The organism is Oceanobacillus limi (assembly GCF_900111445.1).
In the GTDB taxonomy this organism is placed as follows: domain Bacteria; phylum Bacillota; class Bacilli; order Bacillales; family Amphibacillaceae; genus Ornithinibacillus; species Ornithinibacillus limi.
Genome location: NZ_FOHE01000012.1, coordinates 1 through 106,164 on the forward strand (window position 1 = coordinate 1; position 106,164 = coordinate 106,164).

General features: G+C 37.5%; 103 protein-coding genes and 13 tRNA genes. 22 read left to right on the forward strand and 94 right to left on the reverse strand.

The features are described from left to right. Nucleotides 1-151 precede the first annotated feature (151 nt). Genes xylF through BMX40_RS12955 form a run of 4 tightly spaced genes read right to left on the reverse strand, consistent with a single transcriptional unit; the run spans nucleotide 152 to nucleotide 5,230 of the window. Nucleotides 152-1,243, reverse strand: coding sequence for a D-xylose ABC transporter substrate-binding protein (gene xylF / locus BMX40_RS12940; RefSeq protein ID WP_090870587.1), 1,092 nt, complete (start codon nucleotides 1,241-1,243; stop codon nucleotides 152-154). Nucleotides 1,244-1,282: 39 nt separating this feature from the next. Then, the gene (locus tag BMX40_RS12945) at nucleotides 1,283-2,815 is read right to left on the reverse strand and encodes a response regulator (RefSeq protein WP_090870589.1); all 1,533 of its coding nucleotides are present in this window, start codon (nucleotides 2,813-2,815) and stop codon (nucleotides 1,283-1,285) included. After that, nucleotides 2,790-4,256, reverse strand: a complete 1,467-nt coding sequence (locus BMX40_RS12950) for a sensor histidine kinase (RefSeq protein ID WP_090870591.1) — start codon at nucleotides 4,254-4,256, stop codon at nucleotides 2,790-2,792. The genes BMX40_RS12945 and BMX40_RS12950 overlap by 26 nt, the downstream gene beginning before the upstream one ends. Then, the gene (locus BMX40_RS12955) at nucleotides 4,253-5,230 is read right to left on the reverse strand and encodes a sugar ABC transporter substrate-binding protein (protein WP_090870593.1); all 978 of its coding nucleotides are present in this window, start codon (nucleotides 5,228-5,230) and stop codon (nucleotides 4,253-4,255) included. The genes BMX40_RS12950 and BMX40_RS12955 overlap by 4 nt, the downstream gene beginning before the upstream one ends. Before the next feature lie 276 nt (nucleotides 5,231-5,506). On the opposite strand from BMX40_RS12955, the gene BMX40_RS12960 reads away from it, so the two are divergent. Further along, nucleotides 5,507-5,842: a hypothetical protein gene (locus BMX40_RS12960; RefSeq protein ID WP_090870595.1), complete on the forward strand. Its 336-nt coding sequence runs from the start codon at nucleotides 5,507-5,509 to the stop codon at nucleotides 5,840-5,842. A 111-nt stretch (nucleotides 5,843-5,953) separates the two neighbouring features. Next, nucleotides 5,954-6,421 (forward strand): CBO0543 family protein, encoded by a 468-nt coding sequence (locus BMX40_RS12965; protein ID WP_090870596.1) that lies wholly within the window; start codon nucleotides 5,954-5,956, stop codon nucleotides 6,419-6,421. Between the two features lie 262 nt (nucleotides 6,422-6,683). On the opposite strand, the gene BMX40_RS12970 is transcribed toward BMX40_RS12965, so the two are convergent. From BMX40_RS12970 to BMX40_RS12995, 6 genes are all read right to left on the reverse strand, one after another. After that, nucleotides 6,684-7,319 (reverse strand): FusB/FusC family EF-G-binding protein, encoded by a 636-nt coding sequence (locus BMX40_RS12970; protein WP_090870600.1) that lies wholly within the window; start codon nucleotides 7,317-7,319, stop codon nucleotides 6,684-6,686. 154 nt (nucleotides 7,320-7,473) lie between these two features. Continuing rightward, nucleotides 7,474-7,743 carry a CD3324 family protein gene (locus BMX40_RS12975; protein ID WP_090870603.1) on the reverse strand — a complete coding sequence of 90 codons (270 nt, stop codon included), beginning with the start codon at nucleotides 7,741-7,743 and terminating at the stop codon, nucleotides 7,474-7,476. A gap of 265 nt (nucleotides 7,744-8,008) precedes the next feature. Then, on the reverse strand, nucleotides 8,009-8,731 hold the full coding sequence (locus BMX40_RS12980; RefSeq protein WP_090870605.1) for an ABC transporter permease: 723 nt from the start codon (nucleotides 8,729-8,731) through the stop codon (nucleotides 8,009-8,011). A 13-nt stretch (nucleotides 8,732-8,744) separates the two neighbouring features. After that, nucleotides 8,745-9,443, reverse strand: coding sequence for a fluoroquinolone export ABC transporter permease subunit (locus tag BMX40_RS12985; protein WP_090870607.1), 699 nt, complete (start codon nucleotides 9,441-9,443; stop codon nucleotides 8,745-8,747). Continuing rightward, a complete protein-coding gene (locus BMX40_RS12990) occupies nucleotides 9,440-10,294 on the reverse strand; it encodes an ABC transporter ATP-binding protein (protein ID WP_090870609.1) in 855 nt (284 codons plus the stop codon). The genes BMX40_RS12985 and BMX40_RS12990 overlap by 4 nt, the downstream gene beginning before the upstream one ends. Beyond that, entirely contained in the window at nucleotides 10,291-10,902 is a 612-nt protein-coding gene (locus BMX40_RS12995; protein WP_090870611.1) for a TetR/AcrR family transcriptional regulator, read from the reverse strand. The genes BMX40_RS12990 and BMX40_RS12995 overlap by 4 nt, the downstream gene beginning before the upstream one ends. A gap of 304 nt (nucleotides 10,903-11,206) precedes the next feature. Here BMX40_RS12995 and BMX40_RS13000 point away from each other — a divergent pair, with 304 nt between their 5' ends. Both BMX40_RS13000 and BMX40_RS13005 read left to right on the forward strand, forming a co-directional pair. After that, nucleotides 11,207-13,702, forward strand: a complete 2,496-nt coding sequence (locus BMX40_RS13000) for a hypothetical protein (protein ID WP_090870613.1) — start codon at nucleotides 11,207-11,209, stop codon at nucleotides 13,700-13,702. Between the two features lie 5 nt (nucleotides 13,703-13,707). Further along, on the forward strand, nucleotides 13,708-14,400 hold the full coding sequence (locus BMX40_RS13005; RefSeq protein WP_090870615.1) for an ABC transporter ATP-binding protein: 693 nt from the start codon (nucleotides 13,708-13,710) through the stop codon (nucleotides 14,398-14,400). Between the two features lie 194 nt (nucleotides 14,401-14,594). Here the strand turns inward: BMX40_RS13005 and BMX40_RS13010 are convergent, their stop codons facing one another. Further along, entirely contained in the window at nucleotides 14,595-15,047 is a 453-nt protein-coding gene (locus BMX40_RS13010) for an SRPBCC family protein (protein WP_090870617.1), read from the reverse strand. A 173-nt stretch (nucleotides 15,048-15,220) separates the two neighbouring features. On the opposite strand from BMX40_RS13010, the gene BMX40_RS13015 reads away from it, so the two are divergent. Further along, entirely contained in the window at nucleotides 15,221-15,589 is a 369-nt protein-coding gene (locus BMX40_RS13015; RefSeq protein WP_090870618.1) for a nuclear transport factor 2 family protein, read from the forward strand. A gap of 88 nt (nucleotides 15,590-15,677) precedes the next feature. Here the strand turns inward: BMX40_RS13015 and BMX40_RS20335 are convergent, their stop codons facing one another. The 13 genes from BMX40_RS20335 to BMX40_RS13075 form a co-directional block, all read right to left on the reverse strand. After that, a complete protein-coding gene (locus tag BMX40_RS20335; RefSeq protein ID WP_170840788.1) occupies nucleotides 15,678-15,854 on the reverse strand; it encodes a hypothetical protein in 177 nt (58 codons plus the stop codon). A 90-nt stretch (nucleotides 15,855-15,944) separates the two neighbouring features. Further along, nucleotides 15,945-16,415 (reverse strand): hypothetical protein, encoded by a 471-nt coding sequence (locus BMX40_RS13020; protein WP_090870620.1) that lies wholly within the window; start codon nucleotides 16,413-16,415, stop codon nucleotides 15,945-15,947. Between the two features lie 400 nt (nucleotides 16,416-16,815). After that, entirely contained in the window at nucleotides 16,816-18,258 is a 1,443-nt protein-coding gene (locus tag BMX40_RS13025; RefSeq protein WP_090870622.1) for a 6-phospho-beta-glucosidase, read from the reverse strand. 75 nt (nucleotides 18,259-18,333) lie between these two features. Further along, nucleotides 18,334-19,770, reverse strand: coding sequence for a glycoside hydrolase family 1 protein (locus tag BMX40_RS13030; protein WP_090870624.1), 1,437 nt, complete (start codon nucleotides 19,768-19,770; stop codon nucleotides 18,334-18,336). Nucleotides 19,771-19,860: 90 nt separating this feature from the next. After that, nucleotides 19,861-21,777: a beta-glucoside-specific PTS transporter subunit IIABC gene (locus BMX40_RS13035; RefSeq protein WP_090870626.1), complete on the reverse strand. Its 1,917-nt coding sequence runs from the start codon at nucleotides 21,775-21,777 to the stop codon at nucleotides 19,861-19,863. 251 nt (nucleotides 21,778-22,028) lie between these two features. Continuing rightward, nucleotides 22,029-22,880, reverse strand: coding sequence for a BglG family transcription antiterminator LicT (gene licT / locus BMX40_RS13040; protein ID WP_090870628.1), 852 nt, complete (start codon nucleotides 22,878-22,880; stop codon nucleotides 22,029-22,031). Between the two features lie 257 nt (nucleotides 22,881-23,137). Beyond that, on the reverse strand, nucleotides 23,138-23,458 hold the full coding sequence (locus BMX40_RS13045; RefSeq protein ID WP_090870630.1) for a YfzA family protein: 321 nt from the start codon (nucleotides 23,456-23,458) through the stop codon (nucleotides 23,138-23,140). 216 nt (nucleotides 23,459-23,674) lie between these two features. Beyond that, entirely contained in the window at nucleotides 23,675-24,385 is a 711-nt protein-coding gene (locus BMX40_RS13050; RefSeq protein ID WP_244513541.1) for an SDR family oxidoreductase, read from the reverse strand. A gap of 426 nt (nucleotides 24,386-24,811) precedes the next feature. Next, nucleotides 24,812-26,329: an osmoprotectant update ABC transporter permease/substrate-binding subunit OpuFB gene (opuFB, locus tag BMX40_RS13055; protein WP_090870632.1), complete on the reverse strand. Its 1,518-nt coding sequence runs from the start codon at nucleotides 26,327-26,329 to the stop codon at nucleotides 24,812-24,814. Continuing rightward, on the reverse strand, nucleotides 26,322-27,287 hold the full coding sequence (locus BMX40_RS13060) for an ABC transporter ATP-binding protein (RefSeq protein WP_090870771.1): 966 nt from the start codon (nucleotides 27,285-27,287) through the stop codon (nucleotides 26,322-26,324). The genes opuFB and BMX40_RS13060 overlap by 8 nt, the downstream gene beginning before the upstream one ends. Before the next feature lie 177 nt (nucleotides 27,288-27,464). Further along, the gene (locus BMX40_RS13065) at nucleotides 27,465-28,799 is read right to left on the reverse strand and encodes a CoA-disulfide reductase (protein ID WP_090870634.1); all 1,335 of its coding nucleotides are present in this window, start codon (nucleotides 28,797-28,799) and stop codon (nucleotides 27,465-27,467) included. 810 nt (nucleotides 28,800-29,609) lie between these two features. Next, on the reverse strand, nucleotides 29,610-31,433 hold the full coding sequence (locus BMX40_RS13070; protein WP_342028682.1) for a YhgE/Pip domain-containing protein: 1,824 nt from the start codon (nucleotides 31,431-31,433) through the stop codon (nucleotides 29,610-29,612). A gap of 2 nt (nucleotides 31,434-31,435) precedes the next feature. Beyond that, a complete protein-coding gene (locus BMX40_RS13075; protein ID WP_244513547.1) occupies nucleotides 31,436-33,379 on the reverse strand; it encodes an efflux RND transporter permease subunit in 1,944 nt (647 codons plus the stop codon). Nucleotides 33,380-33,612: 233 nt separating this feature from the next. Here BMX40_RS13075 and BMX40_RS13080 point away from each other — a divergent pair, with 233 nt between their 5' ends. Beyond that, the gene (locus tag BMX40_RS13080; RefSeq protein WP_244513548.1) at nucleotides 33,613-34,218 is read left to right on the forward strand and encodes a TetR/AcrR family transcriptional regulator; all 606 of its coding nucleotides are present in this window, start codon (nucleotides 33,613-33,615) and stop codon (nucleotides 34,216-34,218) included. A 78-nt stretch (nucleotides 34,219-34,296) separates the two neighbouring features. Next, on the forward strand, nucleotides 34,297-34,731 hold the full coding sequence (locus BMX40_RS13085; protein ID WP_090870643.1) for a DUF2383 domain-containing protein: 435 nt from the start codon (nucleotides 34,297-34,299) through the stop codon (nucleotides 34,729-34,731). Nucleotides 34,732-34,853: 122 nt separating this feature from the next. Here BMX40_RS13085 and BMX40_RS13090 read toward each other — a convergent pair whose 3' ends face one another. Next, complete coding sequence (locus BMX40_RS13090) at nucleotides 34,854-35,120, reverse strand: DUF6199 family natural product biosynthesis protein (protein ID WP_090870645.1); 267 nt, start codon at nucleotides 35,118-35,120, stop codon at nucleotides 34,854-34,856. A gap of 315 nt (nucleotides 35,121-35,435) precedes the next feature. Here BMX40_RS13090 and BMX40_RS13095 point away from each other — a divergent pair, with 315 nt between their 5' ends. Continuing rightward, nucleotides 35,436-36,863: a hypothetical protein gene (locus tag BMX40_RS13095; RefSeq protein WP_090870648.1), complete on the forward strand. Its 1,428-nt coding sequence runs from the start codon at nucleotides 35,436-35,438 to the stop codon at nucleotides 36,861-36,863. A gap of 201 nt (nucleotides 36,864-37,064) precedes the next feature. Here the strand turns inward: BMX40_RS13095 and BMX40_RS13100 are convergent, their stop codons facing one another. From BMX40_RS13100 to BMX40_RS13125, 6 genes are all read right to left on the reverse strand, one after another. After that, a complete protein-coding gene (locus BMX40_RS13100) occupies nucleotides 37,065-37,322 on the reverse strand; it encodes a hypothetical protein (RefSeq protein WP_090870650.1) in 258 nt (85 codons plus the stop codon). Nucleotides 37,323-37,482: 160 nt separating this feature from the next. Then, the gene (locus tag BMX40_RS13105) at nucleotides 37,483-39,000 is read right to left on the reverse strand and encodes a PH domain-containing protein (RefSeq protein ID WP_090870652.1); all 1,518 of its coding nucleotides are present in this window, start codon (nucleotides 38,998-39,000) and stop codon (nucleotides 37,483-37,485) included. After that, nucleotides 39,000-39,488, reverse strand: coding sequence for a PH domain-containing protein (locus BMX40_RS13110; RefSeq protein ID WP_244513549.1), 489 nt, complete (start codon nucleotides 39,486-39,488; stop codon nucleotides 39,000-39,002). Before BMX40_RS13110 ends, BMX40_RS13105 begins: the two co-directional genes overlap by 1 nt. A 57-nt stretch (nucleotides 39,489-39,545) precedes the next feature. Then, a complete protein-coding gene (locus tag BMX40_RS13115; protein WP_090870654.1) occupies nucleotides 39,546-39,830 on the reverse strand; it encodes a hypothetical protein in 285 nt (94 codons plus the stop codon). A gap of 409 nt (nucleotides 39,831-40,239) precedes the next feature. Then, nucleotides 40,240-40,482 carry a hypothetical protein gene (locus BMX40_RS13120; RefSeq protein WP_090870656.1) on the reverse strand — a complete coding sequence of 81 codons (243 nt, stop codon included), beginning with the start codon at nucleotides 40,480-40,482 and terminating at the stop codon, nucleotides 40,240-40,242. A gap of 51 nt (nucleotides 40,483-40,533) precedes the next feature. Continuing rightward, nucleotides 40,534-40,953, reverse strand: a complete 420-nt coding sequence (locus BMX40_RS13125) for a hypothetical protein (RefSeq protein ID WP_090870658.1) — start codon at nucleotides 40,951-40,953, stop codon at nucleotides 40,534-40,536. Between the two features lie 147 nt (nucleotides 40,954-41,100). Between BMX40_RS13125 and BMX40_RS13130 the strand changes: the two genes are divergently transcribed. Continuing rightward, a complete protein-coding gene (locus tag BMX40_RS13130) occupies nucleotides 41,101-42,795 on the forward strand; it encodes a DUF2207 domain-containing protein (RefSeq protein ID WP_090870661.1) in 1,695 nt (564 codons plus the stop codon). A gap of 132 nt (nucleotides 42,796-42,927) precedes the next feature. Here the strand turns inward: BMX40_RS13130 and BMX40_RS13135 are convergent, their stop codons facing one another. From BMX40_RS13135 to BMX40_RS13145, 3 genes are all read right to left on the reverse strand, one after another. Continuing rightward, entirely contained in the window at nucleotides 42,928-43,311 is a 384-nt protein-coding gene (locus BMX40_RS13135; RefSeq protein ID WP_090870663.1) for a hypothetical protein, read from the reverse strand. Between the two features lie 183 nt (nucleotides 43,312-43,494). After that, nucleotides 43,495-44,214 (reverse strand): SRPBCC domain-containing protein, encoded by a 720-nt coding sequence (locus tag BMX40_RS13140; RefSeq protein WP_170840789.1) that lies wholly within the window; start codon nucleotides 44,212-44,214, stop codon nucleotides 43,495-43,497. After that, a complete protein-coding gene (locus BMX40_RS13145) occupies nucleotides 44,207-44,539 on the reverse strand; it encodes an ArsR/SmtB family transcription factor (RefSeq protein ID WP_170840790.1) in 333 nt (110 codons plus the stop codon). Before BMX40_RS13145 ends, BMX40_RS13140 begins: the two co-directional genes overlap by 8 nt. A gap of 205 nt (nucleotides 44,540-44,744) precedes the next feature. Between BMX40_RS13145 and BMX40_RS13150 the strand changes: the two genes are divergently transcribed. Then, nucleotides 44,745-45,776 carry a hypothetical protein gene (locus tag BMX40_RS13150; RefSeq protein ID WP_090870669.1) on the forward strand — a complete coding sequence of 344 codons (1,032 nt, stop codon included), beginning with the start codon at nucleotides 44,745-44,747 and terminating at the stop codon, nucleotides 45,774-45,776. Between the two features lie 44 nt (nucleotides 45,777-45,820). Here BMX40_RS13150 and BMX40_RS13155 read toward each other — a convergent pair whose 3' ends face one another. From BMX40_RS13155 to BMX40_RS13185, 7 genes are all read right to left on the reverse strand, one after another. Next, the gene (locus BMX40_RS13155) at nucleotides 45,821-45,982 is read right to left on the reverse strand and encodes a YjcZ family sporulation protein (RefSeq protein ID WP_090870671.1); all 162 of its coding nucleotides are present in this window, start codon (nucleotides 45,980-45,982) and stop codon (nucleotides 45,821-45,823) included. 46 nt (nucleotides 45,983-46,028) lie between these two features. Beyond that, nucleotides 46,029-46,124: a YjcZ family sporulation protein gene (locus BMX40_RS13160; RefSeq protein WP_090870672.1), complete on the reverse strand. Its 96-nt coding sequence runs from the start codon at nucleotides 46,122-46,124 to the stop codon at nucleotides 46,029-46,031. Between the two features lie 149 nt (nucleotides 46,125-46,273). Continuing rightward, the gene (locus tag BMX40_RS13165; RefSeq protein WP_090870674.1) at nucleotides 46,274-47,473 is read right to left on the reverse strand and encodes a DUF4317 domain-containing protein; all 1,200 of its coding nucleotides are present in this window, start codon (nucleotides 47,471-47,473) and stop codon (nucleotides 46,274-46,276) included. A 186-nt stretch (nucleotides 47,474-47,659) separates the two neighbouring features. Beyond that, on the reverse strand, nucleotides 47,660-48,916 hold the full coding sequence (locus BMX40_RS13170; protein WP_090870676.1) for a mechanosensitive ion channel family protein: 1,257 nt from the start codon (nucleotides 48,914-48,916) through the stop codon (nucleotides 47,660-47,662). Between the two features lie 269 nt (nucleotides 48,917-49,185). Further along, the gene (locus BMX40_RS13175) at nucleotides 49,186-49,989 is read right to left on the reverse strand and encodes a VLRF1 family aeRF1-type release factor (protein ID WP_090870677.1); all 804 of its coding nucleotides are present in this window, start codon (nucleotides 49,987-49,989) and stop codon (nucleotides 49,186-49,188) included. A 181-nt stretch (nucleotides 49,990-50,170) separates the two neighbouring features. Then, nucleotides 50,171-50,242: transfer RNA gene (locus BMX40_RS13180), tRNA-Cys, on the reverse strand. 65 nt (nucleotides 50,243-50,307) lie between these two features. Beyond that, nucleotides 50,308-50,406, reverse strand: coding sequence for a YjcZ family sporulation protein (locus tag BMX40_RS13185; protein ID WP_090870679.1), 99 nt, complete (start codon nucleotides 50,404-50,406; stop codon nucleotides 50,308-50,310). A gap of 243 nt (nucleotides 50,407-50,649) precedes the next feature. Between BMX40_RS13185 and BMX40_RS13190 the strand changes: the two genes are divergently transcribed. Then, nucleotides 50,650-51,042, forward strand: a complete 393-nt coding sequence (locus BMX40_RS13190) for a YkvA family protein (protein ID WP_090870681.1) — start codon at nucleotides 50,650-50,652, stop codon at nucleotides 51,040-51,042. Between the two features lie 169 nt (nucleotides 51,043-51,211). Continuing rightward, a complete protein-coding gene (locus BMX40_RS13195; protein ID WP_090870683.1) occupies nucleotides 51,212-51,439 on the forward strand; it encodes a hypothetical protein in 228 nt (75 codons plus the stop codon). A 259-nt stretch (nucleotides 51,440-51,698) separates the two neighbouring features. Here the strand turns inward: BMX40_RS13195 and BMX40_RS13200 are convergent, their stop codons facing one another. The 9 genes from BMX40_RS13200 to BMX40_RS13225 form a co-directional block, all read right to left on the reverse strand. Further along, a complete protein-coding gene (locus BMX40_RS13200; RefSeq protein WP_090870685.1) occupies nucleotides 51,699-52,019 on the reverse strand; it encodes a hypothetical protein in 321 nt (106 codons plus the stop codon). Between the two features lie 47 nt (nucleotides 52,020-52,066). Then, nucleotides 52,067-52,705, reverse strand: a complete 639-nt coding sequence (locus BMX40_RS13205) for an ABC-2 transporter permease (protein WP_090870687.1) — start codon at nucleotides 52,703-52,705, stop codon at nucleotides 52,067-52,069. A gap of 1 nt (nucleotide 52,706) precedes the next feature. Continuing rightward, nucleotides 52,707-53,561 (reverse strand): ABC transporter ATP-binding protein, encoded by an 855-nt coding sequence (locus tag BMX40_RS13210; RefSeq protein WP_090870689.1) that lies wholly within the window; start codon nucleotides 53,559-53,561, stop codon nucleotides 52,707-52,709. 115 nt (nucleotides 53,562-53,676) lie between these two features. Then, nucleotides 53,677-53,787: a class III lanthipeptide gene (locus tag BMX40_RS20540; RefSeq protein ID WP_211753626.1), complete on the reverse strand. Its 111-nt coding sequence runs from the start codon at nucleotides 53,785-53,787 to the stop codon at nucleotides 53,677-53,679. Nucleotides 53,788-53,827: 40 nt separating this feature from the next. Continuing rightward, nucleotides 53,828-53,938, reverse strand: coding sequence for a class III lanthipeptide (locus tag BMX40_RS20545; protein ID WP_211753626.1), 111 nt, complete (start codon nucleotides 53,936-53,938; stop codon nucleotides 53,828-53,830). A 119-nt stretch (nucleotides 53,939-54,057) separates the two neighbouring features. Next, nucleotides 54,058-54,198, reverse strand: a complete 141-nt coding sequence (locus BMX40_RS20340) for a class III lanthipeptide (RefSeq protein WP_170840791.1) — start codon at nucleotides 54,196-54,198, stop codon at nucleotides 54,058-54,060. A 13-nt stretch (nucleotides 54,199-54,211) separates the two neighbouring features. Further along, nucleotides 54,212-56,821: a class III lanthionine synthetase LanKC gene (gene lanKC / locus BMX40_RS13215; RefSeq protein ID WP_090870691.1), complete on the reverse strand. Its 2,610-nt coding sequence runs from the start codon at nucleotides 56,819-56,821 to the stop codon at nucleotides 54,212-54,214. A gap of 26 nt (nucleotides 56,822-56,847) precedes the next feature. Beyond that, on the reverse strand, nucleotides 56,848-58,650 hold the full coding sequence (locus tag BMX40_RS13220) for an ABC transporter ATP-binding protein (protein ID WP_090870693.1): 1,803 nt from the start codon (nucleotides 58,648-58,650) through the stop codon (nucleotides 56,848-56,850). 472 nt (nucleotides 58,651-59,122) lie between these two features. Then, complete coding sequence (locus BMX40_RS13225) at nucleotides 59,123-59,971, reverse strand: patatin-like phospholipase family protein (RefSeq protein ID WP_090870694.1); 849 nt, start codon at nucleotides 59,969-59,971, stop codon at nucleotides 59,123-59,125. Between the two features lie 184 nt (nucleotides 59,972-60,155). Here BMX40_RS13225 and BMX40_RS20795 point away from each other — a divergent pair, with 184 nt between their 5' ends. Next, nucleotides 60,156-61,328 carry a HEAT repeat domain-containing protein gene (locus BMX40_RS20795; protein ID WP_090870696.1) on the forward strand — a complete coding sequence of 391 codons (1,173 nt, stop codon included), beginning with the start codon at nucleotides 60,156-60,158 and terminating at the stop codon, nucleotides 61,326-61,328. A 73-nt stretch (nucleotides 61,329-61,401) separates the two neighbouring features. On the opposite strand, the gene BMX40_RS13235 is transcribed toward BMX40_RS20795, so the two are convergent. Then, a complete protein-coding gene (locus BMX40_RS13235) occupies nucleotides 61,402-61,716 on the reverse strand; it encodes a hypothetical protein (protein ID WP_090870698.1) in 315 nt (104 codons plus the stop codon). Between the two features lie 345 nt (nucleotides 61,717-62,061). Here BMX40_RS13235 and BMX40_RS13240 point away from each other — a divergent pair, with 345 nt between their 5' ends. The 3 genes from BMX40_RS13240 to BMX40_RS13250 all read left to right on the forward strand — a co-directional run bounded on the left by BMX40_RS13240 (nucleotide 62,062) and on the right by BMX40_RS13250 (nucleotide 67,209). Next, complete coding sequence (locus BMX40_RS13240; protein ID WP_090870700.1) at nucleotides 62,062-63,426, forward strand: S8 family peptidase; 1,365 nt, start codon at nucleotides 62,062-62,064, stop codon at nucleotides 63,424-63,426. 212 nt (nucleotides 63,427-63,638) lie between these two features. After that, nucleotides 63,639-64,829, forward strand: coding sequence for a DUF438 domain-containing protein (locus BMX40_RS13245; RefSeq protein ID WP_170840792.1), 1,191 nt, complete (start codon nucleotides 63,639-63,641; stop codon nucleotides 64,827-64,829). 172 nt (nucleotides 64,830-65,001) lie between these two features. Next, nucleotides 65,002-67,209 (forward strand): alpha/beta hydrolase, encoded by a 2,208-nt coding sequence (locus BMX40_RS13250; RefSeq protein ID WP_139177942.1) that lies wholly within the window; start codon nucleotides 65,002-65,004, stop codon nucleotides 67,207-67,209. A 139-nt stretch (nucleotides 67,210-67,348) separates the two neighbouring features. Here the strand turns inward: BMX40_RS13250 and BMX40_RS13255 are convergent, their stop codons facing one another. After that, nucleotides 67,349-68,488: a tetratricopeptide repeat protein gene (locus BMX40_RS13255; protein WP_170840793.1), complete on the reverse strand. Its 1,140-nt coding sequence runs from the start codon at nucleotides 68,486-68,488 to the stop codon at nucleotides 67,349-67,351. Between the two features lie 143 nt (nucleotides 68,489-68,631). Further along, entirely contained in the window at nucleotides 68,632-70,722 is a 2,091-nt protein-coding gene (locus BMX40_RS13260) for a tetratricopeptide repeat protein (protein WP_090870707.1), read from the reverse strand. A 196-nt stretch (nucleotides 70,723-70,918) separates the two neighbouring features. On the opposite strand from BMX40_RS13260, the gene BMX40_RS13265 reads away from it, so the two are divergent. Next, nucleotides 70,919-71,536: a DUF3298 and DUF4163 domain-containing protein gene (locus BMX40_RS13265; RefSeq protein WP_090870709.1), complete on the forward strand. Its 618-nt coding sequence runs from the start codon at nucleotides 70,919-70,921 to the stop codon at nucleotides 71,534-71,536. A 105-nt stretch (nucleotides 71,537-71,641) separates the two neighbouring features. On the opposite strand, the gene BMX40_RS13270 is transcribed toward BMX40_RS13265, so the two are convergent. Further along, entirely contained in the window at nucleotides 71,642-71,764 is a 123-nt protein-coding gene (locus BMX40_RS13270; protein WP_090870710.1) for a YuzL family protein, read from the reverse strand. Nucleotides 71,765-71,977: 213 nt separating this feature from the next. Between BMX40_RS13270 and BMX40_RS13275 the strand changes: the two genes are divergently transcribed. Next, on the forward strand, nucleotides 71,978-72,955 hold the full coding sequence (locus tag BMX40_RS13275; protein WP_090870712.1) for a LysM peptidoglycan-binding domain-containing protein: 978 nt from the start codon (nucleotides 71,978-71,980) through the stop codon (nucleotides 72,953-72,955). A 107-nt stretch (nucleotides 72,956-73,062) separates the two neighbouring features. On the opposite strand, the gene BMX40_RS13280 is transcribed toward BMX40_RS13275, so the two are convergent. The 20 genes from BMX40_RS13280 to BMX40_RS13375 form a co-directional block, all read right to left on the reverse strand. Continuing rightward, the gene (locus tag BMX40_RS13280) at nucleotides 73,063-73,743 is read right to left on the reverse strand and encodes a YdeI/OmpD-associated family protein (RefSeq protein WP_090870714.1); all 681 of its coding nucleotides are present in this window, start codon (nucleotides 73,741-73,743) and stop codon (nucleotides 73,063-73,065) included. 10 nt (nucleotides 73,744-73,753) lie between these two features. Continuing rightward, complete coding sequence (locus BMX40_RS13285; protein ID WP_090870716.1) at nucleotides 73,754-74,545, reverse strand: CPBP family intramembrane glutamic endopeptidase; 792 nt, start codon at nucleotides 74,543-74,545, stop codon at nucleotides 73,754-73,756. Between the two features lie 85 nt (nucleotides 74,546-74,630). Next, nucleotides 74,631-75,425 carry a MerR family transcriptional regulator gene (locus tag BMX40_RS13290; protein WP_090870718.1) on the reverse strand — a complete coding sequence of 265 codons (795 nt, stop codon included), beginning with the start codon at nucleotides 75,423-75,425 and terminating at the stop codon, nucleotides 74,631-74,633. A 50-nt stretch (nucleotides 75,426-75,475) separates the two neighbouring features. Continuing rightward, complete coding sequence (locus BMX40_RS13295) at nucleotides 75,476-76,603, reverse strand: DUF4279 domain-containing protein (protein ID WP_170840794.1); 1,128 nt, start codon at nucleotides 76,601-76,603, stop codon at nucleotides 75,476-75,478. A gap of 303 nt (nucleotides 76,604-76,906) precedes the next feature. Next, nucleotides 76,907-77,875: a tRNA dihydrouridine synthase gene (locus BMX40_RS13300; RefSeq protein WP_090870775.1), complete on the reverse strand. Its 969-nt coding sequence runs from the start codon at nucleotides 77,873-77,875 to the stop codon at nucleotides 76,907-76,909. A 302-nt stretch (nucleotides 77,876-78,177) separates the two neighbouring features. Further along, nucleotides 78,178-78,528 carry a DUF2200 domain-containing protein gene (locus tag BMX40_RS13305; protein ID WP_090870721.1) on the reverse strand — a complete coding sequence of 117 codons (351 nt, stop codon included), beginning with the start codon at nucleotides 78,526-78,528 and terminating at the stop codon, nucleotides 78,178-78,180. 186 nt (nucleotides 78,529-78,714) lie between these two features. After that, nucleotides 78,715-78,960, reverse strand: a complete 246-nt coding sequence (locus tag BMX40_RS13310) for a glutaredoxin family protein (protein ID WP_090870723.1) — start codon at nucleotides 78,958-78,960, stop codon at nucleotides 78,715-78,717. A gap of 67 nt (nucleotides 78,961-79,027) precedes the next feature. Then, nucleotides 79,028-79,414, reverse strand: a complete 387-nt coding sequence (locus tag BMX40_RS13315) for a DUF302 domain-containing protein (RefSeq protein ID WP_090870725.1) — start codon at nucleotides 79,412-79,414, stop codon at nucleotides 79,028-79,030. 77 nt (nucleotides 79,415-79,491) lie between these two features. After that, nucleotides 79,492-79,791 (reverse strand): rhodanese-like domain-containing protein, encoded by a 300-nt coding sequence (locus BMX40_RS13320; protein ID WP_090870726.1) that lies wholly within the window; start codon nucleotides 79,789-79,791, stop codon nucleotides 79,492-79,494. 15 nt (nucleotides 79,792-79,806) lie between these two features. Next, a complete protein-coding gene (locus BMX40_RS13325; RefSeq protein WP_090870728.1) occupies nucleotides 79,807-80,166 on the reverse strand; it encodes a rhodanese-like domain-containing protein in 360 nt (119 codons plus the stop codon). Nucleotides 80,167-80,230: 64 nt separating this feature from the next. Beyond that, on the reverse strand, nucleotides 80,231-81,928 hold the full coding sequence (locus BMX40_RS13330) for an FAD-dependent oxidoreductase (RefSeq protein ID WP_090870730.1): 1,698 nt from the start codon (nucleotides 81,926-81,928) through the stop codon (nucleotides 80,231-80,233). A 98-nt stretch (nucleotides 81,929-82,026) separates the two neighbouring features. Next, nucleotides 82,027-82,422 carry a DsrE/DsrF/DrsH-like family protein gene (locus tag BMX40_RS13335; RefSeq protein WP_090870732.1) on the reverse strand — a complete coding sequence of 132 codons (396 nt, stop codon included), beginning with the start codon at nucleotides 82,420-82,422 and terminating at the stop codon, nucleotides 82,027-82,029. 340 nt (nucleotides 82,423-82,762) lie between these two features. Further along, the gene (locus tag BMX40_RS13340) at nucleotides 82,763-83,848 is read right to left on the reverse strand and encodes a sensor histidine kinase (protein WP_244513551.1); all 1,086 of its coding nucleotides are present in this window, start codon (nucleotides 83,846-83,848) and stop codon (nucleotides 82,763-82,765) included. Nucleotide 83,849: 1 nt separating this feature from the next. Then, nucleotides 83,850-84,533, reverse strand: coding sequence for a response regulator transcription factor (locus BMX40_RS13345; RefSeq protein WP_090870736.1), 684 nt, complete (start codon nucleotides 84,531-84,533; stop codon nucleotides 83,850-83,852). A 36-nt stretch (nucleotides 84,534-84,569) separates the two neighbouring features. Continuing rightward, nucleotides 84,570-85,163 (reverse strand): redoxin domain-containing protein, encoded by a 594-nt coding sequence (locus BMX40_RS13350; RefSeq protein WP_090870738.1) that lies wholly within the window; start codon nucleotides 85,161-85,163, stop codon nucleotides 84,570-84,572. 18 nt (nucleotides 85,164-85,181) lie between these two features. Then, entirely contained in the window at nucleotides 85,182-85,940 is a 759-nt protein-coding gene (locus BMX40_RS13355) for a cytochrome c biogenesis CcdA family protein (RefSeq protein WP_090870741.1), read from the reverse strand. Between the two features lie 23 nt (nucleotides 85,941-85,963). Then, nucleotides 85,964-86,587, reverse strand: a complete 624-nt coding sequence (locus BMX40_RS13360; protein WP_090870777.1) for a hypothetical protein — start codon at nucleotides 86,585-86,587, stop codon at nucleotides 85,964-85,966. Nucleotides 86,588-86,969: 382 nt separating this feature from the next. Continuing rightward, entirely contained in the window at nucleotides 86,970-88,094 is a 1,125-nt protein-coding gene (locus BMX40_RS13365; protein WP_090870743.1) for an MBL fold metallo-hydrolase, read from the reverse strand. 18 nt (nucleotides 88,095-88,112) lie between these two features. Next, a complete protein-coding gene (locus BMX40_RS13370; protein WP_090870745.1) occupies nucleotides 88,113-88,511 on the reverse strand; it encodes a DsrE/DsrF/DrsH-like family protein in 399 nt (132 codons plus the stop codon). A gap of 29 nt (nucleotides 88,512-88,540) precedes the next feature. Further along, nucleotides 88,541-89,110, reverse strand: a complete 570-nt coding sequence (locus BMX40_RS13375; protein ID WP_090870747.1) for a sulfurtransferase TusA family protein — start codon at nucleotides 89,108-89,110, stop codon at nucleotides 88,541-88,543. 498 nt (nucleotides 89,111-89,608) lie between these two features. Between BMX40_RS13375 and BMX40_RS13380 the strand changes: the two genes are divergently transcribed. After that, a complete protein-coding gene (locus tag BMX40_RS13380) occupies nucleotides 89,609-90,283 on the forward strand; it encodes a hypothetical protein (protein ID WP_211753627.1) in 675 nt (224 codons plus the stop codon). Nucleotides 90,284-90,409: 126 nt separating this feature from the next. Here BMX40_RS13380 and BMX40_RS13385 read toward each other — a convergent pair whose 3' ends face one another. Then, complete coding sequence (locus tag BMX40_RS13385) at nucleotides 90,410-91,381, reverse strand: COG2958 family protein (protein ID WP_090870749.1); 972 nt, start codon at nucleotides 91,379-91,381, stop codon at nucleotides 90,410-90,412. A 564-nt stretch (nucleotides 91,382-91,945) separates the two neighbouring features. Between BMX40_RS13385 and BMX40_RS13390 the strand changes: the two genes are divergently transcribed. From BMX40_RS13390 to BMX40_RS13400, 3 genes are read left to right on the forward strand one after another with little or no spacing between them, the layout of a single operon-like run. After that, a complete protein-coding gene (locus BMX40_RS13390) occupies nucleotides 91,946-92,650 on the forward strand; it encodes an ABC transporter ATP-binding protein (protein ID WP_090870751.1) in 705 nt (234 codons plus the stop codon). Next, the gene (locus BMX40_RS13395; RefSeq protein ID WP_090870753.1) at nucleotides 92,650-93,009 is read left to right on the forward strand and encodes a hypothetical protein; all 360 of its coding nucleotides are present in this window, start codon (nucleotides 92,650-92,652) and stop codon (nucleotides 93,007-93,009) included. Before BMX40_RS13390 ends, BMX40_RS13395 begins: the two co-directional genes overlap by 1 nt. A 53-nt stretch (nucleotides 93,010-93,062) precedes the next feature. Continuing rightward, nucleotides 93,063-93,359 (forward strand): hypothetical protein, encoded by a 297-nt coding sequence (locus tag BMX40_RS13400; RefSeq protein WP_090870755.1) that lies wholly within the window; start codon nucleotides 93,063-93,065, stop codon nucleotides 93,357-93,359. 178 nt (nucleotides 93,360-93,537) lie between these two features. On the opposite strand, the gene BMX40_RS13405 is transcribed toward BMX40_RS13400, so the two are convergent. The 19 genes from BMX40_RS13405 to BMX40_RS13495 all read right to left on the reverse strand — a co-directional run bounded on the left by BMX40_RS13405 (nucleotide 93,538) and on the right by BMX40_RS13495 (nucleotide 106,163). Then, complete coding sequence (locus BMX40_RS13405; RefSeq protein ID WP_090870757.1) at nucleotides 93,538-94,638, reverse strand: hypothetical protein; 1,101 nt, start codon at nucleotides 94,636-94,638, stop codon at nucleotides 93,538-93,540. Continuing rightward, a complete protein-coding gene (locus BMX40_RS13410; protein WP_211753628.1) occupies nucleotides 94,635-96,086 on the reverse strand; it encodes a hypothetical protein in 1,452 nt (483 codons plus the stop codon). Before BMX40_RS13410 ends, BMX40_RS13405 begins: the two co-directional genes overlap by 4 nt. Before the next feature lie 736 nt (nucleotides 96,087-96,822). Further along, nucleotides 96,823-99,954: a type ISP restriction/modification enzyme gene (locus BMX40_RS13415; protein WP_090870759.1), complete on the reverse strand. Its 3,132-nt coding sequence runs from the start codon at nucleotides 99,952-99,954 to the stop codon at nucleotides 96,823-96,825. Nucleotides 99,955-100,281: 327 nt separating this feature from the next. Next, nucleotides 100,282-100,782 carry a hypothetical protein gene (locus BMX40_RS20345; protein WP_170840795.1) on the reverse strand — a complete coding sequence of 167 codons (501 nt, stop codon included), beginning with the start codon at nucleotides 100,780-100,782 and terminating at the stop codon, nucleotides 100,282-100,284. A 450-nt stretch (nucleotides 100,783-101,232) separates the two neighbouring features. After that, complete coding sequence (locus tag BMX40_RS13425; RefSeq protein ID WP_170840796.1) at nucleotides 101,233-101,676, reverse strand: phospholipase D-like domain-containing protein; 444 nt, start codon at nucleotides 101,674-101,676, stop codon at nucleotides 101,233-101,235. 137 nt (nucleotides 101,677-101,813) lie between these two features. Further along, nucleotides 101,814-102,014 (reverse strand): hypothetical protein, encoded by a 201-nt coding sequence (locus tag BMX40_RS13430; RefSeq protein WP_090870765.1) that lies wholly within the window; start codon nucleotides 102,012-102,014, stop codon nucleotides 101,814-101,816. A 191-nt stretch (nucleotides 102,015-102,205) separates the two neighbouring features. Beyond that, nucleotides 102,206-104,437: an AAA family ATPase gene (locus tag BMX40_RS13435; protein WP_170840797.1), complete on the reverse strand. Its 2,232-nt coding sequence runs from the start codon at nucleotides 104,435-104,437 to the stop codon at nucleotides 102,206-102,208. Between the two features lie 437 nt (nucleotides 104,438-104,874). Continuing rightward, nucleotides 104,875-104,956, reverse strand: a tRNA-Leu gene (locus BMX40_RS13440). An 8-nt stretch (nucleotides 104,957-104,964) separates the two neighbouring features. Continuing rightward, nucleotides 104,965-105,038, reverse strand: a tRNA-Cys gene (locus BMX40_RS13445). Between the two features lie 9 nt (nucleotides 105,039-105,047). Beyond that, nucleotides 105,048-105,122, reverse strand: a tRNA-Gly gene (locus BMX40_RS13450). Between the two features lie 3 nt (nucleotides 105,123-105,125). Beyond that, a tRNA-Gln gene (locus tag BMX40_RS13455) sits at nucleotides 105,126-105,200 on the reverse strand. Between the two features lie 8 nt (nucleotides 105,201-105,208). Next, nucleotides 105,209-105,281 (reverse strand) — tRNA-His (locus BMX40_RS13460). Between the two features lie 12 nt (nucleotides 105,282-105,293). Next, nucleotides 105,294-105,367 (reverse strand) — tRNA-Trp (locus BMX40_RS13465). A gap of 33 nt (nucleotides 105,368-105,400) precedes the next feature. After that, nucleotides 105,401-105,486: transfer RNA gene (locus BMX40_RS13470), tRNA-Tyr, on the reverse strand. Nucleotides 105,487-105,505: 19 nt separating this feature from the next. Then, nucleotides 105,506-105,581, reverse strand: a tRNA-Phe gene (locus BMX40_RS13475). A gap of 24 nt (nucleotides 105,582-105,605) precedes the next feature. Continuing rightward, nucleotides 105,606-105,682, reverse strand: a tRNA-Asp gene (locus BMX40_RS13480). A gap of 74 nt (nucleotides 105,683-105,756) precedes the next feature. Continuing rightward, nucleotides 105,757-105,833, reverse strand: a tRNA-Met gene (locus BMX40_RS13485). Nucleotides 105,834-106,008: 175 nt separating this feature from the next. After that, nucleotides 106,009-106,084: transfer RNA gene (locus tag BMX40_RS13490), tRNA-Val, on the reverse strand. A 4-nt stretch (nucleotides 106,085-106,088) separates the two neighbouring features. Then, nucleotides 106,089-106,163, reverse strand: a tRNA-Glu gene (locus tag BMX40_RS13495). Between the last annotated feature and the right edge of the window lies 1 nt (nucleotide 106,164).

Below are 106,164 nucleotides of genomic sequence, written 5' to 3' on the forward strand. Positions count from 1 at the left end.
CACATACGGCCACCAAGCTAGCGATTTACTAGAAATAGCGGAACGAGGATCCACCAGTCAAACGTTCTGGTCCCTGGTTCCGCTATTTGCTCAAAAAGCGAGGGAATCCGTCGACCATATCCATGAACGAAACGGATCCCCTCCATTAACCCTAATCCTCAACAAACTGATACACTTCTTCCTTCGTATGAAATCCATCATCAATTATCGTTTCAACAATGTTCGATTTGGAAACAGCGATCGGAGAAAGTAAAACAGATGGCACTTCCACCTTCCCATTATTGACGGTTCGATCTTCTTCCACCTCTTCACCCTTAGCTAGTTTTACGGCAAGCTCTGCTGCTGTTTCAGCTAATGCCTGGATCGGCTTGTAGATGGTCAATGTTTGGGTATCGGTAACGATCCGCTGTGCTGCTGCCAAATCAGCATCTTGGCCGGCAACTGGAATTTTTCCCGCTAGTCCTTGGGCATCGAGTGCCTGAATTGCAGCCCCAGCCGTTGCATCATTGGCAGAAATAACGGCATCAATTTGGTTATCGTTTGCTTCTAAAGCTTCTTCCATGTTCTTCTGTGCATTTGTTGGTACCCAGTCCTTTGTCCATTGATCATACACAACAGTGATATCTCCCTTTTCAATCAGTGGATCGAGTACCTTAAACACTCCTTTTTTCATTAAATGAGCATTATTATCTGTTTCCGCTCCCCCAATATAGACGTATTTCCCTTTAGGAGCCAAGCTTGTAATTGCCTTCGCTTGTAACTCCCCCACCAGTTCATTGTCGTAGGACACATACAGATCAACATCTGCATTTTTCACTAATCGATCGTACGAAATCACTTTAATTCCCGCATCGTGCGCCCTTTCCACGATGGTTGCTGTTGCTTCTGCGTTATGAGGAACCACAACAAGCAAGTCGATCCCTCGTTCGATCAATCGTTCTGCCTGCCACACCTGCAAGGCATCCTCCCCATTAGCAGCAATAATTTCTACTTCTGCACCGAGATCTTCTACCGCTTGTTTAAACAATTCTCTATCCTTAAGCCAGCGTTCCTCGAGCAACGTATCCATCGAAAAACCAATTTTAATGGGTTCCTCACCAGCCTCTTCCTCTGCTGGTTTATATGTCGCTTCCTTGGACGGCGCTTCACTTACCGATATCTCATCATCTTCACAGCCAGCTACAACTTGTAGCACTACGAATAATAGCAATACGTGACCAATTCGGAAAAATAACCGCTTCATGCTTTTCGCTTCCCTTCCTTGAACTCTAGATAGCACGCATCATGCAAGTAAGTTCTTTCGGTATGCAGTTGGCGAGATATGACACATCTTTTTAAATACCTTACTAAAGTAGTTCGGATCATGATATCCTACCTCGAATGTAATTTCCTTCATGCTTTTTTCTGGATCTCGCATTAATTTTTTTGCTTTTTCAATTCGACACTCCGTTAAAAAATGGATGTAATTTATTCCAAGCTGCTCTTTAAAAAGCTTACTAATATAAATCGGACTTAAGCCCACTTCCCTACCAATAGCATCTAAGGAAATATCCTTATGGGCATTCTCGATAATGTATTGTTTCACCTTCTGAATAATATCCACTTCAAGATTCGCATGGTGCTTGTCATACGCATCCTGCATTCTTTCTAACAGATGATTGGTTTCCGCTCGAATTTGCCTGAAATCTGTAGCCTGAAAGGAATAAAATGGTGCATCCGACTCCACACCCATTTCACTTAGAACACGTGAAGTAAGCCAAAGTAACTCCATCACGCGTTGCTGTGCGTGTAATAAATTGGTTCCTTCCTGCTCATAACGGTCCACCATATCGGATATATAGGAAAAAATATCTTCCCATTGTCCGCCACGGATATATTCAAAAAATTGCTCTTCATGCTGCTTCGTTGTTTGTTCATCAAAACCTGGAACAAGCACCGGCAAATCGGAGTAAAAACGATATTTCACGGGTAGCATCGTATCCTTGGTAGCAATCAATGATTCCTGATACGACTGCCGAATTTGCTCGAGGGATTGATAGATATTCCCAATCCCAATAAACCAGCCTGCCCCATCATCGGATTTTGCCAACGTCAAAATCTCTCTAGCTAATTGTGTGGCCTGCTGACGAAATGACTGATCGGAGCTTCGGAATACAATGATCGGCAGCTGACGACCATATAATGCACCAACCCAACCACTTCCGCTTTCCCTAACTTTTTCTCGAATCGCTGTATACGAATATTCCGAGCCGAGTGGTAGCAACACACTCATCACAAATTTTTCTTTGGCAGCCTCCATCCCTAGCAGTTCAACAAGCTCATCTAAATGTACTTCATGAACATGGTCAAATAGTAGCTGGGTAACCACATCCGTTTCAAATAGAGACATCGCTTTTTGTAACGCGACCTGTTGTTGCTTGTTGTGCTCGAACGACTTTTGTTCCGTTTCGATTTGACCGAGAACCTTTTCAACGGTTTCCACAATTTCATCTACCCTACTTGGTTTGACCAAATAATCAACCACCCCAAGCCTCATAGCCAAATGCGCATAATCAAAGGTTGCATAGGCTGTAATCATAATGAATTTAACATAAGGATTGTCCGCATTGATCTTTTCCACAGCTTCAAAACCGGTCATCCCTGGCATTTGTATATCCATGAATACCAAATCAGGTTGAAACGTTGCTGCCATCTCAATGGCAACTCTACCATTCTTAGCTTGCTTGATTTCAAGATTAGAAAAGTTTTTCTCTAAAATCGCTTGCAGTCCATCTCGTTCAATTTGTTCATCATCTACGATTAGTAGTTTCATCAAGCTGAACAACTCCTCTCTCCTTAAGGATATGGATGATCACTTTTGTTCCACGTCCGAAGCAACTTTCAATTTGAATAACATCGTCAAAACCATTAAAAAGGCGAAGTCGTTTTACCACATTACTCAGTCCAATCCCAGTGGCATGTCCTTTTGTCGTATCCAACTGTTCGGCCATGATTTGTTTAATTTTTTCTTCTGGCATTCCAGGCCCATCATCTTCTACCTCTACGATCACACGATCCTCCCCATCGATGATGCGGAACCAAATGACCCCACCATCTTCGTTGGGCTCGACAGCATGAATCACCGCATTTTCTACAATCGGCTGTAACGTAAGACCAGGTATCTGTATATCTAAGCAGGATTCATCAACCGATGTATGAAATGTTAATCGGTCTGTATACCGTGCTTTTTGAATATCCATATACTGATGCAAAACCTTCATTTCATCATTTAACGTCATTAATTTATCTAAGTGCTTTAAGTTATACCGCAACAGACCAGCAACACTCACAAGCAAATCACTGGTTTCCTCTGACCCCTCCATATAGGCCTTTTTGGATAGTGTATTCAACGTGTTAAATAAAAAATGCGGATTGATTTGACTTTGCAAACTACGTAACTGACTTTCTCTTAAAAGTAGCTTACTTTGCTGAAGTTCTTTTTCCAGTTGAGCTTTTTGTTGAATTTCTGTGATCAAGTTGTTGATGTTAATGCGCATATGATCAAACGTCTTTGCTAAAAAGGCAATTTCATCCTTGGAATCTACTTCGACTTTTAAATCAAATCGTCCTTTGGATATTTCACCCGCCGCTTCGGTTAGTTTTTCCACCGGCTGCGTAATTCGCAGAGAGAACCAATATGTAAATAGTAATAGTAAAAAGGTAATCAATAATAGCAACCAAATCCCTAGCTGCTTAATCTCTTCTGATTGATCAATAATTCCTCGATAAAATCGGTCATAGGTCTTTAATTCCGTATCAATCAACGTAAGGGTCATTTCCGAAATATAATTGGAAATATGCGTTGCTTCTGTTAAGGCATTCCGAGCATTCTCTGTTTCTCCCTCTGGATGGGAAAGAAGGGATCGATCAGCTGCTTCGATTAGACTATCCATCAAGTTCACATAGTTTGTTAACGCAAATTCGTTCTCGGCATGTTTTAAATCGATAACGTCAGCTTTCATCTGTTGAATTTGCTCTCGATTGCTATCGATCACACCATAATTGTCTGAAGTGGGATCAATTAAATAATTATTTAAAGCCGTTACCATTTGCTGGCTTGTGCTAGTCACTTCATTCATAACTAAATAACGTTCCAGTATTTCATTATATTGATCTTGCATTTTCTGATTATAATAAATGAGTGATATCCAAATCGTTGCCATAATGAGCAAAACAACGACAGCTAACACCCATATTTTCTTCTGTATACTGCTCATTGTACGTCCATCGCCTTTATCATCTGAATATCCGTGAGATAACCTTCCAAATTGAGTGGAACGGTCTCGTTAGTCAACCATTCCATCATTAGTTCAACACTTTGCTCTCCCATCTTTTTTGGGGACTGTTCGATAATCCCATCCAATTTCCCTTGTTCCAAAAGTGTTAATGATCGGGAATCATCATCAAAGGAATAGATATAGTAAGGCTCCACCTTTGACCGCCTTTCTATTTCCTCGATCATATCTCCGGCAAAATTCGCGTTAACGGCAATAAAAGCATCCGCGTTTGGATATTTATTTAATAAATCCTTTGTTTTGGCCATAACCTCTTCCCTTGAATTTCCTGCCTCCGCTTCAATAATTTGTACATTCGGAAATCCTTCAACAAAATCTTGAATGCCCGCTAACCGCTGTTCTTGATAATATTCCTTTCTACGATCAAGCAATAGAACAACTTCTCCAGATGTACCCATATCAACTATTAGCTGCCGTGCAATCAGTTTCCCAGCTAAATACTGATTGGAGCCAACGTATGTCCGGCGCAGGCTTTCATCCATTGGTACATCATTGGCAACCGTAATGATTGGAATCCCATAAGAAGATGCTTTTACTTTCGTTAATTCCGTGAACTCTTCCGTATCCAATCCCTGTACAATAATTCCGTCTACCTTCGAATAGATCGCAATTTCAATTTGCTTGAGAAAATCCTTCTGGTTATTTCCATAGCTCCCCCATATTTCCAGATTTGCTCCACCCTTTTCTGCTTGCTCCCTTGCTCCACTACTCACTTTATCCCAAAAAGGAGTATCCAACTCTTGGGTAATTAGCACAATACGATTGCTCAATGGTTCTTTATCCGATTCCTCTGGTAGTTGCCAATCAGGCCGAAAAACCCCTACCGCAGCGTCAATGGTAAAATAAAAGAGAACAACAGATGTGATAGCGGTTACAATTATGACGATTTTTCGCATGAGAGGTTGCTCCTTTTTTCCTAGTATAATAGAATTTTTCGTTTATGTATTGGATGGTAGGATGAAATTCGCTAACCGCTCCAAAATATCCATTCCATCTCTTAACCTCCGTAAAGCTAGGAAAAGATTCCTACTAGAAGATTCACTTTATTATAACAGAGACATATCAATTTTTGGAATATTCATTTTCAAAGGGAGAAATTGTCCTGCTCTTGTTTCCGGTGAACAGAAATAATATGATAGAACTACTAGCAAACAACAGTTGGAGGAAATCAGATGGCAAAAGCTATATCATTACATGCGATGAAAACCTTAGTTGAAAAGAAAATGAAGAAAAAAATACTGTTAAAAATGATGTGGAATGACAATGAAAAACTTACGCTGTTTATCATACCAAATATGAAAATCAACTCATTTATTTTTGATGAGAAGGAAGGTTATTTGTTCTACGATCTCGATGGAAAACCGGTGACCTATGATATCCCATGCATCTTAACCGAAGCGGATTTGGAAGATGGAAAAGTGAAGCTGGAAGCACTTCAACGTAAGAAGGTCTTGGTGAACAATGAGCCTTTATCAAGTGAGGATATTGCCTTATTGGAAGAATTATAATCGTAGGAATAGCAATAGTAGAAAGTATCATTAAATCCAGCAATAATTTACGAGAAAAACATACATAATAATGATTAAAACATGAGGGTTGTTAATTATGGGGGTTATAAATTGGAACCACAAACTATTTTTGTGTACGTGGCAAGTTTGGTTTTAGCATTATTAGCTTTTTTAACTCCTAAAAAAATGAAACCATATGAAATTTATGCAACAACATTGTTCGCAACTTTATTTGGTCTACTTGTTGATACGGTACTAGCGGTAAAATATAAACTTTATATACTTGATAAGCCAGGAGTCCAAATACCACCATTAATTGGCCAAGTTATTTTATATTCCTCTACAAGTATTATATTACTAAACCTCTTCCCCTTTGGTAAGTCGATTAAACGGAAGGTAGTTTACATCTTATGTTTTACTTTGCTTACTCTTGCATTTGAATATATTTCTTTTAAAATTGGATTTATCAAGTATAATGAATGGAAAATTTGGTATTCTGCTTTATGTTACCCGTTTCTTATTTATTTTCTCGTTTTACATTTTACGTTTTTTCAATGGTTGGTGAAACGAAATAGATAAGAAAACAATGCCCAAGAACACAAACCAGCATTGTATTCATATAAAAGGTAGTTATCACTAAAAAAACTCCATACCTATAGCAAAAACGTCCACAAAGGTACCTGGCACAAGATTAGGCTAGGGTCCATTTCAAACGATGAATGGATTCGCTACTATGTAGGAGGTAGGATAGGAATGTTTTTTCACCTATCCCTTTCTACCTATTTTTTGTGATGCAAATCCAATACGATCAGAATATTATTCTTAACCTATTAAAACCACTTCACCCCTTAATCCGCTCCACAAACTCATGTAATTTGTCCAATGATTTCATATTGTTATTACAGGTTTGACTATCCACGCAAATATAATTCCCCCGCTTTGTATACGTTCCTTGTACTTTTCCTTTCTCTTTTGCAAGGAACAGACCAACTTCTTCATGGCTGTTACAAATGGTACAAATCCCTTCTTGGATCGCTGGTTTAAATGACCCTTGGATCCCTTTCAACTTATTATCCTTTCTAAGGACCATAAAGCGCTTATTTGAACCCGGGTCTACCCAACTTAAATAGGATATACTCTGCCAATCGATCGTTTCTAGAGGTGGCACCTTTAACTTTTTTACTTTCGGAAATAATTTGTGAATTGCTTGTTCCGTTATTTGAAATGGAATTACATAAGGTTTTAATTGTGCTAAGAATCCTTCTGCCTTTTCCTTATCATCAACCTTCTCCACTTGTTGCAATAGGTGCTGCTGTTCACTAGTTAAATTGGTGATTACGTCTAACACCCGTTCCGTGGCAAGGGATTTCACCGCGTTCAATACACCCTCATCTTTAACTGTTGCATAACCACTTGCAATATTTTGCACTTGGTTTTCAATAAAATTATACTGATCTGGTCTTATAAATGGTTCCATGTCAATCACTCCGATAAATCGTAATAAGCTTTGTCATTATTGTATCTGATTACATTAGCTTTTGATATGTAGAAAACAACTAGAAAATAATTTCAACCTAACAAAAGCACGGCCAACTTGAGTAGGTTTCCGTGCTTTTGTCGCTTATTACTCCCTATGATTTTCTAGAGTAAACAATCTTTTTAATGGTCTCCGCAGAAAGATAATATTCTTCTACTAATTGATCAATCGTTGCCCCATTTTTAAATGATTGTTTAATGGATACATTTCTTTCATCAAGGATTTTTCTCGTCCCCGATCGTGCTCCCCACTCACTATGAGCTGCTTTCGGTTTTGGAATATATACGGTTTCCCCTTGTACATATTTTTGAATTTCCTTCATTAATTCTTCTGGTAAAACAGAAGTTGCTTTAACATAGCTCATATTAGCCAGCTCCTTATTTTCATTTGATCTAGAAATAAGGTGCAAAGCCTAATATTGAGAATGAAACAATCAATGCTAGGTGATACGGTTTAAATCTCATGCAAAGGATCACCTATCCCATATTAGGCTTTGCATGAGAAACTGCAATATCAGACAAGTTCATTGCCATTTCTATCACCCCTAAACGTTTGGATAAAGCTATTATAAATTACAATTGATTTTCGTCAAGGCTTCACTTTTACTCCTAACTTCCAATCAACCGAAACTATTCCATTTTCTGTTGGAACCTATAATTACATATAACAAACCATACAAGTGTTACAACAATACCGAGTAAAAAGTGAACCCAATATAAATTGGAGTCGAGATTCATCATCATGGACACTGGCCAATAGACAGGAAATACCATGACAATTTTCACGAGCGGATGTGCCAAAAGATAATCGAAAAGTGGAACGAGAATGAGTAAGTTAATTACCTTCATTAAGGCCAATCCTTCGACTTTATTTGAGGCAAGCGTCCCCATAAGCATCGTTATGATCGGCGTTTGTAGCGCTAACAAAAATGCGATCGGTATAAATTTAGAAAGAGGAATAAGAACGATCCCTTGAATAAACAAAAGAACAAATGTAAGCAGAAACGTGATCCCTATTGGAACTAGCAAGCGTCCATAAAGATATCCAGCTTTCGTTAAAGGAGTTACGGAATAGTATAGTAATAATCCTTCATCTCGCTCATCCAAGATCATAAAACCATAAAGCAACCCAATCATTAAAGGTGTCATTAACATTACTAAACTAATAATCATACGAAAATGTCCTTGAAGGTCAAAGGATAAATAGACATTTAATAGATGATTGAGTTCCGGTAACCCGATTCGAGCAAGTATACACAATAGAATAGAACCAAGCATAGAAAAAATTAATAATGGCTCCCGTTTGATGTTTTTCCAATCGTTTAATGAAAGCAGAAATACTCGCTTCAGCACTATTTCCCCTCCTCTATTGAATATATTTGGTGGTAATGAAATCTTTCATAGAAACATAAGCCCAACCATATACCATCGCGATCCATATCAAAGAAGTCGCAATGGTGTAGATGTATATAGGAATGGGGATTGTTGACAACGCTCCTTCTAAGAGGATTAGTGTTGCTTCAGTCGGTAATAGATAAAATAGTTTGGACTCATAGAAGGTAAACAACCGCAGTAACGGTATGTAAAATAGGATGACAAAAACTGGCGAGACGTATAAGAAAACATTGATCGATTTCACGCGAACAGACAATACGATACCAAGTAACGTAAACAAAATAGAGCAGAAAATGACAGCTAATAAAAAAGGAAAGAAATCAAACGAATCTGAATGGATTACATAAAATATAACCGAGCTTGAAATTACAGCTAAACAGGTTAGAGATAATACCTTACTCCATATATACTGATGAATAGAAACCGGTGAAGCAAATAGTGTACCAAAAATGGATTGCCCTCTCTCTAGTAAAACAAGTCCACCTATAAAGAAAAATCCTAACACCGATGGATCCGTAAATATAATGAATATAGAAGCCTTCGCTACCATGGATTCTGGTAGGAACAGTAATACTCCAATATAGAATACACTTACTAGTGCATAGGCATAATAGAAACCGTGGCGGACTTGAAACAGAATATCCATTTTTACTAGTGATAATAATTTCATATTAATTCCCTACCAGTCGTTTTGATGAATATGTCTTCCAATGTTGCTTCCTGCGAATGCATGGTAATGATTTCATGGTTTTTTAATATCGTTTGGAAAGCCGTATTTTCACTTAAATCATTTAATGAGAAGGTAGCGTTTTTCACTCTTGCATCATCACGATATTCTATTTTCACCTCTTTTTTTCCGTCTCGAACCTTCAATGTTTGCGGAGAATCAATTAAAGAAATTTGACCGTCTACAATGAAAGCCACCCGATCACATAGTTCCTCTGCCGTGTTCATATTATGCGTCGTGATAAGAATAGTTTTTCCTTTATCCCTTTCTTGCTTTATTAATTCACGCACGTTTTTATCATTTACAGGATCGAGTCCTGAAGTTGGTTCATCTAAGAACATAATATCTGGATCATTTAACAGCACCCGGCAAAAGTTTAATCGCATCTTCATCCCTTTGGAATAATTACTAAATTTCACATGAGCAGCATCTCCTATCCCCAGTTGCTCCAATAGTTCCAACGGATCCCTCGTCTTGGACTGATACAGTCGACTGAAAAAAGTTAAATTCTCCAAACCCGTAAACTTATGGTAAAAGTTAGGAAATTCAAATCCTACACCGATTTGTTCCAAATACATGGAACCTAGATCCTTTAATTCTTGCTGATCCACTTTTACATTTCCTTTGTATCCTTTTAATATCCCTATTAATATCTTTTGTAGAGTGCTCTTTCCCGCTCCAGACGGCCCTAAAAAACCAAAAATTTCGCCTTTCTTTACCTGGAAAGTAACCCCTTTTATCGTATTCTCCGATTTGGTCGGATAACGAAATACTAGATTGTTAACGTTAATCATAGGTCATCTTCCTCACTTATAAGCCCTTCGGCTAAACTTTCAGCTAAGAGATCCACTACCATTGGATACACATCCTCCCCTATCTCTTTTTTATGTAAGAGCATGGTGAAAAACGCACGGACCGTTCCCGTGATTACCTGGGGATCCTTGTTTACTAGGATACCTTTGGTTTGCCACAATTGGATGAAGGGATCAAGTACATCCTCATCACGCTTAATATGCTCCTCTATCACTTCAGGAGGGAGTTTCCGAATAATTTGTTCCACGTCTTCTTGATAAAACAATGATTTCACAATTGGATGTTCCTCTATCAACTCCAAACTATATAACAACATTTCCTTAAAAGATTGCTTCGTTATATTTTGCAAATCAAATTCATCCATAAGTTTTTGTTTGATAGCTGCTTCTTCTATTTCTAAAATCTCAAAAAATAGAACTTCCTTGGAAGAAAAAAATTGGTAAAACGAACCTTGCGCAATGCCAACTGCTTTTGTTAGCTGGCCAATACTCGTTTTTTTTACACCATATGTACTAAAAAGGCGTTTCCCTTCCCTGATTAATTGATCCGTTATCTGTTTTTTCTCTTGATCTGTAAATCCTTTTGCCATCTTTTATCCCTCTTTTGAATGTATGAACGATTTATATTTTTATTCATAAATAATAATACCATTAGTTGGTAATCTTTACAAACTAGTATGTTGGAATATGATCGTACTATTGCTTAGAAAGCATAAAAATAAAACGGGCTATAGGGGTTCAGTAGAATTTATCATGGAATAAATCGAATGAATATCCAATTTAAGAGTAGTGAAATTATTCAAAAAATAACAACAAAGTATATACATTTTGCGGGTCAATTTGTATAATATTGGTAATTGTTATTAAAACATTACACGTTAGGAGGGAAGAACGATGTTTCGTATTCAATGGCGACACTTACTTGCACGTCCACTTCAACTTTGTGCCAGCATCGTATTGCTCACCATTATATTAGCACTCATCCCAATTGCAACGAACTCTCTATCAGAGGCAAATGAACAAGTAAAAGCCGACATCACCGATTTCTCACGTGGGAAATATGATTTGTTGGTCCGTTCTAGTGATGCACCTTCATCTGTAGAAGAATCCCTTGGTGTCGTTGAAGAGAATTACTTAGGTGTTGGTGATGGAGGAATTAGGATAGAAGACTGGCAAGAAATAGCAACCGATGAACGCATTGCATTTGCTGCACCTGTTGCAGCATTAGGTTCATTTACAAAAACTAGTCAATCATTTCAAGTTCCAAAGCCTGGTCACCCCGTCCGCTATACCGTTACGCATCACACAAGTGACGGACAAGAAACATACAAAATAGCAGAACAAACAGCATATTTCTTATTTCCACTCGATGGTGATTTCTATGATGTCTATTACCCAGAAGAATTAACAAATATCTTTACAAGTCTGAATCCTAGTTTCGTTCTACCTTCTTCCTACCATCCCGTTGTGGCTATTGATCCTGAATCTGAATCTGCCTTAACTGGTGTCGATTTTTCATCTCTTGAAACAGAGATTAGTGATAGCATGGGACCTGGTGGCGGAGAGGGGATTCCATTGGTTGGGATATCCGAGTCACGTACACCAATAGAAACAACAATTAAAGTGGAAGCCCTTGATGTAACAGAAGATGAGATTGATATCCTAAAACAGGAACTAAGCATTCCAGAGGGGCAAGGATTAGAATACGTTATCTTCGACGATAATGAAACGGCACGACACACCGTTGAGTCGAATCTATCTTCTATTGAATCGGTAGAAGAAGAGGTAAAGGTCATAGATTTTGGCGAACATCTCACCTCCTTTGAACAAGACTGGTATATGCTCGATGAAGACTACAATATAATTATGGGGAATGACTATGATATTAATCTTCACGGCGAATCGGCTATTGTTTCTGATTACACCACGCAAAATACATTTTATAATGTTTCGCCACCAGCTTACGAGCTCCAAGATAAAACCCTGTCAGTCAACGTTATTGACTTAAACGGAAATATCCCACTTCATCGAAACGTCACACCTATTGAACATCAGTCGTTTAAGGCTGGAGAAACAAACGAGGATTTCGTTTATTTTACACAAGTAAATACGATATCAGTTGGATCTGCTGAAAATGACTTAGCTGCGAGCCCGCTCGGTATCTATCAATACCACTACGGTACACTCGAAGAAACAGGGGACGAGCTACACCCAACTCACCTAGCAGGCAATTATTTACCTACACCAGCACATGGACTGGTTTCAATAGAATGGGCAGAGCGCTTTAAAGGAGCAGCACCGATTGATGCCATACGGGTGAAAGTTGACGGAATTGATGGGTATACAGAAGCAGCTGCAACTAAAATCCGAGAAGTCGCTTCCGATATAGAAGCAAAAGGGTTCCATGTTGATATTGTTGCTGGTTCCTCCCACCAAACATTAGCCGTTGATGTCGAAGAGATTGGTACGGTATTACAACCATGGACAACATTAGGGGCTGCTGATACGATTTTTTCGAGTTGGAATGTGTTTGGCTTTGCTATTGGATCTGCCTTTTTCATGATTGCGCTTTTAGCGTTGGTTGCTCGCTTTCGGGTTATGAAGGTAGAACAAACCACCGAAAGAGAGCGCTTTGGCAAAATTGGTTGGTCACATGTTACAATTCAGCGATTTTACCGTGGACAATGGTTATGGCAGCTTTTGGTGAGCGCAACCATAAGTGGCGCATACCTTTTACTCATCTATGGGTTCCAACCAATTTTATTGATTAGCTTTAGTGGCGCGCTTGTAACCATACAGGGATTAAAATGGATATGCGATCGACTCAATGATGATATAAAAACTAAAAAGCAATCGTTTAAGCCGCAACAGTCTCTCATAATTACCAATATACGCTATCACCAGTCCCAAATTATAGCAGCAGCTTTACAGTTGTTACTAACAACTGGACTATTGGCATTTATTATTTCCTTATCTGAAGTCACGGTACGGCGAATGACTGAAACAAATCTTGGCTCCTATATTCATTGGCAAATAAATGACCAGCAGTTGCTATTGCTTACAGGCGTGATTGTATTAACGGCCTTCACACTTACGGAATCACTGTTCCGACTTTGGCAAGCAAGACAGCAAGATATCCATCTGCTCTATAAAGTCGGCTGGCACGATAAAAATATTCGAGGGTTGTTACGGAAAGAGACATATTCCTGGGTAGGGGCTACTATTTTTATTGGCATGATGTGTGGTAATTTGTTTGTGTATGCTTCTTCTGGCTTTACTTGGAAGGTGGTTATTGTGAGTTGTTTGGTTTCTCTTACAGCCTTTACTTTTGTAGCACTATTAAATGAATCGGTATTAAGTCGCAAGCTATTTCAAGTTCGGAAGGGATGATTACAATGGAAATGTTAATTGATACTCTATCTAAAACGTATCAATCGGAAATTGAAGAAAAACAAGTCTTAAACAAGGTTTCCTTTCATGTTAACCAAGGGGAATGGGTTAATATCATCGGTCCCTCAGGTTCAGGAAAAACAACCTTACTGAAGTGTGTTGCAGGGATGATGACAGCGGACACTGGATCAAATGTAAGGATAGGTGACCTAGATGTTCTTCGCGCTTCTGAAAAGGAAATACGAGAATTCCGACGCAACAACATTGGTTTTATTTTTCAAGAGTATGAATTATTTCCTGCATATACTGCTAAGCAAAATGTCATGCTTCCAGAATGGCCATATAAGAAAGAAGCCAAATTGCGAGAACGGTCAGAAGCATTACTACGTACGTTAGGATTAGAGGAGCGAATGGAAGCGACTCCTCCAAACTTGTCTGGGGGAGAGAAACAACGTGTAGCCATTGCAAGGGCGCTATTAAATGACCCTAGCCTCCTCATTTGCGATGAACCAACTGGAAATCTTGATCAAAGTTCTCGTGACAATGTTCTTCGCATACTAAAAGACCTAAATGGAGAAGGAAGAACAATCTTCTTTGTCACCCATGATTATGATGTTTTGCCATATGGGGACCGAGTTTTCCAATTAAAGAGTGGGGTTTTGAAAGAAATCGAAAAAGAACTAGTAATCAATCATTAAATACTTTCCACTTTTGAACAAGAATTACTTATAAAGATTCAACTATAAATGTTTTGAAATTACAGTAAGAAAAAGAGCAAAGCACGGAGAATCTGTGTTATTTTCCGTGCTTTATGTAAAATATATAAAGTTATTATGAATGAAGAACTATTAAGTGACTCTTCAAGCAAGCAGAGGAATTCTCTTACTAGGCACTATTTTTCCAAATAGCCTCCTAATGAATCCAAGTCCTTCATACATGCTTTTTTAAAAGTACCTGCCATCATCTTCCCAAAAAGTTTCGATAACCCAGTAAGTCCATTGATCTCTCCGTTCAACTCAATTTCGGTATCATCACCCTTTGCATTAAGCAAGTATGTAAAAACAAACTCTCCTTTTCCCGTAGTGCCTTTTGTTCCATCACAGCGAAACACAATCTTTTCTGGTTCTTGGAGTTCAACGACTTCAAAGTGTTCCGTTGCCTCTTTACCAAACATTTTTCTAGTTTCCAACCATTGACTTCCCACCTGTAAATCCCCCTCATCCAAGCGCTCAATTCTTACTAGCCCTTGCATCCAATGGTTTGCAGATTCCAGATCAAGCAATCCGGTGTACACTTTTGACCTTGGCAGATTGATTGTTTTGGTCGTTTGGAAATGAATACTCAAATGAACTTCCTCCTAGAAAAATATTTTTATAAAATTATAGCATAAAACGTAATTGAATTCAGAATTATCCAACATTAAATGTGTTTACTATAGAGGATTCTTTCCCATCAATTGACACTAATTTAGGCATCCCTTACTATTCTATCTAATTACAAATCGAAAGGTTGATCGATATGGATACGAAACAGCAGGGGACTAGTCTTAAAGAAAAAGCGACCTCGTTCCTACAGCTTGTAGCAACAGGGAAGGTTCGCGAGGCATATCAACGTTACATAGACTCTGATTTTTTACATCATAACCCTTACTTTAAAGGGAATGCTGATTCACTGATGCATGCAATGGAAGAAAGTGCTGCCCAAAGTCCTCATAAAGTATTTGAAGTCAAACAAGCTATTCAAGAAGGGAATACAGTTGCCGTGCACTCCCATGTAAGACAAACTCTAGAAGAACTTGGAGGCGCTATTGTACATATTTTCCGTTTTAAAGATGACCAAATTGTTGAATTATGGGACGTTGGTCAACCAATATGTTTAGCACTATAATAACAGTACAAATAGCAAACTAAAACGCTTGGGTATTTTTATTACCCAAGCGTTCTATTTTATATTTTCTTGTTGAACTAAAGGGTGATTAGTGCAATAACTTATCACCAACAAAAGATATAACAATAACAATTAAGGTTGGTATTGCGACATTCAATACAGACTTTCTAAATGGTGTCTGTGTTTTGGAGCTGTACCTTCTAATTATTTCAAAAACAATAAGTCCTCCAAGTATTAAAAGTGGTTCTTGCCATAATTGCCACATTTTTATTCACTTCCTTACTGTCGCTGGAATTACCTTATTAAAGTAACGCACCCCGTTAGTTAAATATGAATTTATAATAATGGAGGACTATCAGACAGAAAAATCGATAAATTCTAGTTCAGTTTCTGCTTCTGCTTTCGAACGATAAATGGTAATTTTATCATAGGGTTTCAAGTCGTCTTGCCAAGTTCCTACATTACTCAGAAAATCTTTTAAGTTTTCAGAAATTAGCAAGAACTCTAAATCCCTATTGATATAACAAATTGGTCGTTCGTCACTTGCCAAATCACACGGTTGATAAACAGTTCCGATAAATCCACCCTTACTATCTTTTGCCATAATATCTACATGTGGAACCGTAAAAAATTCTAAATGTGGAATATCATCGTCAAAGATAAATTGTATATCATAATCGCAAGCATATTTTTGATACTCTTCATTTTTATCATGAGCACTCATAGGAAACATCGTTGTCCCTGCTAGTATAACTTGAGTATCTTCTAAATCTACAGCTATGGCGGCTCCAGTTAATTCTGTTCTATCTAGATAAACTTTTCGCATATAAACCCCCGTTTAATCTTATTTTAAAGTAAACGCTCATTACTTTTGTGATTTCTTATTAAACTAACCTGCCCGTTAGTTTAAGAACAACGATTCACAAACTTTACATTTATTTTAACATAAAATTACAATTACTTACTTCGATTTGAAAAACCAGCCTCGCAAATAACATACAAATTAGCATAGGAAAAAATCACATTGATAACAGCTATTGACATTATGATAATTTGGTTGCAATTTTGTATGCTAATTCAAGCGTAAATCCTAATAATCGTTGATATATAAGGGAAAAATAAGAGACCAAATCATATGCGATTTGGTCTCTTAAACGGTATGCTATTTCGTATGTTTCTCCACTGAAACGGAACTACTTGTTTTAACAGAGATGCTTTTTTACAATCTACTCCAAATTTTCTCCATTCGATTCAATGACTTGCTTATACCAATCAAAGCTTTTCTTTTTCCTACGATTGAAGGAACCCTTTCCTTCATTATCTCGGTCAACATAAATATAGCCGTATCGCTTTTTCATTTCGCCAGTGGATGCACTGACAATATCAATTGGTCCCCAACTCGTATAACCAATAATATCTACACCATCATTCACCGCTTCACGCATTTCTTTCATATGTGCACGCAAATATTCGATACGATAATCATCGCTAACTTGTCCATCCGAATCCAGCTCATCAACGGCCCCAAGACCATTTTCCACTACAAACAATGGTTTTTGATAACGGTCATACAACTGATTCGCGGTAATTCGGAAGCCTTTTGGATCAATTGTCCAACCCCATTCGGATTTCTCTAAATACGGATTTGAAATGGAACCAAACACATTCCCACTCGTTGTATTTTCTTGAACTTTAGGATCTGTACTTGTTAGTCGACTAGAATAATAGCTAAACCCGATATAGTCTACCGTGTGATTCTTGAGAATTTCTGTATCCCCCTCTTCCATGTCAATCGTAATACCATTGTCTTGGAAGAAACGCTCCGCATAACTAGGATATTCCCCGCGAGATTGTACATCGATGAAGAAGAAAGACTCTCTGTCCTTTTCCATTGCATCCCATACATCATTTGGGTTACTGGAATACGCATAAGTCATTCCTGCTGCTAGCATACAACCAATTTGAGCATCAGGGATGATTTCATGACCTGCTTTTACCGCTAATGCACTAGCAACTAGTTGATGATGTGCTGCTTGGTATTTTACTTGCTGCTCGTCTTCCCCTTCTTTGAACACTAGTCCGGCACCGACATAAGGGAGATGTAATAGCATATTGATCTCATTAAACGTTAACCAATATTTCACTTTATCTTTATAGCGTGTAAATACCGTTTTCGCATACTTTTCAAAGAAACCTATTAATTTACGATTTTTCCAGCTACCATATGCCTCTACTAAATGGACAGGCACATCAAAATGGGCTAGTGTAACAACTGGTTCAATCCCATGTTTCTGCAATTCATCAAATAGATTATCATAAAATTGTAACCCTGCTTCATTTGGTTCTGCATCGTCTCCATTTGGAAAAATACGTGCCCATGAAATTGAAAGGCGTAATGATTGAAAGCCCATTTCCGCAAAAAGGGCAATATCTTCTTTGTAGCGATGGTAAAAATCTATCGCCTCATGGGAAGGATAAAATTCCCCTTCTAAAGGTTGATAGGAAGGAAGATCTCCTAGCATTATCGGGAACCTCTTTTCCCCTGTTGGAAGCAGATCCACGGTTGTTAAACCTTTTCCATCCTCTAAGTAAGCACCTTCTGTCTGGTTTGCAGCAATCGCTCCACCCCATAAAAATCCTTTCGGGAAGCCATTTTTGTCTTTTGCCATTACCATTCACCTCTTCTATGAAAATAAAGTAAATCAGTGAGGAATAGCCTGAGCCTCACTGATTGTCGTTGCATTTTATAAATTCGCTCCATTAGAAGCAATAACATCCTTATACCAGAAGAACGACTTTTTACGGCTACGTTCCATCGTACCAGTCCCATCGTCATGCTTATCTACATAAATATAACCATAACGCTTTGAATACTCACCAGAAGATGCACTTACTAAATCAATACATCCCCAGCTTGTGTAGCCAATCAAGTCCACACCATCTTCAATGGCTTCCCCCATTCGCTCAATATGTGCACGTAGGTAATCAATGCGATAGTCATCATTGATGGATCCGTCTTCTTCCACTTTGTCGTAAGCTCCTAATCCATTTTCAACAATCATGAGCGGTTTTTCGTAGCGACCATATAGTTCATTTAACGCAATGCGTAAACCAACAGGATCAATTTCCCATCCCCAATCACTTGCCTCTAAGAATGGATTTTTAACGCCACCGACTAAGTTTCCTTGACCAACTTCTTCTGGTGTTTTAACTTTTTTATCTGTTCGAGACATATAATAACTGAACGAAATAAAATCTACCGTTCCCTCTTTTATTGTTTCAAGATCCCCGTCTTGGATATCAAGCTCGATATTATTCTCTTTAAAATATCGCTTCGCAAAGTAAGGATATTCCCCACGCACTTGTACATCCCCACAGAAGAAATTAAAGATATCACTTTCCGCGCGAGCATGCATGACATTTTCAGGGTTGGAATCATACGAATAAACCGGCGCGTAAATCAGCATACAACCAATTTGAGATTCGGGAATAATTTCATGACCTAGCTTAACTGCTTGTGCACTAGCCACAAATTGGTGGTGCAACCCTTGGAAGCTATCTTGCAGGCGTGTTTCCTCGCTTTCAGGTGAAAAACCAAGCCCTAATAGTGGCATGTGTGTTGCACCATTAATTTCGTTAAACGTTAGCCAGTATTTCACTTTATCCTTATAGCGTGTAAAAATCGTTCTTACATAACGTTCAAAGAAGCTAACCAATTTACGATTTCTCCAGCCACCATATTCTTTAATCAAATGTAACGGTGTTTCGTAATGTGCGATTGTTACCAACGGTTCAATCCCGTGCTTGTGCAATTCATCAAAGACACGATCATAAAATGCCAATCCTTCTTCGTTCGGCTCTTGTTCATCTCCATTCGGGAAAATGCGGCTCCAAGCAATGCTTAAACGAAATACTTTAAAGCCCATCTCAGCAAATAGCGCGATATCTTCTTTGTAACGATGATAAAAGTCAATTGCTTCATGATTTGGGTACGTATATTTCGATTCATCTATTGTAAAATCAAAACCCGTTTGTGAAAGTAATCCTAGTCTAGCTTCTTTACCACCTGGTAAAACATCTGCAAGATTCGCACCCTTTCCACCTTCATGAAAACCACCTTCTAATTGATTGGCAGCGGTAGCACCACCCCATAAAAATCCTTCAGGGAATTGTTTCGTCATTGTCTATTCCTCCTATGTTCAATCAAAAGTTAAGTAGAAGGGAAAAGCGCTCCGTACTGGATCGAAACGCATTTTCCTTTAACGTTTTTATTACTTTGCTCTTAATTCGATTAATAAATCTTCAGGTTTCACTTCTTGTGCGCTTGTTGCTGTTAATTCATATTGATCATGATTTGTAACAACTACTGGAGTAGTTAATTCAAAGCCAGCTTCTTTAATTGCATTTCCATCAAATTCAATTAATAATTGGCCTCGTTCCACACGATCACCTTGTTGTGCGTGTGGTGTAAAGTGTTTGCCTTCTAATTGGACCGTATCCATTCCAACGTGGATTAAAATCTCTGCACCTTCATCCGAAGTAATTCCAATTGCATGGTTACTTGGGAATAATGCAGACACGGTACCAGAAACAGGTGCTAATAACTTTCCTTCCGTCGGCTCCACTGCTACCCCTTTGCCTAATGCACCAGATGCAAAAGCAGTATCTTCAATCTCAGCTAAATTTTTCATCTGTCCATAAAAAGGACTAACAACGACTTCGCTTTTTACTTTAGTCGTACTTACTGCTGGCTCGTTTGCTTCTTCTGTTGTTGTTGCCGTCCCTTCAGCTTTACGAATTCCGCCGAATAAGTAGGTTAATACGAAAGCTAAAACCATACCAATGATAGCTGCGATAATCGCACCAATTAGTGACATATCAATACCTTCTGGAGATATGAAGCTAGGAATTTGGAAGACACCAAGTCCCCCCATTACATATCCTTTTGTACCAAAGAATCCTAACATCGCTCCACCAAGTGCGGATGAAATAAGCGTGAAGAAAAATGGTCTCTTAAGTGGTAAAGCAATACCATACATTCCAGGCTCCGTCACACCAAAGATGGCAGAAATAATTGCTGGAATACTAAGGGTTTTTGTATTTTTGTTTTTCGTGCGTAACCAAACGGCAAAGATTGCACCTGCTAATGCAAATGAATGAACAAATATTAATGCTAAAATTGGGTCCCAACCTTGACTTGCGAAGTTGTTGATCCCGATTGGAACAAGTCCCCAATGCAGACCAAACATAACAAACACCAACCAAAAACCACCAAGGAATGCACCGGCAATGATTGGACTTAAATCATAAACCCAAACAGTTCCCTGTCCAAGTAATTGACTTGCCCAAGTTGCGATCGGACCGATAATAATAAATGTTAATGGAACAATAATTAATAATGTAAACATTGGAACGATAAACGTTTTGACAACGTCTGGAACAATTTTTGCAAAGAATTTTTCCAACTTTGCAGCAAAAAATGCGGATATAATAATTGGTATTACAGACATAGAGTATGTCATTAAAATAACTGGAATCCCGAAGAATTCAATATATACTGGCGATTCAAATACGGTTCCTGCAAATAATGTGTATAACGGTTCTCCAGCTCCAATGAGTCCTTCAAGATCTGGATAAACCAAAGCACTTGCGATGACCATACCTAAGAATGGAGTTCCACCAAAAATCTTCATTGCGGTATAGCCTAAGAATATTGGTAAGAAGTAGAACAATCCATCTCCAATGGCATTTAGAACTTGATACGTTCCACCTTGATCGTCAAGCCATCCGAGAGCAACAAACAAGGCATTAAATCCTTTGATCATACCAGAAGCCACTAATACGGATAATATTGGCGTAAAGATTCCGGAAATAATTTCGATAAAGCGATTAAATAGACTTCCTTTTTCGCCAGTATCTTCGTCCTCTGACTTAGCAGCTTCAAATCCACCTTCAGCTACCACGGCTTTATATACATCTGGCACATGGTTCCCAATAACAACTTGATATTGGCCACCACTCTTCATAACGGTTACAACACCGTCCATATTTTTTAATACATCTGTATTCGCTTTGCTTTCATCTTTTAATTTAAAACGAAGACGCGTAATACAGTGAACCACACTCTTAACGTTTTCTTTTCCACCGACATTTGCAATAATGTCTTTTGCTAATTGACTATACTTCATCGTTCACAACCTTCTCTCCCTAGTTTTTTTCGTTTTTATTCATGGCATTTGCCAAATAAAAAACCTGACCAGACTTGAATCTACACACAGAAATAGTGTGTTACATGATTCAAATCAGATCAGGTTATGCCCAAATTAGGTAACATTCCTAAAAATGATTTCGAAAATATTTGATTGTTGTTAATTAATTAACAACTTAAACTTACCATGACTTTTGACCTATGTCAAACCGTTTTTTAAAACCGTTTTCATCAATTAGGATGTTGCTGTCGATACGTTACACGATGGATATGAACCGTTAAGTAGACTGCTTCATCCTTGGATAAATACCAATTGAAATGGTTCTTCAAATAGATATCAATTTTTCGCGTACAAGCATACGCATTTTCGTATTTCCTCTGAATTTGTTCATGAAGAAAATCATCCACCGTATCTTCCATTTTCTCTTTTCGAATGAAACGAAACGCAAAGAACCGAAGATGGGTTAAAAATCGATCATAGTTAATCGAGTTTTCATCGAGTTCCACTTGATAATGGTACTTCACAATATTCAAGATATCCCGAACAATGTCGGTCACTTGTATCGCGATCTCCATATTTTCTCCAGATAACTCACTGTTCACCAAATGTAAGGCAATCGATCCTGCTTCATCTTCATCAAAACGTACGCCTAATTTTTCTTCTATGAAATCCAACGCTTTTAACCCAATCTCATACTCTCTTTTATAGTATTTCTTAATTTCATACAACAGGGTATTCTTCAATTGGATCCCTTGCTCATGCCTACTAATAGCAAAGCTAATATGATCGGTCAAAGCGACATACAGGTATTCATCCAGATTATAGGACAACTTTGATTGGGCATATTTCAAAATCTCAGAGGCTAAGTCTAAATATTTCTCAGAGGTGTTTTTTAATAATTGATCTAGTTTTTCGGATGTATTTGTATTTTGCAGTACAAACGTTTTCTCAATTTTAGACGTATCAACGGACTGACCAACCTTCTTTTGAAAAGCTAACCCTTTCCCCATAACAACCAATTCCTGGTTATTTTCATTTTCCGTAATGACAACGTTATTGTTTAAGACCTTCTTAATTTCCATGAAAACACTACCTCTAAATCATATTTTTTACCTACTATTTATTATACATAAAACCTCTGATCAACTAATCATGCCACTCCATTTACTTTTAGAAAAAAGAAAAACCTAAATTTGATCATAGATATCCCATGTAAAGATATCATTCCACAAATTTAGGTTTTGCCTGCCGAACAGTAACAATCCTTTTTAAATTGTAAACGGTTTAATTTTATTTAACCATACGTGTAGAAAAGTGTCAAGCGTTGTTGAATTTCAGATCACGAATGCGTCGATTTACTCTCCCTCGGCCAAATCATATAGGAAAAAGAAACAATTCCGTGTAAAATTACAACAATTCCCCATACCGCAGTAAGAAAATTAATCGATTCATTGTTATGAAGTGGAACCCATTCAGCAATGGGAATAGTAGCTAAAACCCACTCTCCAACTGGATTCAAGTTAAATATCAACCAATCAGAAGCACCTTCAAATATCAATAATAGGATTTGTACGATGGCAAAAATGAAGAGATGAATATACCAAGTACGACGTTTTTTTCTAGGAATAGTCGTGTCATGCGTTTTTGTTACCTCGGTCATTTAAATCCTTCCTCTCATTTATATAGATAACTAGATAACCATTTTTTCAAATTTGCAAAATAACTTCCTTAATTTTATAGTAACGAAAGTCGGAACTAATTTCCATAATATTCATGCATTTCGTATTGGGAAAATGCCCTCTTGGATGCGATTCAATTTTACCAGTAAAAAAGACAATTCACCCATAGGCAAATTGTCTTTTCACATGTATTTGGCTTAAACCGATTTTACCGCTTCTTCAACCGGAGTTGTTCCAGTTACGATTTGAAATTCTTTCCCAATCGTCGCGTCATTTTTCAAAGTTTCTAGGAGAACCTTTGCTACATCCTCCCGAGGTATTTCACCGCGGTCAACCTCAGTGGCTGCCTCTACTGTTCCAATACCTTTATCATTTGTAAGGCCACCTGGATGTACGATCGTATAGTCCAAATCAGTTGCCTTTAACCATTCATCGGCATAATGCTTGGCAGCAACATAAGGTGCAAACGACTCTGGAGCATCTTGGATTGCTTGACGTGTCGTGTCAAATGAACTTACCATGACATACCGCTTCACACCAGCCGCTTTTGCTGCTTCAATTGTCTTCACAGCACCATCTAAATCGACCATGATGGTTTTGTCTTTCCCGGTATGTGGACCGGATCCAGCAGTAAATACAATGGCATCTACTCCCTCAGCAGCTTTGGTGATTGTGTCGATATCATCATTTTCGAGATCGGTAAGTACTGTTTCAGCACCTAGATTTTCAAAGAAGGAGGCTTGCTCTTGTTTCCGAATCATTGCCTTCGCTTCGATTCCATCACTATCCTGAATGAACGAAACGAGATGTTTCCCAATTTGACCATTGGCACCAACAACTAATGTTTTCAAACTACTCATCCTTTCTACAATTGCTTTTTCCTTATATCTATCGTAAATCCATTTCATATGCAATGTCTAACTTGTTGCTTATTTGGTGAGGGAATAGGAAGACTTATTTGCTTTATTTTTTCATTGTCGCTCATAGTAAGTGGATTTGCCTCGTTCTAAGTTTGTGCTTTAATTTCTTGGTGAAGGAAGGTTTGACTTGGATTTGCTCTTATTCATGTCTTCATCTTCCTTATGAAGTACTTTCTCGCGGGGGCACTCGGATTTTTGTACTTCATTCCCTCTATGAAGTACTTTCTCAGAGGATTCACGTGGATTTTTGGCCTTCATCCCCTCTATGAAGTACTTTCCCACAGGATTGACGCGGATTTTTGGCCTTCATTCCCTTTATGAAGTACTTTCTCACGGAATTCACGTGGATGTTTGGCCTTCATTCCCTCTATGAAGTACTTTCTCAGAGGATTCACGCGACTTTCAGGCCGTCATCTAGTCAACGAACCCTGCCTCTTCCAAATAATCCTGAGCTACTTCTCTAGCACTTTCCCCCTCAACTGCAACCAAATAGTTCATTTCTCGCATTTGATCATCGGTTATTTTTCCAGCTAACTGATTTAATATTTCCTCTATTTCTGGATAGGTATCCAATGTTTGTTGTCGAAGTAATGCGGCCCCTTGATACGGAGGAAATAGTTGTTGATCGTCCTCCAATACAGTCAGATTATATCTTCTCAATTCACTATCTGTAGAGTAGGCATCGATTACATTAATATCTCCCTGTTCCATCGCGTTATACCGAAGCTTCGGTTCCATCGTTGCTAGATTCGGAAAATCAAGCTGATATACTTCTTGAATGCCTAGGTAGCCGTCTTCACGATCGGTAAATTCTAGCGTGAAGCCCGCTTTCACCTCGTCTTCTATCCCATGTAAATCGGAAATCGTTTCGAGATCATGTTTTTCCGCAAACGAAGGATCAACTGCTAGTGCATAGGTATTATTGAATTGCATTGGTTCTAGCAGTGCTAAATTAAATTCTTCTAAAAGCCCATCACGTGCTTGCTGATAAACTTCTTCTCGATCATTACTTACGGCAGTTTCCTTCAAAAATTGGGAAACGGCCGTTCCTGTAAACTCAGGGTAAATATCTATACTGCCGGATTGTAATGCATTAAACAAAAACGATGTTTTACCTAAACTAGGCTCCAATTCAACCTTCAAATCGGTCTCGTCCTCAATGAGAATTTTGTACATATTAATGAGTATTTCAGGCTCTGCCCCTAACTTTCCTCCGATCACAAGCGTCTCTTGTTCGTCGCTAATCAGATTAGGGACGATCGAAATGCCTAATGCCAATACAACAATGATTCCAGTTGTGGCTAGGGATTTTCTAAAAGAGAGTTTTTCCATTCTCCGTAGTAGCAAATCAAATAATAATGCTAATAATGCAGCTGGTATTGCACCAAGTATAATAAGTGCTGAATTATTTCGGTCGATACCGAGTAAGATAATATCCCCTAAACCGCCTGCACCAATCAATGCTGCAAGGGTTGCTGTACCAACAATAAGCACCATAGCCGTTCGAATCCCTGCCATTATCACTGGCATGGCTATTGGTAATTCTACCTTCCATAATTGTTTCGTCGTATTCATTCCCATTGCCATGGCTGCTTCTATTAAGGAAGAATCCACTTCTTTAATTCCCGTATAGGTATTCCTTAGTATTGGAAGCAAAGCATAAGCGACTAACGCAATAATGGCAGGAAATTTACCAATACCAAATAACGGAATAAAAAGTCCTAGCAACGCTAGAGAAGGAATCGTCTGCAACACAGCGGTAATCCCTATAATACTCTCTGCTAATCGGACGGTTCTAGTTAAATAAATCCCTAAAGGAATAGCAATGATAACCGCAAAAAATAATGCAATAAACGAAATTTGGATATGTTCTATCAATGCTTGGATCAGTTCTGTTTGCCGACTTTGAAAAACTTCTAGAAGGTTAGACATGACGATCCTCTCCTTCTACGAGTTGTGAAGAAAAATAGTCTATAAGCATTTTTCTATCTATGACACCGATGGATTTACCATTTTTATCAACCGCTAATTGATCGTGCTGAGATAATTGCTTTACAACCTCTTCAAGAGTTGCAGAAATTGAAATGGTCGGGATTTGTTCCAGCTTACTATCTTCCGTATCAATGGACTCCATCAGTGCTTCTAGATTAAATTGCGAACCAAATGTTGATGTATCACCAACAAAATCTTTTACGAAATCCGTATTGGGATTGCTTATGATCTCATTCGGTGTTCCCAGCTGAACGATTTTCCCTTCATTCATGAGACATATCCGATCCGCTAATTTTATTGCTTCCTTCATATCATGGGTCACAAACACAATTGTTTTCTTAATTGTTTTTTGCAGGTGAATTATATCTTCCTGCAATTTATCCCGACTTATCGGATCAAGTGCACTAAATGGCTCGTCCATCAAAATGATATCTGGATCAGCAGCTAACGCACGTACAACCCCAACCCTTTGTTGTTCGCCACCAGAAAGCTCACTTGGTTTACGAGTTCGAAACACATCTGGGTCTAACCCCACCATATCCAATAACTCCGTTACTCGTTCATGAATTTTCCCTTTATTCCATTGCTTCAATTCCGGCACAATTGCTATATTTTCTTCAATCGTCATGTGTGGAAATAAAGCAATTTGTTGCAGGACATAACCAATATTCCAGCGCAATTCATGTATGTTATATTCACTTATTTTCTTTCCATCAATATAAATAGTCCCGTCGCTTATCGGAATTAAACGGTTCATCATTTTCAGTGTAGTTGTCTTTCCACTACCACTCGGACCAATGAGAACAAAAAATTCCCCTTTATTCACTGTGAAATCAATCCCATCCACAGCAACCGTTCCATCCCGATATTTCTTCGACACATTCTCAAACGAAATCACAACAAACTCCCCTCCTTCCCCATAGCTTAACACAAACCTAAACCCGCCAACTGCTAAGGCGTCCCCCCACTAAGGTGCCTGGCACCTATATGAAGTGCCTCAGGCCTTGATGTTTCGGCGTTTGGTGGTGGTGCCACGGTGGTGCCTGGCACCGAAATGGGCACTAAAATGTTGCTTTTACCTTTTGGTTTTTCTGGCTAGTTGTTGGATTGGGTCCCAGACGCCGTTATATGGTGGTGCGTAGGCTAGATCCAAATCTAATAGCTGGTGAATCGTCATCTGATTATAAAGCGCAGTTGCTAAGACATCAATTCGCTTGTCTACTCCTTCTTTTCCAATTACTTGGCCTCCAAGTAATTGCTTGGTTTCTTTATGATAGATGAGTTTTACATGTAACGACTCACCACCAGGGTAGTAGCCAGCATGGGAAAGGGCTTTTGTTTTCATGACTCCAAACGGCAGATTATAGCGTTCGGCTTCTTTTTCGTTTAACCCGGTTCTTCCTAGGGTTAAATCAAAGAACTTCATAATTGATGTCCCAACAATGCCTTTAAATGCCAACGCATTCCCTGCCATGTTCGCACCCGCTATTCTTCCTTGTTTATTTGCAGTTGTCCCTAGTGGAATATAGTCATCCAATTGCTTAATAATATGAAACTGCGTTGCGCAATTTCCAGCTGCGTAAACATAGTCAATGGACGTTTGCATATAAGAGTTTACATGAATGGCACCTTGCTTATTCCTATAGATACCAGTATCTTTTAACAAGTCGGTTTCAGGTCGGACACCGATAGCTAAAAGAACGAAATCTGTCTGGTAAGAATTTTTATCAGTTACAACTGTTTCAACCCGCTCCTCTCCGGTAAATCCCTCGACAGCCTCCCCCAATATAAGCTCAACACCTTGTTTCTTCGCTTCTTCATGAATTAATTCAGCCATATCAAGGTCAAATATAGTTGCAACTTGTTCACCGCGTTGAATCATCGATACATCCTTTCCTAGGTTCCGAAAGTTCTCAGCCATTTCCAGGCCGACATATCCCCCACCAACAATCGTGACATGTCTTATTTTATCTGTGAGATCATCCTTAATTCCTAATGTATCGTCCAAAGTTTTTAACGTATGAATCCCTTGTAAATCAATTCCCTTCCAATCTGGCACAATTGGAACGGACCCTAAGGCAATCAGCAATCGATCATAAGGAGCTTGAAATGGTTCCTTCGTTTCTGTATGTACTCCATGTACCACCTGCTGATCTGTATCAACCTTTGTTACCTCAGTATGTACCTTTGCATCAATATGATATTTATCTCGAAACGTTTCCACAATTCTTGCAATAACTTTATCTACAGATGGTATGACTCCTCCGATTACGTATGGTAGCCCGCATTGTCCATAGGAATAAACATCCCCACGTTCAAGCACGGTCACATCTGCCGTCTCATCTGTACGAATAATTTCCATCGCTGCACTCATTCCAGCAGCGACACCACCAATAATGACATATCGCAAAGCCTGTTCCCTCCTTCTTTTATACAATACCCTTTGAGATGAGAATTTAACCATCCCTTGTTGGGGGTGCCTGGCACCTTATGTGGATTTTGGGGTTTGTGCTCATAAATTTGGATTTCGGCGCATATTCGACACCATTTGGCTCATATAATTCTATTCTCGCTCATAAAATCATAGTTTGGCTCATATTCGACACGTATTCGCTCATAACAACCTCCACCAAATCACTTACAACTCCATCTCTCCATCCCTTGTGGCAGGTGCCTGGCACCTTGAGTGGGTTTTGGGGTTATGCTCATAAATTTGGATTGTGGCTCCTATTCGACATCATTTGGCTCATATAATTCTATTCTCGCTCATAAAATCATAGTTCCGCTCATATTCGACACGTATTCGCTCATAACAACCTCCACCCAATCGCTTACAACTCCACCTCTCCATCCCTTGTTGGGGGTGCCTGGCACCTTGAGTGGGTTTCGGGGTTATGCTCATAAATTTGGATTGTGGCTCCTATTCGACACCATTTGGCTCATAAAATCCTATTCTCGCTCATAAAATCATAGTATCGCTTATATTCGACACGTATTCGCTCATAACAACCTCCCCCCATCACATGCAACCCACCTCTCCTCCACTTGGAATGAGTGCCTGGCACCTTATGTGCATAAAATCATAGTTCCGCTCATATTCGACACCGATCCGCTCATAACAACCTCCACCCAATCACGTACAACGCCCACTCCCCCCAACACACCCCAAATAAAAAGGTGCCATCCCCCTCACCCAGGTTTGGCACCTTTTTCACATTTCTCATTTAAATAAAGCCATCAATTTTTCCCAAAATCCTTTTTCTTCTTCCACTTCTTCAGGCGCATCCGTTGTTTCGGGATCCTCATTGGTAATACTTTCCGTCTTTAAAATAAATTGTACGGAGTTTACCTTCTCATTTTCCTCGGAAACAAACGACTTTGCTTCAAAATCTGATTTATCATATTCATTCATCATCTGATCAATTTCATCTGTCATTTGGTCTGGTAAATCACTCGTTGATTCATCCAATTCTGTTGTACCATCGTGTAATTCGCCAACACCATTTTCTAATTCACTGGTTCCATCCGATAAGTCGACAATCCCGCCATGTAGCTCTTTATAAGCGTTCGATAACTCATTTACTCCGCCAGTATAATCGACTAATCCATCATGGAAGGAATCATAGTTCTTAGACAAGCTCGTTAAACCTTCTTGAAGCTGGGCCAAGCCGTCTGTATCCATGTTTTCTAGTGAAGTAGATAATTCTGATGCCATCGTTTCTAGGTTTGCTTTCATTTCGGAGAGTCCATCAATTACTCCTTCTAATGTTTGATCCACTACACCAAATGCTTGCTTCACTTCGTCATACGTTCCTTTTGCAGTACGAGCAGCGGTATACGTTTCAACTAATCTATCAACTACATCAGGTTCTGCGCCACTACTATATAATTCTTGTATCTCTTGTTTGGAAACGTTATGACTAGGAATGGCTTCCATTGCTTCATCCAAGGCATTATATGCAGTGGCATAATTTCCTTTTAGCCTTTCCAAGCCTTGAACCGTTTCATCGAGGCCTTTTACTATTTCTCCAAGACCATTTGCCAATTGATCCAAGTCACTCAAATCCATGTCGTCGGCATCGCCAAGGGATTTGGTGATTGTTTCCAGTGCTTGTGCAATTTCCTCGGAACCATTTACGAGATCACCAGACCCACCGTCAAGATCAGCCAAGCCACGATTAAATTGGCCGGAACCATCCTGTAAATCCGCTACACCGCGATTTAACTCGGAAACTCCATTTTCCAATTCGCCAACACCATCGTTTAACTCAGCAATGGCATCAGATAACGTCCTCATTTCCCCTGTCATCTCATCTACATCTGGCTCTTCAATCGACATAGAGGATGGAATACCAGTGATCTCAACTCCGTCTAGTTCAAAACCGACAGCATCTGCTTCTACGACAAGCGTTTCTTCTTTTTCCGGCATGACGGTAAAGGTCACTTGCTTGTTTTTCCCAGCATTGGCAACCATCCCATCCTCCGCCCTGATATTACTAAAAATACTTGTATCTAGCGGAAGGGAGATCTGTAATAAATAGTTTTCATAAAATATCGGATCAACATTTTCATTCGCAGCAGTTTCAATCCGAATTTGGATAGAACCCTCTTTTCCGGCTATTTCCTCTGGAGAAATTTCCTTTCCGTCTAAATAATAGGCTACAGAAACATCCCACGGCAAAGGCTCTTTATCCATATTTCCTTGGTAGTAGAATTTGCCTTCTTCCGCGGTAAATTGAACCTTATTGTCGCTTTGCTCTATTTCTGACAAGTCGGTTAAGTTTTTCACACTTGAATAATTTCCAAAGTCAATTACGTTTCCTGACTCAGATATGTCAAATGTGTTTACAACATAAATATCTTGGCTTTCCCCATTGGCGTGAAGTGTTGCATAGACGACTTCATCCTTCGAAGAAATTTCCCCATCGCTGTTAGCAGTATCATCCTCTGATTTACTGTCACTTGTTGAAGCCGTTACAAGAAATGACGGCAATATAAGGACGACAGCTGCTAAGACAAATAGTATCTTTTTCATTCTCCTCATCATCATTTCTCCTTATAGAAATTTGCTTTCCATGTTGTTTTATCAATCACCTTATCAAACACCAATAACATCGCTGGTAGGAAAAATACCACCATAATAAAGGCTAACAATGCCCCACGTCCTAGTAGTAGTCCAATCGAAGAAACAACTGGGTTCGTCGATGTGAGCGACAGAATAAACCCAACACTGGATAAAATGGAAGCAGAAACCAAAATCGAGAATAACTTTTCATCGATTGTTCTCTTAATTGCCATTAATGCCGGCATTTCTTTCCGGTATTCCTTGTACGCTTCCGTTAGTAAAATTGCATAGTCAACCGTCGCAGCGAGCTGTACGGTACTTACGATCAAATACCCGACGAACACAAGCGATGAATTCGTGAAGTATGGAACGGCTAAGTTAATCCAAACCGCTGATTGAATCGTAAGTAGCAATACAATTGGAAACGAAATCGATTTAAACGTGACCAGTAATACAATCGCAATCGTTATAACGGTTAGTAAATTTACAACCGTATTATCTCTTTGCACCACATTTTTCATGTCATACAGTGTCACGCTTTCCCCAAGGGAGTAAACATCATCTCCATAATAACTTTTTGCTACCTCCTGGACTTCTTCAATAAGCCCAAAGGCAGTCTCCCCTTCTGTATCGGTATTTGTCTGGAGAATGACCCGGCTGTAATTTTCCGAATAAAACTGCTCTGTTACGGATTCTTCCAAATACTCGGGAGGAATTGCTGCACTGACCGTGTTTACGTATGCTAGCACACTTGTAACATGATTCATATCTTCTAAATCGTTCACGAGTGCTTCCTCTTTTGCAATGTCTCCTTTAGGAACAAGTAAAACCATGGAGGTATTTTTCCCAAATTCCTCCTCAATCTTAACGACATCACTACCTGCACGAGTTGAATCTGGTTGCTCCCCAATTCCATAGATAAAACTCGTTTGACCTTGTGCTAAAAATGCCGGCACAATCAGTAAAAATACAAGAAGTAAACTAGGAATTCGCAGCTTCACAACGCGCTTGCCGATATTTTTAAATTTCGGTATGAATGGCTTGTGCTGCGTTTTATCAATCCATTTATAAAACATTAAGGTTAATGCTGGTAAAAATACCATGACACTAATAAAGCTTAAGACAATCCCTTTGACAAGGTTCACACCTAAATCAGATCCGATCTCAAAATTCATAAACGTAAGTGCCATAAATCCAAAGAAGGTCGTTGATGCACTCGCGACAATGGCAGGGAAGGATCGCTTCATCGCAAGTCGCATCGCTTCATTCGGATCAGCTACTTTTTGTCGATAATCTGCAAAACTATGCAGCAAGAAAATCGCATAATCCAGGGAAACTGCAAGCTGTAAGATCGGTGCAACAGACTGTGTGACAAAAGATATTTCCCCAATAAAAATATTCGTTCCTAAGTTAATCAGCACCGATACCCCGATCGCCGTTAGGAAAAAGACCGGTTCCATCCAGGAGGTTGTTGAAAGAACCAATATGATCACAATAATCGGTATTAACAACGCTGCTGCATACATCGTTTCGGTAAAAGCCATTTTTTGTTGGGTTGCTGTATCTAAAGCCTCCCCAGCCATGGCATTTTCCTCGCCAATCAAGTCATAAATGGCATCGGTTATTTCCACTTCATCCCCATCACGTATGCTGAAGGAAAATAACGCGTTATCATCTTTATAATAGGTTTCTACCGTATCGGCATCCGCCATTTCAATCGGCGTTTTTATGTCGATCGCATCATCGAGCCACGTTACGTCCGATACACCATCAATCGAAGAAAGCTCTTCTTTAAAAACGAGCGCTTCCTGAACGGTTACATCATGAATCATGACTCTTGTATTCGGAACCGAACCATCAAATTCTTGATCCATCACGTCCATTGCATCGGTAGACTGTGCATCCTCTGGCAAGTAATCTACCATATTATAGTTAACAGCTACTCCAAATTGAGCAACCGTGCTAATGACCGTAACAATTAGAAACGTTATTAAAATCGATTTTTTATGTTTAATGATTCGTGTTGCTATATCTATAACCGCTCATCCTCTCTTGCAAAAGCAAAAATTCCACCTTAATATTATATAAACACGGTGTTGCTTTTACAACAAACAGTTTTATAGGATGCGTACAATAGCCAACATTTCGGCAGCATATGTTGGCTAACGCGAAAATTTTCAAGGAGGGGATTCCAATTAGTTCCACGAAATTAGACCGACGGAAAAAATATACTCGTAAGGTTTTAAGGGAAAGCTTGATGGATCTGTTAAAAGAAAAACAAATTTCCTCAATTACAGTTAAGGAGCTCTGTGAATTGGCAGACATCAATCGTTCTACATTTTATGCACATTATGCAGACCATTTTGACCTGCTCACGCAAATTGAAGACGAATTAATCGACGATATGAATCAGTACCTCAGTGCATACAACTTCGAGAAGGAAGAAGAAGCTGTTCAAATGGTAGAAAAGCTACTCGAATACTTTGCAACCAAGCAGGACGAATGCAAAACACTTCTTCAAAAAGATGGGGATTCTTCCTTTCAAAAGAAAGTAACCGATGTTGCCCATCGATTTATCATGAAAAACTGGATGGAAGTGAACCTCCTCGACCGAAATATATCCGAGTATTTGAGTGCGTTTATTGTAACTGGAAGTATTCAAATGATGAAAATGTGGTTATATAACGGAATGGATAAATCACCGAAAGAAATGGCTGAACTAATTAATAATTTTATTAACAAAGGACTTTTCGGTTTGAAATAAGTTGGCTTTTTCCCCATGACCCTTGATGAATCTTTTTGGCGGAATTCATCATAATAAAACCAAAAGGATGTGGTGAAATTGCCAAAGGAGAATATCGTAGTTGAAGAGTTAAACACGTTATTAAGAGGCACTTATATGGGTATACGATCACTGGAACATTATATTCAAAAGGTAGAAGATGATGCGTTAAAAAGCGAATCCCAATCGATGCAACAGGAAACAAAGCTAAATGCTCAAAAACTAGCGGAGCGTATTCAAAACTTAGGCGGCGTCCCTGCTGACAGTGAAGGGGCATCTGGAAGAATGCACAGTTTTATGCACCAAATGATGCTCTCAGACGACTCAGATAAAATGGTACAAGACGCTATTAAAGGCCTCGACAAGTATGGAGTAGAATATTCCGAGGAAATCGTAAAAGGCGATTTGGATCCAATCAGCAAACAACTCGTCGAGGAAGTAATTGACACAAACCGTCGTCATGCAGAGCGTTTAAAACATTTGCTTGATGGATAAACGTCGCACCCATAGAAAGGTTTTCGAAAGAAGCACAGGGAATTTTAGCCACCTTGTGCTATGAAAGCCCCGTTTGTTAAATAGCCTCCCCGCCTTTCGTTCCTTCATGGTTACATTGGCATTTAGTCTACCTTCAATTCATCAGGGATAGGTGGCAAAGGTGGGTCAGGCGTAAACGTATCAATTGCAACATCGATAATTAATATCGTCCATAGAATCATAGCAATGACACTTCCAATTTTTATTAACTTAATCTGAATATCCGACAACTCAGGAATTTCTTTAAATCTCCATCGGTCAAATAGAAAAAAACTTTCTTCTGGTTCATAGAGACTCCAAATGCAAAAACCATAAACAGGTATCGAAAACACGATGAGAATAAATAACATTGCTCATCCCCCCATTAGCAGGATATATTACTTATACGATTCTGCTTACCACAAGTTTCAATCCCTTACAGCACTTTTAGAAGAAACTTATGGGAAAAACCTTATTCTTCATTCTAACATAAAATTCTGACTTCACTTCGGTCATGAGCAACTTTTTTATGTACCATTGTTTACGTCTAAACGGAACGGTTATGTTATAGGTCTCCCCCCTATTTTCCTCCACAATCAACCTCCCCTTATCACAACAGCCCAAATATCGACATAGGATATGTCCATGGGATTTCTATATTCCTAAGTAAAGGAGATAGATAAATCATGGATCTTACATTATCACATTGGTTATATTTAATTGGCACATTACTGGTTATCTTAACGATGTTATTTCGACAAAATGTTGTTGTGCCAGCGTTAGTCATGAGTTTTTTTGTTGCTTGGTCCTTTACCGGATCTTTCCTAGATGGAATCCAAGCGATATTCAATGCCAACTTAACCGCAGCCACGGAGCTGTTTAACATCTTTTTAATCATTGCGGTCATGACAGCACTCTTACGGATGATTCAATCCATCGGTGCTGATGAACAAATGGTTCAACCGTTTCAGAAAGTCATGAAAAACGGAACATTATCCTTTTGGGTACTTGTGGTTGTTACGTATATATTGTCCTTGTTCTTTTGGCCAGCACCAGCCGTTCCACTGATTGGTGCGTTATTAATCCCCGTAGCCATTCAAGCCGGACTGTCACCAATTGGGGCAGCGATTGCGATTTCTCTAGCTGGTCATGGGATGGCATTGTCATCCGATTTCATTCTCAAAGTGGCCCCAGAATTAACCGCTTCAAGCAGTGGTGCACTAGAGGCGAGTGCGATTGGCGAGCAAACCCTCATTTTGTCACTCGTTGCCGGGGCTGTCTCTCTAACAATGGCTTATTTCATGGTTCGTAAATCAATCAAAAAACCTGCAAAGCAAAACCTCACAGAATGGGAGAAAAGTGGTGACGATGACTTAAACCTAAATGCAGATGACACGGAAGTTAAAAAAGGAAAATACAGCCCAGTATTCGCTGTTCTCGTACCTGGTATCTTTCTCGTCATTGTCACGTATGTCGTTGTTGCAACATTCTCTGATGTCGTTCCAGCAATTGAAGACGGAGCAGGTTCTGCCCTCGTTGGAGGAACCGCAATTCTATTAATCATTGTCATGTCACTCTTCCGGGATTACAAGAAAACATTGCAAGAGGTTAGTGATCATATCGTGAAAGGATTTGTGTTTGCTTTTAAAGTTATGGGGCTTGTAATTCCAGTTGCTGCGTTTTTCTTTATCGGAAGTGGTGAGCTAGCAGGGCAAATTTTCGGAACAGATTCAGATACGACTCCTTCCTTCCTGTTTGATTTAGTGCAGGAAAGTCAAGCGTTCATTCCCAATAACGCGTTTTTCACCGCTTTAGGTGTGTTGATTTTAGGTATGGTGTCTGGACTTGATGGCTCTGGTTTCTCTGCCTTGCCATTAATCGGTTCGCTTTCCGAGGCATTAGCCGCTTCAACAGGTATGGATCCAACTACACTTGCTTCCATTGGTCAAATTGGAGCGATTTGGGTTGGTGGTGGAACACTCGTTGCCTGGTCACCAATCATCGCTATCGCTGGTTTTGCCAAAATTTCAGTTATTGACCTTGTCCGAAAAAGCTTCATCCCAGTAGTTACTGGCCTACTCGTTACCATGATATTTGCATTACTGTTCCTCTAAAGAAAAAGACAAAAACCCTTGGAATGCATAGATTCTAAGGGTTTTTCATGAAAATATATATTACCATGTAACGGACAAAAAGAGATATTTTTTCCATTTTGAGGATCCTAAACGAGTCAGATGTGTACCTCTTTTAAAATACAGAACGAGAGGATTTTCTTGTAAACTGCCCCTCATTCCGCTACTCTTCTTTCCAAAAAACTAATGTAATGCACTTACCTCTTTCACCGCTTTGATTTCCTCATGGCTGCAATTTTCACAGTAAAAATAATGTAAGCACTGGTGGTTTTCTAATGATTTAGGATCTCCATCAAAAAGCTTAATCATATCAATATCCATATAAGCACTATAGTCATCAAAAAAATCGGCCAGCTTTCCTTGATCAGCGATCGTTGATTCACAGCTTGGACATTCCATGGAAACCGATTCGAACCCATTACATAAAGGACAGAAATACATCAGCCCAACTCCTTTATTATCGTACATATATTTAAAATCTCTCAAGGGGAGTTAAATTATGTAATAAAGAAAAGGAAATAAAGCAAAAGCTCCTAAGCGTTACGAACGCCTAGGAGTTTTTACCGTTAAAACTCCATTCTCATCGAATCTGTTTCATTATTTACCCTTCAACTTGCACGTCCTCATGCCGCTTCAAATACCAATTCTCCATTCCCAATGCATATGGCAATGGGAGGTCTTGAATCGTTTCGATATGGGCTGGTACCGAACGATTCATCGTCGTGATGGAAGCAACATGAAACATCCGTTGCAGCCGGTTTTGCGAATAAGACATTTCAATCATATTCCTTCGTTTCGTAATAAACATTCGACTCGTTAAACCACCATGCCACCATTGTATTTGATCAGTCGTGACGATATACCTGGTATGTATGTAATCAAGGATTCGGTTTAACACAACTAGGATCAATAGGACAATACTCAATATCCACCATGCTTGTTCAATATTGAATGGCTCCGGCTTAAAGTAAAATAAACCGATTGTCGCTATCATCCAAACCCAACTTGGCCGTAACAGCTTAACCCATAGTGACTTTCGGGGCAACCTTTCTAATTCGGTATGTACTTTATACGTCGGTAATAATTCCTCAATTAACTGATATGCCTCGTGAATCGGTAAAAAAGGATAAAGAGAATTGACATTAACAGAACCATCCGAGTTATTTGGACTAGCTGAACTTATTAGCTTCACTTCTGCTAACCCAAAAAGTCGCTTGATAAAGGTTTGGTTAATTTCTAAGCCTTGAACCTTTCTCTTTTCTATGGCAAAGTAACTTTCATCCAATACCCCTCGATCGATATAGATATACCTAGTATCGGAGGAGATCTCATACTTGCCAAAACGGATAAACGTACGCACAAAACCAAATACAACGGCAATAATAATCGCCACAACGATTAGTCCAAATAAAAGCCATGTGCTATGAAGTAACACGTTAAAAATGCCCTCAACCTCATCCTGATCCGGTAGTAATGGTTCCACATAATCAATCACCCCAAATACAATTGGAATGATTGCCAGAAAACTTAAGGATGTAAAGCTCGCCTTCACCAAGTCTTTTCGCTGAGGTGTAAAGTGAATGGTACGACTTTTCTCTTGCGCCGGTCCTTGCTCTTCCCCTACAATCTCCTGTTCACCAATTGACGGATCAACTTCAGGCTCGCTTTCTTCTATAGGAGTGTTTTCCTTACCCGGCTGCACCAACTCAATTAGGTAATCCGCATGTTTCTTCGTTAATACCTCAAAGTGAATGGAATCGTCCTCCCCATCCATCGCCGTTTCAAATGTTAACGAAGTAAGACCAACCAGCTTATGGAATACCGTCGTCTTTCTCGTCACATTTTGAATCCGTGAAAATGGAATGGTACTTGTGTGTTTTGTAAAAACACCCTTATAAACGTGAAACGTACGATCCTTCCATTCATATTTTTCAACAAACCATGCTGCTACTATATAGATAAGTCGCCACAACACAAGAATTACAAATGCATACCTACCATACTCCATAAGCCAGAATTCGGAATCCTTGTTGAAAACGAATAATATCAAACCAATAAACAAACTATTTTTCACTAACTGATAGATGCGAAAAGGAATCGTTAATGGATGGTATCGCATTATTCATCCACTTCCTTCAACTTTGCAAACTCCGCCAACGTCTCCCTTAACTGAAGGGCAACATCCTCTTCTAAGGCAGGAATAACATGAGAAGACCCCATCGTTTCCACTTTAATCGAACGAATTTGATACCGTTTCATAATAGGCCCTTGTGTAGTCGAGACGGATTGAATCTTTGTCATTGGAACCGTCATCCACTCCTTTTTAAAAATTCCATAGCTTAGTTGAAGGTATTCATCATTATACTGATAACTCCAGCTTCGGTACAGATAACCTGGTTCAACCATCGACCAAACAGTACTTAAAACACTAAGAATTAATGCTCCAATCAAAACCCAAAAAGCCCATGCAGGCCATGCAAAATAATAATCCAGCCAAAAAAGCACCCCTATAACCAAAAATCCGATGCCATTACCAATCATATCTGTCATCATTCGCACTTTTGGAAAAGAAGGTGATAAGTTATGTTCTAATTTTCGAATACTCACTAATATTTCCCCCAAACTTCATTCTCTCTTTTTCTGCCTCATGAAAGTGCTCTTTCTTTAACCAACCTTTTTTCGAAGAACCCGTTCCAATTTTACATGACATTTTTCTAAATAGCCAAAGTTATCCAATTTCTTGGTTTTAAACTTGCCAATCCTCTGTCGAACATCTTGATCACTGACAATCAACTTTCGATACGGTTCATGTTTTAAATAATCTTGAAACCATGTGCTTTGCTTCAGTTTGTTGATATTCCGTTCAATATCTTCCTCCTGCACATCTTTTAACAAACACAAGTCTACGACAGCACCTAATAATTCCAATAGAATTCCTATTCCTCCCAATAGCCTACCTCCAAAAATAAAGTTGTTAGTAGATTTACGAGTTAGATATGGAAGAAGTTTCATCGTTTGGGAAAAATAGATATAGATGCACAAAGAAAAAGAGGGTGACTCGGTTACAGCCTCCCCCTTCTTCATGTCACGATTTAGTTTCTTCCACCACGAGCATTTGATTTCCCTTTGGATCTACGTTGTTCATCAGGTCGCTTTGCTTTATTGCTTTTTTCTTTTGGAGCATGTGAATCTTTGACCATACTATTCCCTCCAATGTAGAAATTTCAATTCTTACTCAGTGTTATTATGATCGATTTGTCTTAAGGTATTCCGCATCAAATCGAATGTAACACATGGAGGTACAAGCAATATGTAATGATAATAAACCTTTAGATTAAAACCTAATTAACCTCCGTACTTATATACTAGGTAAATTATTTATAACCAATGCGACACATAACAGGAGCACACCAAATAGATAAAAATACCCTATTCCCTTATTTTCCTTATTTTCCCCTTTGACATACTCTATACCAAACGATACCAACATAATCGGACCAAGATAGAAGACAAAAGAAAAAGTTTTATCATATAGAAGCTTATATGCAAATAGTAATATTGCTAGTAATGCCAACGTCTTATTAAATAAGCGCAACAACATTTAAAACCACCTCTTACTTTTTTTCGCAAGGATACTTGCTAATGCTATACTCTAATTTAAGATTAACTTATGATAACTACATCTGTCTATCCAAGCATATAACAAACCAATCCCCATAAAAATAAGAATAGAGGTTACTTCTGTTAGATGGTAAATTTGCACATGCTCCCCATGAAAGTTCACTCCAAAAACGAATTTCCCAAAATAATACCCAACAATTGAATAAACAATCATTTTAATCACCAATTTATTAAAAAACCTTTCCATTATTATGGTTAGAGGTAACATGATGACTCCGAATAAGAAACTACCACCAATGCAACCATAAAAGATCAAGAAAATACCAAAATCAATGTGTTCACTTGTCGTAATTTTACTTCCTTCTATTAATTCTACCAGCCATGTTCCAAAACCAAATAATATAGAAAAACTGCCAAATAATATCCAATATCGAATCGTTTTTAACTGCAAGGCAACCACTCCAATATTTTAAACAAGCCAAGCATCATACAAGAAGTCAATAACTCCATTTTAACATCATATACCAGTTTTCTCGCAATACGATCATGAAACCTTTTAACCTGTTAATCCGTATATCATCTGAAGGGAGTCAACAAAATGAAACGATGGACGATATTACTTGCAATTATTTTTTCAATCGTATGTATACCTACTCAAGTACTGGCCGTTGATTTTACAATTGAAAACACACAAATTGATGCGTACGTACAGGAAAATGGGGATGTTGAGGTAACGGAACAGCATACCTACCAATTTGACGGGGGTTTTAACGGCATTACTCGTACGCTTATCCCGAAAGAAAACAGCCTCATTCAGAACGTAGAGGCATTTGAAGACAACCAATCGTTGGACGTGGAACAATCGGAAAATCTGTATAAAATCTATCGAGGTGGATCCGATGAAAAAATCACGATTGATCTGACGTATACGATAAAGGATGGCATGGAAGTATATGCTGATCTGGGACAGTTTTACTGGCCATTTTTTGATAGCAATAACGAATCTACGTATGAAAATATGGATATTTATATTCACCCTCCGCAACCAACTGATGAGGTTTTGGCAATTGGTTACGACGAAGCAGAAGGTACCATGGAATCAACAACGAATGGCACGGTTCATTTTGCTTTAGGTGAGGTAGAAGACGGCGAAAATGGGGACATCCGAGTCGCTTATGATACTTCGCTTTTCCCGCTTGCCACACAAATAGAAGACCAAACCATTCGTGAGGACATCCAAGCAGATATAGCCGCATATGAAGAAAAGATGGCCGTATATGAGGATAGAAAAGATTTATTAAGCCGTATCGCACCATACGTTGTTGGTGGCTTCGCAGTTTATGTATTCCTACTAATAGGCAATGCATGGAGAAAAAGACGAGCAATTATATGGGAAGTAGAGCGCAATGCCATCCAACAATACCTTTTACCAAAGGAAGAGATGAGTTTGCCAGCAACAATTCTTCACATGAAAAGTATGGTCCCTAATGGAGATTTAGTTTCAGCAGCATTATTCGATTTAGTTCGAAAAGGCTTCGTTGAACGCAAAAATGAAAATGAATTTGTAGTCGTAAAGCAATCAACCGATCATCTGCATGAAGATATGTTGATCCAGTGGCTCTTTTACAAAATAGGTAACGATGGAACATTCTCAGTGGATGCGCTTGATAGCTACACAAAGGATTCGGAAAACAAACAAACCTACTATAATGACTATACGCAATGGATCGAAGCGTTAAAAGAAGAAATAAAAACACATCAATTAGTAGAAAAAAAAGTCGGATTACGCTGGACTGTAGCTATTAGTGGCCTATTACTTGTTCCTTTTATCATTCTCTTAGGAGTACATGAGCTCTATATGTGGATGTCCTTTTCCATAATCCTAAGTATCTTCTTACTATTTTTCGCCATGGTATATCAGCCCCGAACATTAAAAGGTGCTCGAATCAAATACCATTGGGATCAATTCAGTTCCAATTATAGTAGGATTGACGAAAAAGAGTGGAGTAATTGGATGAATGATGAACAGATGCAAGCATTCATCTATGCAATTGGTACTAACAATAAGTCCATGTTGAAGAAGAATGAAATGCTAGCCAAAAAAATGCCAAATGCAAACATGGGAGCTCAGTATTCATCCAGTGACACGATAATGCTTATATTAATCGCAAGCACGGTAACAAACAGCTTTCAACAGGCCGATCAAACCGTATCTGCAGCAACCGGTGGGGGTTCTGTTCCCGGTGGTGGAGCTGGCGTTGGAGGCGGCGGTGGTGGTTCAGGTGCCTTTTAAAGGTAACTGACCTTAACCATGTCCTACAATTTCATATAAAACACAGTAACCGCCTGGAGTAGATCTTTTACATCCAAGCGGTTTTTCTTTCGTTAGCTAACACCAAATAAAGAGGACATTGGAATTCCATGCTCATTCTAGAGGTAATTCTGTACTTACTTCATAAAGCTTATCGGATTCCCAGTATCGTCCTACTGCCCCACTTCCAAAGTTCTGTATCTCGTTACAATAACCAATTTCATACAAAACCTCATTATCATCTTTGAATAATAATTGATAGTCTGGCATTGCCCAATCGATGTTTGCTGTTGAATGTGTTTTTGCATTGTCTAATTCGCTTGTAAGTTCTTCAATAAACACTTGATCCTCAATGGTATCCATCAACTTTTCACTATTCCATTCATAAACTTCAATATGAGTTATATCCTCGTTTAGGTTAAGGTTATTAATATTTTGGCATCCAATAAGGATGATAGATAATAAAAGGCAGACAGAAAGTACTTTTATTTTTTGCATCGTTTAGGTACCCCTTCCTTTCTTTACTTAGACGGACGTTACCTAATCTTAAAATGTTTCATCACAGCCCTGGATTTTCACTCCTAACGATGCGTTGATGCATCAAAAAATGGTGCCAAAATTGATGAGAATTAGCACCATTTTTCTACTGTTGCTGCTCCTTATTAAACGAGTGAAAAACTATTAAAATTCAACTTTTGTTCGATATTCAACTGGGTAGGGCCGTGTTTCGCACGTGACTTCTTTGACTATGTCATTTCGTTGAACGGTAAAGACTAACGAATCGTTTACCTCTGAGGTTGTTATCATACGTTCTAGATCTTCATAGGATGTAATTTGTTCGCCACTTACTGCTGTTATCCTATCGCCAACTTCCAAACCTGCTTTTTCGGCTGGTGTTCCTTCTTTTACACGAACGACTACAGATCCTAATTGTGTGGTATTATCTAATTTTGAAGATGTATGTTGTATGCCGATCCAGGATTTCCAAAAAGCTGGTCTTAAATCTTTATCTTGCTCGAGGACACTCTTTAAGTTTGTCATAAATTGATACGTCCCAAAGGCCATATTTTCTCTAATCTCGGGTTCATTTTCCAAGCTTGGAATCTCATATTCTATTGTTACACGAACTCCACCATTTTCCGGAGTCAGTGTTGTAATCGTCCTTGCATTCTCACCAGTACGAAGCACGAACGTTTCATATTCAACAATCTCTTCAAAGGTACCAGATGTCCAAACACCCCAGCCATGATTATAATTCCCCGTACCACCTTCACTAAAATCGATTTCACAATCCCACGTGTACCAGCGCAATAATTCTCGTTCTTCCGTTAAAGCTCTCCATACTTTTTTTACTGAGGCATTGATAAAAATACTTCGCTTAACGGTTTTCGATTTAATCATCGTCTTCCTCCTTATTTTCAACATAATGTTTTAAGTCCATTAATGTCTGATCTAACATTGCACCGATTTCATCAACCATTTGGTGATAAGCACCTTCAAATGTCTCCCGGTCTAGTTGATAATAACGATATCGTCCAGATTTTCTTTCATGTATAAACCCTTCTTCTTTAAGAATACGAAGCTGTTTATTAATAGCAGGTTGCGAAATATTAAATTCTTTCACAATATCTGATTGTGTCTGTTCTCCGCTTGATAATAGCTGAAGGATTTTTCTTCTTGTTGAATCCGCTAATGCACGGTAAATATTATACGTCGTCCTAGTCACCTCCCAAAATATTATATAACCATTTGGTTATATAATAGAGAAACCAATTAATAATGTCAATAATTTTCTAAATACATTAATTTCTGCGAAAATAGTACTTTTAACCCATTTCCAACTTTTGCCTAAACAGGAAGAAAGTTTGATGTATGCTAATGAAATAACGATTAATATGGAAAGTGATTGATAAAAAGGAGTGATAAGCAATATGGTGACGAGAAAGCGCTTATTTTTACCGTTTGTCCTCGTGTGTCTGGTATTATGGGTAACAGCCTGTAATGACGCGAATGAGACGGTTGAAGAAGCGAAAGATACAGAACAGGAATCAAACACAGAAGAAAAGAATGACACTTCAGCTGAAGAAGGCGAAAATGATGAAGAAAGTGACGTAGCTTTTGAAGAAGTAGGAACAGCATCTGGTCCCGAAGATCAAGGGGAAATGGAGGTATGGATTGAAGGGAATGTGTCCATAAATGGTCGAGATATTACCATAGACGGAAAAACCAATCTCTTACCAGAGTCGCGAATTGCTCTTAGTATTTCACCTATTGACGGGATTTTAATTGGCGGAGGTTCACAAGCATTCGTTGAGGAGAACGGTAATTTTATCTTTGAAGAAAGTTTACCGGAAGACATGGAAGGACCCGCAACCCTTGAATTAGTCTTCGAACCTGAAGAACAAGATGATGAGATTACCGAGCATTACAGTAATGGACTTGCAGGTGATTTCATTCGATTGGATCCAGATTCTGAAGAAGAGTCCAAAATTCTCTCTTTTAAAGAGCATTTCTATGTAGATGATCAAGAACAAACCATTGAAATGAAAGCCCCTACTTGGGATATCCCAAGTGACAGTGGGGATCCGAACATAAGACTAGATCCTAGCGTTAAAAGGAAGGACGATTATCTAATCGTGGATTTAGAAAGTAATTTCATTGAAAATACAGATGTAAAAGCTAGCCTTGATATCCCGAACTACCAAACAACCGGCTACGCTCATATTGTCAATGTCAATCCAGATGGATCAGCAACTTTCTATATTAAAAATCCTGAAAATGATAGTAGAATATCAAACTTATCGGAATATGAAATTGTCATAAGCTACTCCTCCCCATATAGTACACAGCCTGTTTTAGATGCTTACGGAGAAAATGGTGAGAAGTTAAAAGGAGAACACGTGAAAGAACGCGGTGATTCAAAAGAAATCGAGCAAAGACTATTGATTAAGGTTGATGAATAAAAGAAGCAGAGGGACGGTTCCTCTGCTTCCCTCTGCTTCCTATTTTATACTAAAGCTGCACCAACAATGATGAGAAGGATAAATAGTACGACGATTAATGCAAAGCCGTTTCCTGTACCAAATCCTGCTCCATGACCATATACTGGTGCGCCATAACCGTACCCACAGTTAACTCCAGCCTCATAAGGTGTAAAATTGAATCCCATTATAACAACACTCCTTATAATAGTATTTTCATTTATACCCTAGAATTTAATAACCAAAGCCAGCTGAACCGACAATGATTAACAAGATGAATAAAACGACAATTAGCGCGAAACCTCCACCAAATCCTACTGCTTCACTCATAATTTACTACACCTCCTTAGGCATTACACAATTAACCTATGTCAAAAAACAAAGAGATGTAATGGACACACACCCAGTTTTACAAAATTCTTGACCGGGACAGGGGGACAGGTTTGCCGTCCCAGGGACAACAATCTGTTGCCCCACTGCTATTCTTCTTCTTTCTTTGCCTTCTGAAATAATGCTTCCGGAATCATTTCAAAGCCTTCGATCACTGTATTTTCTTCCACTTCAATCATCAGGCTTAGCTTTCCATCAAAATGAATTTGGCGGACAAATCGTAAATCCTGGGGACTGATTTTAATGTCTGCTACTTTTGTCTTTATTTTGATCGATTTTGAATTATATTTCGGTATGATACTACTAGCCTTAAATTCATATTTATCATCATCAATCACCGTCTTAAACGCATCTTCTACCTTATCTGAATCAACATCTGCTACGCCACTGCTTTTGAGAACTTTTTCTACATCCTTGTAGTCTAGTTTCGGCACATCCTCTTCTTCATTCTCTTCACTTTCTTCGATGGTACGGTGGATCTCATCATACACATTCGAAAGTGTGGATGTATTAATTTGGTCCCCCGTAACCTTCTTCACGATTTCCTCAAAAACTACCTTATCATCTGCAGCAGTCATCGTCTCCTCCGCATTTAAAACTTCCTCAATGAAATGATAATCTAGTTCATAGGCTTTCTTAGCTGAATAAAGAACATGGTTTACATCAGCAGCATTATCCGTAAAGCACGGGAATAAAAATCCTGACTTCGGAGCTTTCAAGTTAATGATTGGATCTACCACAATATTGTACTTGAACTCTTTTTCAACGTAGTCAAACAGCAACTCCTTCTTCGGATCTTGTGTTGTATTCATACTACATAGAATAAATGGATTGGAAAAAACCGTATCTCGTCCACTTTCTTCCGCTTCTTCATTGCTGCGTTTCATTGGTTTCATATATTCTCCCTTAATAAAGGTCACAACAACATCCATTTCATACTGTTTATCCTTCAACATTTTTTCAACCAGTCGAAGCATATATTCATTCCATTCTTCGGTATCATTACTTAATAAACCTTGATGTAGAATGAGCTGGCTACTATCCTCTACATCTCGCTGAAACTTGAGTTCAAATAATTTTTCATCCAATTGACCAGATAACACTTTCTTAAAATTGGCCATAAACAGCTCTTTCTGTTCATCTTCTAGCAAATCAAACGGAGCACTTTGATAATGGTAAATTTCACTCGACTCTTTCATAATATATACATTAAAGATTTCATGAATCTTTAATAAATCATTGTTTATTTTAAATTGTTTCCGTATATTTGCGATATCTTTTTTGTTCAATGCTTTTCCACCCCTAAGCTGGTTATCAGTATATTCTCTGTACACATTCTTTCATTTTATCATAATCTAAGATACCTTGACTTAAGGCAGACGTTTCATCCGTAACAAAATATTATTTTCCCCTAGAAAAAAACACCCACCAACCGTTAGAAACAACGATTAGCAGATGTTGATCGTTTCTTTCTATTAATGTTCGACTTCTCTTGTACTCCATTCTTCTACGCTCTGTCTCAAATCATAACCAGATGGACTTTGGTAAACTCGCAATCCAAACTCAGGTGCAATAGCAAAAAGATGATCGAAAATATCCGATTGAATCGCTTCGTATTGAATCCACCTAATATCATTAATAAAGGCATATATTTCCAATGGAACCCCATGTTCCGTTGGCGCTAACTGCCGCACCATCAACGTTAAATCTTGCCTAATTCCAGGATGATGCTCCACATAATTACGAACGTAAGCCCGGAAAACGCCTATGTTTGTCAGTGCCCTTCCATTCACCGGATTGGTTCGACTGATCTCATTTTTCATATTGTACGCTTCAATCTCACGTTCTCGATTAACTACATAATCGGTTAAGTAATGAATCCCTTTAAATTTTGCTATCATTTCCTCCGTACAAAATGAAATACTTGTTGTATCGATATAGATAAATCGCTTCATCCGACGTCCACCTGACCGTTCCATTCCTCTCCAGTTTTTAAAGGAATCCGATATTAATGCATAGCTCGGAACCGTCGTGATTGTCTTGTCCCAGTTTTGTACCTTAATCGTATTTAATGAGATATCAATAATATCCCCATCCGCGCCATATTTAGGCATTTCAATCCAATCACCCACACGAACCATATCATTTGCGGACAATTGAATTCCTGCAACCAGTCCTAAGATGGAATCCCGAAACACAAGCATAATGACAGCCGAAAGGGCTCCAAATCCGCTTAGAAAAATCATCGGACTTTTGCCCATCATGTTCGCAATAACCAAAATGATCCCAAGCGTAAATAATATTATTTTAACAACTTGAAGGTATCCTTTTATCGGTCTAATTTTGGATACCTCGTACGTTTGATAAATGTCGTGAAGCGCATCTAATAAACTATTAATCACCATTAAACCAACGATCGTTAAATAGATGATCGATCCTTTTTCAATTATCGTTTCATAATTAGAGAAGGTTGAAGCAAAATGATAGATGATAATTACTGGCACAACATGAGATAACTTATGGAACACCTTCCTTTCCAAAAGCATATTATCCCACTTGTATTTACTCGTTGTTACCATGTGATTGATCATCCGGATAACAACCTTCTTCGTAATAAAATTTGCCAAAAAACAAATCAATGCGATGAATAAAATCATGATCAACACAGAAAGGTAAGTTGCTAAGGTCGTATTTACACCGTAATCTACTAGCCATTTATTAATATAGTCCATTATTCTCCTCCATATATCAGCTACAATCCATACAGAATATGCGTGCCATTTGAAAAATATGAAGGGAGCGCTTCGAATAGAATCTGGGTAGGAATAGTAATAGCAGTTTCTCTCGTTCTATGAAGACTGCTGATTGCCACTATAGACAGGACGCATTGTATACATATACGAAAACATCAACTCTTCAATAGAAAAATCCGAACGAATTCTGATGAAAGAATTGGTTCGGATCTCCCTAGTACTTTAACTCTTGTTCCCATCATCTCCCTTTAAGCTAGGACCACATCAAAGACTTTCTGCTCTTCATGATCGAGCATATTTTTATTTACAATATCTGTCACATATTTATTCATATTCTTCATCAAGTCTTTCGCTTCCTCTTTATCACCCACCAGATAAATCGAATCCCACCGCTTGTCCTTGGCAAGCTTATCTAATTTCGATGCAATTGTTTTATACCAACGATATCGATTCGCTTCAAACCGTTGCTGGAACTCGTCTGGTTTCATATCACTTCCACCTAATCCTACTGATGCCTGCACATTCTGAGGACCGGTGTGCTCCTTCCAATCTTCTGTATCCAAATCTAACTCAAATAGTTTGGTATCTTTTAAACTTCCTAGCTCTGAATCGATAACTTTAATCGCTTCTTTTTGTGTCAAAATGATACCGGTTTTTGGAAACTTTTGATACATTTCTTTTAATTGATCTACTTTTGCGGTTTCTTCCCAATAAAATTTCGTTTCCACCGGCATCTGAAACCGTTCCGCAAACCAAATTTCTTCATTAGGAGTAGCAAATACGACGATGCTTTTTGAGAGATTTAGCTCGTTATCATGCACATACTGTTGGACTTTTTCTTTGATCTTTTTAAAATTCTTTTGTTCCTCCACATCTCCATCCGCTTTTAAGTAATTTTCAAAACGATTGAGACCGTTTTTTAGGTGAATTTTCCATTCTCCACCCTGCTGTTCTGGATCAGCTGGATCCGTATTTAAGTACATCGAAAACACACGGTGAGGTTTTTCTAGATACACACTTTCTAGCTTTTCCATTACCTTTTTCATGTCCATAAACAGGCTCCACTCCTTTAATAAAATCTATCACTCTATTAATCAATAACCTAAAATCGATTTAATTAAACATAGAATAATACAAAATTCTACAAGAACTAGCATCCGATTTACAGAAGTGGACAACATCCAAAAAAAAATCCCAACCAACATGGATTAGGACTTTCGAATTGTTATGTAGAGGCGGTAACCGGATTCGAACCGGTGATGGAGGTTTTGCAGACCTCTGCCTTGGCCACTTGGCTATACCGCCATTTTTTATCAAAGGGGTTCCGGAGCTAGCATACACTCCCGGAATCCCCATATTTAAAGATTATATTAAACGCCATAGCCTCCGACATAGGAAGTTCCTACAATGATAAGAAGGATGAACAACACTACGATTAAAGCAAATCCTCCGCCTAAATGTTCACTCATCAAAAATTCCTCCTTTTAAATGCTACATTAATACCCTATGTCTGAACAACTAAATGGGAAGGGCTATTGCCCAACTTTGGAATATCTGTACTAGCAATGAATCTGGTAAATCCAGCAACCATCGATCAAACAAAAAGGGATACCATCTTCTACGTTCCTTGTATCGCCCTTTCGCATATTTTAATTATAATCGCATGACCCAACGTTAATACTACCAATAGTACAGTAAATAAGGGGAAAACAATGAAGAAAATAAAAGATTGGGCAAAAAACTTAAAACGACAAATTTATGTTCTTTACTTCGCTTATAAACATGATAATGTACCATGGTATGCGAAGGTTTTTGCAGCTTGTATCGTAGCATATGCTTTCAGTCCGATTGATTTGATTCCTGATTTTATACCGGTTCTTGGATACCTAGATGAGGTAATTATCCTACCTTTAGGAATTATGATCGCACTAAAAATGATCCCAAAAGAGACATTGGCAGAATGTGAAAAGAAAGCGAGTTATGAATTAGAACATAGGAAACCGAAAAATTGGATTATGGGAACCGTGATCATTACCTTATGGAGCATTATTTTCCTATGGGGTACAATACAGGGATATCAACTCCTCCAAGATAAAGCACGATAAAGAGGAGTGTGAGATGAACGAACGAAACCGACATTTACTGGCAGTTATATCCGAGGTCAATTAAGCTCCTATGGACATGCATTAGACAAAATTCATGTTATATCGATTGATTCTCCAACATAAGATGACGTTGTAGGAGTTCAAATATAAATAGGGTGGTGTCAAGTGCATGAAAGGTCTTTATAAAGGACTAATAGGTGCGGTAATTGGCGGTGCTACAGCTGGTTTCTGGTTAATGATGGACCTCGTCCTTCCCGAACCAATCGGAGACTACTTATTATTTGGAATGATGGGAATCGTAAACGCAATTATAGGATGGCAAGTCGCACGAGTCGTAGGAAAACGGGAAGAAGCAGTGAAGCAGAGGGACGGTTCTTTTGCTTCCTCTAGCTCGTAAATGGTGGGCAGCGGGGAAGCGTGGGGACGGTTCTTCTGCTTCCTTCCACTTAACCCCTATTTCGAAAGTAATAAGAGGAGGCAATTCACAACGAAAGTTCTATCCTACCTTGAGTTAAATGTAGAGATTTGGTCGAGAAGGATCGTGTAGGTATTCATAACTGATGTCCCCAAAATGTACAAAACTGGTAAAGTTTGTACGCCCATGGGGACAATTTTTTATGAGAGTATTTAAGTACCCACTCATTTTTTCCATAAATTCATTCAGTTTTGCCATTTCCCCTGATCCTAATCATGAAGTACAAGGTAATGATTGTATCAATTAGTAATACAATTCCCCAAATTACTAGAAGGGAGTTTAACGGTTGACTATCGTAAATTTGAACCCCTTCTTTTAGAGAAGTAAAATCTGATACAAACCACTCACCTATATCATTTAGACCAAAGATACTCCAACTAAAACGATTGTCAAAAATGAAGAAAACGAGCTGTAGTATAGCAAATATCAAAAGATGAATATACCAATTACGTCTTTTTTTCTCTGCCATTACATGAATATTCTTTTTCCTAGTTTTGTCCATTCGTCCATCTCCCTCATCCAATTGAATTAATCTAGCAGAGAAATCTATTAATAATCCTTTTTCCTATAAATGATATAAGAAATAGCGTAGGATATAATAAAAAAAATGATAGCAACAGAAAAAAAACTGATAGAGAAAATTTCGTCAAAACCGTCCACTTTTCCCATGATCCATGTCAACATTGCAAATACAATACCAAACATCCCCAATGAAAAGCCGATACTACATATCTGAATAAAATCTGACTTCTCTGTTCCTAATAAATAGGTTAAGGGATACGTTAAAGCGGCAATACATAAAATCAATCCCATCCCACGTAACAAATAGTTCACATAAACTTGCGTGAAAGTTATCGTCATAAAAGCATCAGCAAGTAAAAATATTACAGTTGTGATGAATAAGCCTAATAAAAATAACAGGATAAATATTACGTATTTACTTAGAAGGATTTTATGTCTATGTAAAGGTAAAGTGAGCTCATATCTATTCCAACCAGATCTACTATCCTGTTTTAACACTTCAAACGCATGTACAGGGATTAAGGCAAACGGTATAAAAGCTGCTAATCTTAGTGCTAACGAATGCTGAGACAAGATCATGAAAGTAACGATAACTACGGTTAATAATATTGAAGACTTTATGCTTTTTTCCACCGAGTAGAAATTATTTAGAATTAGCCCTTTCATCCTATTCCCCTTTCACTAATAATTTTGTGATGTCGTCAATAGAAAATGGCTTCTTTAGAGTGAGTGGTTTAGGCAAATTTTTTTTATCAGAGACTAGGACTTCCACATGATCATCTTGCATTTTATAGGCAACTTTACTATTTACATCTATTTCCTGAAATGTCTTTTGATTACATTGAACAATTGCATAATTGTGAAGTAATTCATCCTTATCTACTTCTAATTCGATCATTCCATTTTTAATGAAAATAAGTTTATCAGCAACCTTTTCTATATCTGACGTAATGTGAGAAGATAGTAGGATAGAGCGTTTCTTATCTTTTACGAAATGTTTAAACACATCCAATATTTCCTCCCGAGCGATCGGATCTAATCCTGATGTCGCTTCATCTAACAGTAATAATTTTGCATCATGAGAGAGAGCAACCGCTAGCGAAAGTTTCATGGACATTCCTCTTGAAAATCCTTCTATTTCTTGATCTTTTGGTAGAGAAAAATGGTTAACATATGTAAAAAATGTTTTCTCATCCCATTGACGGTAAATATTAGCCAAAACTTTCGAAAGTTTATTAATGGTTAACTTACCCGAGAAATTCATGAGATCAAAGATAACTCCAATATCTTCCTTTACAGCAACTTGCTGTGCATGTATCATTTCTCCAAATACTTTTATATCTCCATCATCTTTTCTGCGTGTACCTAAAATGGTTCCCATCGTTGTTGATTTACCTGCACCATTTTCACCGATAAAACCGACAATAGAGCCGTATGGAACCGAAAATGATATATCCTTTAAAGCGAAATTAGAATTTGGATACAACTTTTTTAGGTTTTGAACCTCCAAAATATGCTCCATTACATTACGAATCTCCTTTGTTGTTACCAGGAAAAGAATATGCAGTATTCCTTTCCTGGTTATTAATCTTCATGTATAAAAATCTATGTTACTATGAATGTATAAATTCTAGTTGTTAACAATGGTTGCTTACTGTCGATAGGAAAATCGTTACCGTCCAAGTCCAACCTTGTGTCCCCACTTCACCTTCTTCAGGCATCTTTTGTAGTTCTAGTACATCGTTCATTTTATTCGCCTCCTTTCAAATTTCCAGGGTATCGACCAAATTAGCAGTGGTTGCTTACTGTCGATAGGAAGATTGTAACTGTCCAAGTCCAACCTTGTGTTCCTACTTCGCCTTCTTCAGGCATCTTTTGTAGTTCTAATACGTCGTTCATTTTATTCACCCCCTTTCAAGTTTCAATACCATCCAATTACAGACTACGAAGTTAATAACTGATTATTCAGTTATTTTTCAACGCGTCATCTCTCCAAATTTTGACCAACCTCTAACAAATTAATGTACTCGATCACAATTATTACTTACTGTTGACCAAAATGTTGTTAAGATTGCTGAGACCGTTGTTATGGTTGGCCCTACTTGTGGTTGAACTTCATTGTCTTCGGGGATTTGTTGTAATTCTAAAACTTCTTTCATGTTCTCACCTCCTTTAAGTGTTCCCTATTGGTTCTCTTGCAAAGCCTAGGGTCCTTGTTATAAAATCATTACTATTGATAATTGGTAACCAAAATAACGGGTTTAAATCTACTATTCCTTTTAGTGCTAAAAGGATTCCAGAGCTTCCAGAATATACATCATCCGACAACCGGTAGCAAAAATTCCCTGGAAACAATATTTGATCCTCTTTTCGAATTAAGAATAAATCTAAGCGATTCATGGATTGTTTGATACTCTTTTCAAGCTTTTCAGGTTGCTCTTTCATTAAAGCTGATAACAACAAGAAACCGCCTGCTCCATCAAATAATCCTCCACTAAACGTGCAACGAAGTTCATTTAAGTTAATAATTTGTTTTAGTTGTTCGTGATATAAATTTTGATTACTCACTTCATTTAAATACCATATAGCTATACCGATCCCGATTGTCCCACCAGATAAATATGGTAATAAGCGTCTTCGGTCATCAAATGTCTGTAAAATATTTGTATCCTCATCCGTTTGCGTGTTTGCTAAATCTTTTTCTATCAATTCTTTAGACATTTCATAGTAGTCTTTGTTATTGGTGATGGCATACATAGCCGAATAGAACAGAGAGGCACCAGACCAACCATCCATTATTCCAATCGGAACTGCTGCCCAATCGGTTACTGTTAATTGCTGATTATTACGAATCAACGTCTTGATATGACTTGCAATGAATTCCGCTTTTTCTAAATAGATTTGGTTGTCTTCCTCTAAATATAAACTAATGACAGCTAGTCCAATACCAGACAATCCAGAACGTAAAGAGATGTCTTCATGATTCAGATTGTCCAAAAACTCGTCAAATAACGTTAGCGAGTCTTCTTTATATCCTAGTTCATATAATGTTGCTGCTATACCAGCTTTTCCTGTAAAAAGCCCTTGCTCATTGGTATACATCTGTTCGATTAAATTATTTTCAACCCAATCCTTTGCTTCTTTAGGCAGATTTCCAGTACGATGAAGCGCTAATACAGCCCCCGTTCCCCCCGTCAGGACATTCCATTTTCCATTAGACATTTCATGCTGCCTGATGTCACCATGTATCAAACCACTATCTGGAACGATATTATTGATCATCCCTTTTCGAAGCTGTTCAATGATTACGTTTATTTCTTCCGTTTTATCCTCCTTAAATTGCCTCATTAAAGGAAAATTTTTCTCATTCGTTACTGGCAAGTATTGATCACATAAATTCTCAATTTCTTTCACATACAAGTAGACATCTTCACCAAATTCTCGTGAAATCCATTGATTTTGATAAGAAATCACGCTTTCATCAATATTATTGATCGCTCCAATTGGTAACACACAATATCGCAAAATTTTCTTCACCGCGTACCAATCCCGCTCTTGGTGGCTTTCATTTTTCATATTGGCAAAGCCTATCGTTTGCATTGCTGCTTTTACTTTACTATCTTTCGGGGCTGCAGATTCAAAATCAATCAGTTTGATACATAAATCAGGGGTGATTATTATATTCGAAGGCTGTAGATCACCCATCCCTATTTTTTTACGATGCATTTGCGAAACCGTATCAATTAATTGATTCATAATTTTTTTTACATCAGTAATATATGTCTCTTTATCGTTGCCATTATGGAATGGGTATTTCATCGCAATCCACTTTTGTAAATCAAACCCATCTACATACTCTTCAACTAAAAATGAATGCTTCCATGATTGAAAATAGTCGATAACATCTACTACCCCTTCTACTTCATCTAGTTCAGCTAAAGCATTATATTCTATTTCCAACCTTTCAATCGCATCTTTGTCATTACCATCCAATCCTACTTTTGGTCTAGCTTCTCTGATAACCACCTTTCTTTTATCTAATTTTCTTTCAGCGAAATAGATTCCTCCACCATTAGAAAACCGGAGGACACGTTGGAAGTCATATTTACCCAGTTTATTTTTCCCTTCCTTATCTTCCGTTACCTGGTTCCTAGAATCTAACAGTTGATCAAAGTCTTTAACAAATTCCGGTGCCTGATAGAATGGCTTACGATGATCAGGAATTAAGTGGCCAGCCTCATCTCTAATGCAGAGTTCGCCCTTTTCATTGTATATACTATTAAAGGCGCCGTAGCGATAATATATATTACTATTTTTCCAGCATTTATCACTTAAAATATATGGCCCGTTTTCGTAATCCTTCAATTTTTCATATAGCACATCTAGCAATTCTAAAAATTCATTATCAGTCGCTGGATAGATCGTTATAAATTTCCCCGAGCTTATTCGATTTCCGTTTTTAGAATTAACACTATGTAAGGTTTTCCGATCGAGAAGGTGTTTAAAAGGTATTTCACGTTCAAACAATACGCCACTGACCACCTCTAAAATATCTTTGGCATTCGCCATCGTTGCACTGATATGAATCTTCCAGCCTTGTTCCTTTATCTTTTTGTCTTCATACCCATAAAATTTCCAAGGAGATCCATCCTCATTTACAACTCTACAGTTCGTTGGGAACCCATCCACTATATACTCGCCTGTATCTTTAGATGGATTTCTTTTAACATAATAATTGGAGTCGTCTCTTAAATAGTTAAAATATAGATGATTCTTGTCCATACACATAATCCTTTCTTATACAAGATTTATTGAATTTGTAATTGTTTTGTCTCCTCCGAATCAGTCTGCTCTTGATTTGATTCCAATTGTTGTTTACAAAACTTACGATATAATTCATGTGTTTCCCTTAGTTCATCATGTTTACCTTGACCCGTTATTTTTCCATCCTCCATAAAAATAATGTGATCCGAATTCATCACGGTAGACAACCTGTGAGCAATAACAATGGCTGTTCGATTCTTGGTAATTTTTTGCATGGCTGCATGAACTTCTTTCTCTGATTGGCTGTCCAGGTTAGCAGTAGCCTCGTCCAATAAAATGATTTTTGGATCCTTCAGAAACATTCTTGCAATAGCAATTCGTTGTCTTTGTCCACCAGATAAATTTAAACCGCGTTCCCCAATGTCTGTGTCTAATCCATTTGGTAGTTTTCTTACAAACTCCCAAGCATAAGCCATCTTACAAGCTTTAACTATCTTCTTTTCACTTGGCGGATCACCTTCTAACCCGAATATAATGTTTTCTCGTATTGTCCCACTTACAAGGGTATGCTCCTGGGAGACATACCCAATTTGTGATCGCCAAGACGATAACGAAAAGCTTTCAATATTCTCACCACCCATGTATATAGCACCATTTGTTGGTTGATAAAACCTTTCTAATAATGCGATCAGTGTTGTTTTTCCACTGCCACTTGGACCAACTAATGCATACGTCTCTCCACCCGCAATTTTTAGATTTATGTCTTGCAAGGAAAACGTAAGATCCTCTTGCGTACTATAATGGAAAGATATATTTTTCAGCTCGATGTCTTGGTCATTAACATGTAAGAATTTACCTTCACTTAAATTTTCCTCATCCTCATTAAGTAATTGGGAAATCCTCTCTGTTGCTCCTTTCGTTTTTTGTAATTGCGTAAAAAAGGTACCAAAATTGGAAATAGGTGGTATGACATAAAAAATCAGGGTTAAGAATGCGATAAAAGTTCCTGGAGATAAATCTCCCCTTGCAAGCTTAATACCACCGTATCCGACTATCGTAATAATCATAAGCATCATGATTAAGTTAAGGATTGGATTTACCAACGCCATCCAAGTCGCTTGCTTCATTCCGATATCCTTTAGATTTTTAATATTTTCCATTCCTTTTTTGATTTGAGCATTTTCTGCAGTGAAAGATTTAACTAATTTAATTTCAGAAATCATTTCAAAAGCATTCACATTTAGTCTTGCTGTTGACCGTTGTAACCTCTTGGAAAGCTTCGCTAGTACTCTACCTAATGGAACAAAAAATAGTAAAAATAACGGAATAGCAATCAAAATAACTAAAGCTAATTGCCAATCATAATAAAATAACCAAAAGCTACAAAATAGTATCGTTAATATAGCGTTTACAAATTGGGAGAATGAATGACTAACCAAATTAAATATCACAGTTGTATCATTCACTACTCTGCTTGCTATATCTCCAGACTTATTTTTATCGTAAAAATTAGCTGGTAACTTCACAATTTTAGACCACGTTATACCTCTCAGATTGGCAACAACGTTTAATCCAACGACATTCAGTAAATAACTTGCTATTGCACTTGTTAATGTCCCAAAGATAAAGAATGCACCTAATAGGAGTAGTATATTTCCATTCAAATTACCCGAAGTAGAAAATGAATCAATAAATGTCTTTACGAAATTGGGTATAAACGTTGTAGCTATTGCACTTGCAGAACTAATGATACAAGCAATGATAAACAGCCCAACTTTAGGTTTCGTTTTACTAATCAGCTCAAAAAACTCTTTCCATCTATAATGGTTGCTTTCTTTTTTGAACATTTCTTCACCTTTTCTTATATAATTGTCTTTGTAATGATTGATCCACTATGTTGGTATTTATTTGTTAGTTTTCAATGGTGGTAAAAAATTACTTTCTGGAGTAGTTCGTAGGCAGTGATGTTTTCTATGAACATCTAGGAAAATCTAGGAGATTAAATCTAAAGAAGACTTGCATAAAAATGTATTTTCTTAACTTAATTAAAGACTAGCATACTATTTTCCCATTTGGTATTGGGAAAATTCATGCGTTTTTCCTAGAAAATTATAGGTAAATAGCCCTTCATTTGACAAAAAACGATCAAGTCAGCGGAAAGTCATAAAACAAATAACATTTTCCTACAAGAAGCGGGACGAAGCGTGGGGACGGTTCTTCTGCTTCCTTCTACATATTAATTTTTAACTAGGCTAAAGGGAACAATTCTCATACAAAAAGGGGCTTGATAATCTATTTGACTATCAGCCCCTCTTTATTTTAAGTTAAATACTCCCTCAATGGATCGGCAACTTTTTTTACATCTTCCATTCCCTGCTGATACAGTGCAGTGAGTTTTTCCTTATCTCTTTCAATGCGTCCTACCTCTAATTTTTCGGTCGGATTAATAACAAATATATTGCCCTTCTTCTCTTCCTCAAAAATATAATCAAGTGTCTCATTATAAACAACATGACGTTTTTCCATTGCTTTTATTAAGCCTGGATAATCTTTATATTTCTTGCGGAAATACCAGCTGAAAGATTGCGGCTTTTTATTATACCCTCTATTTCTTGTTAAAATAACGACATTTTTTCGATTTCCATCTTTTTCCGATTGTTTAATGGGAATTGGGTCTGATATGCCTCCATCCATCAATAACCGATTATCAAATTCTACTACTGGTGCGACCAATGGTAATGAACTCGATGCACGAATAACCGTTAATATGTCTTGCTTGTAATCCTCTCTTTTATAAAAAAGTGCTTCCCCTGTCATACAATCCGTTACCCCAACAACAAACTCTTCTTGAGCTTGATGAAATGCATCGAAATCATAAGGTTCTAACTCATTTGGTAACTTGTCGAATAAAAAGTCCATTCCAAACAGCTGCCTTTTTTTAATGAAATTCCGAAATGACAAATAATCGGGATGGTCAATATAATCTATGTTTACCGCTCGATTTCGATCCATTTGACGAGAAATATAAGAAGATCCATTACATGCACCCGCAGACACACCGATAACATAGGGCAAGTAAATCCCCTGCTCCATCAAATACCGAATAACTCCCGCCGTATAAACGCCCCTACTTCCTCCGCCTTCTAGTACTAGTCCTGTATTTTCCATAAGATCTCCCTTTTAATTATAGTAATTACTATTATAAAACGTAATAGAAAAAAAACAAAGGGACGGTTCTCGTGCTTCCTTCTCATCAGGAAGGAAGCACGAGAACCGTCCCACTGTTTGCTCCACTGTTTGCTCATCTCAGTGATTGAATAGTATCATTATGTTATGAAGGAGGTTACATTTTATGACTAATTCATTTTTAGCTACGGTTGAGCGTTATATCTTAAGCGACGATAAATTTCTGCGGGATTTTGCCCTACGAACACTTAATAATTCTCATTTGGGTACAGAGCAAACTTTTCTCTATGCCTTAAAAGCAATGGACAAACTTGAACCTCATCCAATGACAAATTCTATTATACCTAGAACAAAACACATGCCTGTTACAGAAAATGTGTTAAAAGAGGTAATCGTCCGCCTAAATAAGAAAGACAATAACTTACACTGGTATTCGATGATTCTCTCGCGTTGCGATACCGATCTAATTGTAAAGTATCAAAGTGAACTATCTCCATTCGTCAATAATGAAGCTCTTGAAACAATTGTAAGCCTATATTCGATGGATACAGAACAGTTATTCATAGAAGTCGGATCTATTATGAATACGTTAGAAGAGGATGAATTTAACCAACACCTTTACAATTTCGGAAAGAGAATATTTAAAGAACTGATCCATCGCGGGGAATATGACGAATCAAATATTTGGGAGATTGAAGCAGCATTAAAGGAAGAATGGGACAAGAATTTTTTATCCTATAATAGCATCTATAATGTTTACCTTGCTGGTGAAATTAACGCAACTTCTTTAATCCCTCAACTTACCGAATTACTTTCACGGGTAAACGAAGACATTTTATTAAAAGAAGTTACGGAAACTCTAATTAAAATTGGTTCAACAGAAGTATTTCCATTCATTGAAAAATATATTACGAATCAAGATACTTCTATTTTAGCAATTGATATATTAGAAAATATTAAACATCCTATTGCCGAAGAGATGCTACTACGATACTTTGATCAGTCAGACAATAAAAATCTTAAAGCACTACTAGCTGAAGCATTATGTCACCAACTATCATCAAAAGCTATTCCAAAGGTCGCCGCACTTATCGAGAGAGGCTATGATGAGACATTACCTAATCTAACAGAGCCAATCTATGCGAATTGTGTTATAAATGGGATCTATCACCCAAAACTAGAAGATTGGAAAAAAGAACTCTACGAAAAAGAAGCTCACTGGGAAGCAAGACAGAAAGAAATTGCAATACAAGATGCAAAACGCGTAAAACTCGGCCGAAACGACCCATGCCCATGCGGAAGCGGAAAGAAATTCAAAAAGTGTTGTGGAAAAACATAGGGAAAAAAATAGGGACGGTTCTAGTGCTTCCTTCCACATCAGGAAGGAAGCACTAGAACCGTCCCACTGTTTGCTACAGTTTAATATTTCTTTCCATTTTCATTTTATCTTTTCGGTAACACCACATTATTTGTCTTGCCTTTAACACATCATTTTTGCGCACTTTAATATAAACAGGACTTCTCTTGTACCCAAATACAAAGAAATTTTCCCACCTGTAAGGAATCTGATATTTGATTGGAATATTATTGTTCTTTAAAACCCAATAGTATTCATTAGCTTCATCTAACGTTGATTCATCACCACTATAAATCGTTACATTTTCATTACTGTCTCGAAACCGCCACATTAATGTGAGCGCAACAATAATTAATAGTATTTCAATCATGCTATATTCCCTCTTTGTCTTTATTTGCTTGATAGGGCTAACTATTTTCCCTATGTATGAAACGAACTTCCTATCATACACGCTTAGAAACAGTCTATCCATTTAAGCAATCGACTAAAACAACAGCTTTATTCCTTCTGTGTATCAGCTTCAAATGTGCATCCCATTATAATTACAGCTTCTCTACTCGGTTCTCTCATCAGGAAGGAAGCACGAGAACCGTCCCACTGTTTGCCCACCACTGTTTGCCCATCTTCTTCCTTCGTAGACCTCTATCCGTTTCGGTTCCTTCAGTAGGATCATAGAATTCTAGTAAACCTATGATTCAATTTAGGAGGAATTTTTATGTCGGAATTTTCAACGGTTCAGTTGATTCAACGTTATTCGAATAAGCTAGATCGAAAGCTAAGACAGGAATTATTGGAGTTATACCATCCTTCAACTTCAAAACCTAGTATCGCACGCTCTCTCATTGAAAAATCACTGAATAGATACAAAAAGTTTTCTGTCATTGCTGAATTCAATGATGCAAGCTGCTATGTAGAAGGGGTGAAAGAAGCACAATCTATTGTAAAGAAGCATTCAAGATGTAAGATGAAGCATGATTATCCATCCATTAATAGCTGTTGTATGGAGCTGTCCCCCAATGCAATTGGAAACCTACTCGATACTTGTCCCCATACCAAAAAACTTCATATTGACCATGAGGTAAAAGCACTACTAGATGTTGCAACCCCCTCTATTAATGCACTACAAGTAACCGATTCTGATATTAATATTACTGGTAGAAATACAACCATTGCGATCATTGACACCGGCATTTATCCGCATGAGGATTTGAAGGATCATTCCGGTACAACTAGCAAAGATAGAATAATTGCATTTGAAGATTTGGTTAATCACCGTAAGGGTCCCTATGATGACAACGGACATGGGACACATTGCGCTGGTGATGCAGCTGGAAACGGCTTTTCACTAAACGGAAAGTTTGCCAGTCCCGCCCCTGATGCCAATTTAGTAGGTGTAAAAGTTTTAAATCGAATCGGGTCTGGCTCGCTTTCTACTGTTACAGCAGGAGTTCAATGGTGCATCGATTACAATAACAATCCAAATAACACGAATAAAATTGATATTATTTCCATGTCACTTGGAGCGCCAAGTACGGATGAAGAAACTCCACTCGAAAAAATCGTCAGGGAAGCATGGAATAAACATGGGATAGTTATGTGTGTTGCAGCAGGTAATGAAGGACCAGATGCTGGAACAATTACTAGCCCAGGCACCGTACAAGAGGTAATTACAGTTGGAGCCATCGACGATAAAAATACAGTTGTAAGAAGAGATGACGAAATTGCTGACTTTTCCAGTCGTAATACAGATAACAGTCCTATAAAACCTGACGTAGTAGCACCAGGTACAAACATCGTTTCCTTGCGATCACCCTACTCTTATTTAGAAATACTACAAAAAAACAACCGTATTGGAAGCAACTATATAACGTTATCAGGAACTTCCATGGCTACCCCAATATGCGCAGGTGCCTGCGCACAAATTATTGAATACACAAGACGCCGTGGTATGGAGCTAACCCCAGATGAATTAAAACAAATATTAGTAGCTGGCGCTAGCTTGCGAGAGGAATGGGAAAATGATAGAAAAACATACGGAAATGGATATATCAATATACAAGAAACCATAAGCTTGATTTGAAGCATGGGAAGCATGGGGACGGTTCTTTTGCTTCCTTGGTAAGGAAGGAAAAGAACCGTCCCACTGTTTGCCCAATGTGATTTATATCATATTGTTCATGTTGTGTATGAATTATAATGGCAATAAGACGAGGCTTAGGCTGGGAAAATGGTAGGAAGTCCCGCTGGATAAAAATCACACTGAGGTGAAAAATGGTGCAAGCACATTTAGATATGAGACGAATCAATAGGATAAAAGATATATTACTTCAATTACAAAATGGAGATTCCGTACAAAACGTCCAAGAGGATTTTGATCAGCATGTTAACAACATGAACACGAAGGATATTTTGCTGATTTTGCAAGAAATTAAAAATAGTGACAATGGTATCACCATGAAGGAGATCAAGGATTTTTTTGACATCTATCATTCTCTATACGGTCATTCGATTCAAGACATTCATGTTCCAAATTCACAACATCCTGGACATCCGCTTCAAATTTTCAACGAGGAAAACCAAATGTTTGAATCCATATTAACCAGACTAAATATCCTCATTAAGGCTATTGAAAACGATCCACAACACCCAATAGAGCAATTACAAGATAAAATGAACCAACTAGGGAAATTTTACAGTCATTACAATCGGAAAGAGAAACTCTTTTTCCCGCTACTTGAGCGTCATCGCATTTATTCCCTTTCACGAACAATGTGGGCAGATGATGATCGCATCCGAACCTTGTATAAAGGTGCTAAAAGAATGATGGAAAAAATGCCAGAAATTGATTTCCAGTACATCAAGCAAGCATACAATGACCTGGAAAGTGCATGTAGAGACATGATCTTACAAGAAGAACTTTTCCTATTGCCGATCGCAACGTCCATTTTTAAGGAAGCTGACTGGGTTGCCATTGCAAAGGAAAGTAAAGCATTTGGTTATGCAGTCAATGATCCAGAGGCAGACTGGTTTCCCGAAGACATGGAAAAAGAAACCGAAACACCTAATACCGAACATTTACGATTTGGTGGGGGTTACTTAACCGTAAAAGAAGCCAATCACATTCTGAACAATTTACCGTTAGAAATAACATTCGTCGATAAAAATGGCATTTTTAAATATTTCAATGAAATAGTAGAATCATCCGAAATGATGTTCATCCGCACACCAGCTTCGATCGGAAGGAATGTAGCAATGTGCCACCCTCCTAAAAGTTTGAAAAAAGTCATGCAGCTCATTCATGACTTGCAGGCGAAGAAACGCTCATCCGAAACAATGTGGTTCAAAAAGAAAGATCAATACGTTCATGTAACGTATAAAGGTCTGTTCGATGATAATGGAGCGTACTTAGGTATTTTGGAATATGTTCAAGATATTCAGCCATTTCTTGACTTGCCACGCGAGGTAAAAAAAGAACTAAAATAATAAATGAAAGAATAGGTCTGTCCACGCAATGAAAGGGCAGACCTTTTTTTCAAAAATCCTAAATAAATAGTTCTTAAACTTTCCTCCAATCAATGCTAAGATAAAGACTAGTAACAATTAACAATAGCAAATGGACACCCTAGACCATGTCCGCTACAGGTGGTGAGATCGATTGATGAAGCATTCTCTAAAAATAGTTATCTGTTGGATTTTATTAAGACTATTATCGATTCCAGATAGAGATCGGAAATCTACCATTTGGTTTATGTTAGCTTTCTTGATTGCTAGCATGCTAGCTTCCGTGATTCAAGTTATAGGCAATCCAACGGGAGCGAGTCTATTCTCGCACGCTACGAACATAGGGAAAGCAACTGCTGTCACTGGCATTGAATTTTTCGGATGGACGTTGGCAATAAGTGCTCTATTATCTTTCCTATATATCCCACTTCCACGCCTATTATTAGGGAGTTTCAGTTACTTGATATATAAAAGTGCAACTATTTTAATAGACGAAAATAGTGGGACATTATTTTCTTACATTGTCAGTTTTAGCTACGGCTTGCTTTGTCTTCTCATTACCATATTCCTGATCGTTCTTTTTCACCGGAAAATGAGACATCTAATCAAACTTGCCATTCTAATTGGGGTAATTTTTTCTATTTATCTCGTCTTTCACAGCATGGAAAATAAGACCGTATATAGAGAATTACCGGCTCTTTCTGACACTATTATTCAAAAAACAATGCTAAAAGACCCTAGTAAAAAGGGGGATTATCCATACACATTTTTAACTTACGGTAGTGGTAACGACAAGCACCGCGAAGGATTTGGTAAGGGTGTGAATATCACAACACCAACTGTAGATGCATCTGATTTTATTACGAAATGGGGAGAGAAACGGGAAGCTTTCTGGGGGTTTGATCAGGGCCAATTACCAGTCAACGCAAGGGTTTGGCTGCCAGAGGGAGAAGGACCTTTTCCAGTTGTTCTTATGGTCCACGGGAACCACACCATGGAATATTTTTCAACAGCTGGCTATGATTATTTAGGCGAGCTATTAGCGAGTCGAGGGGTTGTCGCTGCTTCGGTAGATGAAGATTTTATCAATTATTCAAATGTTTCAGGGTCTCCGAATAATAACTATGAATTGCGGGCCTGGATGCTCTTGCAACATCTTGTTCAACTAGAAAAGCTCAACCAAACTCCAGGAAATGAACTTTATGAAAAAATAGACTTAACTAAGGTTGGTTTAGTTGGCCATTCACGTGGAGGGCAGGCAGTCTCCATGGTTGCTGATTATGATCGCTTTTTTCAGGATGAACGGTTGTCAGAAAGTATGGAAAACATTCAAATAAAAGGGGTCGTAGCACTTGCTCCAACAGATAAAAAGGTAGATGGGAAAAGGCCTCGATTGGACAATGCTTCCTACCTACTTATTCAAGGAGCACAAGATGCCGATATCAATAACTTCCGTGGGGACCGCCAATTCTATCGAACAACATTGGATAAGGATGATCATTCCTTCAAGGCCTCTCTTTATATAGAGGGGGCCAACCATAGCCAATTTAACACAGAATGGGGAAGCATGGATATGAGCTTGCCAAAAGGGCTTTTCTTAAACAGGATGCAGTTAATGAAGCCAGAAGATCAGCGTCAAATAGCTAAAGTATACATTTCCGCTTTTTTCGAACGAACGCTTCATGAAAATACAGCTTATGAAAGCCTGTTCCGAGATTACCAGTTTGGTAGACAATGGCTTCCAGACAGCCAATTCGTAAGTAAATATCAAAATTCAAGTTATTTTCCACTTCTGGAATTTAAGCGAACCCAACCAGCACCTGCAAACGGAATAACCATTGATACTGAAGGCTTTACAGAATCAGAAATTATAACTCCTAAGGATCGACGGGATAATAAACGATTAGAAGATGCCGTACAATTGGAGTGGGAAAATAATGCCGAATACTCGCTTCATCTGCCAAACGATTTCTCGAGTAATGAAGAGATGGAAAGTCTAAACCATGTTGTCTTCACGATGGCAAATGGAAATAACGAGGACAAAAATAAAGAAACTCTCGAATTGGAGATCGAATTAGAAACGACGGATGGCGTATCTGTTACCCTACCGCTAGCTGAATTCATGCCATTTCCACCGGTGATTTCAACGGAATTTACTCCCTTTGGCTTATTCGATGAAATATTCAGAGATGGAAAATATGAAAAATCATGGGAGCCCGTTTTTCAAACTTTTGAAATCCCACTTTCTGCATACGAAAAGGAACATCCAGCATTTAACAAAAGCAACCTAAACCAAATAACACTGCACATCACCACACACCCAGGCAAAATAATCATAGAAAACATCGGCCTCTCACAGTGAAGGAAGCGGTGGGACGGTTCTTCTGCTTCCTCCCCCTCTTCCTACTGCATAAATGGTAAATCAAGTAGCCCTCCCTTGTGAGAGGCTACTTGATTCACTTACCTTTTTCTCCATTCTACAGAAACATTTCCCATTCCTTTTAATGCATCTGGAATTTTTCATTTTCCATTTTCACAAACTTATTTTCGTAAAAGTTTTTCTTTTTCTTGTTTCCCATACGATCAAAAAACGCAATAATATCTCCGAGCGCATTTCTTATTAACTCCATGTCACTTGTTTTTTCCAACTGCCCATAAGCTTTTTCATAGTGAATACCTGCCAGTAACTTTTCCTGTTGATCTTTGTGCTCCAAACAATAAGCATATTGCATATAAATTATTCCAAGCTCTCTAGCCGAATAATTAGGCACTTTTAGATGTATAGCGATTGCCCGATCATAATAGGGGAGCGCTTCTTCATATTTGGCTTGGTCGAAATAATTATAAGCCATTTCTGTATAAGCCTCTGCATGGGCAAACTTATTGGTTAAAGTCGTATTCGAGTCCTCCATTATGGATATTGCTTCTCTCAAGTGAGAAGAAGCTTTCTCATATGCTTTCTTACTTCCATATAATTTTGCGATACTTACAAGACTATTTACTTTTATCTCAACGTTTTCATCCGTACTCAGCTCAATCGTATGTTGGAAATGCTCGATTGCTTCCTCCTTCTTATTAACTCTAGAATGAAGCGTTCCCAGCTTAAAATTTAAGAAAAGAACCAGTTCCGATTCCTGTTCTTCTGCTTTCTCTACATAGAGCAAAGCGCGTTGATAATACTTGATGGCTCGAACGAATTTTTCTAAAGTTTCTTCTGCTTCTCCAAGTACTACATATGCTCGAGCTGCTTCCAACTGGTCAAAGTCATCCTCAGCATCTATTTGCTTCACAGCATCTGACATTATTTTTCTGGTAAGCTTAAAGTCACACATGAATGCTACATTACCAAACAAAATTACGTTACTAATTGATGCATCTGTTGAATCCTTATATAGAACTTTAATAATATCAGCGGCTTTCTTTTTCTCGCCAATTTGGGTATGACAAATAGCATCAATGAAAGATAACGTCCTTTCTATCTCACGATTCATTTCGTGTTTTTCCCGGAACCGATTCGTTCTTGATAAAACATGCAAAAAGTGGCCACGTCTGAATTCCTCTACAATGACATGAATATCTTCTTCATTCACCCCATTCGAAAACTTATTCAACTGTTCACCCACATCAAGTACATCCGTCATTGCCATAGCCTAACATCACTCCCATCAGAAACATTTATCACCAGTGTACCCATCCTGTGGTGAATATAGAAGCAGTGGGACGGTTCTTCTGCTTCCTTCTCTCGTTGAAGAAGGAAGCACGAGAACCGTCCCACTGTTTGCCCCTATGCGTTCATTAGTTCGTGTTGTCGTAGTTTTACTTCGAATAGTGTTAGTGGATCGCGATAGATTTCAGGTTTTTCATGCATTGTTGCTAGGGCATTTTTATGGTTTTCCATATCCTTTTGCACTTCATCACTGACATGACCTATTCCATCATATATGTTGGAAAAGGAATTATTTACATCCCATTCTATCGATCTCTCAAATGATTCTAATTGTTGTAGGAACGGATGGAGTAAATCCTGGATAAGTTGACTATAATCTTCATTCTCAATATAGTTTTTATATTTTATATGAAGCATTTCTTTATTTTTTGTCATCGAGCCGAACAGCTTTCCTGCTCCTTTCAATAACAACTGGGAGGGATTATTTCGCAGCATGAAGTTGGTCTTCTCCATATGCACCAATTCCCTTGATATCCGTTCCAAATCTCTTTGCCAATCATTCAATATTTTAAAGTCAGCTTCCAATGTAATCTTTTCTTCCCCGTATTGCTGATTAAAGCTTTCACTCATTTCATCCATGTTCATTTGTCTATCCTTAAACTCTCGCAGGCAGTCTTCTATCCATGTCTGGCTCGCATCCCTAAAGCCCTGTAATCCCGTATTTTCCATGTAGCTGATAACTTGCTTATTCATTTCGTTATTTAAATCGATATGGATTTTTTTAAAATCACTGTCTTCATGAACTATATCCGCACTTTTTCGAAGCAGTTCAGGGAGCTTCGTCATCAAATTCTGGGTGAAGTTATTTGTCATGTGACGGAACGAATCTTTTATGACGTGCACTTCTTCGCTTTCCATTCCCTCCATTTGAGCATGTATATCATTCAGCTTTGCCAGCAGTTCTTCGTTCCAAGTGATTTTTTCCATAATTCCATGTTCGACTTCCACCCGCTTTTCCTTTAGAAACTCAATGGAAGCTTTTATAAGACCGCGGATTTTAGAAGGACTGGCTACTTCAATGCTATATTCCTCAACCATCGGCTGGATAAATTCAGTTAAATCATTTAGCAAATCTTCTTTCTCCGCCCATGTTTTCATTGATTCAAAAAGCTCGATTCCATCTTGTCTGCCGTTTTGGTAAGGACTGCAATTTTCAAAATGGTATGCTGCTTCTTTTACCAAGGTTGGGTCAAGATCAGACTCGAAAATATCATCCCAAGCAAGGATTGCGGTTGCCGAAATTAAGATATCTGAAACAGAAGATATGGTTAACCAATTTGTTAAATGGTTTTGTATTAGTGGGGCTATATCTCTTATTAAATATCTTCCGCTTATTAATTCAAAATAGGATTGTTTAAATAAGTTCGGGAGTTTCTTCCACATATACGATTCATCTGCATTATGATTCCAGATAAGATCGTTGATTTCCTCTAGCCACTGTATATAAAAATCACTCGACTTATAACTATTCCACATCACTTCCGTTAGACTTTCAAATCGGTATTTATCCATGTGGAATAAATCTACCAGCACCCCTCTAAAATAACTTGGTTCATAATTGGTTGTATGACCTTGGTCTACATACCCTTCTAAAACTTCAAACCATGGAAGTGACTTTGTTCGTACGGCTTCATTTACTGCTAGTTCTACCGCATTCCCCCAATCCTTGGAATTTTCAAAGAAGGCTTTCGCTATCTCCGTCACATCCGGATAATCTGGGTCTAATTCAATCGCATTTTTAATTGCATGAACTGCATTTTCAAAACGATCTTGCTGAATGTATAGAGAAAACAACTGCAATAAAATTTCCGCTTGAAGGACAACGGAATCAGTTTGAACATCTTTGTAAAACTTTTCAGCATCCTCTAGTAACCCCATTTCCAAATGCGCATCCGCAATATTTTTTTGCGCCCATGGAATTAACTCATCATCTAAAGGGGTTCCCCATTTATAAATAGCCGCTTCATAATCCTTATTAAAAAAATAAACTTCTCCTTGCGCATAACGAATGGCTGATAAATCAGGCCGCTGCTTCTTCATCTCCTCCATATACCGTTCACCCAAAATGCTAATTGGATGTCGATTATCATATGTATCTATTAACGTTTTATAATAAGATTTCCTAATCATTTCATTCTCAGCTGTCACAAAAATCCCCCATTTATAAATAAAATCCACCACTACTCCATTCGAAACAACAGCTTATTTTATGGGGATGGAAGCGGTGGGAAGCGGTGGGACGGTTCTTCCGCTTCCTTTTTCCTCTTCAGGATGAAGCATGAGAACCGTCCCCTCGCTTCCTGAATACAATGGGTTAAAACCCAAAATGAAAGGTTGAATAAAAATGCCTGTTTCTTTCCCTGTAAGCACTGTAACACTTAAGGTTGATTTTGGTCGGAATAAAAGAATTTATTATCCGAGAATCGATCTGCAGAATCACCAGTTGAAACATTTCATTAATCAACAAATAGTAAATCAAGCCCAACAGCTAATTGATCAACAGGTAAGTAACATGTCTACATCTGTTGAAGAAATGCTTGGAACGTACGAAATAAAAAACAATCAGCGCGATATCCTTAGTTTAAGTCAATCCAACTATACGTATCACTTTCAAGCAGCCCATGGTATGACATATATGAGTTCATTGACCTTTGACATCAAGCAAGGAACTCTTTACAAACTCAGCGATCTATTCAAACCAGGAAGTAATTATGTAAAAAGACTCTCCTCTCTCATTCAGCTTCAAATAAAAGAACGAGATATCCAGACCCTAGAAGAATTCACACAAATAAAGCCTGACCAAGACTTCTACATTGCAGATAAAACGTTAGTCATCTACTTTCAACTCTACGAAATTACACCATATGTCTTTGGTTTCCCAATGTTTCCAATTTCCGTATACGATTTACAAGACATCCTAAACGAAGACGGCCCACTAGGAAAAATGGCCGTTAATAACTAGGAGGAAGCACTGGGACGGTTCTTGCGCTTCCATCCCACACTCTCTATAGCAAGAAGGAAGGAAGCATGAGAACCGTCCCTCCGCTTCCCTCCGCTTCCTACTTTCCTACGTACGCTTTTTCTTCTTTCTTGACGAATCTTTTTTAAATTTTCCTGTTTCCTTATTTGTTGTACCTTGGCCTTCCACATCGGAAGAACCCATTCCAACGCCAACTTTTCTTTTTGCCACAATAATCACCTCCAATTTTAGTGTGTCTTAAAAAAAGGAAGGTATGTCATTCAACAATATATATAATATTGGAACAATTGCCGTGATCAGATACTATTTCTTCGCGTAAAAGGAAGCACGAGAACCGTCCCCACGCTTCCTCCGAATATCTTCTAGCTGTTCGGCTAACGATAAGGTTATGGTTTTTTTATTCGTAAAATGGAGGGATATATGATGCGGAAATTATGTTCATTTGCCACTGCTTTCATACTTATGATTTTCTTGAATATTCCTCTTATCCATGCAGCAGGCAATTTGTATGAAGTGAGATCTGGTGATACCTTGCCAATGATTGCAGCTAAATATGAAACGACAATAGAGAACTTAAAAGCATATAATGGACTACAGTCCAACAACATATCCGTTGGCCAAAGATTACGCGTACCAATTCTACACGAGGTTCGTATCGGGGATACCTTGCAGGAAATAGCTTCTACGTATCATTCATCTCCTAGAACCATTAAAGAAACAAATAAACTTTCTTCTGAACAATTAACCCCAGGCCAACTGTTAAAAATCACTCCCCAAAAATTAAACATGAATGACCAGGATATTCTAATGACAAAAGAGGAGTTTAGAGATTGGTTATTTAATCAAAAATTCACAAGGGAAATAACGCTCATTCAACAGCATCATACTTGGTTACCTTCTTATGAGCACTTCAATGGATCAAATCATTTTCAAATGTTAAAGGGAATGAGGAATCATCATGTTCAAAAAATGGAGTGGAAGGATATTGCGCAAAACATAACTACCTTCCCAGATGGTAAGATTGCTGTATCTAGACCATTTGATCAAGCTCCGGAAGGCTCGATTGGTCCAAAAGCCAACTCCATAGGACTAGCTATCGAACATATTGGAAACTTCGATATTGGTAACGATGTCATGACCGAGGAGCACAAGGAAACAATTGTCTATATTACAGCTTTGCTCTGCATAAAATTCGGACTAACTCCATCAATTGATAGTATTACGTATCATCACTGGTGGCACTTCAAAACAAAAGAAAGAGTTTTAGATGATGCAGAAAGTCATGAAGTGAAGTATTGTCCAGGTACCGCATTTTTCGGTGGCAATTCAACCAAAAGCGCTAAAAAATACTTCTACCCACTAATCGAAAAAAAGATAGAAGAAATACTCGCCTCTAAGTAAGGAAGGAAGCACTGGGACGGTTCTTCCGCTTCCACGCACACTCCTATAGGAGCAAAAAGGAAGCATGAGAACCGTCCCGCTGTTTCACCGCTGTTTCAACCGCTGTTTCAAGAGGAAGCACGAGAACCGTCCCCCCGCTTCCCCCTCTTTTGGCGATATAGGTCAACGGATTTGTATCCTTGTGATAGGATATCGATCATTTGGGCTTGGCGCTTTTCACGTGTTTTTTGTTGCTTGGCAGAAAAGATATAACGAGCCCAATCTCGTTGATAGCCTGGTGTTAGCCCTTGGTAAAACATAAGTTCATTTGGATGATCTCTTAACAACGCTTCGATATCCTTTACATTGTCCTCATAATCAGCAACACACTGACTTGCAGCAGTTGACTTTTTACTTTTTTTCTTCTCTCGCTTCAATCCAACAACAGTAAACACATCGTCCATACTGACCATACGCGAGAATTTCACATCGCTGTTACCCACGTATCCATCTTCTCCAACTTTCAACGCTGGAAACATTTCGTCTCGATGGATAAATGTTTCATATCGCTTATTTCCTTTCTTTGGATAGGCGAAAAATACATATCCTTTCTCAGCCAACTGCTCCTCTTTAATGATCTGATTCATAAACTTTACCATTTCATCAATGGTTGCTACAAAAACGAAAATAGCATCGTGTTCCCCAGATAAAGTCGCCTGATAGTCATTTAATATGTCATAATCACTTGGTTGATTAAGCACGACCATATTTTCATATTTACTTAAATTTAATTTATGGATGATGGACATACATACACTCCTATTGATATAAAATTTTCTTAGGGTTTATAACAATTACGATGAATGCAACGAGGAAATAAAAAAGCATAACATATTCAAGTATATCTAATAACTCGCCCTTCATTACTACGAGAGAAAAATTAAATATTTGGTGACTAACAATTGGTATCACGAGATTCTTATTTAGGTTGTAAAACAACGTAACAAAAATAGAAAAAGACACAATCCCGATCATAAAAAGTGCGATGTACTTGATTAATTCCACACCGGTATAACCCGAGGCAAACCAAAGTGGTGTATGCCAAAACCCCCATAAAACACCGACAAGTAAAGCTGCTTTCAATGGGGAGTACCGCTTTTGCAATTCATTTAATGCATACCCTCTCCACCCTAACTCTTCTCCTAATGGTCCTCTTACTAGATTATCAATAAATGCAAGAAACAGTAATCCAAAACCTGTAAATGATGCTGTAACCTGCGTATCGGTTGTATTCGTTAACAGAATGATCGTTCCAACGATAATCATCAGTTGGACAAAAACTACACAGAAAAATACAGAGAGCTTGAGTTTTTGTGCAAATAGTTCTTTTATAAAATCCTTTAACTTTCGCCCTGGATAAATCTTAGGAAACAAGATAACAAACGCAAATGTTGATGACCATGCAGAAAGGATTTGTAGAATTGTAGTTATACTCTCTGGCGCACCTACAAGCATTCCTATTCCAATTGCAGTAAAGAACACTAGGAAGATGACATAGCTTAAGATAACAAATTTTACTAATGGGTTCTGTAATAGCCTTTTTACACGCATGAGGTACCACTCCTTAAAAATGAATCGTTACTAAACATTACGAACGCCTTCATTTTAAACCCGTGGGTAACCCCCACCTCAACACCTATTTGATCGGGCAATACATTTCCAAGAACACCCTCTCAATCCCTTCTACATATGTAGTCAACAAAATGTTGATGTACCCAATACCGAGTAATTCATAGCCATTCTCACGAGCAATTTCGAATAGTTTTTCTCCTACTTCATCATCTATATTCTTACCACCATTTACTGCTCTACCATTTTCCAATACCATATAAATACACTTGGGATGCGCAAGGACTTCACCATTATGGTTTTGAGCCGTATCATCTAGTTTAGATACAACGATAAATTTATCCATTTTAATCTCGTCTGAATCAAAATGGATCACACGTCTAGCACTTGTTAGCGTTACAGCCTTCTTCATCTTTTCTGTATTGTTTCTTATAATTTCATATTCATTATAAGCAGTATAGTCAGATAGCTCCCCTTCTACTTTTAATGGCTTCATTTCTTTAATCGTATACTTGCCAAGTTGCTCTCTTATCTTTACGCAGTCTTCCTTTACGGATTTAATTTTCTTTAACAAAAGTTTTTTGTACGCCAGCTCCTTTAAGATTTCCGCTTCCTTCTCTTCTAATACATGTTTAAGATCATCCATCTCGTTACTATTCTTTATTTCTTGGATTCTCTTAATTTCAAGATCTAGCTCTCTATAAAAATTTGTTGTTATCACATCGTGAATATCAAATTGATTATATTTTCGATAACCATTCGTTTCATCATGTTTCGGTTGAACCAACCCTTTTTCCTCGTAATACTTTAATGTATCTCTAGAAACACCTAAAAATCCTGCTACTTGGCCAATGGTATACATAGTTCCTCCTATGGTTGGTATGGAATCAACACTTTATCATTCTATTAAAACTACCTCAATCTCCGCCCCTTAAACGTCACGCCATCACTCTCAAATCTCAAGTTCTCATCATAAGGCATAAGATACATGTCGAAACCAATATATTCCGTCTCAATTTGATGAGCAAAGCGAATCATTCGCTTGTCCAACGTAATGATTGGGGTTTCCCCATTTTCCACTTGAAGCACAACTTGAACATGCGATTTTAATCCATATTTTTCGCGTAGCTCATTGATTACAAAGGTCTTACTTCGAAGTTTCTCTATGATTTGATTCATTTGATCCTCAAAAAAAATGGTCTCCTCATATTCCGTACTTAGTTCCCAACAAGTTTCCGGATAATACCTTCTGAAATTAGGATTGACCCTTCCATTCGGTGGAATCATCTCTTCCCCTTTTTTCTCCGTCTTCGTTGGCTCAAGACCTATTTTTTCCGTGACCTCCTCCAACGGGAAATCATCCCCATAAAAACGAATGTAAACCATAATTTTCGTTTTCTCCTCAATGAGTTCTATCTCTCCTCCTTCAATAAACTCTTGTACGATTTGCACCAATGATCTCATCACATTGACAGAGTTTTCCGTGCTCCATTCCGTTTCCAAAAACTCGTTACCTCCAGCAACATGTGCAACAATTAAATGGTCCTGCTCCTCTATTAATTGAGCACCTTCCTCCTCAATTAAGTCACCATCTTCTCCTAAAAAGATAAGCCCTTTATTTGGACGGTCCAATAAAGCCTGAAGTACATCTGGGTCATGGATATAAGGCGAGTACCAAACAGCTTGTGCAGTTGGATAAACCTGATGGGTAAGAAAATAAGCAGTAATCGTCGAACCCACTCCCATCGAAACAAAATGGATGGAATCATAATCTTGCTTTTGCAAAAAAGATCCAATCATCTCATTTATAATCACTGGTAGTTTTTGCTCGTCAATATCTTGCGTAGCATAATGAAAACAAAGCGTATCAAACCCTGCTTCGTAATACACTTGATTGGCATACCAAAACAGAGGACCTTGGGACGTGTACTCCTTATCAGGTAATAAAATTGCTAGCTTTTTCGTTGAGCCAATGATTATTGACATCGTAAATGGAACCGTCACACCCTGTGCTTCCATATGTCCTTTGTGAGATCGCAATACATTTCCTCCTTCATACGTTTCTACTAAATTACCGTATGATACTAAAATTGGGAATACTATTATTCCCACTACTAATTTTCCTAACTGTATATATTTTAACATTTCTGAAATATTATAGTGAATGATACCTAGCAAAATATCTTTTCAACCTTTTAGCTGTCACCTATTATTAAATAATTCGAGAACGAGTCGTCACAATTAAATAATGTACTAAATAACAAAACCCAAACCATTCACGGTTTGGGTTCTTTTCGTAATCATTAAGAAAAAGGCTATCTTATGCAAACCTTCCTCTATCTTTTAAGACATTCCTTCACTAAAACGATCAAGCAATTCATGTACTTCAGCTGTTGACTCTGTACTCATCAATTGATTTCGTAATTCACTCGCCCCATGAAATCCACGAACATAGATCTTAAAAAAGCGACGAAGTGTTTTGAATGGACGTGCTTCAAACTCAGATGCATAGTGGTCATACAGTTCAAGATGGAACCGTAATAGATCAAGTAATTCCTTGCTGCTAGGGTCTTTCCCCTCTTTATCGAAGGCAAATGGATTTTTAAAAATACCTCTCCCAATCATAACCCCATCAACACCGTACTTATTAACGAGCTCCAAGCCCGTTTGCCGATCCGGAATATCCCCATTAATTGTCAAAAGGGTATCTGGTGCCACTTCATCACGAAGTTTTTTAATCTCCGGAATCAGTTCCCAATGAGCATCCACATTACTCATTTCCTTTTTGGTACGTAGGTGGATGGATAGATTCACGATCTCTTGTTTCAAAATGTGCGTAAGCCAGTCGCGCCATTCATCAACTTCCGTATAGCCAAGCCTTGTCTTCACACTTACAGGTAATCCACCTGCTTTCGCTGCTTGTATGAGTTCTGCTGCAACATCAGGACGACGGATAAGGCCGCAACCTTTGCCCTTTGGTGCCACATTCGGCGCTGGACAGCCCATATTAATATCCACACCACGAAAACCTTCCTTCGCCATCCCGATACTCATTTGGCGAAAATATTCAGGCTTGTCCCCCCAAATATGCGCCACCATTGGTTGTTCGTCATCTGTAAAATTCAAACGCCCACGCACACTTTGAGTACCCTCTGGATGACAATAGCTTTCCGTGTTTGCAAACTCTGTAAAAAATACATCGGGTCTAGCTGCTTCACTTACAACATGACGGAAAACAACATCCGTCACATCTTCCATTGGTGCCAATATAAAAAACGGTCGTGGTAATTCACGCCAAAAATTATCTGTCATATCAAACTCAAATCCTCTCATTTTGGGTCATCCATATAATTCATGATGTAACCACACAAAAAATAAAAGCAAAGATATCCCTGCTTCTCCTTACTTATACCATGCTAAATTGTTTTTACCAAACTACAGTAAATTTTAATAATTTTTCTCTTAAATAGCAACAGATAAATTGTGGAAAGAAAATAGAGTAAGTAGAGGTTCGTGAAGAAGGCTTCCAAAAAATAAGAGGTTATAGGGCTAAAGGGGGCGGATACACCGCCAATCACCATTAACTCTCAGAAATACAAAATGGAATTGCCCCCTTAGGCTCTCAAAATCTTTTCCATTGCTTTTCCTTTTGCTAGCTCATCGATCAGCTTATCCATGTAGCGAATTTCTTGCATCGTTGGTTCTTCAATGTCCTCCACTCGGACACCACAAATCACACCTTTGATCAGATCGCGGGAAGGATTTAGATCGGGAGCTTCCGCAAAGAACGTCTCAAAATCGGTCTCCTTTTCCAATTGCGCTTCCAATTCTTCCTGACTATACCCTGTCAACCAACGGATAATTTCGTCGACTTCTGCTTTCGTGCGCCCTTTTCTCTCCGCTTTCGTAACATAATGGGGATAGACTTTTGCAAAACTCATTGTATAGATCTTATGTTTAGCCATGATATATTCTCCCTTATGTGATTTTCTTTATTGTAATATGAAAAGGAATTGGGTTCAAATGAAGTAGAGATGCAGTATCTTTCTTTCTATTAATACGAATTGGTTACAAAAATATATTAGAAGATTTACCACGAAGAAAAAATCATCGTGGGAATGAACACATGAAATCCACAACATACAGAAGATCTAATTGCTTTTTAAATGTACTACCTCCAACATACGAACCGGATCAAATCCAAAAATCCATTCACCATTTATGTTTGTTTGCGGGACGGAAAACCTTCTCGTCTTTCCAATAAGTTTAATAAGTGTTACTGGATGAAGGTCGACATTAATTTCTTTATATTCCAAGTCCATGTTCGTTAAAAAATTTCTAACCATGCTACAAACTGGACACATGGTAGTCGTGTATAGCGTAATTTTTTCATCCATATTGTATACTCCAATTTCCCTTTATTAGAGCAGTCCGAAACCATCTCAGACTGCTGACATCTTGCTTCTATTTCGTCTTATCGATACATGCAATTAATCGTTTTTCAATCCCAATAGCAATTTCCTGTAAAGATTCATCCTCTACCATTTGAATGAGACTTGTTGGCTTAGGCATCCCTATGTTTATTTTCCCATGATTATCTTCATATACTACAATCTTACAGGGGAGAAAATATCCAACAAGTTGGTTGGCGGTTAACACATTTTGTGCTTCTTTCGGATTACATACCTCAAGAATAGTGAAGGCTTTGTCTAAGTCATATCCTTTATCTTTCAATGTGTCCTTCACATGAAACTGCCACTGGACACCAAACTTTTCTTCCTTTAAGTTTTCTTCCAGAGCTTGTATCGCTTCATCGATTGATTTTGATGTTTCCACGGTATAGTGAAACAATTGTACCATCTCCTAAAGCTACGTTTATGGATCCAATGTACTTGCCTGCATTTTTAAAATTCACTAACCAACGCCAACTACTCGGTTTCACCACTCCAGTTGTTCATTCCGCCAACCATGTCCTCCACCTTGAAACCTAGTGCTTCAAGAATCCCACAAGCTGCCTTGCTACGATTGCCGGATTGACATGAAATAATATAGTTTTTTGCTTTGTCGAGTTCTCCTTTACGTAAGGCAAGTTGTCCTAACGGAATATGCGTCGCACCAGGTATCTTCCCTGTTGCAACTTCACTACTTTCACGAACATCAATAACTGTTACGTCTTCCCCACTTTGAAGACGCTTCGCCACTTCTTTCGGTGTAACTTGTTGTGCCATCTTAGTCTTCCTTTCTTATATCCAAGCACCCATTCCGCCTTTTACATTGGATATGTTTTTGAAACCTTGTTTTTTAAGAACTTTTGCAGCCTTTGTACTTCTCATGCCACTTTGGCAAATGACGACTACTTCTTTCTCTTTATCAAGAGAGCTTGTTTTGCTAGTAAGATTGGAAAGTGGAATGTTTTTAAAAGGCTTGCGATGATTTGCTTTATATTCACCAGGTGTACGTACATCAATGAATTGTACATTGTTATCCTTAAATTTATCTTTTGCCTCTTGAACACTTATATTCGTAATACCTTTTACTGGCATAAAACGATTGAAAAAGAATGCAATAATAATAATTAATAAAACCCATTCGATAATTCCCATTTTCATACTCCTATCATTCGATTTTTGTAAGAGAAATTCTTCCTAGCTCTCTATTCACTGACTATTATTTGAAATTATATTCTGTAACAATTTTAGGTCTGTTAGTTACCAAATCATTAAAATACTCGTATAAGTTAATTCCTAAATAGGAACCGGAGATATTAACCACGTTACTATATCCTAGATTTTGTAGCGCCATTACCATGTTATAGCTTCGTTGACCGGAGCGACAGTGAATATAAACCGGTTGATCGTTAGGAATTTCGCCCAGTCTGTCTCTAAATTCACTCAGTGGAATGTTCACGGCATTTTTTAAATGTCCTGCTTTATATTCATTCTTTTCACGAGCATCGATAATAAAAGCATTATTCTCCACTAGTTCGCGAACTTCAGATACTTTTACTTCACGATATGTTCCAGATAATTGATTTAAAGCAACTAAGGCAGCATGATTGACAACATCCTTAGCTGTACCAAGCATAGGAGAGTATGTTAATTCTAGGTCTTTTAGATCTTCTAGTGTTCCATTCATCGAAATCATGGTTGCAATCACATCGATTCGTTTATCGATATTCCCTTTCCCAATCGCCTGTGCACCTAAAATTTTCCCTGTTGGTGTTTCATAGACTAATTTAAAATACATAACATGACTGTTTGGCATTAAGCCTACTTTATCACCAGGCAAAATATAAACAGAATTATAGCTGAATCCAGCTTCCTCAGCTGTTCTTGCGTTTAGTCCTGTTGATGCGACGTTCAAATCAAATAAGTGAACAGAAGATGACCCAATGACACCTGGATTTTTACTTGGTATGCCATACATATGGTCAGCTGCAGCTCTTGCTTGTTTTTGAGCTGGTCCTGCTAAGGCTAAACGTGTTGGCTTATGCAATAGGCGATGATACACTTCAATGGCATCCCCAACTGCATAAATATCTGGATCATTTGTTAGATAGTTTCCGTCCACTTTAATCGCACCTGTTTCTCCGATTGCAAGGCCTGCCTCTTCTGCAAGCTTTGTTTCAGGTCTTACACCTATTGCTAGGACAACTGCTTGCGCATCAATTGTCTTACCTGATTGCGTTTCAATAAAACCATTCCCAATTCTAGCTAGTCCATCATTTACAACTAGATTTACCCCATGATCCACCATTTCCTTATGGAGGATTTGTGCCATATCATAATCAAATGGAGTCATAATTTGATTTGCAAATTCTACTAAAGATACATTGTAATTAGCTAAACGAAGGTTTTCCGCTACTTCTACACCGATAAATCCTCCACCAATTACAGCAACATCTTTGATATTACGATTTTTCACATAAGCATTTAGTTGTTCAATGTCTATAACATTGCGAACGGTAAATACATTTGAGTTGGTAATACCCTCGATCTGATTAGGACGAATAGGTGATGCACCAGGAGAAAGAACTAGTTTATCATAAGCCTCTTCGTACATTTTATCTGAAGTTACATCTTTTACGGAGATTGTTTTCTTTTCACGGTTGATTTGAATCACTTCACTATTCACTCTTGCTTCAATGTTAAACCGTTTTTTAAAAGTCTCCGGATTCATTAATACTAACGATTCACTATTCTCCACAATTCCACTTAGATGATAGGGTAATGAACAGTTAGAAAAGGATACATGTGGTCCTCTTTCAAACATGATAACTTCAGCATGTTCATCTATTCTTCTCACCCTTGCAGCAGCCGATGCTCCGCCAGCTACTCCACCAACAACTAAAATTCGTTTTGTCATGTTTCGCACTCCCTTTTTCAAAATTACCCAACCAGGTCTAGATTGGATCATTTTTTGCAGTGGCGCATTGCCCCACTGCATGAAAAATATAAATAAAATTAGAAGGTTAACGTTGGTGTTGCATCCTTTGCATATTCTAGAAAAGTTACTGCTCCTCCAACCTCAATTCCATCTACGAAATCCTCTTTAGAAAGATCCATTACATCGATTGTCATTTGGCAAGCTATAAATTTAACACCAAGTTCTTGCGCCATGTCTACTAACTGAGGGATAGAAGGGACGTTTGCTTTTTCGAATCCTTCAGCAAAATGTTCTTTTCCTGCTGGCATTTCTAATGCATGCATTGCCTGCTTATGAATTAAGTTAAGTCCTTCAAAAGTAAAAAAGATTTGCACCTCTTTTTCGGAAGCTGCTGCTGCTGTTGCGATATTAAATACTTTATATGCATCAAACAATCCACCGTTTGATGCGATAATTGCTACTTTATTTGACATTATAAAACCTCCATTTACCCCTATGGGTCTAATTTATTTTGAAAAATAATGTTATTAACTTCACTCCGAATATACCTATAAGGGTATATTATTACGAAAATAAAATAGTCGTTATTCAAAACGACATAGAGAGAATGTTTCCCACTTCATTGTTGAAAAATCTGCTACATGACCTATAATATACCCCGCGGGGTAAAAAGTCAATCCATTGATTCGTAAGCCCACCACTTGGTCATTGATGCGTGGATATGAGTTAGGTGAAACATCTCAACCCCGCAAGGTTCATCCATCCCAACATCAACTATTTTGTATTCTCAGCCACGTGAAACTTAGGTACAACTCACTTCTTAGCACCACCACAACGAGGTATTTGAAACCAAAAACGATGCACATTCCCATTAGAAGTTAAACCGATTTTACCATGATGGTGTTCAATAATTTCTTTAGATATCGCGAGCCCTAAGCCAGAACCTCCTAATTCTTTGGACCTAGAATGGTCAATGCGATAAAAACGTTCAAAGACCTTTACCTGTTCCTCAAGTGAAATTGGCTTACTAGGGCCTGTTACGGATAGGATATAGACTGACTGATGGTTTTCACCTGTTATCGTAATTGGACCCGTTCCCTCATAATACCGAATCGCATTATCCAAAAGATTACTAATCACTTGAGTGATAGCCCCACTATTAACCATTACCAAATTCGGTTCAACAGCTACCTCAACATCAATATTGTATTGTTCCATCGACCAGCGAAACATTTCTACCGATTGGTCCACTAGTTTATTTATCTCGATAGGTTCCTTTTTAGAAAAAGTTAGCGTAGATACGTAATCCCATTCTTTCAATTGCTCCATTTGCTCTACTAATTGAATGAGCCGCTTCGATTCCCCGTAAAGAGATTGGTACAGCTTCTCATCTCCCTTAACTACTCCACTTTGTAATGCACGGAGATAACCATTCAAGTTAGATAAAGGAGTACGAAATTCATGGGATAAATCGGAGACGAGTTTTCGCCGTTGCTTCTCATTTTCCTCAAGCTGTTTCACTAAATCATTAAAGTGATGAACTAATTCTGCAATTTCTCCATCGGATTTCACTGTAATCGGTTTAGGATATTCACCATGCTTCATTTTTTTAGTGGAATAAATTAATTCCCTCAATGGATGAATCAACTTCTTCGTTAAATAGAAGTGGGTAAGGCTTCCAATAATTATTGTAGAGATACTGAAGATCCACAAGTATTGAAGCAATGTTGCCTCGAATTGAGCTTGCTTGGGATTACTCATTGCGACGATCCCACCCGCAAGAACGCACGCCGTATTATAAATTGCCCAACTACTTAGGCCAACGAAGGCAGTAATAACCAATATATTAATAAACGTTAAGCGAAAAAGAAATTGTTTAGGAACAAGTACGTTTTTCATTTTATTCCGTAACAAATTTATACCCCATTCCTCGAACAGTAATAATCCGCTTCGGTGCAGCAGGATTCTCTTCAATTTTTTTCCGTAATTTCTTAATATGAGCATCAATAGTTCGGTCATGAACAATTTTATCAGCATAAGGATAAAGTTGATTCATAAGATTCTCTCTAGAGATGACTGTATTCGGATTTTCCATAAAATAAAATAATAGTTTAAATTCATGATTGGTTAATGGTAACTGTTTATCAAAAAGGACTACCTCACCTTTCCGGGGCTTAATACAAAGTCCATCAAAGGTGATTTTTTGACAAAACTGTCCTGTTCGACGTAGTACCGCCTCGATGTGAGCTAGAAGTTCCTCTGGTTCAAACGGCTTAACCAGATAATCATCTGCACCAATTTTTAATCCATTTATTTTGTCTTCCGTACGTGATTTAGCAGATAGTATAATAATAGATACTTCATTTCGTTCTTGTGCGCGAACCCATGTACAAAATTCTTCTCCACTAAGTTTAGGGAGCATTAAGTCTAGTATAATTAAGCAAGGGTGTTTCGTTAAAAAGACTTGCTTTGCTGCTTCTCCATCTTCCGCTTCCACTACATCATAGCCAGATTCTACAAGATAAATTTTGATTAGCTCACGTATCATTTTATCGTCTTCTACAACTAAAATGGTTTGTTTCATCTCCTCACCTCATTGCCATTATACTATACCTAATCGTTACTCCATCTTCTCAAATTCTTGTACCATCAAATCATAATTCATCGCACCAAATACCTTGTAGCTGATAAGCCCATTGGAATCAACCATATATGAAGTCGGAATTGGTTGAATCGCATACAGATTTGCTACGTCTAGATTCGTATCCAACAAAATTGGAAATGATAATTGATATTCATCCGAAAAGTCCGCTACATCATCTACAGTCGTTTCCGAATCCGTTAAATTAACTGCTAAAATAATAACATCCTTATCTTGATGAAACTTTTCCATATCTGGCATTTCCGCTCGACAAGGTGGACACCATGTTGCCCAAAAATTAATCATTACACGTTTCCCGTGAAAGTCAGATAACTTCACACTTTCACCTGTTAACGTTTCGAGTTGAAAATCTGGTGCCTTGTTCCCAACATCTAATCCGACTACAGGTTCTTCCGCTTCTTCATTTTCCGTCTCTGCTTCCACTTCTTCTATTTCCGCTACATTCTCAAACTGACCTACAGATTTTTTATTCGGGTCGTTTGAGTCGATAAAATCATAAATTGCCCAACCTAACATACCAACCACTATTACGATAAGCATCCATTTTTTCATCAAACATACCTCCACTTTTTATCCTAATCTTGCTAACCATGTATCCCGCACTAAATCAAGTAGAAATCCGGAAATACGTGGCATTAATCCAAAGAATAAAACAAATCCCATAATAATCATCATAATTGCGCCGATTTTCATAATGACGCTACTATGTCGCACAATCCATCTCGTCTTGCCAATAAAAAATGTTAAGATTAGAAACGGTATGGCAAAACCAACGACATACATCAAAGTGTAAAAAATCCCTTGACCAGGATGACTGGCCGCAAGAAGTAAAATTGAGCCAAATATTGGGCCAATACAAGGTGTCCACCCAGCCGCAAAGCCTAATCCGATAAAGAATGTTCCAGCATAGCCAACGGGCTTTTTCGTATAATGGAAGCGTCGTTCCTTCATTAGGGATGGTATATGAATCCACCCCGCTATAAATAAGCCCATTACGATAATTAAAACCCCTGCTATTCGCTGAATAAGTAACCCAGAGTCTCCAATGAGAAGCTGTTGTGCCCATCGCCCTAAGAAAGAGGCACTTGCACCTAAACTAAGAAAAACGAGAGCAACAGCCATTAGAAAGAAAAATGAATGAGCAAATAAATGTCGCACCATTCTACTATTCTTACTTCCTTGAAGTTCATTTACACTAATTCCAGTTAAGTAAGACATATACGCTGGGAAAATTGGCAAAACACAGGGAGACAAGAAAGATAATGCACCTGCTCCTATTGCTAGTAGCATTCCTACTAATAGCATCGTATCCGTCTCAATAACACCCATTAAGCATCCCTCTCTTTCAATTTTTAAAGTAAGGTACCCATACTTAGTACGAAAAACAATCCAACAAACCACGGTGCCATGATATAACCAAAGACCGTCACAAAAGGTTGAACAAATCCTAAAACAACCAACCCAACAGACCAAACAATCATCATTACCATCACTATCATCATGGTAGTAAGGCGCTCTTGAAGGAAAAAGAACATTCCTATTAAAACTGCTAGTAAAATTAAATACCCAAAAGCATATGGATTATCTTCTACCACAAATTGAATAAATTCATAAACAAATGAACCAACTAGAAAAATATGTATAAAAGATTCTAGAAAAGGAAGTATGTTTAATTTTTTCCGCTTCGTTTTATACAGAAGCAATAAAGAAATAAGTACGATAGCGAAATAAAAGGATTGCGAATCACTAGGGTAGGTTAGGATGGATAAAGGATCCGATATAAAAATAGGTAAATGTAAAACAATCTTTCCTAGCCAAATAAAAATTACAAAGTTTATGAATTGAGAGGTTAATTCCTCTATATGCCGCTTTCTTTTCTCCTTTGTTAAGTCACTAAGTAAATAGAAGGAAAGAAATCCTATGGCCAGACTAAGCGCCATAATTCCAATTGCTGTTAACTTACTTGCTACCGCCAACTGTGTTTCCCCACTTTCCAAATGTTGTCCAATTGTATCTTACCCACCTAATGTGAAAATTTGATGAAAGTCATGCAACTTTTCTTGTTCAAAGGAAAAAATAATTTTAAACTAAAAAAAAGAGACCCTATGTCTCTTCTATCTATAATCGCTACCCATTATTTTATCGTTGTCGCTAACCTAAGATTACACTTTCCCCCACAACACCTCTTTGGTTGTACCTTGAAGGTTTGAAGCGGGGGTTTTCAGACACACAGGACGTGTTAGTGCACTATACAATAGGACGTCGTCGTTAAAGTCGGCATGGCAGTTATATACGAGTTAACCAAACCTATATTACTCAAGCAATCTATACTCAAAAGAGAATAAACCATCGAGTTTATTACCTTTCAACCGCACAACGGTTTGGCCCTGTTTCCATTTCTTTTTTCTTTTCCTCTTCTGGAGAAATTTTACCCATATTTGTTTTCCGAATTTCTTCATAAGCATTCGGCTGTGGTGGTAAATTTTCCGTTACCATCTTTCTAAATTGATTCTCGTCCTCTACTCGTAAACCCGAATTCCGTTGATAAAGTTCTCCTAGCTTCGCTGATACTTGGCCACCCTCACCTAGCTCCTCCGCAAAAGAATAATGGGCCGGTAGTACGATAAAATCCATCGATAGATTTTTGTACCGATGATAAAGCGTGTTACGTAAATCCCCCACCCAATCTTCTGCTAAACCTGCTAAATCTGGACGACCAATTGAGCGCACAAAAAGGATATCTCCAGTTAGCAAATAGCGATCATCTATTATAAATGACGTACTTCCAATGGTATGACCTGGTGAATAAATTGGTTGAATGCTAATGTCACCTACTTTAATATCTTTGCCTTCTTCGAGAGGTGTATAATCAAAGGTGACTTCTTCCGCATCTTTTGGAGGTAGATAATATGTTCCTCCAACTCTTTCTGCTAATTGACGTCCCCCTGAAATATGATCAGCATGGAGATGCGTGTCTAAAACATATTTAATTGTAACTCCTTTTTCAGAGGCAAAAGCTTCATAAATGCCCGTCATACGACTCGTGTCAATGATCGCTGCTTCGCCGTTCGCTTCTACAAAATAAGATAAACACCCTTTACCTAGGCGGATAAATTGATAAAGTGTCCCTCCTCCACTTAATTCACCAACCTTCACCGGCTCCAAATGCTCACTCCATGATTTCATTCCACCTTCGAGACTGTATACATTTTCGTACCCTGCTTCCTCAAGTAGTTCTGCAACCATTTGAGACGAGCCCCCTTTGGCACAGACTACAATCACCTCTTGCTCGATCTCCAGCTTCTCTACAACAGGGTCAACACCATCCAGTAAATTAAAATACGGCTCATTCATCACCTCAACTTTTCCGCCTTCTATTTTCCAATTATCGAAATCATCGGTGTTCCTTACATCTAAAATCAACGTCTCCTCATGTTTTTTTACTTTTCTTGCTAATTCTTTTGTCGTCATTATTTTGACCATGTATAATTCCTCCTAGCGTTAAAATGTCAGGGTAATATTGGCGTCCTTTGCAAATTCAATAAATGTTGCCGCTCCACCGACTTCGATTCCCTCTATAAATGCTTCCTTCTCCAAGCTCATCACATCCATTGTCATTTGACAGCCAATTAATTTAATTTCCAATTCCTGTGCAATCCCTACTAATTCCTCGATGGAAGGTACATTGGCTTGCTTAAATCCTTCTTGAAAATGCTCTTTTCCCTCTGGTAGTGGCAAGCTTTTATGTGCTTCTTTATGAATTAGATTTAGTCCCTCAAAAGTAAAAAATATACCTACCTCTGCATCGGAGGCTGCCGCTGCAGTCGCTATATTGAATACTTTATACGCATCGAATCGATTCCCATTTGCTGCAATAATTGCTACTTTCGTATTTGCCATGTAAAATCCTCCTAGTTAATTTGAGTTACTTACTTTTTTTCTATCGGACCTTCCCAATTACTCATACCTGGAACGACATTTTTAACGTTTATGAAGCCTATTTCAGCTAGTTTTTGTGCAGCTAAATCACTACGGCTTCCGGTCCGACAAATAACATGAAGCTCTTTATCATGAGCTATCTCATTAAAACGCTCTTCCAATTCTCCAAGAGGTATATTCAAAGCTCCTGGAATGTGACCAAAAGCAAATTCAGCTGGTTCACGAACGTCCAAAATGGCAATGGATTCGTCCCCTTCTACTTTTTGGCGAAGTTCTTCTAAATTTAATATAGCTTCATGTTTCGTTTCTTCTTTTGTTTCATCATCTGATGCTTTTCTTAGATAATGCTTCAGAACATCACCATCTTCCACAGTCCCTAAATATTGATGACCAGTACCACCTGCCCATGCCTTCAGATCAGCAGTTGACCCTTTATCGGTAGCTTGAATCTCGATGACATGTCCAGGTTCTAAATTAGTTATGGCTTTCTTTGTTCTGACAATTGGCATGGGACAGGCTAGCCCCTTAGCATCCAGTAATTCGTCTGCCTTTATGTCCATCATAATCCTCCTTTACTTCTCTACCTCTTCCTGCTATAGGTTATTAACTTAATTCCCTGGATGAATAAATTCATTGTTAGGTTCTCCAAAAGTGATCATTCTATGGGTGAAATTCCCATGTGAATTAAGGTGATTTTAACCTTTGAAATGCGTATTGATAGGATAAGTAGGATAAAAACTGCGGAATTTGTGTGAAAAGAGCTTCCAAAGCTTGCATCATTTATAGAGACTTTGCCATAGGTGCATATGGCAGCTTCAATATCCTACTGAATTTATTTTCTGATTAATATAAATAGTATAATTTTATAAAAGCATCTATAATAAAGACAGGCATCTATATGAGCAGATCCCCACGTTTAGAAAAAAAGATAACAAATTACATATTTGGGGGAATAGGAGAAATTGGAAATCCAGAGATCTATCACATTTCGGTCGTCGTTATCGATTGTAATTATTCTTGTGTTAGCGATTTTGATATATGGTTACATTCGTTTTCAAATGAACGTAATATATCCTACTGTTCAGGTAGAAATAGAAGCTGATTTCTTATCAGAAGCATACTTTTCCGCCCTCTCAGAACAATACGATCAAATTCGGTCGGAGCATAGCAAGTGGTATGCATGGGACCATTCCGAAGCCATTGCCTCACATGCCATCCTCACACGTATGATGCATGATTTGCTAGAAAAACAAGAGGATTTATATGGACATAAGCATTTTAATTTGTTTTTTGATACATTTGATCAACATGTTAAAGAACTCCCTTATATCACTGAAGAGATCCATTATTTTCGAAATCAACTGAATGAATATGGAGAGGCACCTAAACAACTTGAGGAAATGGTTGAACTTGCAGCATGTGGAAAATGGCAGTTATTCAGTGGAAAGTTTCATCGATATGAAGTAAACGATTATGATGCATCTTATAATGAGAAGTTTATATCAGCAGATGGTCGTTTTGAGGTTGTTTATAATACGGAAACAGGTCAAATGATCACAGATGCGATAAACATGGGTACGTACAACTATGCTCCTGGTAGTATTGCTCCCTGGAAGTATTATCTGCACCACAAATATGATAAAGTCTCTTGGAAGAAATGGGGCAATACAGATCAGGTGTCGTACGAGGAAATCAAACAAAGAGAGCCCTCAATTATAACCTTTTTGCTATAAACTTTTTATAAGCAATAAAAAGCGCTTCCCTACGGAGAGCACTTTAGTAACATGCTGTAAAAAGTTATCAATAAATGGTATAAAGACAAAAATAATATTTATTTCAAAATATAATTAGGACAATTACTACTTTGCTAAATTTCTTATTCCTTTATCTTTTATATAATTTTCTAGTTCATTGTCTGAAAGAAGTTTATCATAATTACTTTTAACCTTACCTAATTGTATATCCTCTGTTAAATCTAATATAAAATTTTTAAAATCTTTATTCTCATCAGCTAATCTATCTATTGTATCCCAATCAATAGCTTCCTTTGCTTTAGCAGGTAAAAAGATGTCACTTTGCTCAATTTCAACTGGATTTAAAATGACAACCCCTATTCCAAATGAATTATTTAATCTTCTCAATTCATCTTTTAACAAAGGATCACTGTCAATTTCTAATGCTACTAAATATCCCTCGTTAGCCCAGCTCGAATTAGATACAGCTTGAAAATAATATTCTCTTAAATTGCTGAATGTAATTTTCACCTTCAACTCAAAGGAAAATAGCTTAAATGAACTAATTTTGAATGATTCTTGTAATCTTTGTGTTTCTTTTAAATAATCATTAAAAGGAAAATAAACACCCACCATGTCTGGATGGAGCCATTTATTATATCCTTTTTGGCTTTTCCTTGATGATTCATGATAAATTGTTTTGGATAAACATGCAAAATGTGTATTTGAATATAAAAATTTAGCAAGAAGTGGATGTAGATCCCGTTCATAAAAAGAAATTGCTTCTGTTTCTAGTACCTCCTTATGAATGTCATTATCTACTTCAGCAATTAATTCCCTATTATTGATTTTTTGATCCTTTATAAAGAACTTTGCTGGCCTTTTACTAACCTGTACGAAAGGAGTATCAGAATTATCTTTAATATCCGTATATATTCTCGCACCTATTGTTGCCCATGGAGTCTTACCTGAAGAATTAGTTCTCCTAGTTAAATCAAGCTTTTCGGCTTCCTTCCATATCTCAATACTTGATAATGGTTTACCAACTGACTTTAAAGTTTCTATTGCTAATTCAGTAAGAGTGTAGGAATCACTCATAATAGCTTCTCTCCATTCCTAAAACTGAATTAAATAAAACATTATTTTAGAACTACGTGATTATCATTTTAGTATTCTTTAATAAATTGTATATTTTATTCATTATAACCCACTAAATTATCTTCACTAAAATAATAAAAGCAAGCGTGTCCTGCAAGTTACCCTTTACCTTTCTTCCATACGCATTACGTATTACTTATTTTAATGGAAATATTTGGGGTTAATCTCCATTTCTTATAAGTGTTAATACTTCAATGCACTTGGGCGCCATTATCATGCTATTCATAAATTAAAACCTCAATATATCCAAATTAATGTAAAACTGGTAATTAATAACTACTATTGTCGCAAAATAAATAGAAATACTCATGATTAATCTGAAATGCCAATTATAATAAGATATGTACGAGTAGTGGAGGGGAAGAAAGAAATAGTTACTACACACACAGATTAATTAGGAGGAGGAATAAATAGTGAAACAATCGAATCTTGAGCATATAAAGAAACTTATTTTAATTATAATTAAATCTATGTTGTTGATGCCCTCGATAGCTTGGTATATCAATGGGGGTGTACAGGTTGATTGAAGCACATGGAATTTCAGTAACGATTGGTAGTAGGCCTGTTCTTCATGGGGAGACAGTCCGATGTACACCTGGAAAGATGACAGCCCTTGTTGGTCCAAGCGGATGTGGTAAAACTACACTCCTACATTGCTTAGGTTTATTGCTCCCAATCGATAGAGGGAGTATGTCAATTAATGGAAAGAATGTCACTGGATATAACACTGCAGAACGGCGCCGTTTTTGGCGTGATTACGCGGCATTTGTCCTTCAGGATTATGGGATTATGGATGAAGAGTCCGTTGCCTTTAATGTTACGTTGCAGGCAAGTTTATTCGGACGTCGTGTTACGGGAGACTTGGAAAGAATGAGACAAGCACTAGCGAAAACTGGTCTAAAAGGGAGGGAAAATGAACTCGCTGGACGATTAAGTGGTGGTGAAAAACAACGTCTTGCATTAGCACGTGCTATTTATAAAGATGCTTCTATTCTTTTTGTCGATGAGCCAACTGCATCCCTAGATCCGGCGAATCGGCGCAAAGTAATCGATTTGTTCGCCGATTTTGCGAAACAAGGTCGTACAGTTATTATATCCACGCATGATGCAGAAATGATTGACGCTTGTGATAGGAAGCATCGTGTCGGTTTGGACAATTCGGCCACTGACATGCCTAAAAGTGACCAAACTAATCAAGGAGGATCATAATGAATTCAAAGGTTAAGAAAATAAGTCTTATTTTAATAGGAATGGTCGTAATTGCTGGTGTTTTTGCTTATACCAACGGGCTGATTCCTATTGGTTCAAAAGATACACATCCACCATGTAACCAACTTCCAAGCGTAAAAGAAGCGACAGATGCACTTGCAACGCATCAAGAACTAGCAGAAAAAATTGCAGCGGTACATACAGATATTACAGTTGAAGTAGGGAAACCGTGTTCGGAAGACGAGACAAGAGGGCTTGTGATGGTGACCTATGCAGAAGGGAAACAACGGGATGCCATCCATAATATACTGAAAGTTAATGAAGGATTTGGTGTTCCTGTACATCTAGTAAAACAGTAATTTATCCATAAATATTTGAAACCTATTTGTCAAAAGAATGTGGGGAATGAAATATGTATAAGCGTATTATCGTTGTGGTTGCGAGTGCGCTATTTGCTCTACTTGCACTGCTAGCGGTCGTTATTACCGACTTATATGATCAAGATTATCCGCTAGCAATTGGTGTGGAAAGCAAGATTCACCTCGACTATAGTGAATCAGAAGCTTCCATCATGGATGCCTTTACAACACTTGAAAAACTCGATGGTCAACTAGATCTTGGCCTGTTAAAAATCGCGCCTGACCTTGCCAATGATAGTGACAGCAAAGTCTATGTATCTCTTAATGATCAGGAACTTCCATCCGAATAAGATTGATGGGTAAGTAAATGCAGGGACGGTTCTTATGATTCTACAACTCATTCAAGAAATGAAGCATTATCTCCGTCCCTATGTTTATGCTAACAGAATATTTTAATCGATGTTTAGAGTTTGAACATGAACATTTAGGACAGATGTTCGCTTTTTTGCTAGATATCAATATTGACGTTTAACAGACCCTAAAATAAAGAGCCTCGCAAACTATATCAAGAATTTTAACATCAAACTCTTTCTTCGAGATATTCATTGATGATAAGAACTTCTTGTTCTTTTTAAAGGACTTCCACAAAAGTTTTTTATCCATATCATCTAATTCAATTTTATATAAAAGATTAGATAATGCGATTATCAAATCTTTATGTGAGGAACATAAAACTTCATTTGCTTTTCCGTTACCTTCAGAAATAAATTTGCTGAAGTCTTCTTCAGTATACTTTGGTTGCAAACCTAATATCGGATTAACAAGCAATTGTGTTGATGCTGACATCAAATTCACATAAGCTCCTAATTCATACTGCTGAGTTTCGGTCATTTGATTATAATCCACTCCAAATGATTCTATCTTTTCAATCGCATCGTTGAGTTTAACACTTTCGCCTTTTATACGAGATATGCGTTCATTAAGCTCGACAATTGCAAGTTCATATGACTTTTTATCTCGCTTACTTATCAATGTAAATATGTTTTCAAGTCGATTCTTATCGCTTTTAGTCTTCCAAAAAAGAAGTCCACTACCCAAAAGTGCAATGCCTGCAATTGCCCAACCAACAGGTCCAGCAAGGGCTAAGAAAGCATTTCCGGCTGCCATACCGCCACCACCTGCTGCAAGTGCTCCACCACCTAACCACGCTAATGCTGCATTAGTGGCTGCAGCACCACTTAAAGCGGTTATAGCCGTACCTGTTGATGCAACACCGAAAGTTGTAGCAATTCCCATTGCTGCAGTAGGACCAAGGGCGGCTACTGCAACCCCTGCACCAACACCTGCTACACCTTTTCCAGCATTCTTGGCGACAGCATTTTTATAATCTGACTCGATTTTTTCAGCCTGATGTTTCCAATTCAAACGAACTTCTTTTAGTTTTTTATACTCCAAGTGTTTCTGACTCGGCACGTTTCTAATTTTATCAAATAGCTCCTGAATATCGTTTAGTGAAGTATATAGATTGCTAGTATATTTTCCAAGCTCCTCTATTTTATCATTTGTCTTTTTGATGGCGGATTCAGCTTGTTCTTGAGCAATCTGTAAATTTGATTTCTTCTTACTCACGTTTTATTCCCTCCCAAAAAATAGGAGTCTATTTCCATCTTATTTTTCAGTATTTCATTATTTGGCACATTTCTCTTTTTAGCTAACACAACAGATTTTTCAAAAGCGTGTATATACATATCACTATTCTTGAAATCAGTTATAAAGTTCAAAAGACTTCTATCCTCATATAATTCCGATAATAGTTTAAGTCCCTCAATATAATTTTCTACAACTAATTTTTTTCTTCTCGCAAAGATTATTTCTCTTTCTGTTTTTTGTTTGCCAATTTCACGCTTAACTTCACCGTATAAGGAAATAGTAAGTCGTCCCACCCCTACGATGTTAAGACGCAAGAAAAACTCAGTCGGATTAAAAGATCCTGCATCTGTTACAAAACCACGAACAGTAGCATCCCCTATATCTATAAGGCAAAACGTCCCATGTGCTACAGTCAACATTCTTTTAATAGTTGGATTTGAAAAAGGCTCACACTTTTTCCACATAAGTGAAAACGAACGAGTTTCTTTATCTGTTTCAGCAAAATATTTTATAAGTCTTCTGATAGCAAAAACAAGTCGAACGAACATCTCGTTTATAAAAACTGGAATGGCTTGAGTCGACTGGAATCGAGCATCATATCCTTCATTATATATATTTATAGCTAGCTCGTTTATTGAGTTATCAAACTGTGACACAGGAAGATTCAAAGACCTTTTTAATGCAATAATATCATTTGTCCATGTCCATAAAGGAGAAGGAATCCCCATTCCACGGCCCTTGCTACCTGATGAGCCTGACATATCAGATATTAAATGACCAAACCAATTAGCAAATGCACAGAATAATTTGCTAGGTATGTTGTTTCCTCTTAACTCGAATTTCCCATCTGCATCAGCTAAAGATATAAGTTCACCACCGGAAATAAAATGCGAAGAATTAGTAAACTGGTCTAATATGGAAAAGAACAAACCAAGCAAACTAGGATTATGTGCGAGTGATTTAAAATGATGATTTGTCGGATTTAAATCAAAAATAAAACTTGCCGCATCACCAGCTCCACGCTGATCATATGGAATTTTAAACTTATTTTCAAGAAAACGGATTGCTGAAGAAGAAGAGTTCTCTCCTTTATCTTTCCATCCGCACACTTTAGCAAAATCAGTTGTTCGATCAGCAAACCATTTATCAGTAATACCCCCGAGGGGTGATTCTCCAGGTTTACCAACCAAGAAAATATCAATAATGCCGCACAATGCACCTGAACTCGCAGCTAATATATAGTCCACTTTGTCACAATTAGGCTTTAAGCATTGAATTGACTCAATTGTTTCATCTAAATTATTTATTTCTAATTCTGCTTGATTTAGAGCTGCGATAATAGACGATGTGAAGTCATATTCACCATCCACAAGACTCATCTCAAGCAACAATTTTGTATTTTGATATTCTCTAAGAATCTCACTCACCTATGACACCTCATTATCACTTATTTTTGTTCTTTCTATGATCGTGATATGTAATTTTAACCTCTGCATCCAACCGGAATTCATCGTAAAAATTAATTTTCTTCTCGGCATCAATAGTGACTGATTCTACTTCACCCTCAACGGTTAGCCAAACGTTAGTCAACTAGTAATAATATCATAATCTACATTTTCCGTATGTGAAATTGATTGTAGAAAACTATCATTTTCTAGTTTCCCGTTTCCAGTATCATAATCTGATCCATTTAATCCAAAATGTAACCAAAGATCCTTTTAAAAAAAACCATCAATAATGGTCTTCCAGTTGTTTTTTCAGGAAACACATTTAGTAAATCGTTGTTCATTTTATTTATTTTTTTATTAAAGTAGCATACTGCACAACCACACTCCCCCTTTATGTATGAATACGAGAAAAATTAACTTAATTGACTAAATAATATCATCCCTATATAACATTATATACCAACACAAATTTCGGATGTATAAACTTTCATTTATTTATGGTACTATTCACCAATATTAAAACTAACTTTATCCTCTACAATTTGGGCAATTTTGTTGAAAACAATCACATATAAATAAAAGATATTCCTTTTAATGTAGGCGAATTCTTTCAAACGAAATCTTTTGTTTCTTTAATGTACATTTAAGGGCTTATGACAAAGAATAATTAGCCTTTGTCACAAGCCCTATTTTTCACATATATATATCCTAACACTTATTGTATTGGCCATCCTCCATTGAGTTCAATAACATCATCTATTCTATATCCAAGTTGTATTGATTCCTTTATCATCGATACAACTTTTTGGTAATGTAAGAGATCCTCATAAGAAAGCACTCGATGTTTTCTATTTTTCAACCACTTTTCACAAACTTGATATCCTCCAATATCATAACTCCAAACTTCCTTGTCCACATTTTCAAAATACTGTTTTTTATTAATATAAATCCTGCCTATATTATTATTTTCAGTCTTGTACACTATTTTTTCTATTTTGTTTGTGCCAACTATAGGAAACTTTGTAACAATATTTACCTGATTTTCTAATAGATGAAGATCTACTAATTGAATACCCAATTCAGATAATCTAAAGAATAAATCATTATTACTTGTTATGGGTATGTAGGGGTAATCCCTAATTAAATATTCATTATAACGATATCGAAAACCATTACTATGCAGAAGTGCATAAATATAACCTAATACGTCCTTGGCAGCAAACTCCTTTTTATTAATTCTCTTTCTTTTCACAAACTTTATATCTAGTTTATTCTCGATATCTTCAAGAAATTTGTGATTAAAGTTATGATGAGGAACTAAATCATTTATCAAAACTGAGTCGTCATTATCAATTAAGTGTAAAGGGAATACAAAAGCGTTGTTGGATGTTTTTGATGATAATAAAGCAGCATCAGTTATTGTTCTACTTACATATGCATGTTTAAATGTCTCCCCTTTGGTTAATCGTGATGTTATTAAAGCTATATTGCTACCTCTAACTAGATTATCCATTACCTTTTTTCTTGGCATACAAAGAAAACCTCTACTATTTCCGGTATAGTAAGTATACCTAATATCGAAAGGACGATACATTATAGGTTTTATTAATTCAGGATTCAATTTAGAATCTATAACATCTTTTTGTGCAAGTTGGACTTTCCAATCTCTTACATCATTTCTTAGTTCATATTTATCTCTTGCACTTTCAGGGTCAAGTTTTACAAAATCTATAATTTTATTCATAACCTCATCTGGTGACCAGTTAATTGTGAAATGGTCTCTTGCTGTAACTATTCCATTTGAATATACATTAAATATTTCTGTCATTTTCCACCCATTTTTATATTCTCCATAGTTACTGGTATCATGAGGAACAAATAAATAATGAGGTTCAATTGGATTAATCCTAACCCAGTCTGTTGAGCTCAAATCATTGTTTTCAAGAAAATTGTACTTTTCAGTTTGTTTTCCCCATAGGTCACTATAATATATGGCAGGTCTCTCAGAAATTTTGGAATTATGTTTTATAAAAAAGGTTATTGCTACTCCTTGTTCAATATCAAAAACATTTTCGTCAGTTGCGCCTTCAGGAGTCTTTTCCTGTTTCCTAGCATTACCATGAAGGTTTAACACAAAAATCTCATCAAAACTCTTCATTAAATTATTTCTCATCCCTCTAAAAGTAGCATTATCCAAATAAGCATGATTAGTAATAAATGCTAATATCCCAGTACCTGTTTGCTCAATTCTCCATTGACCGAACCTAATAAATTTTACATAATCATCTTGTAACCATTTTGTATTACTTTCATTAAGTGGCTTATTATCAACAGAATAATAATCTTGTACAAGTGATTTAATCCATTCGTTATTATTTGCAGAATCACCAAAGTAAGGTGGATTACCAATAACCACCATAACCGGTACTTCACTTTTTATTTCCCTTGCTGCATTTGCCTCCTCAGCTAACCAATACGAAAATAACGGTTGCTGTATCATTTCGTGTGCTTCTTCAAGGGAATTTGTTAAATAAACTCGTAACCTTTCATCATTTGATAAATCATAACCTGATTTTTGCAACCTAAGACTTAGATTCATATGAGACACCGTATAAGGGGCCATTAACAATTCAAAGCCATACAATCGGGGAAGTAAATGTTTAAATACATACCCTGACCACATTCCCTCATTCCCTTCGAAAGACTTGTAGATTTCATTTATAATCTCATTAAGAAACGTACCAGTCCCAGTAGCAGGATCTAAAATTTGAACTCTATGTAGTTTCTTATCGTTTTTATTGGTAATCAAACTTGAATCAGCTAAACCATCTTCAAGTTTAAAGTTATTTTTCAGAATGGTATCTACACTTTTAACCATATATGAAACAACTTGTTTTGGCGTAAAATACACCCCTCTTAGCGTCTTAATAGATGCATCATAATAAGACAAGAAAGTTTCATAAAAATGAACAATCGGATCTTCATTAGAAGATATTAAAACTTTATTAATATCTGTTGAATTAAGGAGTTTTACTAGATCATCTACAATCCATATAATATTATCATGTAGTTCTGGCCCAACTATTTGATTAAACATCTTTCTTAAGAAAGGGTTAGTTTTTGGTATTACATCAGATGAATTGTGTCTGGTCAGCACGTCTTTTTCCGGTATGGATATCCTTGCAGCAAACAGTCCATAACAGATTGTCTGGGCATACATATCAGAAAGCTGATCTTCAGTAAGCTCTTCCAATAAAATAAGCCTAAAACCTTCTAACTGTTGTCTTAATGAATTAACATTCTTTTTTGATTGTTTTAGTAACTGTTGTAGTTCTCTTTTAATATATATTCCATAAGTAGCCATTCCTTTAGCAAGTTCTTCGGGAGTATCTATTCTGGCAAATGAGACCAAAAAACCTCTTATTAATTGTAAAAAGTCATCATACTGTTTAGGTCTAATATTTAATTTATTTTTATTAACTGTTGCTATCTCAACGGATAATATTAATGTCCCTGATGAGTACCATCTAAATTCAGTGTAATTAGTTAAAACTAAATTTGATATGCCCTGGCGATACCTTGTCAGTTGTTCATTTTCTTCAACTTCATCAAGGTCCATACCCACCTTCTTAGTCTCAATATAACCGGTAGGAAAATTACTGTTTGTAATTAGAAAATCTGGAGCCCCTGACTCAATACGTTGTGGTTCATTTATAGCAACAATATCTTTGTCTATAGATTGAATTAGGTTTTTTAAAATCGGTCTAAATGAATGTTCTGTAAAATTACCTATCTCTAATTCCTTTTCTAAACCATTAAAATAATTTTTAAATAGATCCTTCCCCATATAGAAAATCGCCCCCTTTCTATACTTATTAGAAAGGGACTGGGACAAGAACTAACAAACAAAAAAGATCAATTGGATATTTTACATTAAAAACCCTCTGCCTAATTCGACTACTCTACTACACTTGGATAAGCTATGCTACGAAGGTGATTTAATCTCAGTCAGCTTCTAATAATTCAAATAAGAAGGTGCAACTATGAATGAACAATTTGCGAAGAAATATGAACTACAGATTAACGAAGAGGAGTCAGCAAACATTGAAGACCAAAACAAAACGATGAACTTTGATCCAATAGAAAAATACCAAGCTGCAGAGTACTTATACATCTATGGGGATCCTATCACTAAAATAGCCTCTCTATTAAATATTGATAGAAAGAAACTTATTTCCTTTTCTTTAAGCTTCTGCTCATAAACCTCATACAGGCAACTCTCTAATTCTGTTACAGCTTGGACTACCCCTGACAAATATTCCCCACCAAAAACTTGACGAACTGCATTAACGCCTAAACTATATTTTCTAATATTGGGATCAGCACTCATTAGTACTTCTTTCAATCTATTTATTACTGATTTGTTAGGTGAAACAAATCCAGTTGTAACTGTTGCTCCATTTATAGAAAAGAACCTAATATTATTATATACTTCTCCATTCTTTGTTAAATGACCAAAGTCTAATGTGTGAATATCATGAGGTGACAATTTCAGTACCTGTCTGTGTTTTACAATTGCACAATAGATATCTAAAAAGTAATTATATACCTCACATAACGTTTCAAGTGCCTTGTTTAATTTTATTCCAACGACGTTACCATCATCATCAAACAAATCTATATAACGGTCGTAACTAATAAGAACCTTAGAATAACCTGTTATACCAAATCTACCACCATTTCTAAATAACAGGGTTTTAGTCTTGTCCTCCTCATCTATTTCGTCAAAGCCAAGAAATTTATGATTATGTTTTAAAGTATAAGCAACCCTTGAAACAACTTTTAAGTAATGTTTTTTTGAGGATTCTTCGGCATAATAATTTTAAATTCATCATCTGGGTTTAGTAATAGGTGATATGGGACATAGAAAGTAAAATTAGACCTTAAACCTTGTCTATCTTTACCACTAAAAATCTTTTTAGCATTATGTTGATAATTCAAATCTAAGTTTATCAAAAAAACCCTCCTTCTCATGAAAATGATGCTATAAGATAAGTGACGACAGCATTCAACTATTTTAGATATTACAGATTTGTAATTATATTGCTTGCCTATTATTTATTTCTTAATAATTATGAGTAGTGCATTGAGGTAGCTTCAAACCTATTAGTTTTTCTAATTGGTTTGACAAACGATTAAGTTCCACCTGTTCTTTCCACCCCACAGGCCGTACTGGGAGGCTCGCAGAACTTAGTAATGAACCCCAATTTCCATCTATATCAAAATCTATTAATTTTTCTTCCTCCATATCATAATTGTTTTTTTCCATTTGTCCTATTGTAATAACACCCATATTCATAAGAACTCTTCCCGACTCGATATAAACATTACACTCTTGAGCAGTTTTAGATGGGGAATTTAAATTAAATGCTGGATGAGATAAATTACTGCTTCCAACCATTGCAGATAAAGGTAAATAATTTCCGTCCTTTTTATATTTTAACTTTAAAGCAACCTTGGAATGCCATTTATACCTTCCTGTTGAATTTGGAAAATGCCAATAAAACAATCTTATAACCATAGAACTTCCAAATTCACTTACAAGATCTTGATACACATTTTCATACCTACAACAATGACAACAGTTAGCGCTGCCAGTACCATTATAATAATTTGTACATTTATTAAAATATCCACCAATTAATATTATTTTTTCTTAGATTCCTCAAGGTTTAAAAAACCACGTTTTATGGAATCCTTTAAATCAGTATCCACTCCAATATTTTCTCCAAAATAACCATAACTAAGGACTAATATTTCCCCTGGTAATGAACACAAATGTAGTAAATAATCTCTAAAGCTATTCCCTCTAACAGCTGGATTTCTTAATAATATTCTTGTAGCCAAAGACCTCACCCTACTTTGATTAATTTAATTCCAAAAACACTATTTTAAATTCCATTTATTATTTTAACATTTTTAGCCACTTTTAAATAAACAGTACCTGTTACTCTTCGTGTACAGTTGTCCATTTGAAGTACCGGGTACCGCTTTACTATTAATACAAGTGAATAAGGAAGAAAGAAAAGGTGTTGGAATTAATAACTTAGTTCTTTAACTTTCTCCTGGTCCTGAATTCCCATCATCATTTTATAATGCTCATAATGGCCCGTATAGAAAAATATCTCCTCAAATACTTTAAAATAATTTTCATTTGTAGCTTCTGGATGTTCAACATATAGGTCGTCAGGAATAGTATGTGAACCTTCATTAATCCAATAGATTAGAGATCTACAAATCTCTTGTTCTTGCTTGCTTGGAAATTCTTTTATCAGATCTTCATCACCATATTTACCCAATAATTTAAAATAATTTTCAATGATTCTTCTCATAATATTCTGAACTGTAACTATTGAGATATTATCTTTGCTTTTCAATTCTTGCCAAAGAAGTTCATATGAATTCTGTATTGGGTTTTTTGTCTCGAATTTTTGAATAGTTGAGATATTGTTGTTTTTTCTTAAAATCCAGTAATAAGTATCTCCACATTCTTTAGTCCTTCCATCAATAAATGACACTTCTTTGTGAAAATAAACATTATGCGTAAGCAGCATCAATTGCTTAATATTCCCTTCATCCTTTTTAATTAATTTTATGATTTCTTTCAATAATGAACTTACTATAAATAATACATTACTGTCTAAACTCGAAATGGGGTCGTCAATAACAAGTATTCTTTCATCGGTAATTGAATCTTGGTCGGTGCTGCCTTTTGCTAATTGTAAAAAGTATAGAAATGTTATAAACGTTACTTCTCCCTCGCTTAAAGTTGACTCGGCTAATGATCCATCTTCACGTCTTATTTGGTATTGATTATTTTCTGTCTCAGATGAAACGATTTGAAAGTTCTCAAATCCGAATGACTTAAGTGTTAAATTTATTTCGTCAATAGAAGGTTGAATACTAGTCATATTTTGGGTTGCTGTTTTTATTTCTCTTTCCAAGTCAATATATTCTTCCCTTAATTTTTGAAATTGCTTCCTTAGAGAGTCAATTCCTTTCTGTAATCCATTAGATTTTTTTATAAAATCTTCAATGTCGCCATTATTTTCTCCAATAATATATTTCCAGATTTCCTTTGTTAAATTATTTCTTTCAGTAGCATAGTTAGCAACTATATCGTTGTGCTTCTTAATCCGATCGTTTGCATCAATAATTATCTTTTGTATGCTTTCTAACTGATCTTTTACAGAGACTAACTCAATAATTCTACTCGGTTCTTTATTTTTATTGTTCAGTTTTTCCTTGTTGGTTGTAAACTGACTTGTTAATGTTTTTAAGTATGAAGTAAATGTCTCAATATCAAGTTTTGAATCAGAGATATTCTTCTCATTAGTTTCAATTTGTTGTAAAAAGTTAATTAGGTTTACAGCCAATCGATTGTATTCTTCTTTATAAGTCTTAACTAGATTAGTGTCGTTAGTGAATGATTCATCAAAGTAGTCTTCTAGTTGCTTTTTGAAGTTAGAGGTAATAGTATTTTGTTGACAAAATGGACAAGTGTCATCTTGTATAAAGTTTCTTCCTTCATTAACCCAGTCATTCAAATTTAGGTTTTGAATTAACTTTGCAATTTCAATATCTGATTTACCGATTATTTTTTTAATCCAAATGTTATCACTCTCTATTTCAATTATTCTCTTGAAATCAATTTGTTGTATTGTAGAAAGTGTCTCTGGAACCTTTCCAAATATAGTCTTAGATCTGTTTTTTAACTCGTCATAGGATAGATGCTTTGCGTTATTACTTTGGAACTCTTCAATTATTTTTTTCATAAATGCTTCTTTTCTCATTACACCTGAAAATGCCTCTTTAAAATCCTTTTCATACTTTTTATATATACCTTTCCAGACTTTTTCTCTAAACTCTAATCCAAATTGTTCTTCTTGTTCAATTTGTTTATCTAGTGTTTCTTTCTTCTTAACAAGCTTGTTTTTCAATTCCCCTAATTCATTCTGTTGTTTCTCAATATGTTTAATCTCTTCTTTAGTAGCTTCTCCTAAAGTAAAGACACCATCTATATTTCCCTTTCCAAAGTTTTTATCTCTAAAAGCTTTATTGTAAACCAGGATGTTCACAGGTATGTCGTTTTTCCAGTTCAAGGAAGAATGGTTATAACGAACATGGTCTGGATCAAATAGAAAGTTTGATATAGTTGTTTTGCCACTTCCGTTTGCACCATATATAAAATTAATCTTTTTTAAATCTGTGAGATTTATTCCAAATTCATTATAAGTTGCTACTTGTTTTAAACTAAATGAATCAATCACTAAAATCCCCCTTTTCGTAGCTTAATGCTAAGGCTAATTTAATTAACATAAAGAAAAAAGCAGAAGGTTCCCCTCTCAAGAGACACTTCTGCTTTTTCAAGATGATATTTAATTAGACAACTTCCACAATATTCCTACAAAATATTCTCCTAGTATTTATATAAATTGTCAATAGATATACAAGAACAAACTTTTTAAACCTTTCACTAACATAGTACGGTGAAATTGCTTTTTGAGTTATGCCCGCCAAACATAATAGCAGCTTTAAGTAATAAATAATTATTAAAAAAATCCATGTGTAAAAAATGTGTAAAACAAATTCAAATCCTACCTTTTCCACTCTTTTTCCCACAACACAAAAAACACCCACAAACATTGAAATATCAACATTTGTGAGTGTTCTATCGTTTCTTAATTTAACTCGTTTTTACCTAAGATACCGGTGGTCGGGGTCGAACCGACACTCCATAAGGAACACGATTTTGAGTCGTGCGCGTCTGCCAATTCCGCCACACCGGCGTGTGTGTTGGAGGCGGTAACCGGATTTGAACCGGTGATAAAGGTTTTGCAGACCTCTGCCTTACCACTTGGCTATACCGCCAACTTCGAATGGAGCGGAAGACGGGATTCGAACCCGCGACCCCCACCTTGGCAAGGTGGTGTTCTACCACTGAACTACTTCCGCAATTGGCTGGGCTACTAGGATTCGAACCTAGGATACACGGGATCAAAACCCGATGCCTTACCGCTTGGCTATAGCCCAATAAAAAGGGCGACCGGTGGGGATCGAACCCACGAATGCCGGAGCCACAATCCGGTGCGTTAACCACTTCGCCACGACCGCCATAAATAGAAATGGCAGGGGTAGTAGGAATCGAACCCACATCAAAGGTTTTGGAGACCTTCGTTTTACCATTAAACTATACCCCTACTATATTATTCACTATAAAATTAAATGTTAAATGGTGGAGGGAGTAGGACTCGAACCTACGAACCCGATGGGAGCGGATTTACAGTCCGCCGCGTTTGGCCAACTTCGCTATCCCTCCACTTAATTGTAAAATTAAATGGTGGCTCGGGACGGAATCGAACCGCCGACACAAGGATTTTCAGTCCTTTGCTCTACCGACTGAGCTACCGAGCCAACTTATGATGTTGTTATGAAAAGTGGCGGTCCGGACGGGACTCGAACCCGCGACCTCCTGCGTGACAGGCAGGCATTCTAACCAACTGAACTACCGGACCATTGGTTGCACTTCACAGCACTACTAATTTTCATTTTACGTAGTAGTAACTCAATGAAGTTAAATGAAATATTTTGGTTGCGGGGGCAGGATTTGAACCTACGACCTTTGGGTTATGAGCCCAACGAGCTACCAGACTGCTCCACCCCGCGGTATAAGAAAAATATTAATTTGTTTTCACTCTTTATTAAGAGACATACTCTTGTTCTGAACCCCTACGTCTACTAGCATATTCATGGAAGAATGGTGCTTCGGGGTTACTCGCAGTTATTCGGTGGATGTGATGCTCGTTGCTCCACCCCGCGATATGAGTAATATTAAACTAAATGGTGGAGGATGCAGGGCTCGAACCTGCGACCCCCTGCTTGTAAGGCAGGTGCTCTCCCAGCTGAGCTAATCCTCCATGTTGGTGACCCGTACGGGATTCGAACCCGTGTTACCGCCGTGAAAGGGCGGTGTCTTAACCACTTGACCAACGGGCCA

What these genes read in the sequence shown, in the direction of transcription:
- xylF (WP_090870587.1), bottom strand. Translation starts at nt 1,243, where the DNA reads ATGAAGCGGTTATTTTTCCGAATTGGTCACGTATTGCTATTATTCGTA.
- BMX40_RS12950 (WP_090870591.1), bottom strand. Translation starts at nt 4,256, where the DNA reads ATGAGCAGTATACAGAAGAAAATATGGGTGTTAGCTGTCGTTGTTTTG.
- BMX40_RS12955 (WP_090870593.1), bottom strand. Translation starts at nt 5,230, where the DNA reads ATGCGAAAAATCGTCATAATTGTAACCGCTATCACATCTGTTGTTCTC.
- BMX40_RS12960 (WP_090870595.1), top strand. Translation starts at nt 5,507, where the DNA reads ATGGCAAAAGCTATATCATTACATGCGATGAAAACCTTAGTTGAAAAG.
- BMX40_RS12970 (WP_090870600.1), bottom strand. Translation starts at nt 7,319, where the DNA reads ATGGAACCATTTATAAGACCAGATCAGTATAATTTTATTGAAAACCAA.
- BMX40_RS12975 (WP_090870603.1), bottom strand. Translation starts at nt 7,743, where the DNA reads ATGAGCTATGTTAAAGCAACTTCTGTTTTACCAGAAGAATTAATGAAG.
- BMX40_RS12985 (WP_090870607.1), bottom strand. Translation starts at nt 9,443, where the DNA reads ATGAAATTATTATCACTAGTAAAAATGGATATTCTGTTTCAAGTCCGC.
- BMX40_RS12990 (WP_090870609.1), bottom strand. Translation starts at nt 10,294, where the DNA reads ATGATTAACGTTAACAATCTAGTATTTCGTTATCCGACCAAATCGGAG.
- BMX40_RS12995 (WP_090870611.1), bottom strand. Translation starts at nt 10,902, where the DNA reads ATGGCAAAAGGATTTACAGATCAAGAGAAAAAACAGATAACGGATCAA.
- BMX40_RS13000 (WP_090870613.1), top strand. Translation starts at nt 11,207, where the DNA reads ATGTTTCGTATTCAATGGCGACACTTACTTGCACGTCCACTTCAACTT.
- BMX40_RS13005 (WP_090870615.1), top strand. Translation starts at nt 13,708, where the DNA reads ATGGAAATGTTAATTGATACTCTATCTAAAACGTATCAATCGGAAATT.
- BMX40_RS13015 (WP_090870618.1), top strand. Translation starts at nt 15,221, where the DNA reads ATGGATACGAAACAGCAGGGGACTAGTCTTAAAGAAAAAGCGACCTCG.
- BMX40_RS20335 (WP_170840788.1), bottom strand. Translation starts at nt 15,854, where the DNA reads ATGTGGCAATTATGGCAAGAACCACTTTTAATACTTGGAGGACTTATT.
- BMX40_RS13020 (WP_090870620.1), bottom strand. Translation starts at nt 16,415, where the DNA reads ATGCGAAAAGTTTATCTAGATAGAACAGAATTAACTGGAGCCGCCATA.
- BMX40_RS13025 (WP_090870622.1), bottom strand. Translation starts at nt 18,258, where the DNA reads ATGGCAAAAGACAAAAATGGCTTCCCGAAAGGATTTTTATGGGGTGGA.
- BMX40_RS13030 (WP_090870624.1), bottom strand. Translation starts at nt 19,770, where the DNA reads ATGACGAAACAATTCCCTGAAGGATTTTTATGGGGTGGTGCTACCGCT.
- BMX40_RS13035 (WP_090870626.1), bottom strand. Translation starts at nt 21,777, where the DNA reads ATGAAGTATAGTCAATTAGCAAAAGACATTATTGCAAATGTCGGTGGA.
- licT (WP_090870628.1), bottom strand. Translation starts at nt 22,880, where the DNA reads ATGGAAATTAAGAAGGTCTTAAACAATAACGTTGTCATTACGGAAAAT.
- BMX40_RS13045 (WP_090870630.1), bottom strand. Translation starts at nt 23,458, where the DNA reads ATGACCGAGGTAACAAAAACGCATGACACGACTATTCCTAGAAAAAAA.
- BMX40_RS13050 (WP_244513541.1), bottom strand. Translation starts at nt 24,385, where the DNA reads ATGAAATGGATTTACGATAGATATAAGGAAAAAGCAATTGTAGAAAGG.
- opuFB (WP_090870632.1), bottom strand. Translation starts at nt 26,329, where the DNA reads ATGTCTAACCTTCTAGAAGTTTTTCAAAGTCGGCAAACAGAACTGATC.
- BMX40_RS13070 (WP_342028682.1), bottom strand. Translation starts at nt 31,433, where the DNA reads ATGAGGAGAATGAAAAAGATACTATTTGTCTTAGCAGCTGTCGTCCTT.
- BMX40_RS13075 (WP_244513547.1), bottom strand. Translation starts at nt 33,379, where the DNA reads ATGGTAGATTACTTGCCAGAGGATGCACAGTCTACCGATGCAATGGAC.
- BMX40_RS13090 (WP_090870645.1), bottom strand. Translation starts at nt 35,120, where the DNA reads ATGTTATTTATTCTCATCGTGTTTTCGATACCTGTTTATGGTTTTTGC.
- BMX40_RS13095 (WP_090870648.1), top strand. Translation starts at nt 35,436, where the DNA reads ATGGATCTTACATTATCACATTGGTTATATTTAATTGGCACATTACTG.
- BMX40_RS13100 (WP_090870650.1), bottom strand. Translation starts at nt 37,322, where the DNA reads ATGTATTTCTGTCCTTTATGTAATGGGTTCGAATCGGTTTCCATGGAA.
- BMX40_RS13105 (WP_090870652.1), bottom strand. Translation starts at nt 39,000, where the DNA reads ATGCGATACCATCCATTAACGATTCCTTTTCGCATCTATCAGTTAGTG.
- BMX40_RS13120 (WP_090870656.1), bottom strand. Translation starts at nt 40,482, where the DNA reads ATGTTGTTGCGCTTATTTAATAAGACGTTGGCATTACTAGCAATATTA.
- BMX40_RS13130 (WP_090870661.1), top strand. Translation starts at nt 41,101, where the DNA reads ATGAAACGATGGACGATATTACTTGCAATTATTTTTTCAATCGTATGT.
- BMX40_RS13135 (WP_090870663.1), bottom strand. Translation starts at nt 43,311, where the DNA reads ATGCAAAAAATAAAAGTACTTTCTGTCTGCCTTTTATTATCTATCATC.
- BMX40_RS13140 (WP_170840789.1), bottom strand. Translation starts at nt 44,214, where the DNA reads ATGATTAAATCGAAAACCGTTAAGCGAAGTATTTTTATCAATGCCTCA.
- BMX40_RS13150 (WP_090870669.1), top strand. Translation starts at nt 44,745, where the DNA reads ATGGTGACGAGAAAGCGCTTATTTTTACCGTTTGTCCTCGTGTGTCTG.
- BMX40_RS13155 (WP_090870671.1), bottom strand. Translation starts at nt 45,982, where the DNA reads ATGGGATTCAATTTTACACCTTATGAGGCTGGAGTTAACTGTGGGTAC.
- BMX40_RS13160 (WP_090870672.1), bottom strand. Translation starts at nt 46,124, where the DNA reads ATGAGTGAAGCAGTAGGATTTGGTGGAGGTTTCGCGCTAATTGTCGTT.
- BMX40_RS13170 (WP_090870676.1), bottom strand. Translation starts at nt 48,916, where the DNA reads ATGGACTATATTAATAAATGGCTAGTAGATTACGGTGTAAATACGACC.
- BMX40_RS13175 (WP_090870677.1), bottom strand. Translation starts at nt 49,989, where the DNA reads ATGGACATGAAAAAGGTAATGGAAAAGCTAGAAAGTGTGTATCTAGAA.
- BMX40_RS13185 (WP_090870679.1), bottom strand. Translation starts at nt 50,406, where the DNA reads ATGAGTGAACATTTAGGCGGAGGATTTGCTTTAATCGTAGTGTTGTTC.
- BMX40_RS13190 (WP_090870681.1), top strand. Translation starts at nt 50,650, where the DNA reads ATGAAGAAAATAAAAGATTGGGCAAAAAACTTAAAACGACAAATTTAT.
- BMX40_RS13195 (WP_090870683.1), top strand. Translation starts at nt 51,212, where the DNA reads ATGAAAGGTCTTTATAAAGGACTAATAGGTGCGGTAATTGGCGGTGCT.
- BMX40_RS13200 (WP_090870685.1), bottom strand. Translation starts at nt 52,019, where the DNA reads ATGGACAAAACTAGGAAAAAGAATATTCATGTAATGGCAGAGAAAAAA.
- BMX40_RS13205 (WP_090870687.1), bottom strand. Translation starts at nt 52,705, where the DNA reads ATGAAAGGGCTAATTCTAAATAATTTCTACTCGGTGGAAAAAAGCATA.
- BMX40_RS13210 (WP_090870689.1), bottom strand. Translation starts at nt 53,561, where the DNA reads ATGGAGCATATTTTGGAGGTTCAAAACCTAAAAAAGTTGTATCCAAAT.
- BMX40_RS20540 (WP_211753626.1), bottom strand. Translation starts at nt 53,787, where the DNA reads ATGAACGATGTACTAGAACTACAAAAGATGCCTGAAGAAGGTGAAGTG.
- BMX40_RS20545 (WP_211753626.1), bottom strand. Translation starts at nt 53,938, where the DNA reads ATGAACGACGTATTAGAACTACAAAAGATGCCTGAAGAAGGCGAAGTA.
- BMX40_RS20340 (WP_170840791.1), bottom strand. Translation starts at nt 54,198, where the DNA reads ATGAAAGAAGTTTTAGAATTACAACAAATCCCCGAAGACAATGAAGTT.
- lanKC (WP_090870691.1), bottom strand. Translation starts at nt 56,821, where the DNA reads ATGGACAAGAATCATCTATATTTTAACTATTTAAGAGACGACTCCAAT.
- BMX40_RS13220 (WP_090870693.1), bottom strand. Translation starts at nt 58,650, where the DNA reads ATGTTCAAAAAAGAAAGCAACCATTATAGATGGAAAGAGTTTTTTGAG.
- BMX40_RS13225 (WP_090870694.1), bottom strand. Translation starts at nt 59,971, where the DNA reads ATGGAAAATACAGGACTAGTACTAGAAGGCGGAGGAAGTAGGGGCGTT.
- BMX40_RS20795 (WP_090870696.1), top strand. Translation starts at nt 60,156, where the DNA reads ATGACTAATTCATTTTTAGCTACGGTTGAGCGTTATATCTTAAGCGAC.
- BMX40_RS13235 (WP_090870698.1), bottom strand. Translation starts at nt 61,716, where the DNA reads ATGATTGAAATACTATTAATTATTGTTGCGCTCACATTAATGTGGCGG.
- BMX40_RS13240 (WP_090870700.1), top strand. Translation starts at nt 62,062, where the DNA reads ATGTCGGAATTTTCAACGGTTCAGTTGATTCAACGTTATTCGAATAAG.
- BMX40_RS13245 (WP_170840792.1), top strand. Translation starts at nt 63,639, where the DNA reads ATGAGACGAATCAATAGGATAAAAGATATATTACTTCAATTACAAAAT.
- BMX40_RS13255 (WP_170840793.1), bottom strand. Translation starts at nt 68,488, where the DNA reads ATGACGGATGTACTTGATGTGGGTGAACAGTTGAATAAGTTTTCGAAT.
- BMX40_RS13265 (WP_090870709.1), top strand. Translation starts at nt 70,919, where the DNA reads ATGCCTGTTTCTTTCCCTGTAAGCACTGTAACACTTAAGGTTGATTTT.
- BMX40_RS13275 (WP_090870712.1), top strand. Translation starts at nt 71,978, where the DNA reads ATGCGGAAATTATGTTCATTTGCCACTGCTTTCATACTTATGATTTTC.
- BMX40_RS13280 (WP_090870714.1), bottom strand. Translation starts at nt 73,743, where the DNA reads ATGTCCATCATCCATAAATTAAATTTAAGTAAATATGAAAATATGGTC.
- BMX40_RS13285 (WP_090870716.1), bottom strand. Translation starts at nt 74,545, where the DNA reads ATGCGTGTAAAAAGGCTATTACAGAACCCATTAGTAAAATTTGTTATC.
- BMX40_RS13290 (WP_090870718.1), bottom strand. Translation starts at nt 75,425, where the DNA reads ATGTATACCATTGGCCAAGTAGCAGGATTTTTAGGTGTTTCTAGAGAT.
- BMX40_RS13300 (WP_090870775.1), bottom strand. Translation starts at nt 77,875, where the DNA reads ATGACAGATAATTTTTGGCGTGAATTACCACGACCGTTTTTTATATTG.
- BMX40_RS13305 (WP_090870721.1), bottom strand. Translation starts at nt 78,528, where the DNA reads ATGGCTAAACATAAGATCTATACAATGAGTTTTGCAAAAGTCTATCCC.
- BMX40_RS13310 (WP_090870723.1), bottom strand. Translation starts at nt 78,960, where the DNA reads ATGGATGAAAAAATTACGCTATACACGACTACCATGTGTCCAGTTTGT.
- BMX40_RS13320 (WP_090870726.1), bottom strand. Translation starts at nt 79,791, where the DNA reads ATGGCACAACAAGTTACACCGAAAGAAGTGGCGAAGCGTCTTCAAAGT.
- BMX40_RS13325 (WP_090870728.1), bottom strand. Translation starts at nt 80,166, where the DNA reads ATGGGAATTATCGAATGGGTTTTATTAATTATTATTATTGCATTCTTT.
- BMX40_RS13330 (WP_090870730.1), bottom strand. Translation starts at nt 81,928, where the DNA reads ATGACAAAACGAATTTTAGTTGTTGGTGGAGTAGCTGGCGGAGCATCG.
- BMX40_RS13335 (WP_090870732.1), bottom strand. Translation starts at nt 82,422, where the DNA reads ATGTCAAATAAAGTAGCAATTATCGCATCAAACGGTGGATTGTTTGAT.
- BMX40_RS13340 (WP_244513551.1), bottom strand. Translation starts at nt 83,848, where the DNA reads ATGAAAAACGTACTTGTTCCTAAACAATTTCTTTTTCGCTTAACGTTT.
- BMX40_RS13345 (WP_090870736.1), bottom strand. Translation starts at nt 84,533, where the DNA reads ATGAAACAAACCATTTTAGTTGTAGAAGACGATAAAATGATACGTGAG.
- BMX40_RS13350 (WP_090870738.1), bottom strand. Translation starts at nt 85,163, where the DNA reads ATGAAAAAATGGATGCTTATCGTAATAGTGGTTGGTATGTTAGGTTGG.
- BMX40_RS13355 (WP_090870741.1), bottom strand. Translation starts at nt 85,940, where the DNA reads ATGGGTGTTATTGAGACGGATACGATGCTATTAGTAGGAATGCTACTA.
- BMX40_RS13365 (WP_090870743.1), bottom strand. Translation starts at nt 88,094, where the DNA reads ATGGTCAAAATAATGACGACAAAAGAATTAGCAAGAAAAGTAAAAAAA.
- BMX40_RS13370 (WP_090870745.1), bottom strand. Translation starts at nt 88,511, where the DNA reads ATGGCAAATACGAAAGTAGCAATTATTGCAGCAAATGGGAATCGATTC.
- BMX40_RS13375 (WP_090870747.1), bottom strand. Translation starts at nt 89,110, where the DNA reads ATGGACATAAAGGCAGACGAATTACTGGATGCTAAGGGGCTAGCCTGT.
- BMX40_RS13380 (WP_211753627.1), top strand. Translation starts at nt 89,609, where the DNA reads ATGAACGTAATATATCCTACTGTTCAGGTAGAAATAGAAGCTGATTTC.
- BMX40_RS13385 (WP_090870749.1), bottom strand. Translation starts at nt 91,381, where the DNA reads ATGAGTGATTCCTACACTCTTACTGAATTAGCAATAGAAACTTTAAAG.
- BMX40_RS13390 (WP_090870751.1), top strand. Translation starts at nt 91,946, where the DNA reads ATGGGGGTGTACAGGTTGATTGAAGCACATGGAATTTCAGTAACGATT.
- BMX40_RS13395 (WP_090870753.1), top strand. Translation starts at nt 92,650, where the DNA reads ATGAATTCAAAGGTTAAGAAAATAAGTCTTATTTTAATAGGAATGGTC.
- BMX40_RS13400 (WP_090870755.1), top strand. Translation starts at nt 93,063, where the DNA reads ATGTATAAGCGTATTATCGTTGTGGTTGCGAGTGCGCTATTTGCTCTA.
- BMX40_RS13415 (WP_090870759.1), bottom strand. Translation starts at nt 99,954, where the DNA reads ATGGGGAAGGATCTATTTAAAAATTATTTTAATGGTTTAGAAAAGGAA.